General features: G+C 46.8%; 93 protein-coding genes. 67 read left to right on the top strand and 26 right to left on the bottom strand.

All coding sequences use genetic code 11. The features are described 5' to 3' along the window. The 3 genes from HCZ42_RS14945 to HCZ42_RS14935 all read right to left on the bottom strand — a co-directional run. A partial coding sequence (locus HCZ42_RS14945) for a DJ-1/PfpI family protein (RefSeq protein WP_175579519.1) occupies positions 1-209 on the bottom strand: 209 nt, incomplete at its 3' end. Further along, complete coding sequence (gene panE, locus HCZ42_RS14940) at positions 206-1,096, bottom strand: 2-dehydropantoate 2-reductase (RefSeq protein ID WP_167421446.1); 891 nt, start codon at positions 1,094-1,096, stop codon at positions 206-208. The genes HCZ42_RS14945 and panE, both read right to left, overlap by 4 nt. A 109-nt stretch (positions 1,097-1,205) precedes the next feature. Beyond that, positions 1,206-1,985 carry an outer membrane protein OmpK gene (locus tag HCZ42_RS14935; protein ID WP_167421445.1) on the bottom strand — a complete coding sequence of 260 codons (780 nt, stop codon included), beginning with the start codon at positions 1,983-1,985 and terminating at the stop codon, positions 1,206-1,208. Positions 1,986-2,327: 342 nt separating this feature from the next. Here HCZ42_RS14935 and HCZ42_RS14930 point away from each other — a divergent pair, with 342 nt between their 5' ends. Genes HCZ42_RS14930 through HCZ42_RS14920 form a run of 3 tightly spaced genes read left to right on the top strand, consistent with a single transcriptional unit; the run spans position 2,328 to position 4,219 of the window. Continuing rightward, entirely contained in the window at positions 2,328-2,927 is a 600-nt protein-coding gene (locus HCZ42_RS14930; RefSeq protein WP_167421444.1) for an LON peptidase substrate-binding domain-containing protein, read from the top strand. Between the two features lie 36 nt (positions 2,928-2,963). Then, positions 2,964-3,548 (top strand): RNA polymerase sigma factor, encoded by a 585-nt coding sequence (locus HCZ42_RS14925; RefSeq protein WP_167421443.1) that lies wholly within the window; start codon positions 2,964-2,966, stop codon positions 3,546-3,548. Continuing rightward, positions 3,545-4,219 (top strand): ChrR family anti-sigma-E factor, encoded by a 675-nt coding sequence (locus HCZ42_RS14920; protein ID WP_167421442.1) that lies wholly within the window; start codon positions 3,545-3,547, stop codon positions 4,217-4,219. The genes HCZ42_RS14925 and HCZ42_RS14920 overlap by 4 nt, the downstream gene beginning before the upstream one ends. Positions 4,220-4,298: 79 nt before the next feature. Here HCZ42_RS14920 and HCZ42_RS14915 read toward each other — a convergent pair whose 3' ends face one another. The 4 genes from HCZ42_RS14915 to HCZ42_RS14900 all read right to left on the bottom strand — a co-directional run bounded on the left by HCZ42_RS14915 (position 4,299) and on the right by HCZ42_RS14900 (position 8,054). Further along, the gene (locus HCZ42_RS14915) at positions 4,299-5,687 is read right to left on the bottom strand and encodes an AmpG family muropeptide MFS transporter (RefSeq protein WP_167421441.1); all 1,389 of its coding nucleotides are present in this window, start codon (positions 5,685-5,687) and stop codon (positions 4,299-4,301) included. 69 nt (positions 5,688-5,756) lie between these two features. Continuing rightward, positions 5,757-6,302 (bottom strand): peptidylprolyl isomerase, encoded by a 546-nt coding sequence (locus tag HCZ42_RS14910; RefSeq protein WP_167421440.1) that lies wholly within the window; start codon positions 6,300-6,302, stop codon positions 5,757-5,759. After that, positions 6,302-6,871, bottom strand: coding sequence for a YajG family lipoprotein (locus HCZ42_RS14905; protein ID WP_167421439.1), 570 nt, complete (start codon positions 6,869-6,871; stop codon positions 6,302-6,304). Before HCZ42_RS14905 ends, HCZ42_RS14910 begins: the two co-directional genes overlap by 1 nt. A 52-nt stretch (positions 6,872-6,923) precedes the next feature. After that, positions 6,924-8,054 (bottom strand): methyltransferase, encoded by a 1,131-nt coding sequence (locus HCZ42_RS14900; protein ID WP_167421438.1) that lies wholly within the window; start codon positions 8,052-8,054, stop codon positions 6,924-6,926. A 151-nt stretch (positions 8,055-8,205) separates the two neighbouring features. Here HCZ42_RS14900 and bolA point away from each other — a divergent pair, with 151 nt between their 5' ends. The 10 genes from bolA to HCZ42_RS14850 all read left to right on the top strand — a co-directional run bounded on the left by bolA (position 8,206) and on the right by HCZ42_RS14850 (position 16,588). Further along, positions 8,206-8,514: a transcriptional regulator BolA gene (bolA, locus tag HCZ42_RS14895; RefSeq protein ID WP_167421437.1), complete on the top strand. Its 309-nt coding sequence runs from the start codon at positions 8,206-8,208 to the stop codon at positions 8,512-8,514. Positions 8,515-8,946: 432 nt separating this feature from the next. Continuing rightward, entirely contained in the window at positions 8,947-10,287 is a 1,341-nt protein-coding gene (locus HCZ42_RS14890; protein ID WP_167421436.1) for a Na(+)-translocating NADH-quinone reductase subunit A, read from the top strand. A gap of 5 nt (positions 10,288-10,292) precedes the next feature. After that, positions 10,293-11,537 (top strand): NADH:ubiquinone reductase (Na(+)-transporting) subunit B, encoded by a 1,245-nt coding sequence (locus tag HCZ42_RS14885; protein ID WP_053408928.1) that lies wholly within the window; start codon positions 10,293-10,295, stop codon positions 11,535-11,537. After that, complete coding sequence (locus HCZ42_RS14880; protein WP_167421435.1) at positions 11,527-12,297, top strand: Na(+)-translocating NADH-quinone reductase subunit C; 771 nt, start codon at positions 11,527-11,529, stop codon at positions 12,295-12,297. The genes HCZ42_RS14885 and HCZ42_RS14880 overlap by 11 nt, the downstream gene beginning before the upstream one ends. After that, entirely contained in the window at positions 12,297-12,929 is a 633-nt protein-coding gene (locus HCZ42_RS14875) for an NADH:ubiquinone reductase (Na(+)-transporting) subunit D (RefSeq protein ID WP_053408926.1), read from the top strand. The genes HCZ42_RS14880 and HCZ42_RS14875 overlap by 1 nt, the downstream gene beginning before the upstream one ends. 7 nt (positions 12,930-12,936) lie before the next feature. Further along, entirely contained in the window at positions 12,937-13,533 is a 597-nt protein-coding gene (gene nqrE, locus HCZ42_RS14870) for an NADH:ubiquinone reductase (Na(+)-transporting) subunit E (protein WP_014232790.1), read from the top strand. Positions 13,534-13,566: 33 nt separating this feature from the next. Next, complete coding sequence (gene nqrF / locus HCZ42_RS14865; protein WP_167421434.1) at positions 13,567-14,790, top strand: NADH:ubiquinone reductase (Na(+)-transporting) subunit F; 1,224 nt, start codon at positions 13,567-13,569, stop codon at positions 14,788-14,790. A gap of 143 nt (positions 14,791-14,933) precedes the next feature. Continuing rightward, positions 14,934-15,938 carry an FAD:protein FMN transferase gene (locus HCZ42_RS14860; RefSeq protein ID WP_167421433.1) on the top strand — a complete coding sequence of 335 codons (1,005 nt, stop codon included), beginning with the start codon at positions 14,934-14,936 and terminating at the stop codon, positions 15,936-15,938. Between the two features lie 22 nt (positions 15,939-15,960). Then, positions 15,961-16,194, top strand: a complete 234-nt coding sequence (gene nqrM, locus HCZ42_RS14855) for a (Na+)-NQR maturation NqrM (protein WP_014232787.1) — start codon at positions 15,961-15,963, stop codon at positions 16,192-16,194. A 160-nt stretch (positions 16,195-16,354) separates the two neighbouring features. Further along, a complete protein-coding gene (locus tag HCZ42_RS14850; RefSeq protein WP_167421432.1) occupies positions 16,355-16,588 on the top strand; it encodes a DUF2789 domain-containing protein in 234 nt (77 codons plus the stop codon). Positions 16,589-16,626: 38 nt separating this feature from the next. Here HCZ42_RS14850 and HCZ42_RS14845 read toward each other — a convergent pair whose 3' ends face one another. Continuing rightward, on the bottom strand, positions 16,627-17,715 hold the full coding sequence (locus HCZ42_RS14845; protein ID WP_167421431.1) for a hypothetical protein: 1,089 nt from the start codon (positions 17,713-17,715) through the stop codon (positions 16,627-16,629). A gap of 225 nt (positions 17,716-17,940) precedes the next feature. Here HCZ42_RS14845 and dinB point away from each other — a divergent pair, with 225 nt between their 5' ends. After that, the gene (gene dinB / locus HCZ42_RS14840) at positions 17,941-19,005 is read left to right on the top strand and encodes a DNA polymerase IV (protein ID WP_167421430.1); all 1,065 of its coding nucleotides are present in this window, start codon (positions 17,941-17,943) and stop codon (positions 19,003-19,005) included. Here the strand turns inward: dinB and HCZ42_RS14835 are convergent. Next, entirely contained in the window at positions 18,991-20,940 is a 1,950-nt protein-coding gene (locus HCZ42_RS14835; protein ID WP_167421429.1) for a RecQ family ATP-dependent DNA helicase, read from the bottom strand. The genes dinB and HCZ42_RS14835 overlap by 15 nt on opposite strands. Before the next feature lie 78 nt (positions 20,941-21,018). Between HCZ42_RS14835 and HCZ42_RS14830 the strand changes: the two genes are divergently transcribed. The 3 genes from HCZ42_RS14830 (at position 21,019) to HCZ42_RS14820 (ending at position 23,891) form a co-directional block, all read left to right on the top strand. Next, positions 21,019-21,495: a GreA/GreB family elongation factor gene (locus HCZ42_RS14830; RefSeq protein WP_167421428.1), complete on the top strand. Its 477-nt coding sequence runs from the start codon at positions 21,019-21,021 to the stop codon at positions 21,493-21,495. A 58-nt stretch (positions 21,496-21,553) separates the two neighbouring features. After that, positions 21,554-22,297 carry a YggN family protein gene (locus HCZ42_RS14825; protein WP_167421427.1) on the top strand — a complete coding sequence of 248 codons (744 nt, stop codon included), beginning with the start codon at positions 21,554-21,556 and terminating at the stop codon, positions 22,295-22,297. A 229-nt stretch (positions 22,298-22,526) separates the two neighbouring features. Next, positions 22,527-23,891, top strand: coding sequence for a sodium-dependent transporter (locus HCZ42_RS14820; RefSeq protein ID WP_167421426.1), 1,365 nt, complete (start codon positions 22,527-22,529; stop codon positions 23,889-23,891). Between the two features lie 44 nt (positions 23,892-23,935). On the opposite strand, the gene HCZ42_RS14815 is transcribed toward HCZ42_RS14820, so the two are convergent. From HCZ42_RS14815 to HCZ42_RS14800, 4 genes are all read right to left on the bottom strand, one after another. Beyond that, the gene (locus HCZ42_RS14815) at positions 23,936-25,033 is read right to left on the bottom strand and encodes a succinylglutamate desuccinylase/aspartoacylase family protein (protein ID WP_167421425.1); all 1,098 of its coding nucleotides are present in this window, start codon (positions 25,031-25,033) and stop codon (positions 23,936-23,938) included. Beyond that, positions 24,993-25,898: a 30S ribosomal protein S6--L-glutamate ligase gene (gene rimK / locus HCZ42_RS14810; RefSeq protein WP_167421424.1), complete on the bottom strand. Its 906-nt coding sequence runs from the start codon at positions 25,896-25,898 to the stop codon at positions 24,993-24,995. The genes HCZ42_RS14815 and rimK overlap by 41 nt, the downstream gene beginning before the upstream one ends. Then, positions 25,898-26,338, bottom strand: coding sequence for an ATP-dependent zinc protease family protein (locus tag HCZ42_RS14805; RefSeq protein WP_167421423.1), 441 nt, complete (start codon positions 26,336-26,338; stop codon positions 25,898-25,900). Before HCZ42_RS14805 ends, rimK begins: the two co-directional genes overlap by 1 nt. A gap of 271 nt (positions 26,339-26,609) precedes the next feature. Then, the gene (locus tag HCZ42_RS14800; RefSeq protein WP_167421422.1) at positions 26,610-28,082 is read right to left on the bottom strand and encodes an aminoacyl-histidine dipeptidase; all 1,473 of its coding nucleotides are present in this window, start codon (positions 28,080-28,082) and stop codon (positions 26,610-26,612) included. A 1,032-nt stretch (positions 28,083-29,114) separates the two neighbouring features. Between HCZ42_RS14800 and HCZ42_RS14795 the strand changes: the two genes are divergently transcribed. From HCZ42_RS14795 to pgpA, 14 genes are all read left to right on the top strand, one after another. Continuing rightward, the gene (locus HCZ42_RS14795) at positions 29,115-30,404 is read left to right on the top strand and encodes an NCS2 family permease (protein WP_167421421.1); all 1,290 of its coding nucleotides are present in this window, start codon (positions 29,115-29,117) and stop codon (positions 30,402-30,404) included. Between the two features lie 77 nt (positions 30,405-30,481). Continuing rightward, complete coding sequence (tet(34), locus tag HCZ42_RS14790) at positions 30,482-30,946, top strand: oxytetracycline resistance phosphoribosyltransferase domain-containing protein Tet(34) (RefSeq protein WP_053408911.1); 465 nt, start codon at positions 30,482-30,484, stop codon at positions 30,944-30,946. Positions 30,947-31,045: 99 nt separating this feature from the next. Further along, positions 31,046-32,293, top strand: a complete 1,248-nt coding sequence (gene frsA, locus HCZ42_RS14785; protein ID WP_167421420.1) for an esterase FrsA — start codon at positions 31,046-31,048, stop codon at positions 32,291-32,293. 105 nt (positions 32,294-32,398) lie between these two features. Next, entirely contained in the window at positions 32,399-32,788 is a 390-nt protein-coding gene (gene crl, locus HCZ42_RS14780; protein ID WP_167421419.1) for a sigma factor-binding protein Crl, read from the top strand. Positions 32,789-33,032: 244 nt separating this feature from the next. After that, positions 33,033-34,166 (top strand): glutamate 5-kinase, encoded by a 1,134-nt coding sequence (proB, locus tag HCZ42_RS14775; RefSeq protein WP_167421418.1) that lies wholly within the window; start codon positions 33,033-33,035, stop codon positions 34,164-34,166. Positions 34,167-34,225: 59 nt separating this feature from the next. Then, a complete protein-coding gene (locus HCZ42_RS14770; RefSeq protein WP_167421417.1) occupies positions 34,226-35,476 on the top strand; it encodes a glutamate-5-semialdehyde dehydrogenase in 1,251 nt (416 codons plus the stop codon). A gap of 103 nt (positions 35,477-35,579) precedes the next feature. Further along, positions 35,580-36,029: a transcriptional regulator NrdR gene (nrdR, locus tag HCZ42_RS14765; protein ID WP_167421416.1), complete on the top strand. Its 450-nt coding sequence runs from the start codon at positions 35,580-35,582 to the stop codon at positions 36,027-36,029. A gap of 12 nt (positions 36,030-36,041) precedes the next feature. Further along, positions 36,042-37,148 carry a bifunctional diaminohydroxyphosphoribosylaminopyrimidine deaminase/5-amino-6-(5-phosphoribosylamino)uracil reductase RibD gene (ribD, locus tag HCZ42_RS14760; protein ID WP_167421415.1) on the top strand — a complete coding sequence of 369 codons (1,107 nt, stop codon included), beginning with the start codon at positions 36,042-36,044 and terminating at the stop codon, positions 37,146-37,148. 2 nt (positions 37,149-37,150) lie between these two features. Next, the gene (locus tag HCZ42_RS14755; RefSeq protein WP_167421414.1) at positions 37,151-37,804 is read left to right on the top strand and encodes a riboflavin synthase; all 654 of its coding nucleotides are present in this window, start codon (positions 37,151-37,153) and stop codon (positions 37,802-37,804) included. Positions 37,805-37,865: 61 nt separating this feature from the next. After that, positions 37,866-38,975, top strand: coding sequence for a bifunctional 3,4-dihydroxy-2-butanone-4-phosphate synthase/GTP cyclohydrolase II (gene ribBA / locus HCZ42_RS14750; protein ID WP_167421413.1), 1,110 nt, complete (start codon positions 37,866-37,868; stop codon positions 38,973-38,975). 174 nt (positions 38,976-39,149) lie between these two features. Then, on the top strand, positions 39,150-39,620 hold the full coding sequence (gene ribH, locus HCZ42_RS14745) for a 6,7-dimethyl-8-ribityllumazine synthase (RefSeq protein ID WP_053408902.1): 471 nt from the start codon (positions 39,150-39,152) through the stop codon (positions 39,618-39,620). Continuing rightward, complete coding sequence (gene nusB, locus HCZ42_RS14740) at positions 39,620-40,087, top strand: transcription antitermination factor NusB (protein ID WP_167421412.1); 468 nt, start codon at positions 39,620-39,622, stop codon at positions 40,085-40,087. Before ribH ends, nusB begins: the two co-directional genes overlap by 1 nt. Positions 40,088-40,160: 73 nt before the next feature. Continuing rightward, on the top strand, positions 40,161-41,126 hold the full coding sequence (gene thiL, locus HCZ42_RS14735) for a thiamine-phosphate kinase (RefSeq protein WP_167421448.1): 966 nt from the start codon (positions 40,161-40,163) through the stop codon (positions 41,124-41,126). A 12-nt stretch (positions 41,127-41,138) separates the two neighbouring features. Next, a complete protein-coding gene (pgpA, locus tag HCZ42_RS14730) occupies positions 41,139-41,642 on the top strand; it encodes a phosphatidylglycerophosphatase A (RefSeq protein WP_167421411.1) in 504 nt (167 codons plus the stop codon). A 56-nt stretch (positions 41,643-41,698) separates the two neighbouring features. Here pgpA and HCZ42_RS14725 read toward each other — a convergent pair whose 3' ends face one another. The 3 genes from HCZ42_RS14725 to map form a co-directional block, all read right to left on the bottom strand. Next, positions 41,699-42,082: a DUF3461 family protein gene (locus HCZ42_RS14725; protein WP_167421410.1), complete on the bottom strand. Its 384-nt coding sequence runs from the start codon at positions 42,080-42,082 to the stop codon at positions 41,699-41,701. Between the two features lie 118 nt (positions 42,083-42,200). Beyond that, on the bottom strand, positions 42,201-44,822 hold the full coding sequence (glnD, locus tag HCZ42_RS14720) for a bifunctional uridylyltransferase/uridylyl-removing protein GlnD (protein ID WP_167421409.1): 2,622 nt from the start codon (positions 44,820-44,822) through the stop codon (positions 42,201-42,203). Between the two features lie 182 nt (positions 44,823-45,004). Further along, positions 45,005-45,883, bottom strand: a complete 879-nt coding sequence (map, locus tag HCZ42_RS14715; protein WP_167421408.1) for a type I methionyl aminopeptidase — start codon at positions 45,881-45,883, stop codon at positions 45,005-45,007. A gap of 374 nt (positions 45,884-46,257) precedes the next feature. On the opposite strand from map, the gene rpsB reads away from it, so the two are divergent. The 21 genes from rpsB (at position 46,258) to HCZ42_RS14610 (ending at position 68,835) form a co-directional block, all read left to right on the top strand. Then, positions 46,258-46,986: a 30S ribosomal protein S2 gene (rpsB, locus tag HCZ42_RS14710; protein ID WP_167421407.1), complete on the top strand. Its 729-nt coding sequence runs from the start codon at positions 46,258-46,260 to the stop codon at positions 46,984-46,986. 130 nt (positions 46,987-47,116) lie between these two features. Then, positions 47,117-47,962, top strand: coding sequence for a translation elongation factor Ts (gene tsf / locus HCZ42_RS14705; RefSeq protein ID WP_167421406.1), 846 nt, complete (start codon positions 47,117-47,119; stop codon positions 47,960-47,962). Between the two features lie 153 nt (positions 47,963-48,115). Continuing rightward, a complete protein-coding gene (pyrH, locus tag HCZ42_RS14700; protein ID WP_167421405.1) occupies positions 48,116-48,847 on the top strand; it encodes a UMP kinase in 732 nt (243 codons plus the stop codon). Between the two features lie 103 nt (positions 48,848-48,950). Next, positions 48,951-49,508: a ribosome recycling factor gene (gene frr, locus HCZ42_RS14695; protein WP_053408892.1), complete on the top strand. Its 558-nt coding sequence runs from the start codon at positions 48,951-48,953 to the stop codon at positions 49,506-49,508. Between the two features lie 97 nt (positions 49,509-49,605). Continuing rightward, the gene (locus HCZ42_RS14690; protein ID WP_167421404.1) at positions 49,606-50,361 is read left to right on the top strand and encodes an isoprenyl transferase; all 756 of its coding nucleotides are present in this window, start codon (positions 49,606-49,608) and stop codon (positions 50,359-50,361) included. A gap of 11 nt (positions 50,362-50,372) precedes the next feature. Further along, on the top strand, positions 50,373-51,215 hold the full coding sequence (locus HCZ42_RS14685; RefSeq protein ID WP_167421403.1) for a phosphatidate cytidylyltransferase: 843 nt from the start codon (positions 50,373-50,375) through the stop codon (positions 51,213-51,215). Between the two features lie 41 nt (positions 51,216-51,256). Next, positions 51,257-52,465 carry a 1-deoxy-D-xylulose-5-phosphate reductoisomerase gene (ispC, locus tag HCZ42_RS14680; RefSeq protein WP_167421402.1) on the top strand — a complete coding sequence of 403 codons (1,209 nt, stop codon included), beginning with the start codon at positions 51,257-51,259 and terminating at the stop codon, positions 52,463-52,465. Continuing rightward, positions 52,462-53,820 carry a sigma E protease regulator RseP gene (rseP, locus tag HCZ42_RS14675; RefSeq protein WP_167421401.1) on the top strand — a complete coding sequence of 453 codons (1,359 nt, stop codon included), beginning with the start codon at positions 52,462-52,464 and terminating at the stop codon, positions 53,818-53,820. Before ispC ends, rseP begins: the two co-directional genes overlap by 4 nt. Positions 53,821-53,859: 39 nt before the next feature. Beyond that, positions 53,860-56,271 carry an outer membrane protein assembly factor BamA gene (gene bamA / locus HCZ42_RS14670; RefSeq protein ID WP_167421400.1) on the top strand — a complete coding sequence of 804 codons (2,412 nt, stop codon included), beginning with the start codon at positions 53,860-53,862 and terminating at the stop codon, positions 56,269-56,271. Positions 56,272-56,287: 16 nt separating this feature from the next. Next, on the top strand, positions 56,288-56,797 hold the full coding sequence (locus tag HCZ42_RS14665) for an OmpH family outer membrane protein (protein ID WP_167421399.1): 510 nt from the start codon (positions 56,288-56,290) through the stop codon (positions 56,795-56,797). A gap of 6 nt (positions 56,798-56,803) precedes the next feature. Continuing rightward, positions 56,804-57,835, top strand: a complete 1,032-nt coding sequence (gene lpxD / locus HCZ42_RS14660; protein WP_167421398.1) for a UDP-3-O-(3-hydroxymyristoyl)glucosamine N-acyltransferase — start codon at positions 56,804-56,806, stop codon at positions 57,833-57,835. 171 nt (positions 57,836-58,006) lie between these two features. After that, positions 58,007-58,459 carry a 3-hydroxyacyl-ACP dehydratase FabZ gene (fabZ, locus tag HCZ42_RS14655; protein ID WP_167421397.1) on the top strand — a complete coding sequence of 151 codons (453 nt, stop codon included), beginning with the start codon at positions 58,007-58,009 and terminating at the stop codon, positions 58,457-58,459. Position 58,460: 1 nt separating this feature from the next. Further along, positions 58,461-59,249 (top strand): acyl-ACP--UDP-N-acetylglucosamine O-acyltransferase, encoded by a 789-nt coding sequence (gene lpxA, locus HCZ42_RS14650; protein WP_167421396.1) that lies wholly within the window; start codon positions 58,461-58,463, stop codon positions 59,247-59,249. Between the two features lie 87 nt (positions 59,250-59,336). Then, on the top strand, positions 59,337-60,485 hold the full coding sequence (lpxB, locus tag HCZ42_RS14645; protein ID WP_167421395.1) for a lipid-A-disaccharide synthase: 1,149 nt from the start codon (positions 59,337-59,339) through the stop codon (positions 60,483-60,485). 2 nt (positions 60,486-60,487) lie between these two features. Next, positions 60,488-61,105, top strand: coding sequence for a ribonuclease HII (gene rnhB / locus HCZ42_RS14640; protein WP_167421394.1), 618 nt, complete (start codon positions 60,488-60,490; stop codon positions 61,103-61,105). 105 nt (positions 61,106-61,210) lie between these two features. Next, positions 61,211-64,690 (top strand): DNA polymerase III subunit alpha, encoded by a 3,480-nt coding sequence (dnaE, locus tag HCZ42_RS14635; protein WP_167421393.1) that lies wholly within the window; start codon positions 61,211-61,213, stop codon positions 64,688-64,690. A 36-nt stretch (positions 64,691-64,726) separates the two neighbouring features. Beyond that, on the top strand, positions 64,727-65,686 hold the full coding sequence (accA, locus tag HCZ42_RS14630) for an acetyl-CoA carboxylase carboxyl transferase subunit alpha (RefSeq protein WP_167421392.1): 960 nt from the start codon (positions 64,727-64,729) through the stop codon (positions 65,684-65,686). Between the two features lie 96 nt (positions 65,687-65,782). Then, a complete protein-coding gene (gene tilS / locus HCZ42_RS14625) occupies positions 65,783-67,102 on the top strand; it encodes a tRNA lysidine(34) synthetase TilS (RefSeq protein ID WP_167421391.1) in 1,320 nt (439 codons plus the stop codon). A 67-nt stretch (positions 67,103-67,169) separates the two neighbouring features. Continuing rightward, complete coding sequence (locus HCZ42_RS14620) at positions 67,170-67,484, top strand: c-type cytochrome (RefSeq protein ID WP_167421390.1); 315 nt, start codon at positions 67,170-67,172, stop codon at positions 67,482-67,484. 106 nt (positions 67,485-67,590) lie between these two features. After that, entirely contained in the window at positions 67,591-67,929 is a 339-nt protein-coding gene (gene glnB, locus HCZ42_RS14615; RefSeq protein ID WP_053396781.1) for a nitrogen regulatory protein P-II, read from the top strand. Positions 67,930-67,980: 51 nt separating this feature from the next. Next, positions 67,981-68,835 (top strand): endonuclease/exonuclease/phosphatase family protein, encoded by an 855-nt coding sequence (locus tag HCZ42_RS14610; protein WP_167421389.1) that lies wholly within the window; start codon positions 67,981-67,983, stop codon positions 68,833-68,835. On the opposite strand, the gene HCZ42_RS14605 is transcribed toward HCZ42_RS14610, so the two are convergent. The 3 genes from HCZ42_RS14605 to gloB form a co-directional block, all read right to left on the bottom strand. Then, positions 68,832-69,518: a YIP1 family protein gene (locus HCZ42_RS14605; protein WP_053408876.1), complete on the bottom strand. Its 687-nt coding sequence runs from the start codon at positions 69,516-69,518 to the stop codon at positions 68,832-68,834. The genes HCZ42_RS14610 and HCZ42_RS14605 overlap by 4 nt on opposite strands. Then, positions 69,515-71,080 (bottom strand): lytic transglycosylase, encoded by a 1,566-nt coding sequence (locus HCZ42_RS14600; protein ID WP_167421388.1) that lies wholly within the window; start codon positions 71,078-71,080, stop codon positions 69,515-69,517. The genes HCZ42_RS14605 and HCZ42_RS14600 overlap by 4 nt, the downstream gene beginning before the upstream one ends. 70 nt (positions 71,081-71,150) lie before the next feature. Continuing rightward, the gene (gene gloB, locus HCZ42_RS14595; protein WP_167421387.1) at positions 71,151-71,909 is read right to left on the bottom strand and encodes a hydroxyacylglutathione hydrolase; all 759 of its coding nucleotides are present in this window, start codon (positions 71,907-71,909) and stop codon (positions 71,151-71,153) included. Between the two features lie 39 nt (positions 71,910-71,948). Between gloB and HCZ42_RS14590 the strand changes: the two genes are divergently transcribed. Beyond that, the gene (locus HCZ42_RS14590) at positions 71,949-72,677 is read left to right on the top strand and encodes a methyltransferase domain-containing protein (RefSeq protein ID WP_167421386.1); all 729 of its coding nucleotides are present in this window, start codon (positions 71,949-71,951) and stop codon (positions 72,675-72,677) included. Here HCZ42_RS14590 and rnhA read toward each other — a convergent pair. Continuing rightward, positions 72,674-73,138, bottom strand: a complete 465-nt coding sequence (gene rnhA / locus HCZ42_RS14585; protein WP_167421385.1) for a ribonuclease HI — start codon at positions 73,136-73,138, stop codon at positions 72,674-72,676. The two genes, HCZ42_RS14590 and rnhA, sit on opposite strands and share 4 nt — an antisense overlap. Positions 73,139-73,194: 56 nt before the next feature. Here rnhA and dnaQ point away from each other — a divergent pair, with 56 nt between their 5' ends. Further along, entirely contained in the window at positions 73,195-73,938 is a 744-nt protein-coding gene (gene dnaQ, locus HCZ42_RS14580) for a DNA polymerase III subunit epsilon (RefSeq protein WP_167421384.1), read from the top strand. Between the two features lie 8 nt (positions 73,939-73,946). After that, positions 73,947-75,197: a TIGR03503 family protein gene (locus HCZ42_RS14575; RefSeq protein ID WP_167421383.1), complete on the top strand. Its 1,251-nt coding sequence runs from the start codon at positions 73,947-73,949 to the stop codon at positions 75,195-75,197. A gap of 59 nt (positions 75,198-75,256) precedes the next feature. Here the strand turns inward: HCZ42_RS14575 and fadE are convergent, their stop codons facing one another. Continuing rightward, positions 75,257-77,710: an acyl-CoA dehydrogenase FadE gene (fadE, locus tag HCZ42_RS14570; protein WP_167421382.1), complete on the bottom strand. Its 2,454-nt coding sequence runs from the start codon at positions 77,708-77,710 to the stop codon at positions 75,257-75,259. A 305-nt stretch (positions 77,711-78,015) separates the two neighbouring features. On the opposite strand from fadE, the gene lpcA reads away from it, so the two are divergent. From lpcA to HCZ42_RS14555, 3 genes are all read left to right on the top strand, one after another. Further along, the gene (gene lpcA, locus HCZ42_RS14565) at positions 78,016-78,594 is read left to right on the top strand and encodes a D-sedoheptulose 7-phosphate isomerase (protein ID WP_167421381.1); all 579 of its coding nucleotides are present in this window, start codon (positions 78,016-78,018) and stop codon (positions 78,592-78,594) included. Positions 78,595-78,680: 86 nt separating this feature from the next. Continuing rightward, positions 78,681-79,526, top strand: a complete 846-nt coding sequence (locus HCZ42_RS14560) for a class II glutamine amidotransferase (RefSeq protein ID WP_167421380.1) — start codon at positions 78,681-78,683, stop codon at positions 79,524-79,526. 128 nt (positions 79,527-79,654) lie between these two features. Next, positions 79,655-81,058 carry a serine hydrolase domain-containing protein gene (locus HCZ42_RS14555; protein ID WP_167421379.1) on the top strand — a complete coding sequence of 468 codons (1,404 nt, stop codon included), beginning with the start codon at positions 79,655-79,657 and terminating at the stop codon, positions 81,056-81,058. Positions 81,059-81,090: 32 nt separating this feature from the next. Here the strand turns inward: HCZ42_RS14555 and HCZ42_RS14550 are convergent, their stop codons facing one another. Then, positions 81,091-82,806, bottom strand: a complete 1,716-nt coding sequence (locus HCZ42_RS14550) for a proline--tRNA ligase (RefSeq protein WP_167421378.1) — start codon at positions 82,804-82,806, stop codon at positions 81,091-81,093. A 113-nt stretch (positions 82,807-82,919) separates the two neighbouring features. After that, the gene (gene tsaA, locus HCZ42_RS14545; protein WP_167421377.1) at positions 82,920-83,615 is read right to left on the bottom strand and encodes a tRNA (N6-threonylcarbamoyladenosine(37)-N6)-methyltransferase TrmO; all 696 of its coding nucleotides are present in this window, start codon (positions 83,613-83,615) and stop codon (positions 82,920-82,922) included. Positions 83,616-83,740: 125 nt separating this feature from the next. Here tsaA and HCZ42_RS14540 point away from each other — a divergent pair, with 125 nt between their 5' ends. The 4 genes from HCZ42_RS14540 (at position 83,741) to HCZ42_RS14525 (ending at position 86,952) form a co-directional block, all read left to right on the top strand. Continuing rightward, on the top strand, positions 83,741-83,992 hold the full coding sequence (locus HCZ42_RS14540) for a type B 50S ribosomal protein L31 (protein ID WP_167421376.1): 252 nt from the start codon (positions 83,741-83,743) through the stop codon (positions 83,990-83,992). 11 nt (positions 83,993-84,003) lie between these two features. Continuing rightward, a complete protein-coding gene (gene ykgO / locus HCZ42_RS14535) occupies positions 84,004-84,129 on the top strand; it encodes a type B 50S ribosomal protein L36 (protein ID WP_152431035.1) in 126 nt (41 codons plus the stop codon). A gap of 223 nt (positions 84,130-84,352) precedes the next feature. Beyond that, positions 84,353-85,939 (top strand): AbgT family transporter, encoded by a 1,587-nt coding sequence (locus HCZ42_RS14530; protein WP_167421375.1) that lies wholly within the window; start codon positions 84,353-84,355, stop codon positions 85,937-85,939. A gap of 152 nt (positions 85,940-86,091) precedes the next feature. Next, complete coding sequence (locus HCZ42_RS14525; protein WP_368484196.1) at positions 86,092-86,952, top strand: GyrI-like domain-containing protein; 861 nt, start codon at positions 86,092-86,094, stop codon at positions 86,950-86,952. Positions 86,953-87,180: 228 nt separating this feature from the next. Here the strand turns inward: HCZ42_RS14525 and HCZ42_RS14520 are convergent, their stop codons facing one another. From HCZ42_RS14520 to metN, 3 genes are read right to left on the bottom strand one after another with little or no spacing between them, the layout of a single operon-like run. Beyond that, on the bottom strand, positions 87,181-87,990 hold the full coding sequence (locus tag HCZ42_RS14520; RefSeq protein ID WP_053408856.1) for a MetQ/NlpA family lipoprotein: 810 nt from the start codon (positions 87,988-87,990) through the stop codon (positions 87,181-87,183). A 28-nt stretch (positions 87,991-88,018) separates the two neighbouring features. Continuing rightward, on the bottom strand, positions 88,019-88,696 hold the full coding sequence (locus HCZ42_RS14515) for a methionine ABC transporter permease (RefSeq protein WP_167421374.1): 678 nt from the start codon (positions 88,694-88,696) through the stop codon (positions 88,019-88,021). Then, a complete protein-coding gene (gene metN, locus HCZ42_RS14510) occupies positions 88,686-89,720 on the bottom strand; it encodes a methionine ABC transporter ATP-binding protein MetN (protein WP_167421373.1) in 1,035 nt (344 codons plus the stop codon). The genes HCZ42_RS14515 and metN overlap by 11 nt, the downstream gene beginning before the upstream one ends. A 218-nt stretch (positions 89,721-89,938) precedes the next feature. Between metN and gmhB the strand changes: the two genes are divergently transcribed. From gmhB to treC, 5 genes are all read left to right on the top strand, one after another. Next, a complete protein-coding gene (gmhB, locus tag HCZ42_RS14505) occupies positions 89,939-90,490 on the top strand; it encodes a D-glycero-beta-D-manno-heptose 1,7-bisphosphate 7-phosphatase (protein WP_167421372.1) in 552 nt (183 codons plus the stop codon). Between the two features lie 48 nt (positions 90,491-90,538). After that, complete coding sequence (locus HCZ42_RS14500) at positions 90,539-90,865, top strand: MliC family protein (protein WP_167421371.1); 327 nt, start codon at positions 90,539-90,541, stop codon at positions 90,863-90,865. A gap of 105 nt (positions 90,866-90,970) precedes the next feature. Beyond that, complete coding sequence (gene treR, locus HCZ42_RS14495) at positions 90,971-91,918, top strand: trehalose operon repressor TreR (RefSeq protein WP_167421370.1); 948 nt, start codon at positions 90,971-90,973, stop codon at positions 91,916-91,918. A 382-nt stretch (positions 91,919-92,300) separates the two neighbouring features. Then, entirely contained in the window at positions 92,301-93,725 is a 1,425-nt protein-coding gene (gene treB, locus HCZ42_RS14490) for a PTS trehalose transporter subunit IIBC (protein ID WP_167421369.1), read from the top strand. Positions 93,726-93,806: 81 nt separating this feature from the next. After that, positions 93,807-95,489 (top strand): alpha,alpha-phosphotrehalase, encoded by a 1,683-nt coding sequence (treC, locus tag HCZ42_RS14485; protein ID WP_167421368.1) that lies wholly within the window; start codon positions 93,807-93,809, stop codon positions 95,487-95,489. Positions 95,490-95,710 lie beyond the last annotated feature (221 nt).

Raw genomic sequence — 95,710 nt, 5'->3', positions numbered from 1 at the left:
ACCGCGTCAAACTCGTCGTCGGCGATCTCGACCAGTTTACAGTCGGCGGTTAACGTTACACCGCGCGAGGCTTTCATCACCAGATTACCGTCAAAGTCAGCACTGGCTACAACGGTTTCGTAACCTGCGCGAACCATCATGTCGATGATAGTTATCGCTTCCATCTCTTCGGTGCCTGGAGCGATAGGGACGAGGACTTTTTTGCTCATGATGATTTCCAGCTTTGTTCTATGAGTTTAATTTGTTCAAACAGTGCGGTGTTGTAAGGCACAGCAATGTGATGTGTTTGGGCGCATTTTAATAAGTAGCCAGTGATAAAGTCTATCTCGCTTGGGCGTTGATGGACAATATCTTGCTGCATAGAAGAGTGGTTTTTCGCCGTGGCGTGAATCACGTTAAATACCGTTTCTTCTAGTTTAACCGCATCGGTGACGATGCCCTCAGCGTTCATCACTTGTGCCACTTCTTCAACCACGCCAACCAGCGTTGAGCGATAGCTATCTGCGGCCAACTCACCATTAGTGATCTGGTGGATCGCCGTCAGCGGGTTGATCGCACAGTTGATCGCGAGCTTTGACCACAATGCTTGTTCGATGTGGTTATGCCATTGCGCTGCACTCAGTGCGTGGTCAAAAACCTCGGCTAGAAACTGACACTGTTTGCCTTTCTCATTGTGGCCGCCGAGTTGCGTGACACCTACACCAGTATGCTGCACTTTGTTTGGTTCTGGTCGATACGCTCCGTGAGTGGTGGTAGCTAGAACCAGTGGGTTGTTGGGAAGCAGTTCGGCAACGATGTCTGCGGTGCCCATACCATTGTGCATCAGTATTACGATGCAGTCAGGGTCGATCTGCTCAAGTAGTGGCTGTATTGCTGTTTCGACTTGAGGTGCTTTTAGTGTGACCAACAACAGATCAGCATTTTGTAGCTTGGCAGTGTCATTATTAGCGAATCTGACCAATGGTGACGTACCAAGTTGGAGAGTCGATTGATGTTGGTTGTGCCGCGACCAAAGTGATACCGAATGACCAGCGCTGTGTAATGATAGTGCCCAGAGAGAGCCAATTGCTCCGGGGCCTAGAACCACAATGTTCATGCGTTAACGAAGAGAAAAGGATTTACCCAAAGGATAAGGTTATCGAGAGAGAAAGCAAATAAAAATGGCACCCGAAGGTGCCATTGGATGTTCTGAGCAACGTCTAAAATTAGAAGTTGTACTGTAGGCGGTAGATTACTAGATCTTGGTAATCTTTACGCGCTAGTTTGTTTACTGTGTAGCGGTATAGTACGCCAGCAGACCAATCTTGGTGGAAGTTCCAAAGTAGGTTCAAGCTACCGTTTAGACCCCAGCTTTCTGAACCGTCGCCGCTTGCGAAGTCAGTGCTTTGTGCGTCAGCGTAGTCGTCGTTACGCGCGAATTCTAGTTCGTTCCAAGTTGCGAACGTGAAGTTCTGACCCGCTAGGTCGAAGTTGTAGTAACCCACGTAACCGAACATACCACCGTTGTTACCGCTGTTGCCGTTGGTGTTTAGTTGGTGTACACCGATAAATGGTGTCCAAGCCCAACCATCACCTTTAAGGCCTGTGTAGCCTAAACCTAGAACACGGTTTTGCTCATGGAACGATGATTTATCAGCGTCTGTGTTGTACACCTGAGCGTATAGAGACACACCAGATTCAGTTAGGTTGTAGTGGATAGTACCTTTCGTTGATGCACCGCGGTCATCACCAGCGCGGTCTACACCTTCGTAGTCGTAGAAGCCGTAGATTTGACCCCAGTCAAACGCTGCACCACCTTCGATACCAATTACAAGTTGGTTACGATCGTCGATCTCGCCGCCAAAGTTGTCATCGTCGTTACCGAAACCGTGATCCCAAACTTGGTAATCTGTATACATGCTGCCGAAGCCGTATAGGTATTCTGCTTGTGCTGGTACTGCTGAAACTGCTGCCACAACACCAAGAGCTAAAAGTGATTTACGCATACTGGTACTCTCTATGTTTGTTCAATATTAAATTAGATGCTTATAGCCAATACTGCACAATCTATGCTGTGCTCTGATGGTGCGAATGATAGCGATAAAAATCTCAATTTGAAGTGATGCAGAGTGAAAAAATACATAAAACTAGTGATGTAGATCTCGTTAACAAACAAAAAAAATGAACCAATTCAAATTTTCATGAGTTTGCATAAAAAATGTTTCAGGTAACGATTACGCAAACGTTCAACTAAAATTTGAAGTACATCACGTGTTCAAAAGAGGGGAGTGTGATCTATCCGATGAATATGACGTAAATGTTAGTAAGTTGTATTTTGGAGAGTTGGGATGAACGAATTGATGCTATTTCCTCTAAGTTCAGTCGTGTTGCCTGAAGGGAAAATGCGCCTAAGAATTTTTGAGGCGAGATATAAGCGTTTAGTATCTGAAGCAATGAAAGCAGACGGTACATTTGGCATCTGCTTGTTTGAGCCGCAGGCTTCTCTAGCACGAAGTGAATTATCTCATCTTGGCACGCTGGTAAAGATTGTTGATTTTGAGCAGCTCGAAGACGGACTACTCGGCATTACAGTCGCAGGTATTAATCGCTTTAAGATTGTCGGAGTGCGTGTGGAACATGATGGCCTGAGGTTTGCGAAAGTAAAACCTCTGCCTGAATGGGAAGTGACAGAGCTGGATTCGGTAAGCATGCCGCTTAGTTTGCACTTACAAACAATCTATCAGCAGTTTCCTCAGTTAAACGAGCTCTACCAACAGAAGTTTTTTGATGACGCTACTTGGGTAAGTCAGCGCTGGCTAGAGATTCTACCGCTTAGTAACAGTGAATTTGATGTATTGGCAGGGGGCAACAACTGCTTTGCAGCACTGGAGTTTCTCAATCAAAGACTCAATATTGATGCCGATAGTGATCCAGTCGCTAAACTATAACGTAATAAAGTGGAAACCAGTGCAAAGGACAATGTAATGGGCAGTCTGGACTCGCAGAATTATTCCCGAGAGGATTGGGCAGCGTGCATGGAAAAAGTCAAGCAACAAGACAAACATGCATTCGCGCTCGTTTTTCAACATTTCTCTCCTCGTTTGAAACAGTTTGTCTATCGACACGTTGGTAATGAACATGTGGCGATGGAAATGGTACAAGAAACGATGGCGACGGTGTGGCAAAAGAGCGCCTTGTTTGATGGCAGCAAAAGCTCGTTATCGACGTGGATATTTACTATTGCCAGAAACCTTTGTTTTGACATGCTGCGTAGACAAAAGGGTCGAGAGAAGCACATCCATTCGGAAGATATCTGGCCAAATGATTACTGTCCGCCGGATTTAATTGAGCATTATTCGCCCGAAACCGACATGCTCAAAGAGCAGGTAGTGAAATTTATCGATACCTTACCGGAGGCTCAACGTAAGGTAGTGCAAGCGGTGTACTTGGAAGAGCTTCCACACCAACAAGTCGCCGAAATGCTGAACATTCCCGTTGGGACGGTGAAATCGCGTTTACGACTTGCCGTGCAAAAACTGAGACATTCAATAGAGGCAGACCAGCTATGAGTTATCACCCAGAAGATTTGATGTTGAAATCCTATGTGGAAGGAGAACTGGATGCTGTTTCCGCGCTCACCATCGCGGTTCATATCGAAACCTGCCCAGAGTGCAAGCGCAAGGTAGCAGTGTTCGAACAAGAGTACGGTGAAGCGCTGTTTAGTCGTAACTCTGAGCACGTTGACCATGATGAAGACGCATTTGATGCGATGTTTGATTCTATCGTTTGTCTTGAGCAAAGCAGTGAACCGTTCAGGACGCCGAGAAAGCCAAAACAGATCGAAGTCAATGGCAAAACATTTATGTTGCCTGTGTCGCTCAGTCCGTTTGTTGACCATATCGGTGAATGGCACAACTACGGCGGCAAAGTGTTCAGTGCGCCAGTCGATATTGCCGACAACAGTCGTGTAAATTTGATGTACATTGCTGAGGACGTGCAGATCCCTCAGCACACACACAAAGGCTTAGAGTCAACGTTGGTGTTGCACGGTAGTTTTAGTGATGAGAATGGGCACTATCAGGTCGGAGACTTTGTGATTGAAGATGGCTCGGTCAAGCACAGCCCAACCACCAGTAAAGGGCAAGATTGCTTATGTCTTACCGTACTGACTGAGCCAATGCTGTTTACACAAGGTATTGCGCGCTTGTTTAATCGCTTCGGCAAAGGTATGTATCCGTAAGTAAAACGTATAACTCAATAACAATGTTAAGTTGACTGAATCGAAAAAGGCTTGGTGTTCACCAAGCCTTTTACTTTTTTTAGCTGTGCGCTTCGCGCTCTTTGCATTCTTGTGCGTCGCGTTGTCGGGCTTTATCGAGCATGGTGTTAAAGTAGTGACGTAACGAATAGAGCATCACCAAACTTGGAATCACCATCAGCGCGGTAAGAACGAAGAACAACGACCAGTCATTAAGGAAGTCCGCCAATTCACCGCTGAAAGAAGCCAATGTTGTACGACCAAAGTTCCCGAGCGAAGCGAGTAGGGCGTATTGAGTGGCAGAGAAAGCTTGCCCCGTCACTACTGTGAGGAAAGAGACAAAAGCGACAGTCGAGAAGGCTGAAGTGAAGTTATCCACCGCAAGTGTGGCTAAGAACAGATACTCGTTTGGTCCTACTTTCGCGATCCAGGCAAACATCAGGTTACTCGCTGCCATTGCGATACCACCAATCATCAGACCCCGTACGATGCCAAACCTCACGTTGACCATACTGCCGATCAAAGTGAAAAAGATCGTCAGTCCCCAGCCGATCAGTTTAGAGTAGTAGCCAATTTGTTCGTTGGAGAAGCCGACTTCTTTATAGAAAGTAATCGACATTCTGCCAAGGAAGGCTTCACCGATCTTGAACAGAAATACAAATAGTAGCAGCGTCAATGCAACGCGAAAGCCGTTGCGTTTGAAGAAATCGAGGAACGGTTCAACCACCGTCACCGTTAGCCATGACAGCGCGCGATTGCCAACAATCTGGTTATGGCGTTGTTCTGCTTCCGCTTGAAGCGAGTCGCGATGTGTTTTTGGCTCACCAACCAACAGCGTAAACAGCAACAATATACCGACAATCGCAGCCATTCCGTAGTAAACGCCGTTCCAGCCGATCGAGTCGGCATTGATAAACGCCAAATAACCCGGAACAGAATAACCCGTCCACCAACCAATAACCGCCATCGCTGAGGCTTGCGGCAATTTTGACGGCTCTGACTTAGGGAACGTATCGATACGGAAAGCGTCGATGGCGATATCTTGTGTGGAAGACGCAATTGCAATGCCCAATGCTAGCATTGAAGTCAGCATTAAGTTTTTCGCTGGATCGACACCAGCAATAAAGAGGGTGCAGACCAGAACGATCGACTGACAGAAGAAAACCCAACTGCGGCGTTGTCCAAGAATGGCGTGCAGTACTGGCAGTTTGACTCGGTCTACCAACGGTGCCCACAAAAAGTTGATCGCATAGACGGCAAAGACGCTACCAAAATAACCGATCGCAGCACGTGTTAGTCCGGCGTCTTTGAGCCAGCCTGACATGTTCGAACCGATAAGAACCCAAGGGAAGCCGCTAGAGCAGCCAAGCATAAAGACCCACAACAGGCGTTTGTCCATGTAACTGCGAATGGTTTCTCGCCAAGACATAGACGGGGAGTCAAAAGACATATGCATTTCCTTGTTAGAGTGTTCGGTCAGCAAAAAGGCTCTAGCTGAACCAACTAGAGCCTATACCTGTTAAGGTTGAAGTGTAACTTTAGTAATAATAATTGGTGTCACAGGGACGTCAGCGTAGCGACCGACGTTTTGCGTCGGTTTTGTCGCCATCGCTTGGACAACCTCATAGCCTTGTGTCACCTGACCAAATACCGCATAACCCGGTGGGCGCTGATCGTAGTCTAGGAAGTTATTGTCAGTTAAGTTGATAAAGAACTGACGAGTTGCCGAATTCGGGTTGCTTGTTCTTGCCATCGCAATCGACGCGGTTTGGTTTTTCAAACCGTTTGACGCTTCGTTCTTGATTGGTGAGTAAGTGGCTTTCATTTGCATGTTTTCATCAAAACCGCCACCCTGAGCCATAAAGCCCGGGATCACGCGATGAAAAATAGTCCCAACATAGCTACCGTCTTCAACATATTTAAGGAAATTCGCCACCGTTACCGGCGCTTTTTCTTGGTTTAGCTCGACAGTGAACGCACCTAAGTTGGTTTCAAACTCAACTTTTGGCCCGGCAAAGGCTAGGCTGCTGACTAGTGCTAAACAAGCGGTTGCAAGTTTCAACATTAGAATCGCTCCTGCATGTACTCTTTCAGTTCAGTATCGTTAGCGATCTCTTTTAGTACCAAGCCGACAACATCGTTCAGTACCATTTCAATATCTTGGTTTGACGCGCTCATCGCGCCCGTACGCTTTGCTGTGCCTGTGTAAGTTTTCACTAACTTGCCTTGCGCGTTTTCAGCGGTGACTTCAACGACAACTTTACCGTCCATTTCGTTTTCCATCACGCTGTGCTTGACTGATACCAATACTTCTTGGATTTCAAGCTCAACCGTATTTTCGCTATTGACTGTGTTGCGGAAACCTTGTGACTGCAATTGTTCCAGCAGCGCGTTTTCTAATGAGATGCGGACATTTTGCTTCGAGTGGATAGGCTCAATGTTTGAGCGGCCACTGTCGACTAATGCAACGTACTGCGCTGAGCGAATGTCTTTACTCACGATGTTGAAAGTCGCATCGCTGGTAATCTCGCTGCTGCTCAATACTGCTTTTGGCATAAAGTTGATTTGCTGTTGCTGTGGAGCTGCACATGCGGTCAGAAGTGCCATCGAAGCCGCTAGGACCAGTTTTCTCATTGTTTAATTCCCTTGTTCGTCACTCTGAAAGTAGTAGAGGCATAGTCGTAAACTATTTAGTCGCCTGTAAAATAACAAATTTATTGTTGGAAGTAACAAGCTTGACGCTCTGCTTACCAAATAATCGCGTTAACTTTACATCGTATCCGAGGTGGCGGTTACCGATAACCATTAATTGTCCGCCAGTGCGAAGAACATGCTTTGCATCACAGAACATTTGCCACGCGATATGGTCGGTAATGGCTTGTTGCTGGTGGAATGGAGGATTACACACCACTAGGTCGGCGCAGTTTGCTTCGAAACCATCTAGGCAGTTGTTGGCCACGCAATCAATCTTGCGCTCTGAGCCTAAATTATCTAATAGGTTTTGCTTGGCCGATTCTACCGCCATGAAACTCTCATCAACACAAGTCAACTTAGCTTGTGGATTCTGCAAGCCAAGCTTGACCGACAACACGCCGTTGCCACAACCCAAGTCGATAATGTGCTTGTCGCCTAGCTCGCTCGGAAGATGCTCAAGCATCAGGCGCGCGCCCAAATCGAGTTTCTCTCCTGAATAGACGTTCGGCAAGTTCTTGAGCGAGAAGTCATGGCCGTCTACATTCCAACCAGTGAATGCTTCAACCATCGGTGCATGCTGGCTGTTGGCGTGGGCAAACACTAAGCGGTGCTTTTTCCAAGCCAGTGATGTGGTGGTTTCGCCGAGGTGTTTTTCAAACAACTTGAGGGTCGAAGAGTGGATCTCTTTGGCTTTGTTGACCGCAATCACCTTTACCGAAGGTTTGAGCGACTGGCGAAGTTGGTCAAGTTGCCAGATAAGATGGCGATTCGCTTTTGGAATCTGAACCAAGACTAAATCGACATCACTAGGGATTGCATCCATGGTGCTGGAGAAAGTGATTTTGTTGCACTGATTGCGCTGCAGGTTAGAGAGCGTACCTTTATGGGCAATAAACGAATCACTCATCATTGTTACGCGGTGCTTTTCCGCGAACCAGCAGCTTAATGCGCCAAAGTTGTCGTTAAGAATCAAAATATGTTGGTTGTCGGGCAGTTGTTGCTCTTCGACATAATTGATCAGGTACTCGTCACCGGCGTCCCATGCTTGGAGAGTTTCGTTGTTCTTTTTTGGGTAGCGGTAGAGTGAAAGGGTGCGATCGTGCAGCGTAAGCTCAGTTTTCATATTTGCAACGTTAGCAATTTAAGACTGCACAAATTGTCGCAGATGCTAGGCAAAGTGAAAACTAAAAACTAAAACCTAAAACCTTTTGCTTTGCGTACAAGACGATTATCATTGGTTCTTAATGCTGTTAATAATTATATGGTGACACACGATGTTGCAAGAAGTGATTGAAACCAAGCTACATGAAGCGTTTGAGCCCGAGTATTTGAAAGTCGTAAACGAGAGCTACATGCACAATGTGCCACCTGGTTCTGAAAGCCATTTTAAAGTGATTGTCGTCAGCGACAAATTTGATGGTTTGAGACTGATCGCTCGTCACCGCGAAGTCAACAAAGTCTTGGCGGATGAGCTGGCAAACCATATCCACGCGCTCTCAATGCACACGTATACGCAAGCGGAATGGAAAGCGCAAAATGAGAGCGCGCCAGACAGCCCAATGTGCATGGGCGGCTCAAAATAGATAATGAAAGGAGGGGGTATATATCGCCTCCTTTTTATTTGACGATATCGATTGCATTAACAATGTGGAAACAAATTAATCAGGTAATTCGATTTGATTCAAAATGTTTAAGGATGTGAATGCTGGAGAGTTTTTTCTTGGGCCACTGAACAGCGTTTGTGCGGTGGTTCAAAGTTATGACTATTCCTTAACCTTTTAAACTCAAATCCTCTGAAATATCCACACTATTCTTTTCATTGGTCATGGCATCCCCTTCCCAAAAGATGCTAGACTATCGCACCTGATAAATCTCGGACTTTTTCTGTTGCGAGGTTTTTAATAGGATGTTGCGATTTTGGTGTTTTAAACGACACCGAAACCGGACACTAGTGTCGTGTCTAAAAGTTACGCAATCAAAGAATCTTTTTCCCGATAAAAGTAGTGCAAGTGCGTATGATTACAATAAAGAAGGGTCTGGACCTTCCTATCGCAGGAACTCCTACCCAGGTGATTAATGATGGTAAGACCATCAAGAAAGTCGCCTTGCTTGGCGAAGAGTACGTTGGCATGCGTCCTACTATGCATGTTCGCGTAGGCGATGAAGTGAAAAAAGCGCAAGTTCTTTTTGAAGACAAGAAGAACCCAGGCGTGAAATTTACTTCACCAGCAAGTGGTAAAGTGATCGAGATTAACCGTGGTGCTAAACGTGTCCTTCAATCTGTAGTGATTGAAGTGGCAGGTGAAGAACAGGTTACTTTTGATAAGTTCGAAGCCAACCAACTAGCAAGTCTTGACCGTGAAGCGGTGAAAACTCAGCTTGTTGATTCTGGTCTATGGACTGCTTTACGTACTCGTCCGTTCAGCAAGGTTCCAGCAATTGAGTCTTCAACTAAGGCAATCTTTGTTACTGCTATGGATACTAATCCATTGGCGGCACAGCCTGAGTTGATCATCAATGAACAACAAGAAGCATTCGTTGCTGGTTTAGATGTGCTTTCAACTCTGACTGATGGCAAGGTTTACGTATGTAAATCAGGCACCAGTCTTCCTCGTTCTTCACAGTCAAATGTAGAAGAGCATGTTTTTGATGGCCCTCACCCAGCAGGTCTTGCTGGCACCCACATGCATTTCCTATACCCGGTAAATGCAGACAACGTGGCGTGGAGCATCAACTACCAGGACGTTATTGCGTTCGGTAAGTTGTTCCTAACTGGTGAACTTTACACTGATCGTGTTATCTCTCTGGCTGGCCCAGTAGTAAATAACCCTCGTTTAATCCGTACGACTGTAGGTGCTAGCCTAGAAGACGTAACCGATAACGAGTTAATGCCAGGTGAAGTTCGTGTGATTTCTGGTTCTGTACTATCTGGTACTAAAGCAACTGGTCCTCACGCATACCTAGGTCGTTACCACGTACAGGTTTCTGTATTGCGCGAAGGCTATGAGAAAGAGTTGTTCGGTTGGGCGATGCCTGGTAAGAACAAGTTCTCTGTAACTCGCTCATTCCTTGGTCATATCTTCAAAGGTCAGTTGTTCAACATGACAACGACGACCAACGGTAGTGACCGTTCGATGGTTCCAATCGGCAACTACGAACGTGTATTGCCATTAGATATGGAACCTACTCTGCTACTTCGCGATCTATGTGCTGGCGATACCGATAGTGCAGCAGCACTTGGTGCGCTAGAGCTAGACGAAGAAGACGTAGCATTGTGTACCTTTGTTTGTCCTGGTAAGTACGAGTACGGTCAACTACTTCGTGAATGCCTAGATAAGATCGAGAAGGAAGGGTAATTTTCATGTCTCTTAAAAAGTTTATTGAAGACATCGAGCATCACTTTGAGCCTGGCGGTAAACACGAGAAGTGGTTTGCCCTTTATGAAGCAGCTGCGACGCTGTTTTATACTCCGGGTCTTGTAACAAAGAGAAGCTCGCACGTTCGTGATAGCGTTGACTTAAAACGTATCATGATCATGGTTTGGTTCGCGGTATTCCCAGCAATGTTTTGGGGTATGTACAACGCGGGTGGCCAAGCTATCGCAGCACTGACTCACATGCACGCTGGTGACCAACTAGCGGCAGTAGTTGCAGGCAACTGGCATTACTGGCTAACCGAAATGCTAGGTGGCACGATCGCCGCAGATGCAGGGGTTGGCAGTAAGATGCTACTCGGTGCGACTTACTTCCTACCAATCTACGCAACAGTCTTTATTGTTGGTGGTTTCTGGGAAGTGCTGTTCTGTATGGTGCGTAAGCACGAAGTTAACGAAGGCTTCTTTGTAACTTCTATCTTGTTCGCGCTTATCGTTCCACCAACTCTTCCTCTATGGCAAGCAGCGCTAGGTATTACCTTCGGTGTGGTTGTAGCGAAAGAAATCTTCGGTGGTACAGGTCGTAACTTCCTAAACCCAGCACTAGCAGGTCGTGCATTCCTATTCTTCGCTTACCCAGCACAAATCTCGGGTGACGTAGTGTGGACAGCAGCTGACGGTTTCTCTGGTGCGACGGCTCTTAGCCAATGGGCTCAAGGTGGTAACGGTGCTCTAGTTAACACTGTAACTGGCGCTCCTATCACTTGGATGGACGCTTTCATCGGTAACATCCCTGGCTCAATTGGTGAAGTTTCGACTCTAGCACTGATGATCGGTGCAGCGATGATCGTTTACATGCGAATCGCTTCATGGCGCATCATTGCAGGTGTAATGATCGGTATGATTGCGACAGCGACGCTGTTCAACGTGATCGGTTCTGAGACGAACCAAATGTTCAACATGCCATGGCACTGGCACTTAGTTCTAGGTGGTTTTGCATTCGGTATGTTCTTTATGGCGACAGACCCTGTATCTGCTTCATTTACCAACAAAGGTAAGTGGTGGTACGGTGCTCTAATCGGTGTAATGTGTGTTCTAATCCGTGTAGTTAACCCAGCGTACCCAGAAGGTATGATGCTGGCGATTCTATTCGCGAACCTGTTTGCACCTCTGTTCGACCACTTAGTTATTGAGAAGAACATCAAGCGGAGACAAGCACGCTATGGCAAGTAATAACGACAGCATTAAAAAGACGCTGGGTGTTGTTGTCGGGTTGAGCCTTGTTTGTTCAATCATCGTTTCAACAGCAGCAGTAGGTCTACGCGATAAGCAAAAAGCTAACGCTGTACTAGATAAGCAATCTAAGATCGTTGAAGTTGCGGGCATTGATGCGACAGGTAAAAAAGTGCCTGAGCTATTTGCACAATACATCGAACCACGTCTAGTTGACTTTAACACTGGTGACTTTGTAGAAGGCGACGCTGCGACTTACGACCAACGTAAAGCGGCGAAAGACCCTGCTGAGTCAATCAAGCTATCTGCTGATGAAGACAAGGCTAAGATCCTTCGTCGTGCTAACACGGGTGTTGTATACCTAGTGAAAGATGGCGACGCAGTATCTAAAGTTATCCTACCGGTTCACGGTAACGGTCTTTGGTCTATGATGTACGCTTTCGTTGCCGTTGAAACTGACGGTAACACAGTGTCTGGTATCACTTACTACGAGCAGGGTGAAACTCCTGGACTTGGTGGTGAAGTTGAGAACCCAAGCTGGCGTGCACAATTCGTAGGCAAGAAACTGTTTGATGAAAACCACAAGCCAGCTATCAAGGTAGTGAAAGGTGGTGCACCAGCAGGTTCTGAGCACGGTGTTGACGGCCTGTCAGGTGCGACACTAACTAGTAACGGTGTTCAACACACATTTGACTTCTGGTTAGGCGATATGGGCTTTGGTCCATTCCTAGCAAAAGTTCGTGACGGAGGTCTGAACTAATGTCTAGCGCACAAAATATTAAAAAGAGCATTCTAGCGCCAGTATTGGATAACAACCCAATCGCGCTACAGGTTCTTGGTGTATGTTCTGCTCTTGCAGTAACAACTAAGCTAGAGACTGCGTTTGTTATGACGCTAGCGGTAACATTTGTAACTGCTCTGTCTAACTTCTCGGTATCTTTAATCCGTAACCACATTCCTAACAGCGTGCGTATCATCGTTCAGATGGCGATCATCGCTTCGCTAGTAATCGTGGTAGACCAAGTGCTAAAAGCTTACCTATACGATATCTCTAAACAGCTATCGGTATTCGTAGGTCTTATCATCACGAACTGTATCGTAATGGGTCGTGCTGAAGCATTCGCAATGAAATCTGCGCCAGTACCTTCTCTTATTGACGGTATCGGTAACGGTCTTGGTTACGGTTTCGTTCTTATCACTGTTGGTTTCTTCCGTGAGCTATTTGGCTCTGGCAAACTATTTGGTTTGGAAGTACTACCTCTAGTGAGCAATGGTGGTTGGTACCAGCCAAACGGCCTGATGCTGCTAGCACCATCTGCATTCTTCCTAATCGGCTTCCTGATCTGGGCAATCCGTATTCTGAAACCAGAACAAGTAGAAGCGAAGGAGTAAGGACGTCATGGAACATTACATTAGTCTGTTAGTTAAATCGATTTTCATCGAAAACATGGCTTTGTCTTTCTTCTTAGGTATGTGTACGTTTCTTGCGGTATCTAAGAAAGTTAAGACCTCTTTTGGTCTAGGTGTTGCGGTTGTAGTTGTACTTACTATCGCGGTTCCAGTAAACAACCTTGTTTACAACCTAGTACTAAGAGAAAACGCTTTAGTTGAAGGTGTCGATCTTAGCTTCCTAAACTTCATCACCTTTATCGGTGTAATCGCTGCACTTGTACAGATCCTAGAGATGGTTCTAGACCGTTTCTTCCCGCCTCTGTACAACGCGCTAGGCATCTTCCTACCGCTGATCACAGTAAACTGTGCGATCTTCGGTGGTGTATCTTTCATGGTACAACGTGACTACAACTTTGCTGAATCTGTTGTTTACGGCTTCGGTTCTGGTGTGGGCTGGATGCTAGCCATCGTTGCTCTTGCAGGTATCCGTGAGAAGATGAAGTACTCTGACGTACCTCCTGGTCTACGTGGTCTAGGTATCACGTTCATCACTGTAGGTCTAATGGCGTTAGGCTTTATGTCTTTCTCTGGTGTTCAACTGTAAGTCGGGTAAACCGCAACAATTAAGGAATAGTCAATGGACATTATTCTTGGTGTAGTGATGTTTACTCTGATCGTACTGGCTCTAGTACTAGTGATTCTTTTCGCTAAGTCTAAGCTTGTACCAACAGGTGACATTACAATTTCTGTGAACGACGACCCTAACTTGGCGATCGTTACACAACCAGGTGGCAAACTACTTGGCGCTCTTGCGGGTGCTGGTGTATTTGTTTCTTCTGCCTGTGGTGGCGGTGGCTCTTGTGGTCAGTGTCGCGTAAAAGTTAAATCTGGTGGTGGTGATATCCTACCTACCGAGCTTGACCATATTACTAAAGGTGAAGCGCGTGAAGGTGAGCGTCTAGCGTGTCAGGTTGCGATGAAAACCGACATGGACATCGAACTTCCAGAAGAAATCTTCGGCGTTAAGAAGTGGGAATGTACGGTTATCTCTAACGATAACAAAGCAACATTCATCAAAGAGCTTAAGCTACAAATTCCAGATGGCGAATCAGTACCTTTCCGTGCTGGTGGTTACATCCAGATTGAAGCACCTGCTCACCACGTGAAATACGCTGACTTCGATGTACCTGAAGAGTACCGAGAAGACTGGGACAAATTTAACTTGTTCCGCTACGAGTCTAAAGTAAACGAAGAGACAATCCGCGCTTACTCAATGGCTAACTACCCAGAAGAAGAAGGTATTATTATGCTAAACGTGCGTATCGCTACGCCGCCGCCTAATAATCCTGACGTACCACCTGGTATCATGTCTTCATACATTTGGTCTCTTAAAGCAGGCGACAAGTGTACGATTTCAGGTCCATTTGGTGAGTTCTTCGCGAAAGATACTGATGCTGAAATGGTATTCATTGGTGGTGGTGCAGGTATGGCACCGATGCGTTCGCACATCTTTGACCAACTTAAGCGTCTAAACTCTACGCGTAAGATGTCTTTCTGGTACGGTGCACGTTCTAAGCGTGAAATGTTCTACGTAGAAGATTTCGACGGCCTACAAGCAGAAAACGACAACTTCGTATGGCACTGTGCTCTATCTGATCCAATGCCAGAAGATAATTGGGATGGTTACACAGGTTTCATCCACAACGTACTGTACGAAAACTACCTGAAGGATCACGAAGCTCCTGAAGATTGTGAATACTACATGTGTGGTCCACCGATGATGAACGCAGCTGTTATCGGCATGCTGAAAGATCTTGGTGTAGAAGATGAAAACATCCTTCTAGATGACTTCGGTGGTTAATCCATCTAAGTGATTGAAATTTATGGCTGACTCTTACGGGTCAGCCATTGTTTTTTCTAAATATTAATTGATATAGAAAATAGGTTCATATCGACTCAACTTATTCTCTATATCCATTTCAATTTTCCATAGGAGTTAAACAAGTGAAAAAGTGGCTTGTTGCTTTCGCTTCTCTTTTAGTTCTTGCCGGTTGTGAACAGCCTGCGGAGCAAGTACATCTTACTGGCCCTACAATGGGGACGACTTACAACATTAAATACATCGTTGCGGAAGGTATTCCATCAGCGACTGAACTACAAAAAGAAGTCGACCGCTTACTTGAAGAAGTGAACGATCAAATGTCGACTTACCGCAAAGATTCAGAGCTAAGTCGTTTTAACCAATACACAGAGTCTGATGCGTTTGAAGTCTCTCCTCAAACTGCAACCGTAGTGAAAGAAGCGATTCGCCTCAACGGTCTTACTTTAGGCGCATTGGATGTGACTGTAGGACCTTTGGTTAACTTATGGGGTTTTGGTCCTGAAGCTCGTCCAGAAGTCGTGCCAAGCGATGAAGAGCTGGCCGAACGCCGTGCTAACACAGGTATCGAACACCTAGAAGTGGTAGGCAACACGCTGAAAAAGGACATTCCAAATCTATACGTAGACTTGTCGACTATCGCAAAAGGTTGGGGTGTTGACGTCGTTGCAGATTACATTCAATCTCAAGGCATCATGAACTACATGGTCGAAGTGGGTGGTGAGATGCGCGTGAAAGGCCTAAACCGTGAAGGCGTGCCTTGGCGTATCGCGATTGAAAAGCCGTCGGTTGACGAGCGTGCCATCCAAGAGATCATCGAACCGGGTGAAATGGCTGTGGCAACCTCTGGTGATTACCGCAACTACTTTGAGCGCGATGGCATTCGTTACTCACACATCATCAATCCTGAAACGGGGAAACCAATTAGCCACAAAGTGGTCTCAGTAACAGTATTGGATAAATCGTCGATGACGGCAGACGGTCTAGCGACTGGCCTGATGGTGATGGGTGAAGTAAAAGGGATGCAAGTAGCACAAGAGAATAATATCCCAGTGCTAATGATTGTGAAGACCGAAGATGGCTTTAAAGAGCTGGCATCTGATGCCTACAAGCCATACGTAAGCCAATAATTACATAAGTGAGCATGTCATTATGAGTACGTTTTTAATCACTTTCGCGGTATTTGTTGCCGTGATTGCCGCAATGTCGATCGGCTATATCATCCAGAAAAAAGTCGTAAAAGGTAGCTGTGGCGGACTAGGCGCAGTAGGTATCGAAAAAGTATGTAACTGCCCAGAACCGTGTGACGCGCGTAAAAAGCGTGAAGCTCGTGAAGCGGCGCGTGCAGAGAAGCTTGCGGCTTGGGAAAAAGACCGAATTGCTTAACAGCCGTGTCTGATAATGTAATCTCGTATAGCCCGGCTCAGTCCGGGTTATTTTTTGCCTGTTAAAACGTGGGCCGTAGGAAACGGAAATAGCAGACTTACATTGCAGCGAGCTGAGCTTAGCTATACTGATAGAAATCAAGCCTACACTCGGAGGGACTATGGAGTTGCATCAACACGGAATGGTTGAACTGTTTCAACAACTAGGACTAGGAAGTTCGGATAAAGAGATCAAGCAATTTGTTATGGAACACCGACAACGTCGAGATGCAGTACTGCTTCATGAAGCAAGCTTTTGGAACGATGCACAAGCGGCATTTCTTAAACAGGCGATAGAAGAAGACGCAGACTGGGCCGAGCTCGTTGACCAATTGGATGTGATGCTGAGAGATTAAAAAGCAAAGCGGCGCGATGACCGCTTTGCCATTATTGTCTACTGACGGTCAGATAAACGGTAGTTGGCTGGCACGTCAAACTTGCTATCACGTACGCCTTCTTCCGCGACCGAAGTTACTTCGTAAACGTAACGGATCAAGGCATCTTTTTGCCATTCGCGCATTTTCTCGTCAACTTTCTGGCTGAACAAACCACCAACGATGTCAGTGGCAGACTCGGTTAAACCGTCAACGCCGTTGCTGAAATCAAGTTGCGCGCTTGCTGCTTGCTGCTTCTCTTCCTGGCACGCTTGAGTTTGTTGGAAAAACTCCATCTTCAAGCTCAGTGGATAGCCCTTAATCGTCTCCAGTTTTTTGAACACGGCATTAGTAGATTTAGGATTGGTGTTTTCAATATCGCCGGAAAATGCGCTAATGGCTTTATAGCCATCTCGGCCTAAAATTCGTACTAATGGGTGGTTATCACCGACGGCATTGAGGTAATTGTCCGTTGCTTGTGAGTGAACTTTCCACGCTTGTTTGATATCGCTATTTGGTGTCGCAGTCCAAACGCTGAAGCGCAGCAAGTTTTGGTCAGTTTTTTGTTTTTTATCTTCAAACACTACATGCCAAGTGACCGAGTACTCGTCGGTCTGCATGCCTGAAATGGTGCGAGTTTTACCGGTTGGTTTTACCGAAAATTCATTCTTTTTCAGTGACACCGAACAGTTCATTTCCTCGTAAGATTGCGGATCTTCCGATTCAGACTCTTCTCCTTCGCCAAACTGTTCTGCAAAACTAAACGTACCGCAGCCTTCCAACGGACATTCACGATAGGTTTCTGACTCATGGTCGATTTCCCACACTAGGTTTCTGTCAAACCTGTAAATGTCGCTTTGGTTAAAGTTAGCAAGGCTACTCATAAAGCTCTCTGCCTCAAAATCTGATTGGATATGACGCATAGAAGGGCGGGTATACGAGATTTGATTGCCTTGACCATCAGGTAAATACAAGCCTTCCATCGAATACTTGGCTTTTACTACCGTGGTTGGGTTGATAGGCGTGGTGTCTTTGACAGGCGTACTACAGGCAGACAGTAGTGCAGCAGACGAAAGAACCACAAAAGAGTGTGAAAGGTTGAGTTTCATTATACGCATCCTATGAGCTGACGTTGTTGTTATTGAAATTTGTTGCGTATAATTTTTCATCAATTTATTGATTCGGCAAATGATTGTTGTGATAAATGTGAATGAATCTCAGATTTAATATTAACCGAAAAGTATTACTTTCCCGCTGATGGTTTAGAACGGTTTCCAGAAACGAAGAAATTAACTATACTGTTTTTTTAACCAGTATTATTAATAGTTGAACGCATGTCAGAGCGTATTAAGAAGATCATTCATGTCGACATGGATTGCTTTTATGCTGCGGTCGAGATGCGAGATAACCCGAATTATCGTGGTAAACCAATGGCCGTTGGCGGACATGAGAAACAGCGTGGCGTGATCAGCACCTGCAATTATGAAGCACGTAAGTTTGGTGTTCGTAGCGCGATGCCAACGTCGAGAGCCCTGCAGTTGTGTCCGCAGTTATTGGTCGTCCCTGGGCGCATGGACGTTTACAAACAAGTCTCTCGGCATATCCGCGAAATCTTCTCTCGTTATACCTCGATGATCGAACCGCTGTCTTTAGATGAAGCATTTCTTGATGTGACCGATTCGCCGCAATGCCGTGGCTCGGCGACGTTAATTGCTGAGGCAATTCGCCGGGATATTTGGAATGAACTGCAGCTCACTGCCTCTGCTGGTATCGCGCCAGTGAAGTTTCTCGCCAAGGTGGCATCCGATATGAACAAACCCAATGGACAGTATGTTATCCCGCCAGATAAGGTTCAGGAAGAAGTGGATAAACTGCCGTTGGAGAAGATCCCCGGAGTGGGTAAAGTCAGTTTGGAAAAGTTGCATCAAGCGGGCTTTTTCTTGTGCAAAGACATTAAGAACAGCGATTATCGTGAACTATTGCTTAAGTTCGGTCGTCAAGGCGCTTCGCTGTGGAACAAAAGTCATGGAATCGATAAACGCGAGGTGATCACCGAACGTGAACGGAAGTCTTTAGGCGTTGAAAGAACTTTCAGTGAGAACATTTCGACTTACGACGAATGTTGGGCAGTGATCGAAGACAAGCTATTTCCTGAATTGGAAAGACGCCTGATTAAAGTCTCACCGGATAAGGCGATCATCAAGCAGGGGATCAAACTCAAGTTTGCTGACTTCCAGCTGACGACCATCGAGCATATCCACCCTGAGCTCGAGTTGAATTATTTCAAGCAACTGCTCAGTGATATCCTCAAACGGCAACAAGGGCGTGAGATTCGTTTGCTGGGTTTAAGCGTGATGCTTAAACCCGAAGATCAAACCAAACAATTAAGCTTCTTCTGAGCCGCTGACTGATTCTACCAGTTTTAGTACTTGCGCATAAGGCGTGCTTTCTAAACGGGCAAAACCAGTGAGTGAGCGTGCTTTTAGCTTGGTAAATAAGGGTGTCGCAATACCACAGAGAAACTTGGCTTTTAGGTTGTGTGAAAGTGGTGTCGCGGATTTTTTCTGTAACTCGCCGAGCCAAGTGCTGACTTCTGAGGCGCTAGCTTGTTGAGTGTGACTTTTGGGTAGCTGGGCAATATGCCCACGGCATACGCTGCAATGACCACACTGACTTGGCGCATTGTGGTCACCAAAATAGTCCGCGAGACCGTGACTCAAGCATTGTTCAGACTCGAAGAACTGCAGTAGGCGATGAATTCGCTCAACATCGCTTTGCTCTTTGTCTTTAAACAGCTGGGCGAGGGAATCCGCCAGTGCATCAATCGGCTTATCCACGGCGTTGACGCGATAAACTTCGGTCATCAACTTACTTTCTAATTCGATCCAGCCTTTTTCATGGAAATAGTCCAGTGCTGCAATCGTACGTTGACGATCCGCTTGGAAGTGCGCCCACAGGGTTTCAAAGTCAACCTGGCACCAGGTTCTTGCTTGTGGTGAGCACTGGAAAATCGCATTAACGAACTCTCTGCGCTCGCCGTTGAACTGTGACAGTATGAATTGTTTGTCGTGAAGAAACTTGAAACGATAATCGGCAAAGTAACTGTATTGCGCTTGTATAACGCCCGCCATTTCCATGTAGACCAATAAGGTTTTTAGCGGCAACTGACGGACATTACTTTCGCTTGCCAGCCGACTTAGCACCACTTCCCATTGAGGCGAAGCGTCGATGGCTTGTCGTAATATGAACTGGATTTCTTCGCGCTCCGGCGTATCACCATAGATGAAGTTTTCTAGCGTGCTAATGCCGTTTTGATTGGCAAGCAGGATACAGTCAGACTTTTGTCCGTCGCGTCCAGCTCGCCCAATTTCCTGAGCGTAGTTTTCTATCGACTTTGGCAGGTCAAAGTGAATCACACGGCGGATGTCTGATTTGTCGACCCCCATACCAAAGGCAATTGTCGCGACGATACAGTCAATTTCACCACGCATGAAATCATTTTGAATACGCTCTCTGATGTCATTATCCAATCCTGCGTGATACGGATGGGCGTTGATTCCGGCTTTTCTTAGCTCTGAGGCAACATTCTCTGCGCTATTTTGCAGCGTGACGTAGACGATGGTTGGCGCGCTAGGGGCCGTTTGTAACTCGCTTAGCAAGCGTTCGAGTTTCTCGTCATCTTGGCAAGGCGCTACGGTAATATCTAGGTTGGGTCGGTAAAAGCCTGTGACTACCACGTCCGATTCAGCGATGGCGAACTTGCTTTGCATATCCGCAATAACCGCTTTAGTCGCTGTTGCAGTTAGCAGCAATACTTGGGGGATTTGAAACTCTTGCACGTATTGAGGGAGCTTGAGGTAGTCGGGGCGGAAGTTATGCCCCCATTCTGAGATACAGTGTGCTTCGTCCACCACTAACAGAGATATCGGTACTTGGCTAATGAACTGGCGAAATCGTTCGTTCTTCAGTCGCTCGATAGAAATCATCAGCACTTTAATGTCGCCGTTTCGTACTCGCTCCATAGTGCTTTGAACTTCTTCTCTGCTGAGCGTCGAGTCAATCGATGCGGCGGGAATGTTCTTGCTCGCCAAGAACGCGAGCTGATCTTTCATTAGCGCCAATAGAGGAGAGACTACCAAGGTTAAGTGTGGTAAGCATATCGCAGGCAGTTGGTAACAGAGAGACTTGCCAGAGCCTGTTGGAAAGATAGCGGCACAGGAACGGTGGTCAAGCACAGTCTCAATAACGCTTTCCTGACCGGGACGGAGTGTTTCAAAACCAAAAGTTTCGCGTAACGTTTGGTAAATATTGATCGTGTTATTTGAGCTGTTCATAACGATTGATTCAGGTATCCTTCAGGCGTAATGACCTCTATTCTAGGGGTAAACGCTCGGACGGAATATGGTTTTTGTATGAATAAGTCGGATCTGCGCCTAACTATTTTAGGTATGCTGGAGCAAAAGTTAGCGATTGCTTATAGCTCGGTACAGCGAGCGATAGAGTCAGCAACCGATGAAGAAACGGTGCCAGAACATAAGTACGATACGCTTGCACTTGAAGCGTCGTACTTGGCTCATGGACAAGCAATGCGAGTTCAAGAGAGCGAAAAAGAGCTTCGCCGCTTTAGAGAATTGCACCTACCCGAATCGCCAGATAAGGTGGTGTTGGGGACGTTAGTAACTTTGGTTGATCTCGACGACAACCGAAAGCGATTTTTTGTCGCACCGTGTGAAGGTGGTATGAAGGTTCAGTTTGAAAACCAGACGATAACCCTAGTGACGTTTGAATCGCCGTTGGGTAAAGCAATCAAAGGTACACAAGTAGGTGACGAAGTGCGTTATCAAGCTGGCGACAATACTTACTATTACGAAATAGAAACGATAAGCTGACATTGTGTTTTACCCATTTGATATGGTGTCGGTGAATGGACAGAGCAGGATGACAAGAATGAAAACAACACTATTACTACTACCATTACTGCTTTCAAGCCAAGCGATGGCGGCGCAGTGTAAAGTAGACCTAAAAAATGAGATTCACCTCGATGGTGAAACGGTCGAGATTTATCAGGCGAACGGTGAGAGCGCGGTCGTCGACGCAGACAACAACCTGAAGATAGATGGTGAATACATCACGCTCACTGACGAGCAGAAACAAGCGGTGGCGGATTACCGTCAGAACTTAAATGACTACATCCCTAAAGCGAAGCAAATAGCGCAGGATGGCTTAGACCTGGCAAACAACATTATCGACGATGTGGCAGAGAGCTTTGACGCACCGGGAGCATTCGATAACGTAAAACAATCAATGCAGCAGTTCTATGCTGACATCGAAGCGCGTTACTACAAAGATGGCGATTTGATTTTACCAGCGGATAGCTTCGGTTCGATTACCGAAAACTGGAGTGAAGACTTCGACAAGGCAACCGCGCTATTTAACGAAGAGTTCGTCACCAGTGCCTTTAACGCGATGTCTGAAAAGATGAAAGCGGAAGGTGGGATCAACCTAACTGAGATGGCCGACTCGATGTCGAAACTCAAAGAACGCATTGCCAGTCGTATGGCGGAACATGCGGGTGAGGTAGAGCAGCGCAGCCAAGAATTCTGTGATTCACTGGATGACATGGCAGAACAAGAGCAAGACCTGCTTAAACAGATCCCTGAACTCAAAGACTACCAAGTCTTTACCATCTAATTATTTGTCACTTGTTTAAGAGCACCGTCCGGTGCTCTTTGTTTATGTCTCATTAAGTCAATCCTTTCATTACGAGTCTCGCTTATCATACTAGCAAGGTTGTGAACTGCGCTGAAACTGTGCTGGTTACTTGGCTTTTGAGCGATTTATTCTTCTGTAACCATTGCTATTACTAGTGTTTTATAATAACGTACTAGTCAGCTAGTTCATAAGTGCAAAGTTAAGTGGTATGGCACAAGTCGATACATCTCAATCTCGCGAACATTTTGGTTCTCGCCTCGGTTTTATCCTTGCGGCTGCTGGTGCGGCTGTCGGTTTAGGTAATATCTGGGGATTCCCTACGCAAGCGGCCAGCAATGGTGGTGGTGCTTTCCTATTGGTTTACTTAGTAATGATCCTGATTGTTGCTTTTCCTATGCTGGTTGTAGAAATGGCAATCGGTCGTCATGGTCAGGCAAACCCGGTTGATAGCATGCGTTCTCTGACTTCTAACCCGACGGGCAAGCGATTTGGCGCGGCGGTGGGCTGGATTGGCTTAAGTGTGCCAAGTGCGGTATTGGCGTTTTACAGCATTGTTGGCGGCTGGTTGATTTGTTTCTTGTTGGGCGCAATTACTGACGTTATCGGTTTAGAAGAGCTGACATCTTGGTTTAAAGGCTTTAGCGTTGAACGTAACTTGTTCGGTACGATTACTTTTTATGTTCTTACCGTTTTGATCGTACAAGGTGGCGTTAAGCAAGGGATTGAAAAGTGGTCAACCCGTTTGATGCCTGCGTTATTTGTTTTGTTTGCACTATTGTTTGTTTACATCATGACGCAGTCGGGCGCGATGGAAGGGCTAAAGCACTACCTAGTGCCAGACTTTGAGAAAGTGATGGACCGCAAGTTGATTCTGGCAGCGATGGGGCAGGGCTTCTTCTCACTGACGATTGGTGGCTGTTCGATGCTGATTTACGGCTCGTACCTAAGCAAGAAAGAGAACTTGCCTAAGATGGCGATGAACGTGACGCTGGTGGATACTGCGGTTGCCTTTATTGCTGGCTTAGTCGTGATGCCTGCCATGTTTGTTGCGATGCAAAAAGGCGTACAGATCTACGCAGAAGATGGTTCGCTACTCAGCTCAGATACATTGGTCTTTACCGTGCTACCGCTGATGTTTGATAGTTTAGGCTTACTTGGTCAGCTGTTCGCTATCGTGTTCTTTTTATTGCTCACTATCGCTGCGTTGACCTCGTCTATTTCTATGCTGGAATGTCCGGTTGCGCTGGTGGGTGAGCGATTCAATACCAAGAGAAGTACAACCAGCTGGGTACTGGGTGGCTTGATTGCGCTGTTCAGTGTGGTGATTGTCTACAACTTCGGTGAGTTGTTTGGTCTAGTTGCGACGGTTGCGACGCAATATCTTCAGCCGACAGCCGCGTTACTGTTCTGTGTGTTTGGTGGTTGGGTATGGAGCCGTCATTCGAAAGTGAAAGAGTTAGAACAAGGCAATCCAGACTTCACTTTGGGTTGGTTTGGCAAGGTATGGCCGTCGTACGTTAAGTTTGTTTGTCCAATCCTTGTGGCTACCGTTATATGGGCGTCGTTTGGTTAAGCGAAGTGGATACAAAAAGCCCGCGATATTTATCGCGGGCTTTTTTATATTGAAGAAGGTGCGGTTATTTGTCCGGTCGTGAGGGGTTCAAGGTCCGCATCAGACACTTCGCCGATAAATTCTCCGACAACCTGCTCGACTTCTTGGTCATCTTCCTCGAAGTAGGCAAGGTGGAAAATGGCATCCCCTTCGTTAACAAGCGGCAGCGTTTGCTGACCGATGACAATCCCGCCTTTGCGTGCTTTTAACTCAATTTCACTGTGACCGAGCGGCGCGCTAATGTACGCCAGCACCTGACCTCGTGTGACTTTCTCACCAAGGGTAACTAGGGTACGTAAAATACCGTCGCTTTCAGCGCGCAACCAACTGGTCGATTTTGCAATCACTGAGGTCGGTAGGCGTTTACGGCTTTTGCGTATCATGCCGATCGCCTGCATCACGCGTTTAACACCTAAATAGCCGGCGTTGATACAAATCGGCTCAAAGCGCAGCGCTTCTCCGGCTTCATAGGTTAACACCGGAATGTTTAAGCGCTCGGCTTCGCTGCGCAGTGACCCTTCTCGTAAAGGAGAGTCAATCACCACAGGAGTGGCAAATGCTTGAGCAATACGCAAGGTTTCAGGGTTACTTAAGTCAGCACGAACCTGCGGTAAGTTAGTGCGATGAATCGCCCCTGTGTGAAGATCAATAATATAGTCGCAACGTTCCGCAACTTGAGAGAAAAAGGTATGCGCCATTCTCGACGCAAGTGAGCCTTTGTCGCTGCCCGGGAAACAACGATTTAAATCGCGCCTGTCTGGCAAGTAACGCGACTTATGGATAAAGCCAAACACGTTAACAATTGGCACTGCAATTAAAGTGCCCTTGAGCTTGTCGGCATCAATGGTATCAATCAACTGGCGCACAATCTCAACCCCATTCAGCTCATCGCCGTGGATAGCGGCGTTGACCATCAGTACAGGGCCAGGAAGTTTACCATTGATGATTTCGACCGGAATAGAAAGTGGCGAATGGGTATATAGCTTCGCTGCTTCCAGTTCCATGACTCTTCTTTCTCCCGGCGAGATTGACTCGCCGAGAAATTCAAATGCGCTATTTCTTCTAGCCTTTGCCACGCGTTTTTGTCCTTTGACTTGCCGCATTTTTCTCAATGAATTCGACAATCATTCCAGCAATGTCTTTACCAGTTGCGGTCTCAATACCTTCAAGACCTGGAGATGAGTTCACTTCCATCACCAGTGGACCACGCTCTGAGCGTAATAGGTCAACACCAGCCACATTCAGCCCCATAATTTTTGCCGCTGCTACTGCAGTGCGGCGTTCTTGTGGGGTGATTTTTACTAAAGAAGCGCTACCACCACGGTGTAAGTTAGAGCGGAATTCTCCATCTGCACCTTGACGTTTCATCGCCGCGATCACTTTGTCACCGATAACGAAACAACGAATATCCGCGCCGCCAGCTTCCTTAATGTACTCTTGCACCATGATGTTGGCTTTCAGGCCCATAAACGCTTCAACAACACTTTCTGCTGCTTTACGCGTTTCCGCCAATACCACACCAATACCTTGAGTACCTTCTAGCAACTTGATCACAACCGGTGCGCCACCGACCATTTCAAGCAAGTCTTTAACGTCATCAGGTTTGCTCGCAAAGCCTGTGATTGGCATGCCCACGCCTTTGCGTGAAAGAAGTTGCATTGATCGTAATTTATCACGAGAACGTGTAATCGCAACGGATTCATTTACTGGGTAGACACCCATCATCTCAAACTGACGTAGCACCGCTGTACCATAAAAGGTCACAGACGCGCCGATACGTGGGATGATGGCGTCGAAGCCAGACAACTCTTCACCTTTAAAGTGAATCTCTGGTTTCTCAGAGTTGATATTCATGTAGCAGCGAAGTGCATCAATCACTTTGACCTCGTGCCCTCGCTCCTTACACGCTTCAATCAGTCGCGTTGTGGAGTACAGTTTTGAGTTGCGAGACAGAATACCAATTTTCATTATTTGTTTTCCTCGAAAGGGACTAAAAATGACTCTACAGGGTCAACGATAATTCGGTCATGCATAGCAGTACGACCCAAGAGCATGCGAAATGCCATGTTTTCACGGTTCGTCAATGTAATCTCAATCGGCCAGGTTTGGCCGCCGATGCTCACCTCTGATTCAATGACATAGCGAGACTCTTCATGACCGCCGGAGTCACGTACGATGCGCTCATCGATCACTTTGGCTTCACAAACAACTTCTACATCAGAGTTACGTTGGATTGGGTGGATCCAGAATCTTACCCATAGAGCTTCGTCTTTCTTAAAGCTCTCTACTTTGAATGCGTGCAAGCAAGAGGTTCGGGCTCCGGTATCAATTTTTGCGTTAATTTTATCAATACCTAAACCGGGAAGGCTCAGCGTTTCACGCCAACCTACTATTAGTTTTTCTTTCATTGCAGTAACAGTAATTTTAGAGAGAGTTAAGATGCTCGAATGACGTGAGCATCCCCAACATGACTCGTTAAGTATAGACGAGTATGGCTTGAAGGAGAGTGAGGAGGTTCACTCATAGGCGCTTCAAGGACGGCGAATGTAACAACCTGTAAAGGTGGTGACTAACGAAAAAAAATCACCGTAACGACAAAATTATTTTATTGAAAAGGACAGGAATGGAGAATAAAAAAGCCAGCAAGGGTGCTGGCTTTTGGATGAGATTATCTAGGGCTTACGCTTTCTCTGGAATCGCTTCCAGTAGTGCTACCATCTGATCCCAGAATAGGGCAACGGTATCGATCTTCACTTTCTCATCTGGAGAGTGAGGGAATTTAATCGTTGGGCCGAAAGAAACCATATCCATGTTCGGGTAAGGTTCTTTAAATAGACCACACTCAAGGCCTGCGTGAATGACCATGATGTTTGGTTTGTGACCGTAAATACCTTCGTACATATCACGGAAGATAGCCATGATTTCTGAGTCTGCGTCTGGTTTCCAACCCGGGTAAGCACCAGAGAATTCAATGCTCGCGCCTGCTAACTCTGCGACTGATGTCAGCATGCTTTCAACTTGTTGGCGGCCAGAGTCAATCAGCGAACGTACAAGGCATAGCACGTTGATCTGGTTTGCTTCTGTTGTGATGACACCAACGTTGAGTGATGTTTCAACCACACCCTCAATCTCATCGCTCATACGGATGACGCCGTTAGGACATGCGTTTAGCGCTGCGATGAAACGTTGTTGGTCTGTCAGACTCAGCGCTTGCTGTTGAGTTTCGATCGCTTCGTTGAAAGAAACGATGTTGGTTTCAACTTTGCCCAGTTCTTGTGTTAGCAAGTCAGTGTAGTAGCTAAATAGCTCGGCAAGTTTTGCTTCGTTTGCAGCAGGTACTGCAACCGTGACAAACGCTTCACGAGGAATCGCGTTACGTAGGCTACCGCCACGGAATTCGATCAGACGTAGGTCTAACTCTTGCGCGTGACCCGCAAGGAAACGTGCCACCAGTTTGTTTGCGTTGCCGCGACCTGTGTGGATGTCACAACCTGAGTGACCACCTTTTAGGCCTTTAAGGATAAGCTGACGAGTAACGTAATCCGCAGGCAGTACTTCGCGCTTGATGTCAAATGTCATTTGGCCGTCGATACCGCCAGCACAACCCATGTAGACTTCGCCTTCTTGCTCAGAGTCAGTGTTGAGAAGGATTTCACCTTCCAACCAACCTGCTTCAAGGCCGAAAGCGCCAGTCATGCCCGCTTCTTCATCAATAGTAAGCAGTACTTCAATTGGGCCGTGTTTGATCTCTTTTGACGCCAAAACCGCTAGGCACGAAGCCATACCGATACCGTTATCTGCACCTAATGTTGTGCCTTTTGCGGTTACCCACTCGCCATCGATGTACGGCTGAATTGGGTCTTTAGTGAAGTCATGATCAGTGTCTTCATTCTTTTGTGGCACCATGTCGATGTGCGCTTGAAGAACCACACCTTTCTTATTCTCCATACCTGGAGTTGCAGGCTTTTTGATGAATACGTTGCCGGTTGGATCGCGGCGAACATCTAAGCCTTGTGCTTTTGCCCAATCAATAATGTATTGAGCTAGGGCTTCTTCATGCTTTGAAGGGTGAGGGATAGAACAGATCTTATCGAAGAACTGCCACAATGGTGCAGGTGATAAGTTGCTGATTTCAGAATGGAATTCAGACACGGATGACTCCTTGTTTCGAATAATGCCAGATCTTGTAATGCATATGTGTCAGATTAACAGAACAAAAATCCAAATATGTTCTATTAATTAGTGAAACAAAGAATAGCACTACCTGAGCCTAGGGAATAGTAAAAGCGGAAACGAAATGTTTCGCCGTAATCACAGAATGCAAAAACTCGCCAGTTGAAGATTGTGCGTGTTAATTCATATCATTTTGTTATAAAATTTACAGTCCGGTTGATAATTCTGTAATTTAATTACAGAATTCATTTGATCCTAGTCATTTTTCAAAAATAGTGTGACTTTTGTCACTTTTAGGGTTGTAATTAAATTTCTTTAGGGTATATTTACATCAACTTCGAAAGCGAAGAGAAAATGCTCAAAGGATGAGTCCGATTTGTCGCCTCCAAGGAACCGAGAAATCAATACTTGTATTCTGTTTTAATTGATTTAGAAGGTGATAGTTATGAAAGGTTTACCAAGTGCAGCGTTCTGGTTAAACAGCTCTGTTTACACTGGCAGCTTTGCATACCCAACAAGTTTCGGCTACTAATCCAAAGCTTGTTACTCTCGAACAGTTTGTTCACCCCTATATATTGGAATTTTTTTACAGCTCTTTTATTGGCTGACATGATTCAACCGCCACTCGCTATCGAGTGGCGTTTTTTTTATCTGCTTTATCCTGCTTTTTTCTCTTCTCACCATATCGAACTTCAATTTGGTTCATTGTGCTGAATATCATTCGCATAAACACATACGTTTATCGTTTCATTCTGCGTCGAACTGCATGAAAGTTTACGACATAGTGCAAAAAAACAACTTTTAGAGTTTTTATTTAGTTTGTTAGTTACTCTTTGATTCTAATGAGAGTTTTCTTATGGAATGCAACAAGTCCACATCTATTTACCGTACTTATCAATAGAAATGTCTATTAGAGGGGGAATTCCATCTGGAATTTGCTATTTGATGACTTTATAATTCCCGCCAATCGATTACGCAACCGTTTACTTTTACCCCTTATAGGATTCGATTATGTTCGAACAGCTATTTAAACTCAGTGAAAACGGCACGAACGTGAAAACTGAGATCATCGCAGGTATCACTACCTTCCTGACGATGGCCTACATCATTTTTGTTAACCCTGCGATTCTGGCTGATACAGGTATGGATCGCGGCGCGGTATTTGTCGCGACCTGTTTAGCCGCTGCTATCGGCTGTTTTATCATGGGTCTAGTGGCAAACTACCCAATCGCTCAAGCTCCAGGTATGGGCTTAAACGCATTCTTCACCTACTCAGTTGTTCTGGGTATGGGATACACGTGGCAAGTTGCGCTTGCGGCGGTATTCTGCTCTGGTGTGCTGTTTATCCTGTTGAGCGTGTTTAAGATTCGTGAGTGGATTATCAACTCGATCCCACTTTCATTACGCACGGGCATTTCTGCGGGGATCGGTTTGTTCCTTGCGTTCATCGCCCTGAAAAATGCGGGTATTGTTGTCGATAACCCAGCGACACTGGTTTCACTAGGTTCGATTACTTCTCTTCCTGCTGTGTTGGGCTCTATCGGCTTCTTCTTGACGATCGCTTTAGTACACCGTGGTTTTAAAGGCGCGGTAATGATTGCGATCTTAGCGGTAACAGGTCTAGGTCTTGTGTTTGGTGACGTGCAATGGGGCGGCGTTATGTCTACGCCACCGAGTATCGCGCCAACTTTCTTGCAACTGGATTTCTCTTCAGTATTCGAAGTCGGCATGATCTCCGTTGTGTTTGCTTTCCTATTTGTTGACCTATTTGATACCGCAGGCACTCTGGTTGGCGTATCGCAAAAAGCGGGTTTGGTTGGCGAGGACGGTAAGATTCCTCGTCTGAACAAAGCGCTATTGGCGGATTCTACCGCGACTTCCGTTGGTGCATTACTTGGTACGTCGAACACCACGTCTTACATTGAGAGTGTTTCTGGTGTTTCTGCTGGCGGGCGCACAGGTTTAACGGCTGTCGTCGTTGGCATTTTGTTCCTACTTGCTCTATTCTTCTCTCCACTAGCTGGCATGATCCCAGCCTATGCTACGGCAGGTGCATTATTTTATGTCGCAATTCTGATGCTTTCGGGTCTGGTAAGCATCGATTGGCGCGACCTAACAGAAGCAGCTCCGGTAGTCGTAACGTGTCTACTTATGCCTCTTACTTTCTCGATTGCAGAAGGTATTTCTCTAGGCTTTATCGCTTACGCGGCTATCAAATTGTTTAGTGGCAAAGGCCGTGACGTTTCTCTGAGTGTTTGGGTTATGTCTGCGATCTTTATCATCAAGTACATCGTTGCTTAATAAGTTTATAAGGGTCTGTAAAGCTAGATATTTCTGGTTTTACAGGCCCTCAACATTTTTAGAATTAGGTTAATACAATGAGCAAGAAATTTGTCATCACTTGGGACCAAATGCATGCGTTTTGTCGCGAGCTTGCAGCAAAGCAGATGCCAGCAGAGCAGTGGAAAGGCATTTGGGCAGTAAGCCGTGGTGGTCTGGTTCCTGGTGCAATTCTGGCGCGTGAGTTGGGTATTCGTCACGTCGATACTGTGTGTATCTCAAGCTACGACCACGATCATCAACGTGACATGAGCGTGATTAAAGCGCCAGAGGGTGACGGTGAAGGTTTCCTAATCGTAGAAGATTTGGTTGATAGCGGTGACACCGCGCGTAAGCTTCGTGAGTTGTATCCAAAAGCGAAACTGATTGCGGTATGTGCGAAGCCATCAGGTGCTGCACTACTTGACGACTACGTTGTCGATATTGCTCAGGAAACGTGGATTGAACAACCATGGGATATGGCAATTCAATACATTGAGCCAATTAACCGTAAGCAAAAATAAGATTCAGGCAGATAACTTTCCGTTTCTTGATTAATGACCCTTCATTGGGTCATTTTTTTTATTACTATTTAGAAAATACTAACAAGCTAGGTTCCAGTAATGTCCGAGGAAGTCAGCAAAAACCTCTCTGAACGTCTTTTTGTTAAGCACAAGCAAGCCAGAGAAACATCCGCTCTCATCAAATACATGCCAAGTAGCGAAGCGTTTTTAGACCAGAAACGCGAGCAAGATAATTTCAAGTGGTATCGTAACTTACGTCGAATGCAGTGGGCATGGCAGGGAATTGATCCGATTGAGATAGAAGCTGTGTTGGCCAAGATTGCCTCTTCGAAGCATTCTCGAACTCAAGAGCAGTGGCTAGATACCGTGATGGGCTATCACAGTGGAAACTGGACCTACGAATGGATTAAGTTAGGTATGCTGCACCAGAAGCGTTCTGGAGAACTCAAGGGTGAAGAGGCCGCTGATGAAATGTTTAATGCCTCACTGTGTTTCAGTATTGCTGGTTATCCACACCTAAAAAACGATAACTTAGCGATTCAGGCGCAAGTACTTGCCAGTACGGCTTATAGCGAAGCGGCGAAAAAAACCAAGTTCATCGTTAAGCGTATCGAAGTCCCGTATCAGAACAAGAAGATCATTGCGCACCTGCACTTAACTTCAACCGAGAAGCCACAGCCTGTGGTTTTGGTTAGCGCTGGCCTTGATAGTTTGCAAACCGATTTGTGGACGCTATTCCGTGACCATTTGGCGAAAAAAGGCATCGCGATGATGACCATCGATATGCCGTCGGTCGGCCACAATACCCACTGGAATTTGACCGAAGATACCTCAGTGTTGCACCAAGCGGTACTTAACGAGCTATACAGTATTCCTTGGGTTGATCACCACAGCGTCGGGCTGATTGGTTTTCGTTTTGGCGGCAACGCTATGGTGCGTTTGTCGTTCATGGAACAAGACAAAATTAAAGCGTGTGTGTCACTCGGTGCGCCTATTCATGATGTGCTTTCTTCTCCTCAAAAGCTGAAGCAAATGCCAAAAATGTACTTGGATGTACTGGCCTCGCGCTTGGGTAAGGATGCGGTTGATATCCATAGCTTATCGAGTCAGTTGATGGCTTGGTCGCTGAAAGTGCAGGGGATTCTTTCCAGTCGCAAGACCAGAGTTCCTATTCTGGCAATGAGTTTAGAGGGTGACCCGGTTTCTCCGTACAGTGACAACCAGATGGTGGCGCTGTTTAGCGATTATGGCAAAGCGAAGAAAATCAGTTCCAAGACAATTTCACAAGGATATGAGCAATCCCTCGATTTAGCGATCAAGTGGTTGGAGGATGAGTTAATGAGATGACATTTCGTTTAATTTAGACGAAACTGAACTTCAAGACGCGTGGAAACAATAAGTTATAAAATGGCGTCTGTAACTATAAATACAGAAATGAATATGGAGATTCATATGTCTGATATGGCTAAAGTTCCAACTCATTACCGCTTGCTAACAACGCTGAAAGCGATAGGACCGTACTTACGTGAGCCTCAGAGTGAAGAGGGGTATTACGTATTCGATTGTTTATCTGTTTGTGTTAATGACAAAAAGTCACCGGAAAAGAGGGAGTTCTGGGGCTGGTGGCTCGAGCTGCAAAAACAAGGAGAGGTTTATCAAGCTCGCTACAGAAAGGGACTCTACGACATCAGCGGGGAGTGGCAGGATGAAGCGCTGCCAAAAAACGTGATTGATGATGTCAACCGAACTCAGGAAGCATTCCATCTTAAGCTCGTTGAGACCATGCAATCAAAGTTTGCACTAGAGATAGAGATGCACGAAGAATCTGTTGAATTCGTCTAATTTTTACCTGTTATATTTTTTCTCTATTAAAAAGGCGCCGTTTGGCGCCTTTTCTACTTGTGAATTTGTGCTCGGGTTGCTAAAACAACAGGTCTGGATGCTATTTCGACATAATCCTGTAAAACAAACAGTTTATGTCGTGCCGACTCTAGCGACGACTTTCAGCATGAACCATGATGATGTCGTAGAGAGAAGTGGTTTCAATAGCTTAGAACCTGTTTATTTTATTCATAGCAGAACGAGAATGAATCAAGAATGCGGACAAACTCTACAGCCGAAAACTGTAGTAGTTAAACTGGGTACCAGTGTATTAACTGGTGGTACGTTGGCGTTAGACCGTGCTCATATGGTTGAGTTGGTGCGTCAATGTGCAGAGCTTAAAAAACTAGGTCACTCTGTGGTCATGGTATCGTCGGGCGCGATTGCTGCCGGACGTGAGCACCTTGGTTACCCCGCACTCCCCAACTCGATGGCGAGCAAACAGTTGCTTGCAGCGGTGGGCCAGAGTCAATTGATTCAAACTTGGGAAGCCTTGTTCGGTATCTACGGCATAAAGATCGGTCAGATGCTGTTGACTCGCGCGGATCTGGAAGACCGTGAGCGTTTCCTCAACGCACGTGACACCATCAATGCTCTGGTCGAAAACGATATTATCCCAATCGTTAACGAAAACGACGCGGTCGCGACCAGCGAGATCAAAGTCGGTGATAACGACAACCTATCTGCCTTGGTGGGTATTTTGTGTGGCGCAGACAAGCTATTGCTGCTGACCGACCAAAAAGGTCTGTTTACCGCGGACCCGCGTAAAGACCCAGAAGCTGAGCTGATCAAAGAAGTCAAAACCATCGACGACACGCTGCGTAAAATTGCCGGCGGTAGCGGCACGACGCTAGGTACGGGTGGTATGGCGACCAAACTGCAAGCGGCGGATATTGCTCGCCGTGCAGGGATTGAAGTGATTATCGCGGCGGGCAGCGCGCCAAACGTGATTTTTGATTCACTTGGTGATGAGCCACATGGCACGCGTTTCTTACCGTGTGAAGAAGCTCTGGAAAACCGTAAGCGTTGGATTCTAGCTGGTCCAGCAACGTCTGGGGATATCGTGATTGATGAAGGTGCGGCGAAGGCAGTTTACGCTAAAGGCAGTAGCTTGCTTGCGAAAGGCGTAACCAAAGTAAGCGGTGAGTTTGCTCGTGGCGATGTGGTTCGAGTGACCGACGTGAACGGTAAAATTGTCGCGCGCGGCATCTCAAGCTACTCAAGCAAAGACATGACCAAAATCATCGGCAAACACAGCAAAGATATTTTAGGAATATTGGGTTATGACTACGGCAGCGAAGTGCTGCACCGTGATGATATGGTAGTAATCCAAGAATAATACCAAGTCTCATACTGTCTGACGATTAAACGACATTGGTATAAGAAGAGGGAAACATAGTGGAACTGATTTCTATGGGTAAAGCTGCCAAAGACGCGGCTTTCCAACTAGCAACGGCTTCAACAGCACAAAAGAACCAAGCATTGGCCATCATCGCCGATGAGCTGGAAGCTAACTCTGCGACCATTTTGGCCGCAAACGCAAAAGATATTGAACTGGGTCGTGAGGCAGGTCTAACCGATGCACTGCTCGACCGCTTACTGCTTAATGAAGAGCGCTTAACGGGCATCGCCAATGATGTCCGTAATGTGATCAGCTTGAATGATCCTGTCGGTAGTGAAATTGATAGTAAGGTGCTGGAAAACGGTATGTCGTTGTCTCGCCGCCGAGTACCACTTGGTGTTGTCGGTGTGATTTACGAAGCGCGCCCAAATGTGACCATCGATATCGCGGCTCTGTGTTTGAAAACGGGTAATGCCAGTATTCTGCGTGGTGGTAAAGAAACCTTCTTCTCTAACATGGAATTGGTCAAGGTGATTCAGTCAGCACTGGCTAAAGCTGATCTCCCTGCTGCTTCTGTGCAGTACATCGAAAAGCCGGATCGTGAGTTGGTTTCTCAGTTACTTAAACTCGACGATTATGTTGATATGATCATTCCACGTGGTGGCGCTGGTCTACACAAAATGTGTAAAGAAAACAGCACGATCCCAGTGATCATCGGTGGTTTTGGTATCAGCCATATTTTTGTTGATGAGAGCGCTAATCTAGCCAAATCTCTTGATGTGGTTGAGAACTCTAAAGTGCAGCGCCCTTCTGCGTGTAACTCACTGGATACGCTATTAGTGCACGAACGTATTGCCGCAGAGTTTTTACCAATGCTGGCTGAACGCTTGAATGACAAAGTCACGTTTGTTGCCGAACCAAAGGCTAAAGCACTGATGAGCAACGCGACGCAAATTCGTGATGCGGCTGAGGGCGATTTTGATACCGAATGGTTGAGCTACACGCTGGGCGTTAAAGTCGTTGCAGACGTGAAAGAAGCGATTGACCACATGCGTGTTCACAATGCGAGCCACTCAGACGCGATCATGACCAACAGTCTAGAAAACTCTGAGCTGTTTATTAATTCGGCCGGCTCAGCAGCGGTTTACGTGAATGCTTCGACACGTTTTACTGACGGAGCACAGTTTGGTTTAGGTGCGGAAGTCGCCGTATCTACGCAGAAACTGCACGCCCGTGGTCCAATGGGTCTTGAAGAATTAACCAGTTACAAGTGGGTAGGTAAGGCAAACTACTTGCCGCGCAGTTAACAAAACGCGCGACGGAACGGTGAAAAAGGGGCTGATTGGCCCCTTTTGCTTTTCTTAGCTTTGTTAAATCCGCTACACTATCTGGCATTATTTTGGAGGTGATATGCATTGTCCTTTTTGTTCTGAGAACGATACTAAGGTAATTGACTCTCGTTTGGTGGCGGATGGCCATCAAGTTCGTCGTCGTCGGCAGTGTTTGGCGTGCAGTGAACGTTTTACGACGTTTGAAACTGCTGAATTAGTGATGCCAAAAGTGATTAAATCAAACGGCAACCGAGAACCGTTTAACGAAGATAAAATGGTTGGCGGTCTGCAGCGCGCACTGGAAAAACGTCCGGTCAGCGCAGACGCAGTAGAACTTGCGATCAGCATGATTAAGTCTCAGTTACGTGCGACGGGTGAACGCGAAGTGCCGAGTGAAATGATCGGTAACTTGGTTATGGATCAGCTTAAAGAGTTAGATAAGGTTGCGTATATCCGTTTCGCTTCGGTATACCGCAGTTTTGAAGATATCCGCGAGTTTGGCGAAGAAATCGCTAAACTGGAAGACTAACGGCAGCCAGCGATGTCCCAATTTTCTCCTCTAGATTTTCAAATGATGTCGCGTGCGATTCAACTCGCGAAAGGCGGCATCTACACCACGGCGCCTAATCCGAACGTCGGCTGTGTGATTACCCGCGATGGTGAAATCGTCGGTGAAGGTTTTCACTTCAAAGCGGGCGAGCCTCATGCCGAAGTGCACGCGCTGCGTATGGCGGGCGAGAAAGCTGAGGGTGCGACCGCTTATGTCACGTTGGAGCCTTGTTCTCACTATGGTCGAACTCCTCCTTGTGCTGAAGGCTTGATTAACGCCAAAGTAGCGAAAGTTATCTGTGCGATGCAAGACCCAAACCCGCAAGTCGCCGGTCGTGGGATTCAAATGCTGCGTGACGCTGGCATTGACGTCCAGGTTGGTTTGCTCGAAGCCGATGCGTACGCGCTCAATCCCGCTTTCATTAAACGAATGAAAACCGGTATGCCGTTTGTTCAGTTGAAAATGGCGGCGAGTCTGGATGGTCAAACCGCTCTCGCCAACGGGCAAAGCCAGTGGATCACCTCCCCACAGGCGCGTCAGGATGTGCAAAAATACCGTGCTCAGAGCGGTGCGATTCTCTCGACCAGTAAAACGGTGACCGATGACAATGCTTCGCTGAATGTACGCTGGGACGATTTGCCGCAAAGTGTCCAAGCCAACTATTTACAACAAGATTTACGTCAGCCTGTTAGGGTGATACTCGACCGCCAGCAGCAACTGACGCCTGAGCTCAAGCTTTTCCAATCCACAGGCGCTACGTTGATTGTTTCTGACCAAGGCGACATTGCGCCTAGCTTAGATAGCGAGCAGCGTATTGACCTCAAAGCGACGTTTGCGCAATTAGCCAGTCATCACAACGTGAACCACCTTTGGGTGGAAGCGGGCGCCACTTTGGCGAGCAGCTTAATCCACGCTGGTTTGGTGGATGAGCTTATCCTCTATCTTGCGCCTAAAATTATGGGGAGCGATGGCAGAGGGCTGCTCGGTGCGCTAGGGCTTGAATCGATGGCAGAGGTCATTGAGCTGGATATTCAAGACGTAAGACAAGTGGGCAAGGATATTCGTATCGTTGCCAAGTTACTAAGAAAAGATTCGTAATTATGTTTACAGGTATTGTGGAAGCAGTCGGCACGTTGACTGCGATTACACCGAAAGGTGAGGATATCAGTGTTACCGTCGAAGTCGGTAAGCTGGATATGTCTGACGTTAAGTTGGGTGACAGCATCGCGACCAATGGTGTGTGTCTGACAGTGGTCGATTTTAGTCAGACTAGCTACACCGCGGATCTTTCGTTGGAGACGCTGAAGAAAACCGGTTTTGCTGATTACCAAGCAGGCGACAAAGTTAACTTAGAAAAAGCGATGCTGCCAACAACTCGATTTGGCGGACATATTGTGTCTGGTCACGTCGATGGTGTGGGTGAAATCGTTGAGCGCAACATGGTAGGGCGTGCGATCGAATTTTGGGTGGCAATGCCGAGTGAAATCGCCAAGTACGTCGCTGAAAAAGGCTCAATCACAGTTGATGGTATTAGTTTGACAGTGAACGCGCTGCGCAAGGATGCGTTTAAACTGACGATAGTGCCTCACACCGGAGAAGAAACCACCATTGCAGACTTCCATGTTGGACGTAAAGTAAACCTAGAGGTTGACGTGCTCGCGCGCTATATGGAGCGACTGCTTACCGCGCAACGAGATCAACAGCCAGAGTCTCGTATCACGATGGAATTTTTACAACAAAACGGATTTGCCTAAGCAAGTAACCCTAGGTTAGATAACCCAATTCGCCGCTAGAAGCCGATTAAGGAATAAAAAGATGCCAATTAGTACGCCACAAGAGATTATTGAAGATATTCGCCTCGGAAAGATGGTTATCCTGATGGATGACGAAGACCGTGAAAATGAAGGTGACTTGATCATGGCTGCCGAGCACGTGACTCCAGAAGCGATCAACTTTATGGCAACTCACGGTCGTGGTTTGATTTGTCTGACGATGACCAAAGAGCGTTGTGAAAAGCTCGGTTTACCACCTATGGTGCAAGACAATAACGCTCAGTACACGACTAACTTTACCGTCTCGATTGAAGCGGCAGAAGGCGTCACAACCGGTATTTCAGCGGCAGACCGTGCTCGTACGGTACAAGCTGCCGTGGCAAAAGATGCGAAAGCGGCCGACCTTGTGCAGCCTGGTCACATTTTCCCGCTGGCGGCTCAAGAAGGTGGTGTCCTTACTCGCGCCGGTCATACCGAAGCTGGGTGTGATTTAGCTCGCTTGGCAGGTTTCGAGCCAGCAGGCGTAATCGTTGAGATTCTTAACGACGATGGCACGATGGCGCGTCGCCCAGACTTAGAAGTGTTTGCGGAAAAACACGACATCAAACTTGGTACTATCGCGGACCTGATCGAGTACCGCAATAACACCGAAACCACGATTGAACGCGTGGCTGAGTGCAAACTGCCAACCGAATTCGGTGAGTTTGAACTGGTGACTTACCGTGACACCATCGATAACCAAATTCACTACGCGCTGTGTAAAGGGGATCTCGAAGGCCAAGCGCCACTGGTTCGCGTGCATCTGCAAGATACCTTTACCGACCTGCTTCGCAGTGACCGCAATGCAGAGCGTAGCTGGACGCTGGATAAAGCGATGAAGCGTATCGGGAAAGAGGGCGGGGTACTGGTTATCCTCGGCAACGAAGAATCGACGGATCTGCTTATCCACCGCGTGAAGATGTTTGAAGCGCAAGATAAAGGTCAAGCGCCAACGTTGGCGAAGCGTCAAGGCACTTCTCGTCGCGTCGGTGTTGGTTCGCAAATCTTGGCGGATTTGGGTGTGCATGATATGCGTCTACTCTCTTCAACCAATAAGAAGTACCACGCGTTGGGCGGCTTTGGTCTGAACGTAGTGGAATATGTCTGCGAATAATCGCCACAACAGACGCTGAATCAGAGGGCAAATGGTTTTGTGACCATTTGCCCTCTTTGCTATTCAAACCGTTAGTCGAGGCTCGAGCAATACGAAATTCCATTAGATATTGCTCACAAATCTATGCTAGAATCCGTCGATTCTCACTTGATGAACATAGTTAAAGGAAAGCTTATGAAAGTGATCGAGGGTGGCTTCCCAGCGCCAAACGCAAAAATTGCTATCGTTATTTCTCGTTTCAACAGTTTTATTAACGAAAGTCTATTGTCTGGTGCAATCGATACTTTAAAGCGTCATGGACAGGTTAGCGAAGAAAACATTACTGTAGTTCGTTGTCCTGGTGCAGTGGAGTTACCTCTTGTTGCTCAGCGTGTAGCGAAAACAGGTAAGTTCGATGCAATCGTGTCTCTAGGTACAGTAATTCGTGGTGGTACACCACACTTCGACTATGTTTGTAGTGAATGTAACAAAGGTCTTGCGCAAGTATCTCTGGAATACAGCCTTCCAGTAGCATTTGGCGTTCTGACTGTTGATACAATTGACCAAGCTATCGAGCGCGCAGGAACCAAGGCTGGTAATAAAGGTGCAGAGGCTGCACTGAGCGCACTTGAGATGATTAACGTTCTTTCAGAAATTGATTCCTAATGGGGGCCAGTGTGAAACCAGCCGCACGTCGTAATGCACGTCGATTCGCTCTACAAGCGATCTACTCATGGCAAATTACCAAAGAAAATGTTGCCACCATTGAAGAGCAGTTCTTATCTGGCGGTAAGTATGATGAAGAAGAGCATCATGCCGCAGAACCTGCACTAGCAGCTCCAGAAACTGACGTTGCATACTTCCGTGACCTACTAACAGGTGTTGTGCTAAGTCACACAGAACTAGACAGCAAGATTCGTCCTTACACTGCACGTCCAATGCAGGATCTGGATATGATGGAGCTAGCATTGCTTCGTCTTGCTATGTATGAAATGACACGTCGTGAAGACGTACCTTACAAAGTGGTTATCAACGAAGCGATTGAACTTGCAAAAGTATTCGCGGCGGAAGATAGTCACAAGTTTGTGAACGGTGTGCTTGATAAAGCAGCGCCGCACGTTCGTAAGAAGTAATTGATTTCAAATTTAAAAAGGTCAGCAAATGCTGACCTTTTTTATTCGTACTCAACAATCTGTGGAATTCCTAATGTCTGGTGAATTTAATCTGATTGAAAAATACTTTGTTGGCAGGCAGCAGCAGCGTAAAGACGTGTTGTTGGCCGCAGGTGATGATTGTGCCTTGGTTCAAGTACCACAAGGCTTATCTGTCGCCATCAGTACCGATACCTTAGTTGCCGGAACCCATTTCCTTCCAGACGCGAATCCTGCGTGGGTAGCGCACAAAGCGTTAGCATCCAACATCAGTGATTTGGCTGCCATGGGTGCGACACCAGCTTGGGTCTCCTTTGCGTTGACGATGCCCGAGCCGGATGAAGCTTGGTTGGCTCCGTTTTGTGATGCATTTTTCAAGCTTGCCGATTATTTTGGTATTCAGTTGATCGGCGGTGATACCACCAAAGGTCCGCTGAGTCTCACGCTGACCGTACAAGGTCTGGTCGCGCCGGAGAAGGCACTGCGACGAGAAGGCGCTAATGTGGGTGACTGGATTTATGTCACTGGTGACTTAGGCGACAGTAAAGCCGGCCTTGACGTAATTCTTAATCGCGAGCTTGACTGCAAGCCGTTCGCGAGTGAGTTGGAGCAACGTCATTATCTCTCTACACCACGAGTGTTGGTAGGTCAGGCTTTACTTGGCTTAGCCAGTGCAGCAATTGATATCTCCGATGGCCTGATCTCAGATTTACCGCATATTTTGCAGCGTTCACAAGTTGGCGCTAGTATTGACGTTTCTAAGCTGCCTGTATCTAATGAGTTAGTTCAGTTTGTCGGTAATCCGGAAGAGGCACTTCAATATGCTCTAACCAGCGGCGAAGAATACGAGCTGTGCTTTACTGTGCCTGAACAAAACCAAGGCGCTATCGAAAGTGCGTTGGCGCACTGTGGCGCTAAGGTAACTTGTATCGGTCAGATTCGACCACAGGGCACTTTTGACCTTCATTTACACGGTGAAGCGCTAAATTGGTCACTCAGTGGCTACGACCATTTCAAATAATAAAACACTAGTATGACAAACCCATTATCTCGCATTTCACTCAAGAACCCGTGGCATCTACTGGCGACAGGGTTTGGTAGTGGTTTATCTCCAATTGTTCCTGGTACGATGGGGACTCTGGCTTCATTGCCGTTTTATCTGCTCTTGGCGCATTTGTCGCTGCCGCTGTATGGGCTGGTGGTGATTGCTTCGTGCATCATTGGGGTAAAGATCTGCCAAGTGACTTCTGACGATATGGGCGTGCACGACCACGGCTCGATCGTTTGGGATGAATTTTCCGGAATGTGGATTACCATGCTGGTGGTACCGATGTTCGGTTTAGCCGTGTTTGATTGGAAATGGCTCGCGACGGGGTTTGTGTTGTTCCGTTTCTTTGACATGGTCAAGCCATGGCCGATTGGTTGGTTAGACAAGCGAGTTCATGGCGGGTTAGGCATTATGCTCGATGACATCGTGGCAGGTGTGATGGCGGGTGTTGCGCTGTATTTGGTCGGTCTATACGCAGGTTGGTTATAAACGTAATCCGAGATCAAAAAAGGCGTCCTATTGGAAGCCTTTTTTGTGTTCAGCGATTATTTTAGCTTTTCTAGATCGGCTTCAATCTCAGCGATCTTACTAGACACCACTTTTTCTAAATGACGCAAATCAGACAGGATTTTCTGTTTCACATCGGTCTCGACCTGTTTCTCTGGTTTGGTAATCTTGTTCAGTTCATCAATAACCAATGTTAGGTTACGGTTGATCTCGGTGACTTCTTTGTATTTGTGACTGCCGCTGTCAACCAAAACATTTTTCACCTGACGTGGGTATTTGAATTTCACGCTTTTCGCAAACAGTTCTCCTTTTTGCTTGCGAAAATAGACTTTTAACACGTCCTTGTGCGCTTCTTGGCGAAGTGAATAGCGCTCAATCTGTTTAGGATCTTGAATGCCTAAACCGGTGAGGTGTGGAAACATAGGCTACCTCTTTAACTGTGTCGAAGTTATTAACTAATCCAATAGTTAATGTAGCAGCCTATTAGCGTAGTAGATAGTTGATTTTTCAAGCAGAGCAGTAACTTGTGGTCAAGATCGCTTACGGAGCGAGCTTGGCCACGTTTTCGATTAACTCCGCTCTCAATTGCAACTCTTCTTCCTCGGTTAGCTTGCCACCGTTATCACTTGTGATGATAAATAAATCCTCGGCACGCTCACCAATCGTAGTGATTTTCGCCGCATGAAGATGTACGCCTAAATCGGCAAATGTGGCGCCGACTGTCGCCAGTAATCCTGGTGTATCGAGAGCAACAAACTCCATCAACGTGCGTTTTTTACTCTTGGTCGGCAGAAAGTCCACCTGAGTTTTCACCTTAAAGTGCTGCAACTTACGTGGTATACGGCGCGTTTTAATCTTCGTCGGACGGCCATCCTTCAGCACGTGAACCAAATGCTTGATCACCGCTTTGTGACGGTCTTCTTCGATCACGTTGCCATGCTGGTCGAGAACCATAAAAGTATCGAGTACGTAGCCGTCTTTACTCGACATGACCTGAGCGTCGTGAACGTTAAGATTACGACGGTCTAGCTCCGCCACCACTGTCGCAAAAAGTGCATGTTGGTCTTTGCTGTAAACAAACACTTCTGTACCGCCTCGGGTCGCTTTCTTGGAGATTAAGATCAGCGGTTTAGAGTGATCGTCGTGGCGCAACAGGTGCGTACAGTGCCAGGCGATTTGTTTATGGGTATGTCGCAGGAAGTAGTCGGCTTTAAAACGTTGCCAGAGTACTTCTATTTCTCGTGCGCTAAAACCTTCTTTACGCAGCAAAGCCGATGCCATTTGCTGGTTATGGCGAATACGTTCGCGTATATCGACAGGATTTTCTAAGCCGCGACGCAGTGCTCGTTGCGTTGAGTGGAATAGCTCGGCCAGTAGGGTACGCTTCCAACTGTTCCAAAGCTCAGGGTTGGTCGCGCAAATATCCGCAACCGTCAAACAAACAAGGTATTCAAGGCGTTCTTCGTCGCGGACTTGTTTAGCAAATTCGGTGATGACTTCTGGGTCGTAAATATCACGGCGCTGCGCGGTGACCGACATCAGTAAGTGGTTACGCACCAGCCAAGAAACCAATTTGGCCTCTGGTTTTGACAGGCCGTGTTCAATACAGAAGTCATACGCTTCTACTTCGCCGATCTCTGAGTGGTCTCCGCCACGACCTTTACCGATATCGTGGAAAATCGCCGCGAGAATGAGCAGCTCTTTTTTCTGAATACGTGGGTACACTTCGCAGCAAATTGGATGCTTATCGTGGTTTTTAGCGTAGCTAAAGGTATTGATGTGCTTGAGCAAGCGGACGCTGTGTTCATCCACGGTGTAAACGTGGAAGAGGTCAAACTGCATCTGACCGACAATCTGGCTCCATTGCGGTAGATACGCAGCAAGTACGCCTAACTTGTGCATCAGGCTAAAGGCTTTGTGCAGCGCATTAGGGTGGCGGCACAATTCCATGAACTTTTCTCTCGCGGCAGGAATCGTATGTAGGAACTTATTGAGTCGACGGCGCGCAGTACGCAGCTGGCGCATAGTCGGCGGTGCGACCCCTTCGATAGTCGAGTCATTAGCGATATGTAGGAACATATCCAGAATGGTTTCTGGACGCGCTTGGAATAATGCTGGCTTTCTCGCTTCGATTAGGTGACCACGACGCAAGAAGTCGTCGCTGAGGATCTCTGGTTCGCTTTCGATACCGTTGTCGAGAATCGCTTGGTCGAACAGTTTAAGTAGCATTTTGTTGAGTTCGGCGACACGTCTTAGCGTGCGGTAGAACTCTTTCATCATTTTCTCGACCGCTTGGTTACCTTCGCCTTGGAAACCTAAGCACTCCGCAACCTGAGCTTGGTGAGCAAACGTCAGGCGGTTGTCATAGCGTTTTAGCTGTAAGTGCAATGCAAATCGCACCCGCCAAAGGAAGTCCTGACACTCTAGCAGCTCACGGTATTCGGCGTCGGTTAAAAAGCCGAAGTGGCTCATTTCGAGCAGAGAGGTCGCGCCAAAGTGACGGCGGGCAATCCAGCTTAAGGTATGGATATCGCGCAGGCCACCCGGTGTCGATTTGATATCCGGCTCAAGGTTGTAGGTGGTGTCGTGGTATCGCGCGTGGCGTTGGCGTTGCTCTTGAACCTTCGCTTGATAGAACTGCTCGCTCGGCCAGAATGACTCCGAATGAATCACCACTTTAAGTTGGTGGAAGGTATCTTCACAGCCACACAGTAGTCTGGATTCTTGCAGGTTGGTCGCAACAGTTAAGTCTTCGCGGCCAATGGTTGCGCACTCTTCAATACTGCGAACCGCGTGGCCCACTTCGAGTTTCAAATCCCAAAGTAGGGTGATAAATTCGCTGACTTTTGCGGCCAAAGACTCGGGTAACGATTTACGCGAAATAACGAGAATATCGATATCAGAAAGCGGGTGCAGTTCGCCGCGACCATAACCGCCAACGGCGACAAGGCTGATGTTTGGTAGGGCAGAAAAGCCAAAGTGGCTCCATAGCCTGTTGAGCATCAAATCAATGAACTCCGCACGACCTAATACCAGGTCGGTGACCGGATGATGATTGAGAAACTCCGTTTTCTGGTACTCAGCAAACGCTTCGAGTTGGTTTTTTAGCTCACTAATGGTGATCTGATGATCTTCTAAAGTCAGCGGTGATTGAATAGGCATACAGCGAGTCCGTGCAAAATATCCTGATTGGACTCAATCTAACAAAATAGGGTTGTAAGAAAAATAACTATTTGGCTTCTCAACAAGCGAGGCACGCACAAATATGGTCAATCAAGATAGAGATAAAGTAGCGAGGGTAGATAAAAAATATCCCCGCCGAGGCAGGGATATCGAATCATCTATTAAGCGTTGTTCATCACGCGGGGGATGGTGTCGTCACTGCGTAGCGTTAGCACTTCACAACCTGTTGCAGTAACAACGATGGTGTGTTCGTACTGCGCCGATTTCTTACCGTCGCCTGTGTAAACCGTCCAGTCGTCTTCCGCGTCTACGCTCACACCGAACTTACCTGCGTTGATCATTGGTTCGATAGTAAAGCACATGCCTTCTTTAAGCACGCGGCGGTCGTTGTTCTTGTAGTGAACCACTTGTGGTTCTTCGTGGAACTCGTTACCGATACCGTGACCACAGAAGTCCTTCACAATTGAGAACTTGTTGCGAGGGTTCTTTTTGTTGTTCTCTTTGATGTATTTCTCGATTGCCGTACCGATATCACCCACAGTCGCACCAGGCTTCACTTTACGCATACCCACATAAAGCGCTTCTTGAGTCACTAGGCATAGGCGTTTATCCGCAGGGCTTACGTCCCCAACAAGGAACATTTTAGAAGTGTCACCGTGGTAACCTTCCGGGCGCACAGACAGGTCGGCATTCTCATCGTTTGGCACGATAACTGTGATATCGATGTTGATGATATCGCCGTTTTTCAGTACTGCAGGCTTCATTTGGCCGTTGCTGCCTTTTTCATCCTGTGATGCAGGAATGCCGTGGCAGACGATGTGGTTGATTGAAGTACAGATTGATTTAGGGAAACCATGGTAATCAAGCGGAGCAGAGTACGCACCTCTCTCTAGAGCGTAATCGTGACAGATTTGGTTGAGCTCATCTGTCGTCACACCTTCTTTCACATGTGGTTCAATCATCTCTAGAATTTCAGCGGCTAAAGCACCCGCTTTGCGCATACGTTCGATTTCTTCAGCTGTTTTTATCTTGATTGACATCGGCTATCTCTACTTTATTCAATTGCACCTTTTCGTGCGATTCGGCGCATTCTAGCAGGAAGATGTCAGAATGTGTAATTGTGACCATCATTGAGACTGGTAGCGGTTATAACGGATTGCTGGCTATTTTGAGTTTTCTCCATGATGGCCTTCTGTTTTTTTACTAGCCAGGTACTAGGAAAATATGGTATAAAGCGCGCCGGAATGTGGACCGTTCTCTCCGTCAGCGTAAGCTAAGCGGCGAAGCTGTTTACTTCCAACTAAACTTATATCTTTAAATCACACACATTCCGTCACATGTTCCGGGGTGCTGAGCAGAAGCTCAGTCGGAATTATGGGGGATGTGGAGGCCTAACCCCATAGAGGATTTTAAAATGGCAACTGTATCAATGCGCGATATGCTGAAAGCTGGTGTTCACTTCGGTCACCAAACTCGTTACTGGAATCCAAAAATGAAGCCATTCATCTTTGGTGCTCGTAACCGCGTTCACATCATCAACCTAGAAAAAACTGTACCAATGTTCAACGACGCTCTAGCTGAACTAGCTAAAGTTGGCGAGAAGAAAGGTAAAGTTCTATTCGTAGGTACTAAGCGCGCTGCATCTGAAGCTGTTAAAGAAGCTGCAATCGCAAGCAACCAGTTCTACGTAAACAACCGCTGGTTAGGCGGTATGCTTACAAACTACAAAACTGTTCGTCAGTCAATCAAGCGTCTAAAAGATCTTGAAGCTCAAGCTCAAGACGGTACTTTTGACAAACTAACTAAGAAAGAAGCTCTAATGCGTACTCGCGAAATGGAGAAGCTAGAGAAATCTCTTGGTGGTATCAAAGATATGGGCGGCCTACCAGACGCTCTATTCGTAATCGATGCTGATCACGAACACATTGCGATTAAAGAAGCTAACAACCTAGGTATTCCAGTATACGCTGTGGTAGATACTAACTCTAACCCAGACGGCGTTGACTACATCATCCCAGGTAACGACGACGCGATCCGCGCAGTACAACTATACCTAAACGCTGCTGCATCTGCAGTAAGCGAAGGTCGCAACAAAGACGTTGCAGTAGTTGCTGAAAAAGACGGTTTCGTAGAAGCTGAATAATCACGGCTCTGTGTCACACTTAGTTTATGTGAAACCTTGTTGTAGCATAGACTAAGTTATAGTTAGCATCAGGGGCCGATAATGTAGGCCCCTGTTTTTTACCTTATTCGAATCAAACGAGGAATAGAGAATGGCAACTGTAACTGCTGCTCTAGTTAAAGAACTTCGCGAGCGCACTGGCGCTGGCATGATGGAATGTAAGAAAGCGCTTGTAGAAGCAAACGCTGATATCGAACTAGCAATTGAAAACATGCGTAAATCTGGCGCAGCGAAAGCAGCTAAGAAAGCTGGTAACGTTGCAGCTGAAGGCGCAATCATCATCAAAGAAGAAAACGGCGTTGCTGCTCTTCTTGAAGTTAACTGCCAAACTGACTTCGTTGCTAAAGACGGCAACTTCACTGCATTCGCAGAGAAAGTAGCAGCAGACGCTCTAGCTTCTAAAGCTTCTGTTGAAGAGCTAGTTGCTAAATTCGAAGAAGAGCGTGTTGCTCTAGTTGCTAAGATCGGCGAAAACATCAACATCCGTCGCGTACAGTACGTTGAAGGCGCTGCAATCGCTTCTTACCGTCACGGTGAGAAAATCGGTGTAGTTGTTGCTGGTGAAGGCGATGCAGAAACTCTTAAGCATGTTGCTATGCACGTAGCTGCTTCTAAGCCAGAGTACGTAAACCCAGAAGATGTACCAGCTGACGTAGTTGCTAAAGAGAAAGAAGTTCAAGTTGAAATCGCTATGAACGAAGGCAAGCCTGCTGAGATCGCAGAGAAAATGGTTGTTGGCCGTATGAAGAAATTCACTGGCGAAATCTCTCTAACTGGTCAAGCGTTCATCATGGAGCCTAAGAAAACTGTAGGTGATATGCTGAAAGAGAAAGGCGCTTCAATTTCTACATTCGTTCGCCTAGAAGTGGGTGAAGGTATCGAGAAAGCGGAAGAAATGAGCTTCGCTGAAGAAGTTGCTGCAGCTCAAAAAGGTTAATCCTTAGAGACTTGTGTAAGTATTAGACCGTAGCTCAGGCTGCGGTCTTTTTACGACTAACAAGTAATCGATTAACCGTGATGAATGCATACAGTTGTCCTGTGTTTATCCATGACTGTTAATCAAAAAACTCTCTTTTGGAAGGTAAAGTCCATGACTACAAACCCTAAACCTGCATATCAACGTATTTTGTTAAAATTGAGTGGTGAAGCGCTTCAAGGCGAAGACGGTTTTGGCATCGATCCAGCGATCCTAGATCGCATGGCACAAGAAGTGAAAGAGCTGGTTGAACTAGGCGTTCAGGTTGGTGTAGTTATCGGTGGTGGTAACCTGTTCCGCGGTGCTGGTCTGGCTGAAGCTGGTATGAACCGTGTTGTCGGTGACCACATGGGTATGTTGGCTACAGTGATGAACGGTCTTGCAATGCGTGATGCGCTGCACCGTGCATACGTAAACGCTCGCGTAATGTCTGCAATTCCTCTAAAAGGTGTGTGTGACGATTACAATTGGGCAGACGCAATCCGCGAACTTCGCCAAGGCCGCGTAGTGATCTTCTCTGCGGGTACTGGTAACCCATTCTTCACAACGGATTCAGCGGCGTGTCTACGCGGTATCGAAATCGAAGCAGACGTCGTTCTTAAAGCAACGAAAGTAGATGGCGTATTTACCGCAGACCCAGTAGCAAACCCAGACGCAGAGCTGTATGATAAGCTGACTTTCACTGAAGTTCTTGATAAAGAGCTAAAAGTGATGGATTTGGCAGCATTTACACTGGCACGTGACCACAAAATGCCAATCCGCGTATTTAACATGAACAAGCCAGGCGCACTACGCCGCGTGGTTATGGGTGAAGCAGAAGGCACGCTAATTAGCACTGCTGAATAATAGAATTCAACCGCAGCAAATGAATATCCTTGCTGTGGTATTGCCTTTTGAAGAATCCTGTTTAGGCTTTCTTCTAGAAGAATTACATAATTAAGGTGATATTGTGATTAACGAAATCAAAAAAGACGCTCAAGAGCGTATGGACAAAAGTGTCGATGCGTTAAAGAATAACCTGTCTAAAATCCGCACAGGTCGTGCACACCCAAGCCTACTATCTGGTATTTCAGTAGAGTACTACGGTGCAGCAACGCCTCTTAACCAAGTGGCAAACGTAGTAGCAGAAGACGCTCGTACTCTAGCAATCACTGTTTTCGACAAAGAGCTAACGCAAAAAGTTGAAAAAGCGATCATGATGTCTGACTTGGGTCTAAACCCAATGTCTGCGGGTACTATCATTCGTGTACCACTTCCACCGCTAACGGAAGAGCGTCGTAAAGACCTTGTTAAGATCGTACGTGGTGAAGCTGAAGGTGGCCGTGTTGCTATCCGTAACATCCGTCGTGATGCTAACAACGACCTGAAAGCGCTTCTAAAAGACAAAGAAATCTCTGAAGATGAAGATCGCAAAGCTCAAGACGAGATTCAAAAACTGACAGATGCTGCAGTGAAAAAAGTCGACGAAGTGCTTGCGGCGAAAGAAAAAGAGTTGATGGAAGTATAATTATTCATAAACTCGGCTTATTAAAGACGCTGTGCTCGCAGCACAGCGTTTTTTTATGCTACTCTCTGACCTTTGCTGACAATCTACCTACCTCTTTATGCAAAATCCACAACTCTCACCAGAACAACTTCCTCAGCACATCGCGATAATTATGGACGGCAACGGCCGCTGGGCAAAAGCTCAGGGAAAACCACGCGTTTTTGGCCATAAAAATGGTGTTGCAGCGGTCAGAAAGACGATTTCTGCCTCTGCCAAGCTTGGCATCAAAGCGATCACTCTGTTTGCTTTCAGCAGTGAGAACTGGCGTCGTCCAGAAGAAGAAGTGGGTGTATTGATGGAACTCTTCATTACGGTGTTGACTACCGAAGTGAAGAAGCTGCACAAAAACAATTTACGCCTACGTGTTATCGGTGATACGGCACGTTTCAATAACAGGTTGCGTAGTAAGATCGCTCAAGCTGAAGCTTTGACCGAAAATAACACTGGGATGGTAGTTAACATTGCCGCTAACTACGGTGGCAAGTGGGACATTACCGAGGCGACTAAAGCTCTCGCAGCGAAAGTAGCCACAGGAGAGTTGCAGGCCAGTGAAATTACTGAAGAATTGATTACCCAGCATTTGACCATGTCGGATTTGCCTGAAGTGGATCTGATGATTCGCACCAGTGGCGAGTGTCGTATCAGCAACTTTATGTTGTGGCAGATGGCTTATGCAGAACTCTACTTTACGCCAATTTACTGGCCTGAGTTCGATGAAAACAGCTTAATTGAAGCAGTGACTTGGTTTGTTAACCGTGAAAGGCGTTTTGGCTGTACCGGTGAACAAATCAAGGCATTGATGGAAAGCGAATAAAGGATCCAAGTTTGAAACAAAGAATAATAACAGCACTCATCCTTGCGCCATTAGTGATCTTAGGAATTTTTGAGCTCTCATTACCGATGTTTGTCGTCGCCATTGCTGCGATCATGTTGATCGGTTACTGGGAGTGGACTCAGTTTGTTGATTCAAAATCTCGCGCGATAGCATTGATCCCAGCGTTAGCGGTCAGTGCGTTAAGCCTCGCATTTATCCCGTTCGACTCGGGCAGTCTTAATCTGGTTCTAGAGCCTCATTACCTGATCTTGGCGATAGGCTGTGTTTGGTGGGTATCGGCAAGTGCGTTGGCGATCACTTACCCTAAATCCTCATCTTTATGGCAGCACTCAACACTTCTTCGTCACGCATTTGGTGTGCTGACGCTATTACCGTTTTTCTGGAGTGTGCTGCTATTACGTGCTGAAGGTATCGAAACTGAACCTTACCATGGTGCTAAACTAGTACTGTACGTCTGCTTGATTGTTTGGGCTGCCGACAGTGGCGCGTATTTCACGGGTAAGAGTATGGGTAAGCGCAAAATGGCGCCGAATGTTAGCCCGAATAAAACCATTGAAGGACTAGTCGGCGGAATCATTACCGCGATCTTGGTCGGGTGGGGCGCATCAACTTGGTTTGATATCGAGTTTTCAAGCCCACAGGTAATGATAGTGATTACGTTGATCACCGTGGTTATTTCAGTGCTGGGTGATCTAGTTGAGAGTATGTTCAAACGAGTTTCTGGTATCAAAGACAGCAGTAACATCATTCCAGGTCACGGTGGCGTTCTTGACCGTATCGACAGCCTGACTGCAGCATTCCCCGTTTTTGCATTTCTTTACTTCATTCTGTAGGCGAGCTTCGGCTTGCCTCAACCACATATCGGTTTCTTGCTATGCGTAAGTTAACAATTCTTGGTGCTACTGGCTCTATCGGTGCGAGTACATTTAAAGTTATCGAACAAAATCCTGAGCAGTTTTCTGTGATTGCGTTGGCAGCAGGAAGCAATGTCGAAAAAATGCGTCAACTGTGTCAGAGGTGGCAACCAAAATACGCGGTTATGGCGTGTGACGATGCGGCGTTACAACTAAAACACCAACTGTCAGAGCTGAAAGTGAACACCGAAGTACTGGCGGGTGTGGACGCTATGTGCCAAGTGTCTGCGATGGATGAGGTGGATACTGTCATGGCGGCGATTGTTGGCGCGGCAGGCCTGTTACCAACGATGGCGGCGGTCAAAGCGGGTAAGCGCGTTTTGTTGGCCAACAAAGAAGCGCTTGTGATGTCTGGGCAACTGTTTATCGATGCGGTCAAGCATTCAGGTGCGGAGTTAATGCCTGTCGATAGTGAACACAATGCGATCTTCCAATGCTTACCAAGCCAGATTCAGACTAACCTCGGTCGCTGTAACCTCGGGCAAGAAGGAATTCAACATATTCTTTTGACCGGTTCAGGTGGACCTTTCCGTTACAGTGATATCAACACGCTTAGCGGTGTGACCCCTGAGCAGGCGATCGCGCATCCAAACTGGTCAATGGGACCTAAAATTTCGGTCGATTCAGCAACCATGATGAACAAAGGCCTAGAGTACATCGAAGCCAAGTGGTTGTTTAATACCTCTCGCGAGCAACTGAAAGTGGTTATTCACCCACAGTCGGTGATTCACTCGATGGTGCAGTACCAAGATGGTTCTGTGTTGGCGCAAATGGGTGAGCCAGACATGGCAACGCCGATTGCTCTGACGCTGTCTTATCCAAATCGTGTTTCCTCAGGTGTGGCACCGCTCGACTTTACTCAAGTCGGAGAGCTGACTTTCCTTGCTCCAGACTTCAATCGTTATCCTTGCTTGAAATTAGCCATTGATGCTTGCTACGAAGGGCAGCACGCGACGACCGCGTTGAATGCGGCTAACGAGGTGGCAGTCGCTGCGTTCTTAGACCGAACACTCTCTTTTACCGATATCGCGGTTGTCAATGAAGCGGTTCTGTCGAAAGTGTGTGCTGGCTCGACTCGCGCGCACTGTAGCGACTTGGAAAGCATTCTCGAGCTAGATAGAATGGCAAGGGAATTAGCGACCGAAATGGTGAGTGAGCGTAAGTTATGACGGGTATCTTGTGGAACTTTGTTTCCTTCATTATCGCATTAGGTATTCTGGTCGCCGTTCATGAGTTTGGCCACTTTTGGGTAGCGCGTCGTTGTGGGGTCAAAGTAGAAAAGTTTTCTATTGGTTTTGGTAAATCCATCTGGAGCAAAGTCGGTAAAGACGGTACAGAGTACAGCCTAGCGGTGATCCCGTTAGGTGGTTACGTCAAAATGTTAGACGGGCGCGTAGATGATGTGCCGGAGTCTGAGCAGCGGTTTGCTTTCGATAAAAAACCATTGTGGAAGCGTAGCGCGATTGTGGCTGCAGGGCCGGCGTTTAACTTCTTGTTCGCCATCGTTGCTTACTGGCTAGTTTTTATCATCGGCGTACCAGCGGTAAAACCCGTCGTTGGTCCAATTACCCCTTATTCTATTGCTGCAGATGCAGGGTTAGAGCAAGGGATGGAACTTAAGTCTATTTCTGGCGTCAAAACCGCAGACTGGGAATCGGTCAATATGGGGCTGATTTCTCATATCGGCGATGAGCGTCTGACCATGACGGTTGCCCCTGCAGATGGCGTTGGAGTTGAGCAAACCCTCACATTTGACTTAACCGATTGGAACTTTGACCCTGAGCAGCAGTCTGCTATGTCAGCGCTTGGATTTGTGCCATTCACACCAGAAATCTCAACCAAGCTAGTGAACATCTCGCAAGACAGTGCGGGAGCGCATGCTGGTTTGCAAGTGGGGGATACGATAGTCGCAATCAATGGACAAGCCATAACTGGCTGGCAACAAGTTGTCGACTCGATCCAGCAACACCCCAATAAACCGTTGCAGTTAGAAATTTTACGCGGGGCTGAACGTCTCGACATCACCATTATTCCTGACAGTCGTGAGGTTAAGGGTAAAGGTGAAATTGGTTTTGCAGGCATCGCTCCAGAAGTAGCTGAGTGGCCTGAAAGCTACCGTTTCGACTTACAGTTTGGTGCTGTAGAGTCAGTCGGCAAAGCGATTGAAAAAACCGGACAAGTGATTGGGCTAACCATCAGCATGTTGAAAAAGCTGATTGTTGGCGATGTAGGATTAAACAACCTGAGCGGACCAATCTCAATCGCGAAAGGAGCAGGAACCACCGCCGACTATGGACTGGTATATTTCCTCGGCTTTCTAGCGCTGATTAGTGTTAACTTAGGGATCATTAACCTTGTACCGTTACCGATGTTGGATGGCGGACATTTATTGTTTTTTGCTATTGAGGCTGTAATCAGACGTCCTGTTCCTGAAAAAGTCCAGGAAATGGGGTACCGCATTGGCGGGGCAATTATCTTCTCTCTTATGGCAGTGGCGATTTTCAATGATTTTGCTCGTCTTTAAACGAGGCAAAGGTTGTAGTAAGGAATAACTAAAACACATATGGCGATGAAAAAGATTCTGTTTGCCACGTTGCTAGCAACTAGTGTAAGCGCAAATGGTGCTGAGAACTTTGTTGTTCAGGATATTCAGGTAGAAGGTTTACAACGTGTTACGTTAGGTGCGGCATTATTGAAAATGCCAGTACGTATCGGTGACACGATTGGCAATCAAGATGTTTCACAGATCATCCGAGCGCTGTATGCGTCGGGTAACTTTGAAGATATCAAAGTACTACGTGAAGGCGATGTACTTGTCGTTCAAGTCAAAGAGCGTCCAACGATTTCCAGTATTTCATTCTCTGGTAACAAAGCGATCAAAGAAGAACAGCTAACGCAAAACTTAGAAGCGTCAGATGTTCGTGTGGGCGAAGCGCTTGACCGCACTACGTTGGCAAACATCGAAAAAGGTTTGGAAGACTTTTACTACAGTGTTGGTAAATACAACGCAAACGTAAAAGCGGTAGTGACACCACTACCACGAAACCGTGCTGACCTTAAGTTTGTCTTCTCTGAGGGCGTTTCTGCCAAGATTCAACAAATCAACTTTATCGGTAACGAAGTCTTTACCGATGACGAACTTTTGAGCCGTTTTGAGCTTAATGTTGATGTCTCATGGTGGAACTTCCTCGCGGATGATAAGTACCAGAAACAAGTACTGGCAGGGGATTTAGAAGCACTTAAATCCTACTATCTCGACCGTGGCTATCTGAAATTTAAGATAGATTCTACTCAAGTCTCAATTTCTCCTGACAAAAAGGGTGTATACGTATCCTTAGTCTTGGATGAAGGCAAACCTTATACCGTTAAGGATGTGAAATTTCGCGGTGACCTTCCGTCTGGAGACGATGAGTTTGAGAAACTGGTTACCTTCGAAATGGGTGAGCTGTATAACGGCTCGGCGGTGACAAGCCTAGAAGAAAGCGTTAAGCGACAACTAGGTGAAGCTGGTTACGCGTATCCACAAGTGCGCACTATTTCAGAGTTTGACGATGAAACTCAAGAAGTTTCGCTGGTTGTCAACGTTGAGTCTGGTAAGCGAATTTACGTGCGTGATATTCGCTTTGTCGGCAACAACGCGACTAAAGATGAAGTATTGCGCCGTGAAATGCGTCAAATGGAAGGCAGCTGGCTGAACTCTAAGTCAATTGAAACGGGTAAGAACCGTCTTAACCGCTTAGGTTTCTTTGAAACGGTTGACGTGCAAACTGTGCGTGTTCCGGGCAGTGAAGACCAAGTTGATCTGGTTTACAGCGTTAAAGAAGCGAACTCAGGCAGCATCAACTTTGGTATCGGCTATGGCACTGAGTCGGGTGTGAGCTTCCAGGTCGGTCTGCAGCAAGATAACTTCTTGGGTACTGGTAACCGTGTTGGTGTCAGTGCGATGATGAACGACTACCAGAAAAACGTTAGCTTGGACTACCGCGACCCATACTGGAACCTTGATGGTGTCAGCTTAGGCGGTAAAGTTTTCTATAACCAGTTTGAAGCTAAAGAAGCGGGTATCGTTGACTATACCAACGAAAGTTACGGCACCAGCTTAACCTGGGGTTTCCCGTTTGATGAATTGAACCGTTTTGAGTTTGGTGTTGGTTATACCCATAACAAGATCGGTAACGTACCGACTTACGATCAGGCGCAGCTATTTGCCCAAAGTATCGACCAAGCAGACGGCGATATCATCACCAACGATTTTGATGTGAACGTTGCTTGGACGCGTAACAACTTGAACCGTGGTTACTTCCCAACAGCGGGTAACTATCAACGTGCCTTTGCGAAAGCGACGGTACCGGGTTCAGACGCACAGTACTTTAAAGTGCAATACGACGTGCGTCAGTACATTCCGCTAACCAAGAAACACGAATTTACGCTATTGATGCGTGGTCGTTTGGGTTACGGTAATGGTTATGGCCAAACGGATGGTAACGACAACCTGTTCCCATTCTATGAAAACTATTACGCAGGTGGTTTTACTACCTTACGTGGTTTCCGCTCGAACAGTGCGGGTCCGAAAGCAGTATATACAGTCAACAGTAACCCGATTTTGTGTTCTACCGATTCGTGTGTGAACGCAACGGATGACTCGGTTGGTGGTAACGCAGTGGCGTTGGCAAGTATGGAACTGATTGTTCCGACCCCATTTGCTTCAGACGAAGCACGTAGCCAAATCCGTACCAGTGTGTTTATCGATGCGGCGAGTGTTTGGGATACCGAGTTTGATTACGACTCAGCCTACGACGGCCAGCGTTACTATGATGACTACTCGGATCCGACAAACTACCGCGCGTCATACGGTGCGGCGTTGCAATGGATGTCTCCAATGGGACCATTGGTGTTCTCGGTAGCGAAACCAATTGAAAAATACGAAGGTGATGATGAAGAATTCTTCACTTTCACCATCGGAAGAACCTTCTAATACAGAGGAAAATATAGTGAATAAAATGATTAAAGCGGCTGGTCTAAGCCTTCTAGTGATGACGTCGTCAATGTTTGCAAATGCTGCTGAAGCGGCGCAAAAAGTTGGCTACGTAAATACAGCGCAAGTATTCCAATCTCTTCCTCAGCGTGAAGTTGTTGCCCAAAAAATGCAAAGCGAGTTCAAAGACAAGGTTGATGAACTAAAATCAATTCAAGCTCAAGCTAAGACTAAAATTGAAAAGCTTAAGCGTGATGGTGAGTTACTTGGTGACGACCAGATCGAAAAACTGCGTATTGAGATCGCTCAGCTAGACAGCAAATATAAAGTAAAAGCGCAAGCTTTAGAGCAAGCGACTGCTCGTCGTGAATCGCAAGAGAAGCAAAAACTATTTAAAGTTATTCAAGACGCAGTTAAGAAAGTGGCTGAAAAAGAAGGTTACGACCTAATCGTTGATATCCAAGCAATGCAATACGGCAAGCCTGAATACAACATTTCAGAAAAAGTAATCAAACAACTTAAATAATAAATTATGACTACAATTTCTTTGGCCGATTTGGCTAACATTACCGGGGGCGTGCTGCACGGGGATGCAGAAGCCACAGTAACTATGGTAGCGCCAATGGACAAAGCGCAAGAAGGTCACGTGACTTTCTTGTCTAATCCAAAGTACGCGAAGCATTTACCGGAATGTAAAGCGACCGTTGTGATGGTTAAACAAGCGCAGCTAGACGTTTGTGTTGGCAATGCGTTAGTTGTCGATGACCCATACGTCGCATTTGCAAAAGTAGCGCAAGCTCTAGATACAACACCAAGCCCTGCGGAGCAGATTGCCCCGTCAGCGGTTGTGGCTGCAGACGTACAATTGGGTACTAACGTATCGATCGGTGCTAATGCGGTGATTGAATCAGGTGTTGAACTGGCTGACAACGTGGTGATCGGCGCAGGTTGTTTTATCGGTAAAAATGCGTCTATCGGTGCTAACACTAAGCTTTGGGCAAACGTTAGTATTTACCATGAAGTGGTCATTGGTAGCGATTGTTTGATCCAAGCTAACACCGTTATCGGCTCTGACGGTTTCGGCTACGCCAACGACAAAGGTGAATGGATTAAAATCCCTCAACTTGGTACGGTTCGCGTCGGTAACCGCGTGGAAATTGGTTCATGTACCACGATTGACCGTGGTGCGTTGGACGATACGGTCATCGAAGACAACGTCATTATTGATAACCAAATGCAGATCGCACACAACGTACACATCGGATATGGTACTGCAATGGCTGGTGGTACGATTGTTGCTGGCAGCACTAAGATTGGCAAGTACTGTATTATCGGTGGTGCGTCAGTGATTAATGGTCATATTGAAATCACTGATGGCGTAACGATCACTGGTATGGCGATGGTGATGCGTAGTATCGAAGAGAAAGGTATGTATTCTTCGGGGATTCCATTGCAAACCAATAGAGAGTGGCGTAAGACGGCTGCTCGTGTTCATCGTATTGATGAAATGAACAAGCGCCTGAAAGCTGTCGAGAAGCTAATGGAGCAGAAAGAGGAATCATAACCCCTTTCTGATTGAAAAGGCTCGCGAAGTGCGGGTCTTTTTCGTCTATAATGCTGCCAGTAAAAAAATAACATTTCGGGTGTGTTTACCCTGTCTAGATGGTGTTTATAACCAATTAAGTTTCGCTGCGAAATTTCAACACACCTTAGCATTCAACATAGGAATATGACTTTGACTACTGAAAAGAAAACGATGAACATCACTGAAATTCAGGAACTGTTACCTCATCGCTACCCATTCTTACTGATTGATCGCGTAACGGATTACCAAGAAGAAAAATACCTAACGGCAATTAAGAACGTTTCAGTGAATGAACCTCAGTTTACAGGTCATTTCCCTCAACTACCTGTATTTCCAGGCGTACTGATCTTAGAAGCAATGGCACAGGCAACGGGTCTGTTGGCATTTAAATCGTTCGGTGCTCCAACAGAGAATGAACTGTACTACTTTGCTAGCGTAGACGGGGCTAAATTCCGTAAGCCTGTGACTCCAGGTGACCAACTCGTGATTGAAGTAGAATTTATAAAAGAACGTCGCGGCATTGCTGCATTTAACGGTGTAGCGAAAGTTGACGGTGACGTAGTATGTTCTGCAGAACTTAAATGTGCTCGCCGAGAGTTTTAATATGATTCATGAATCTGCTCAAATTCACCCATCAGCGGTTATTGAGGGTGATGTAACCATAGCTGCGAATGTGACCGTCGGTCCTTTCACATACATTTCTGGTACTGTTGCTATCGGTGAGGGTACAGAGGTTATGTCTCATGTGGTTATCAAAGGTCACACGACCATTGGTAAAGAAAACCGCATTTTTCCTCACGCGGTAATTGGTGAAGAAAACCAAGATAAGAAATACGGTGGCGAAGAAACGACGGTTGTTATCGGTGACCGTAACGTTATCCGTGAAGCGGTACAGATCCATCGTGGTACTGTGCAAGATAAAGCTACAACGGTTATCGGTGACGACAACCTGCTTTGTGTTAACGCTCATATCGCCCACGACGTGATTGTTGGTAACAACACTCACATTGGTAACAATGCGATCCTTGGCGGTCACGTGACAGTTGAAGATTCAGCTGGTGTTATGGCGTTATCGGCAATTCATCCGTTCTGTAAAGTGGGTGCGTTTAGTTACGTTGGCGGTTGTTCTGCGGTCGTCAAAGACGTACCACCTTATGTCTTAGCGCAAGGCAACCACGCGACACCATTTGGTCTTAACTTGGTTGGCCTGCAGCGCAACGGTTTTGAGAAAGATGAGCTGAGAGCACTGCGTAACGCATACAAAGAGTTTTATCGTTCAGGTAAAACTCAAGCAGAAGCAAAAGAAATCTTAACTGAGATGGCACAGCAGTGGTCATCGATTAAGCACTTCTTAGACTTCGTGGAAACTTCTGAGCGTGGCGTTATTCGCTAAGCTTAGTAAGTGATTGATTAAAAAGATCGTAGCCGTTAGGTTACGGTCTTTTTGTGTTTTTATACCAATAGAGTTGAATGATTGGATATGGACAGACCATTACGAGTAGGCATTGTCGCTGGCGAGTTGTCAGGTGACACGCTAGGCGAAGGTTTTATCAAAGCCGTAAAACAGCAATACCCTGATGCAGAGTTTGTCGGTATCGGTGGACCTAAAATGATCGCGCAAGGCTGTCAGTCACTTTTCGATATGGAAGAGTTGGCCGTCATGGGGCTGGTTGAAGTGCTTGGTCGTTTACCGCGCCTGTTGAAAGTGAAAGCGGAGCTTGTGAAGTTCTTCACCGACAACCCACCAGACGTCTTTATTGGTATTGATGCACCAGATTTCAACTTGCGATTGGAGCTAGACCTCAAGCAGGCCGGGATCAAAACCGTTCACTACGTGAGCCCTTCGGTTTGGGCATGGCGTCAAAAACGCATTTTCAAAATTGAAGCGGCAACCAATTTAGTCTTGGCGTTTCTACCGTTTGAGAAAGCGTTTTACGATCAATACCAGGTGCCGTGTGAGTTCATTGGTCATACGCTTGCGGACTCTATCCCGCTGGTATCTGAAAAAGCGCCAGCGCGTGAGCTACTGGGTCTGGAACAAGATAAAACTTGGCTTGCGGTTCTGCCAGGAAGTCGTGGCAGCGAACTGAAAATGCTCTCTCAGCCTTTTATCGAAACCTGTCAGAGACTCAAACAAAAGTACCCAGATCTCGGCTTTGTTGTTGCACTGGTTAATCAAAAGCGCAGAGAGCAGTTTGAGCAAGCTTGGCAAGAGTTTGCCCCAGAGCTGGAATTCAAGCTGGTTGACGACACCGCGCGTAACGTGATTACCGCCTCTGATGCCGTGATGCTCGCTTCGGGCACGGTTGCACTCGAATGCATGCTGATTAAACGCCCGATGGTGGTGGGGTACAAAGTCAACGCATTTACCGCTTTTCTTGCGCGTAAGATGCTGAAAACAAAATACGTTTCTCTGCCAAATATTTTAGCCGACCAAGAACTGGTTAAAGAATTTCTTCAGGAAGAATGCACGGTCGATAACCTCGCGGTTGAAGTAGAACGCTTGCTTGGTGAAGAAGGCAACCAAATGGTCGACAAGTTCACCGAAATGCATCATTGGATCCGCAAAGACGCCGATAAACAAGCGGCAAAAGCGGTTCTCCACTTGATTGGCAAAGATTACGAATAGTTATGACAAAAGAAAAGAAACAACTTCCTCCATTTGAATACCCACAAGGCTATCAGTTGATTGCGGGTGTCGATGAAGTCGGGCGTGGGCCTTTGGTCGGCGATGTGGTAACCGCCGCGGTTATTCTGGATCCGAACAACCCAATCGAAGGGTTAAATGACTCGAAAAAACTCTCAGAGAAGAAGCGTTTAGCCTTGTTACCTGAAATTAAACACAAAGCGCTCGCTTGGTCTGTGGGACGTTGTTCTCCAGAAGAGATCGACCAGCTCAACATCCTGCAAGCGACCATGGTTGCGATGCAGCGTGCGGTTGAAGGTTTGAACGTGACTCCGGATTTTGTGTTGATTGATGGCAACCGTTGTCCACAATTGCCAATGCAATCGCAAGCTGTGGTTAAAGGCGATTTACGTGTGGCAGAAATCAGCGCGGCGTCGATTATAGCCAAAGTCGTCCGCGACCAAGAAATGGAAGAGCTGGATAAGCAACACCCTGAATTTGGTTTTGCCAAGCACAAGGGGTATCCAACCAAAGCCCACTTTGAAGCCATTGAACAGCACGGCGTGATTGACCAACACCGTAAGAGTTTCAAACCAGTGAAGCGCGCACTTGGTCTAGAATAAGTCAAACGGAGATATCGCTTACGGAATTAGGGTATATCTCCGATCTTATATCACGTAAAATACCAAAATTATCTTTCCGATTAAGCACTATTTGCGGAACCATTCATGTCAGATCCTAAGTTTATCCACCTTCGAGTACACAGTGACTTTTCCATGGTTGATGGCCTTTCCAAAGTGCCACCTCTGGTTAAGAAAGTGGCTGAAATGGGAATGCCCGCCGTTGCCCTGACCGATTTTACTAACCTATGTGGTTTGGTGAAGTTTTACGGTACGGCGCATAGCTGTGGTATCAAACCGATCATTGGCGCCGACTTTGCGATGCAGTCCGATGAGTTTGGCGACGAGCTCACCAAGCTGACTGTTATCGCCGCGGACAATACCGGCTATAAAAACCTGACGCTATTGATTTCGAAAGCATACCTTCGTGGTCACGTGCAACACCAACCAGTGATTGATAAAGCCTGGTTAGCCGAATTGGCTGAAGGCTTGATTATCTTGTCGGGGGGCAAAAGCGGCGAAATTGGTAGAGCGCTGCTGAAAGGCAACCAAGCTATCGCGCAAAGCTGTGTCGAATTCTATCAAACGCATTTCCCTGATCGCTTTTATCTTGAGCTAACGCGTACGGGTAGAGCGGACGAAGAAAGCTATCTGCACTTTGCGTTGGAACTGGCTGAGCAAGTCGACTTACCCGTTGTTGCCACTAATGATGTGGTGATATTGGACGAATCATTTTTTGACGCCCATGAAATTCGGGTTGCGATCCACGACGGCTACACCTTAGAAGACCCACGCCGTCCAAAGAACTACAGCCCTCAGCAATACTTGCGTAGTGAAGAAGAGATGTGTGAGTTGTTCGCAGACATCCCTGAAGCGCTAGAAAACAGTGTTGAGATTGCTAAGCGCTGTAACGTGACGGTGCGTCTTGGCGAATACTTCCTGCCTGCATTCCCAACTGAAGGGATGGAAGAGACCGAGTTCTTGGTGAAGAAATCGGAAGAAGGCTTAGAAGAGCGACTTGAGTTTCTATTTCCTGACGAAGAAGAGCGCGCGAAACGCCGTCCAGAATACGATGAACGCCTGAAAGTCGAACTCGAAGTGATCAACAACATGGGGTTCCCTGGTTACTTCTTGATCGTAATGGAGTTCATCCAGTGGTCGAAAGACAACGATATTCCAGTCGGTCCAGGACGTGGTTCGGGTGCCGGCTCTCTCGTCGCTTATGCACTGAAAATCACCGATCTAGACCCGCTTGAATACGATTTGCTGTTCGAACGTTTCCTTAACCCAGAACGTGTTTCGATGCCCGATTTCGACGTCGACTTCTGTATGGATAAGCGGGACAGAGTGATCGATCACGTAGCGGAAATGTACGGTCGTGATGCGGTATCGCAGATCATCACCTTCGGTACTATGGCAGCCAAAGCGGTAATTCGCGACGTTGGCCGTGTACTGGGCCATCCGTTTGGCTTCGTTGACCGTATTTCAAAACTGGTGCCGCCAGACCCGGGGATGACGCTTGAAAAAGCTTTCAAAGCCGAGCCTGCGTTACCAGAGTTGTACGAGGCAGACGAAGAAGTCAAAGAACTGATCGATATGTGTCGCATCCTTGAAGGTTGTACACGTAACGCCGGTAAACACGCAGGTGGTGTTGTAATCTCACCCACCACGATTACTGATTTCGCGCCAATCTATGCCGACGCGGAAGGTCACTTTCCGGTGACTCAGTTTGATAAGAATGACGTAGAAACCGCTGGTCTGGTCAAGTTTGACTTCTTGGGGCTACGAACCCTGACCATCATTGACTGGGCATTAGGGCTGATTAATCCACGTTTGGAAAAAGAGGGAAAACCTCCGGTTCGCATTGAGTCGATTCCGCTCGAAGACGAAGCATCATTCCGATTGCTACAAAACTCTGAAACCACCGCGGTATTCCAGTTGGAATCGCGTGGTATGAAGGAACTGATCAAGCGCCTGCAACCAGACTGTTTTGAAGACATCATCGCACTGGTAGCCTTGTTCCGCCCAGGTCCACTGCAGTCGGGCATGGTAGATAACTTTATCGACCGTAAGCACGGCCGTGAAGCCGTCTCTTACCCAGATGAAAAATGGCAACACGAGTCACTTAAAGAGATCCTAGACCCAACGTACGGCATCATCCTGTATCAGGAACAGGTAATGCAGATTGCACAGGTCTTGTCTGGCTACACTTTGGGTGGCGCGGACATGCTGCGTCGTGCGATGGGTAAGAAAAAGCCAGAAGAGATGGCCAAACAGCGTGCCACTTTCGAAGAAGGTGCGGTGAAGAACGGCATCGACGGCGAACTGGCGATGAAGATCTTCGACTTGGTAGAGAAGTTCGCGGGTTACGGCTTTAACAAATCGCACTCTGCTGCTTACGCGCTGGTCTCGTATCAAACGTTGTGGCTGAAAACGCACTTCCCAGCCGAATTTATGGCCGCGGTAATGACCGCCGATATGGATAACACCGAGAAGGTCGTTGGCCTTGTCGATGAATGTTTCCGTATGAAGCTCAAAGTGCTGCCACCGGACATCAACTCGGGCTTATACCGTTTTAACGTTGATGAAGATGGTGCGATTGTCTACGGTATCGGTGCGATTAAAGGTGTGGGTGAAGGCCCAATTGAAGCGATCTTAGAGGCACGTAATAAAGGCGGTCATTTCAAAGATCTATTTGATTTCTGTGCGCGAATTGACTTGAAAAAAGTCAACAAGCGCGTAATTGAAAAGCTGATTTATGCGGGCGCGCTAGACCGTCTTGGTCCACACCGCGCTGCGATGATGGCGTCATTGAATGATGCGGTGAAAGCGGCCAGCCAACACCATCAAGCCGAAGCGTTTGGTCAAAGTGACTTATTCGGTGTCTTGACCGAAGCGCCAGAAGAAGTTGAGCATAAATACATTAAAGTCGAGCCTTGGCCTGAAAAAGTGTGGCTTGAAGGTGAACGTTCGACACTCGGTCTTTATTTGACCGGGCACCCAGTAAATGCTTATCTGAAGGAACTCGGTAAGTACACCAGTTGTCGACTAAAAGACGCGACCCCGACAAGGCGCGATCAAAGTGTTACAGTGGCCGGCTTGGTGATCGCTGCTAGAGTAATGACAACCAAACGCGGTACGCGAATCGGTATCATGACCTTGGACGACCGAAGTGGTCGTATGGAAGTGATGTTATTCTCCGATGCGTTGGAAAAATATGCGGAACTGCTAGAAACTGACAGAATTTTGGTCGTTTCGGGACAGGTCAGCTTTGATGATTTCAATGGTGGTCTTAAAATGTCGGCGCGCGAGGTTATGGACCTTGGCGCTGCACGCGAAAAATATGCGCGCGGATTATCTGTTTCGATTGATGAATCTCAAATCGACGGCCAGTTTTTTGAGCGCTTTAGTAAAATTCTAGAGCCTCATAGGGCGGGGACGGTTCCTGTCCATGTATACTACCAACGTAGCGATGCACGAGCACGTTTAACGTTAGGTACAGAATGGCGAGTAACGCCAAGCGACGCATTATTAGATGATTTAAAACAGCTACTTGGGAAAGGCCAGGTAGAACTCGAATTTAACTAAATTCGGTCAAAGCACCGAATCAAAAAGGATCTATAGATGAGCCTGAACTTTTTAGAATTTGAAAAGCCTATCGCAGAACTAGAAGCTAAGATTGAAGCACTTCGCGACGTATCTCGTCATGGTGGTGATTCTGGCGTAGATCTGGATAAAGAGATCGAACAACTAGAGAAGAAAAGCTTAGAGCTTAAGAAAAAGACCTTTAGCGACCTTGGTGCGTGGGAAACTGCTCAACTAGCTCGCCACCCGCTACGTCCATACACGCTTGACTACATCGAGCATGTATTTACTGAATTCGAAGAGCTTGCTGGTGACCGTGCATACGCCGACGATAAAGCGATTGTTGGTGGTATGGCTCGTCTAAACGGCCGTCCAGTGATGATCATTGGCCACCAAAAAGGTCGTGAGACAAAAGAAAAAGTAAAACGTAACTTTGGTATGCCAAAGCCAGAAGGTTACCGTAAAGCGCTGCGTCTGATGGAAATGGCTGAGCGTTTTAACATGCCGATCATCACTTTCATCGATACAGCAGGTGCATACCCAGGTGTTGGCGCAGAAGAGCGTGGTCAGTCTGAAGCAATCGCGAAGAACCTAAAAGTGATGGCTGGTCTTAAAGTGCCAGTAATCTGTAACGTTGTTGGTGAAGGCGGTTCTGGTGGCGCACTAGCAATCGGTGTGGGTGATTACGTAAACATGCTTCAGTACTCAACGTACTCAGTAATCTCTCCAGAAGGTTGTGCGTCTATCCTATGGCGTGATTCAGACAAAGCGCCTCAAGCTGCAGAAGCGATGGGTCTAACGGCACCACGTCTGAAAGAGCTTGAGCTTATCGACCAAATCATCGAAGAGCCTCTAGGTGGCGCGCATCGTAACCACGTTCAGATGGCTGCGAACATGAAAGCGAATCTGCTTAAGCAGCTAGAAGAGCTAGAACAGTTCGACACTGATGCGCTACTTGAGCGTCGTTACCAGCGTCTAATGAGCTACGGCTACTGCTGATAAGCTCACGTAATGATTTGAAAAAGGCTGGACTTAGGTTCAGCCTTTTTGTTTTTGGGTATAGACTTAAGCCAAATATTTTTTCGACACTGCGTTATGACTCTCTATCAGACTTTTTCTACCATCATTGACCGCTACTATGCCCCGAATACACGTATTGTTCTGGCGTTCAGTGGTGGTGTGGATTCGCGAGTCTTGTTGGATTTATTGACGCAATATCACAAGGAAAAACAGGTCGATTGCCTTGCGGTGTATGTGCACCATGGTTTGAGTTCCAACGCCGACGACTGGTTAGCACGATGCCAAATGTGGGCAACACAATCAGGGATCGATTTTATTGCCGAGCATGTCCAGCTCAACGCCAATGGGGAAAGTCTTGAGGCGTGTGCGCGAGAGGCGCGTTACCAAGCGCTGAGACAACATCTCAACGCGAATGATTTACTGCTGACCGGGCAACATAGCGACGATCAGTTGGAAACCTTTTTGTTGGCACTCAAACGTGGCAGTGGGCCGAAGGGTTTGTCTGCGATGGGGGAAGCAACCGCATTGGGTGAGGCAACCATTGTGCGTCCGCTCTTGAGCGTGAGTCGTGCTCAAATCGAACACTATGCTCAGCAACAAGGTTTAGAGTGGGTGGAAGATGAAAGTAACCAAGACACCCGTTTCGACCGTAATTTCATTCGCCACCAAATCTCGCCATTGCTGACGCAGCGCTGGCCGCATTTTGCTCAATCGGTCAATCGCAGCGCTCAGTTATGTGCTGAACAGGAATTGCTGATTGAAGAACTTCTTCAAGATAAGTTGCAGGCGGGAATAGCAAAAGACGGCAGTTTGGATATCGCATTATTGAGCTCGGTGAGTGAACTATCTCGTGCAAGACTCATTCGTATGTGGCTGGCACGGCAGCATATCCGAATGCCAAGCCGTGAACACCTTGGGCAGATCTGGCAGCAAGTAGCACTTGCTAAACAGGATGCCAATCCAAGCTTGAACCTTGCTGATGAGCAAGTTCGCCGCTTCTCCAATCGGTTATACATCGTCACTAAATACGCAGATATTACTGAGTGGCAATCTCCTGTCGCCATCAATCAGCCATTATCTTTGCCGGATAATTTAGGCCATTTGTTACTAAAGTCTTGTTCCTCCGGGCATTTATCTCGGCATGCTCTAGAGCAGGGAGAACTAAAAGTGACGTTTAATCCTGAGGGGTTAATTGCGCATCCGGTTGAGCGCGGACACAGCCGCAAGTTAAAAAAACTGTTTCAAGAATACGGGGTGCCAAGTTGGCAACGCCGCCGCATGCCGATTCTGATGTGTGGCGATAATGTTGCCGCGATAGCAGATTTGTTTATTGATCATCAATTTACAGGCCAGGATTGTGAACTTATCTGGGACAAGTGCTCAATAGTTGTGTAAAAATCTACTAAATAAAACACCTATAATAAATTGGGTTTTGTAACCCTAGGAACAATAAGGAAGAGCAATGAAAAAACTCGCTATTGGAATGGTACTTGGAATGAGCCTTTTTGCTGGTCAAACCCTGGCGGCAGGTGATGCAGCAGCTGGACAAGCGAAAGCAGCAGTGTGTGCAGCATGTCATGGTGCTGATGGTATGGCAGTAATTCCTGGCTACCCAAATCTAAAAGGTCAGAATGAGCAATACATCATTTCATCTATCAAAGCGTACAAAAACAAAGAGCGTAACGGCGGCCTTGCAGCAGTCATGCAAGCTCAAGCTGCAATGCTTAACGATGCAGACATTGCTAACCTAGCGGCTTACTACTCAAGCCTTAAGTAATTAGACATTCGGTTTACTTAAGCCTGAGCCTTCCATGCTCGGGCTTTTTATTGCCTGAATAACATGGGATAATAAGCGAAATCGCAAAAAGTTTAAGGGATGAACAATGAAGAAGATTGAAGCCATCATCAAGCCGTTTAAATTAGACGACGTTCGTGAAGCATTGGCGGAAGTAGGTATCACGGGTATGACCGTATCTGAAGTGAAAGGCTTCGGTCGTCAGAAAGGACACACCGAGCTTTACCGTGGTGCGGAATACATGGTCGACTTTCTACCAAAAGTGAAGTTAGAGATTGTGGTTACCGATGACGTGGCTGAGCAATGTGTCGATACTATCGTTGAAACCGCTCAAACTGGTAAGATCGGTGACGGCAAGATTTTCATCACGGATGTGGAGCGCGTTGTGCGTATCCGTACTGGTGAAGAAGACGAAGACGCAATTTAATCGTTATCATCCTAAAAAGAGCCGTGAGGCTCTTTTTTACTTTTAGAGCCTATGAAGAAGAAACTGCTTGTCGCTATCCCATTGCTCGCCGTCGTCATTGCGGTTGCTGGTTACCAAGCGATTTTTACCTTACCAGATCAGCCACAGCTCTCTTCGGTTTCTGCCGACGGTGTGGTGCTGTCACCGCAATGCTACGTCAATCCGCGCGCCAAAGTACTAGATAAGCAGGGCAGCATCAATCTTTTGGTCTGGAACATTTACAAACAAAATCGTAGCCAGTGGGACACAGAGCTGACGCGTTTGACTGACGAGGCTCAGCTCGCGCTTTTACAAGAAGCAAGCATGACGCCAGCGCTAAAACAGTGGATTAAACGCGAAGGCTGGTTTGCCAATCAAGTTGATGCATTTAAAGCGTTTGATGCCACCGCTGGGGTGCTGAATTTAACTCAAGATACGCCAAATTTGGCGTGCGCCTTTGTTGAACTAGAACCTTGGCTAAGACTGCCGAAATCGGCGCTCTATGCGACGTATCCGCTTTCTGATGGTAATGAGCTTGCGGTGGTCAATATCCACGCGGTCAACTTTACCTACGGAACCGAGGAGTATCTCAGACAGCTGAGTCGGCTGGTGGACGAATTGTTAGAGCATCAAGGACCGATTATTGTTGCTGGCGATTTTAACAGTTGGAGTGAGTCACGTTTGGCGGTGATGAAGCAAGCGCTGGATAAGCTCGGGCTGCAAGAAGTGTCGTACCAAGAAGACCATCGCACCCAGTTTATAACGGGTTTACCACTCGACCATGTGTTTTATCGTGGCTTAAGGCTAAAAACAGCAGAGGCGCCACTCTCTGACGCCTCTGATCACAATCCTATATTAGTCAGCTTCGAGCTGCTTCCCACTAACTAGAAGATGAGAATGTATAACGCCCATATCGCGTAATACGCCAACCAAGGTAGGGCTGAAATGACCAGTGCTTGACCGCGTTCAAACTCAGTCCACGTCCCAACCGCCGCATAACCTAATGCAATGTACCAAGGCAGTAATAACGGGAATGAGCTGGCAAACTGTGACCATTCGTTGGTGAGTGGCAGTTTTAACAAACCGTTCAAGCTATTCAGATCTGCGGCATACACCATGACTTGACCGTGCTTGAGTAGCACACTAACGTAACTCGCTAAATCACCAATGATCGCCGGGAAAGTGATCACTGCGCCTGCGGCAAACCAGCGCCAAAAACCGTGTTGGTGTTGGCTTGGTTTTGTCGCCAAGTTAAACCAAAACGCAAGCATTAGAATCGTCAGGGTACGTCCGGCAACATCACTAATGATTTCGCTTGCCATTAGCGTGTTGGCATCGAGCAGTTCAAGTTGCTTTGGGTTTGTCGCCGCTAACTGAGCCGATAGACCTTCTTTTAACCACGCAAAGTTGACGATATCAAAGTACGCGCCCCAAAACAGGAACGGTGACAAGATCAAAAAGACGTAAGGCTGCCAGCCCCAAGCTCCTCGTTGATATAGCGCTAAAAAGCACGCGCTCGGCGAGCGGAAAATATCCACTAGCATTATTAAAGGGTTACTTGACGGCGTCATACACTCACCTTGGTTACATCAACGTACAGTTTTAATTTTTGTCCCGGCTTGAGGTACTTACTCTTTGCCAGGTCATTCCATGTCACGATATCGCTGGATTTAACTTTGAATTTCATTGCGATGCCACTAATGGTATCGCCAGAACGAACTTTGTAGTAGACGGTGCGAATGATTGCGCCATCTGAACCATCTTTCCAGATCACCAACTTTTGTCCAGTACGCAAGGTATCTCTTGGTCCCATGCCATTCCACTTGGCTAAAGAGCGGTGTGATACCTTGTTGGCTTTGGCGATGCTCCACAAGCTGTCGCCCGAGCGAACAGTATGAGTGAGCTTGTATTTACCACGGCTGATAGATTGCGTTTTCGCCAGTCGGTTAGTCGCAGAGAGCTCGTACGCTTTTTCATCTTTGACTGAGGCTGGAATCATCAGATGTTGGCCGACACGTATGGTGCTGTTGCTCATCCCGTTCGCGCGTTGAATCACTTTGGTTGACGTGTTGTAGCGGTTGGCAATCACGCTGAGTGAGTCACCAGACTTCACTTTGTAGCGTACCAGTTTCATGCCTTTGCCACGGTTCTTCTCAACCTGACTGTTGAATTTCTCTACCGTGTGAGTCGGAACTAATAATTGGTATGGGCCTTCAGGTGCGGTTGACCATTTGTTGTAAGCAGGGTTTAGGCTCTGCAGTTCTTTGACCGAAATTCCCGCGTATTGAGCGGCAATCGCTAGGTCTAGCTGCTCTTTCGGGTCAACTAAGGTCACAACAGGTTTGTTGGCAATCGATGGAATTTCAATGCCGTATTTTTCTTGGTTGGCAATAATATCTGCCAGCGCAAGCAGCTTTGGCACGTAACCACTGGTCTCTTTTGGTAAGTTCAAAGAGAAGAAATCGATCGGCTTACCCTGTTTTTTATTTTGTCGGATCGCACGTGATACGCGACCGCCACCGCTGTTGTACGCCGCAATTGCGTGTGTCCATTCGCCGTCAAAACGTTTGTTGAGGTACGTGAGGTAATCCAGTGCGGCATCGGTTGCCGCGGAGACGTCGCGACGACCGTCATACCAGAAGTTCTGCTCTAGGCCATACATTTTCCCCGTCGCCGGTACAAATTGCCATAAACCCGCGGCACTGCCGTGAGAATAAGCAAACGCATCGAACGAGCTTTCTACGATAGGAAGAAGGGCTAACTCCAATGGTAGTCCGCGTTGTTCGATTTTTTCCGTGATTAAATAAAGGAAAGGTTCCGCACGCTGTGAGACGGTGCGCAAATGACCTGGATGCTTGAGGTACCAAGTTCGGTAGTAATCAACCGTGCGATGGTCTGGGATCGGCATTTGCAGCTGCATTGCGATGCGCTTCCAGACATCTTCTTGAGATTGAGGTGTGACGATCGGTTTTTTGTCTTCCGCTTTTTGTTCTGGTTGTGCCTTTGGCTCAACCGCTTTCACCGATGTCGTTCGATTGGTTTCTGGGGAGTTCGATTCACCAGAATCTGATGGCTGGGTTAGCTGACAACCTGTCAGTAAAAGCGCTAAAACCCAGCTGTATTTCATTCGCATTACACAGCCCTTTTTTACTTTGGCTGGTGATAATACTTTCGACTCTATTAGAGTGACAAGCAGCAAATCGTTAAAATTCGTTCTTCCACTCACGTAACGCGGTAAAAATGGCGAGTGAATCCGTCTCTAGCGTACGGTTTGCAACGGATCGCATCACACTTTGCTGATCGGTACGTAAGAAAGGATTAATCCATTTCTCACGTCGAATTGTCGTTGGCACTGTTGGCAGGTTCTGTGCTCGTAGACGATTGACCTCGTCACGATATTGCTGAAGTTGCTCATTGTCTGGTTCTACCGCGAGGGCAAACGCCACGTTACTGGCGGTATACTCGTGTGCGCAGTAGATCTCTGTCTCTTCGGGTAGAGCCGCCAGTTTCTGCAAAGAGGTGTGCATTTGTTCCATTGTGCCTTCGAACACGCGGCCGCAACCTGCAGAGAAAAGTACGTCTCCACAGAACACTTTGCCGTCACCGACAAATCCGATATGACCGTGAGTATGACCTTCTAGACCGAGGACTAAAAAGACTTCGTCGAACAGCTCAATTTGGTCACCAGCTTCGACAGCGAGCGTTAAAGTCGGTACAGGTTCGTTGGCTGGGCCAACGACGCTGACGTTTGGGTATTGGCGTACCAATTCTGATACACCGCCAATATGGTCATTGTGGTGGTGTGTGATTAAGATAGCTTCTAAGCTTAGGTCGTGTTGTTTGAGGTAATCCAACACGGGCTTAGCATCGCCTGGGTCAACAACGGCACAACGCTGATCGCTATTTTGTATCAGCCAGATGTAATTATCATTAAATGCAGGTATGCTTTTGATATCTAACATAGTTATCTCTCCAGTTACCAAGAGTGAGGCAGGTGGTTTATGAAACCAGCACGCAGCAATAAAAAGCTAAAAATGCCTCATTCATGGTCTCACCTAAAAAATGGCCAATGGGTTAGTGAATCAATTCAAACCCGAATGGACGAGTGGTGCCCGAAACTTTTTGGCTACCATATGCTTAAGCTCGGCGGACTTAGTTGCGAGTTAACCAGCTTTGCTTGCAATATTCAACATCAAGTAAACCTAGATATCCAGAACCCTTTGCATAATGTGATTGCGGATGCTTACGATTTGCCCTTTTTGGAAAAAAGCTTTGATGCCGTAGTACTCGCGCACCAGCTCGATTATTGTAATGATCCACATAGGGTGTTGCGTGAAGTCGACCGAGTGATGATTGACGACGGGTATCTGATCATTACTGGATTTAACCCGATCAGCTTTACTGGATTGGCGAGTCTTATGCCGTGGAGAAAGCACAACTTGCCGTGGAGTGGCAGAATGTTTACTCCGACGCGTATTCGTGACTGGTTGGAAGTGTTGAACTATCAAGTAGTGGAGTGTGATTGCTACGCGTTGTTTCCGATGCAAAGCTACCGCACTATGTGGACGTGGCTTGAAAACAGTTTAGGGGATTGGGCTTCGCCAATGGGCAGCTTGTATTTTATTGTCGCACGTAAACGTACTTATCCGTTGAAACCAATCAAGCCACACTGGAAGCTGAAACGAAAATTGACGCCGTTGGGCGTCAATTACAAAGTCTCGAATCGTTAGTTAGGAATGTAGCCGGTATCTTCTTCGGTAGGATTTTCCGCCGCAGTTCTCGCTAACTCATCACACATTTCGTTTTCACGATGGCCCGCGTGACCTTTTACCCAGCGCCAATCAATTTGGTGGCGTTGGGTTTCGGCATCGAGCGCCTTCCACAAGTCAGCGTTTTTTACTGGTTTTTTATCCGAAGTTTTCCAGCCACGTTTCTTCCAGTTATGAATCCACTGGGTGATGCCTTGACGGACATATTGACTGTCGGTGGTCAAAATAACGTTGCACGGCTCTTTGAGCGTTTGCAGTGCGACGATGGTTGCCATCATTTCCATACGATTGTTGGTGGTCAACGTGTAGCCTTTGGCAAGGGTTTTCTCGACTTGCTTGTAGCGCAGCACGATACCGTATCCACCAGGACCAGGATTGCCTAAGCATGAACCATCTGTGAAAATTTCCACCTGTTTCGTCATGATTTGATACTATTGGTTAAAGCACATTATTGGCATAGTCTGACACACATATTGTTATGAATACCAGCAACAATTCCAAATACGATCGCATCGTTGTACTCGATACCGAAACTACCGGTATGAACACCGAAGGTGGCCCGCATTATCAGGGGCACCGAATCATTGAAATCGGTGCGGTGGAGATCATCAACCGTAAACTGACCGGTCGTCACTTCCATGTTTACATCAAGCCGGATCGCGAGATCCAGTCAGAAGCGGTCGAAGTCCACGGTATTACCGATGAGTTCTTGGTTGATAAGCCTGAATATCGAGACGTACATGCTGAATTCTTAGAGTTCATTAAAGGCGCTGAATTGGTCGCTCATAACGCGCCCTTCGATACCGGCTTTATGGATCACGAGTTTAGTATGCTCGATCCATCGATTGGTAAAACCGACGATTATTGTAAAGTTACCGATACCCTTGCCATGGCGAAGAAAATCTTCCCGGGCAAACGAAACAACCTTGACGTGTTGTGTGAACGCTATGGCATCGATAACTCACACCGTACGCTCCACGGGGCATTGCTCGATGCCGAGATCCTAGCCGACGTCTACCTGCTAATGACAGGCGGCCAGACTTCGCTGCAATTTAACGCAGGCAGTTCTGACGACGGTGGAATGGGAGGTGAATCAATAAAACGCGTTGCAGGTGGACGAAAAGCGCTAAAGGTTATTCGTGCAACGGCCGATGAACTAGATGCACATCAGAGTAGATTAGATATCGTCGAGAAAAGCGGAAGCTGCCTCTGGCGTCAGTAGGAGATAGGATGTTAAGAGTTTGGTTGGCCGCGTTCGGGTTGTTGTTGAGCTTTTCTGGCGTTACAGCGCAAGAGTCAACAATGAGCTTGCTCGATAACCGTTTTCGCGTCGATCCGTCGATTACGCAAATTACTTTTGTTATCTATCGTGCAGAAGAGAGCAAACCAGTGGTGTTAGTCAGACCTGACGGGAAAAAGTACTATGCGTGGCGCAGCCCAGAGAACGTACGTTGGTATCAAGAGTCATCTATGGATATCGTTTCCATCGATAATCCGATGCCCGGTCCGTGGCAAGCGGTCGGCAGCGTAACGCCAAAAAATAAAATCAAACTTATCTCTCATCTTAAGCTTTCTTCGGAGAAACTGCCGGCTCGCTTGTATCAGGGAGAGTCATTGAAATTTACCGCACGGCTCACCTCCAACGACCAACCTTTAGTACTGCGTGACTTTTTAGACCGAGTCAACCTCAAGGTAACCTTCACAAAATTTGTCGAAGACGAAGACACTTTAGATAAGGAAGCGCGACCGATTGCAGTTGAAATTGGCGAGTTTGCCGACGACGGCCAAGCCCTAGACGAAGTTGCGGGAGACGGTGTCTTTACCGTTGCGTTGCCAATCAATAGTGCAGCGGGTAAATATCGTGTGCGCATTACGTCTGGTAACGGCGTGTTCTTGCGCGCTGAAGAACAAGAAGTCTTGGTTTACCCGTCGCCAATCGAAACGACCTTTATTCAATCCCGAGACGCGTCTCAACCGCATAAAGTGGTTTTCTCCGGAGAGCAAGGTATGGTCATGCCAGGCTCACTGGCTGCGCGAGTTGAACATACCGACCCAGATAAGAAAACGGTTGATGTGCAAGGCGCAGCGGATAAAGAGAGTAATAAGCTGGAATTAACCATTCCGTACTCGGAAGTGTTGGGCAACTACGCTTGGACGGGTGAAGTCTACGCGACAGAAATGGGCTCAGGTCGACCATTGGTATTTGACCTAAACCAACATACATACAGTGTCGTTGACGAACTCGACATTGCAGAAACGCGCCGTTTGCAAGAAATTGAGCGCATGAAACAGCAAAAACTGTTGGAAGAACAGCAGCTGATTGAAATGCGTGAGCAACAGAAAACCCAGAGCATGATTATGATTGCGGTGGGCAATTTAGTGGTGATTCTACTCGCGCTGGTGGGGTGGTTTATCGCCCGAAAACTCAAAGCGCGCAAGAAAGAAGTACCTGAAATGCAATTAGAAATACCCAAGAAATAGTGTGCTATCTGCAAACAAAAAAGGGCTGCGATTGCAGCCCTTAGTATTTATTCAGTCAGTTACGCGACCTCTTCCATCTTTGGTGTTGGCTCATGGAGTGGCTTTGCTGCCAATTCCTCGGGCGCAAAATCATCAACATTAATCACGTACAGGCGATGTGCCTCCGCCTCTTTCAGCAGTGCGGCTTCTTTATCGTTAATAACACCTTTTTCCAGGCCTAACTCTGCAATTGCGTCTAGGCGTAAGAATGGACGTCTCTGACCAAGTTCTTTACATACCTTGTCGAACACAGGTTCCGCTTCAAGGATCACTTCCAGCGCTTGTTCAATCTTACCTGCGGGGTTAAACGCACTGGCTGTCATGTATTGGTTACGACCGATACGAGAGCGAGTTGCTGATGGTGTTTGGAGAATACGCGCCACTTGGCTATCCAGTTTGTCACTTGGAGCCTGACGAATACGACCGAATGGCAGGATCAGTACTCTTAACGCTTTGCCCAACCATTTGTTCGGGAAGTTTGCCAAAAACTCATCAATCGCCAACTCGGTTTGTTTCAGGCTGTCTTGTAGACCCCAGTGTACCAATGGCAGGTCTTCTGCGATTCGACCGTCGCTTTCAAAGCGTTTTAGTGTTGCTGAGCTCATGTAAAGCTGGCTTAGGATGTCACCAAGACGCGCGGACAAACGTTCTTTACGTTTTAACGATCCGCCCAGTACCGCCATTGAGATATCGGCTAAGAACGCGATGTTTGCGCTGTAGCGATTCAACTGTTGGTAGTAGCGAGCAGTCGAGTCTTTGACTGGTGCATCGGAGAAGTGACCGTCCGTCAGACCCAACCAGAAGCTACGGACTAGGTTGCTCATCGTGAAGCTAACGTGGCCGGCGAGCGCGCTATCGAACTTATCTAACGCATCCGATGAATCGGAGTAGGCTGCATTCATTTCTTCCAATACGTAAGGATGGCAACGGATAGCCCCTTGACCGAAGATGATCATTGAGCGGGTCAGAATGTTTGCACCTTCAACGGTGACCGCAATCGGTGCGCCTTGATAGCCACGAGCCAAGAAGTTAGATGGACCAAGACAGATACCTTTACCGCCGACAATATCCATCGCATCGATAATGCTCTGCTGACCACGGTGAGTACAGTGGTACTTCACAATCGCAGAGATAACCGACGGTTTCTCACCAAGGTCGATACCCGCAACGGTTAGATTGCTGGCTGCATCCATCACATAAGCGTTACCGCCCAAGCGCGCCAATGGCTCTTCCACACCTTCCATGTGGCCGATAGGTTGTTTGAACTGACGACGGATGCGAGCGTATGCGCCAGTGGCCAGAGCCGCAGTTTTGATTCCACCCGTAGAGTTTGAGGGTAGGGTGATGCCACGACCAACCGACAGACATTCCACCAGCATACGCCAGCCTTGGCCTGCCATCTTTGGACCACCGATGATAAAATCAAGCGGTACAAATAGATCGTTTGCTCGGGTCGGACCGTTTTGGAACGGGACGTTCAATGGGAAATGGCGGTTACCAATCTCAACGCCTTTTAGGTCAGTCGGGATGAGCGCACAAGTAATGCCGATGTCTTCTTTATCACCTAACAAACCGTCAGGGTCACGCAGTTTAAATGCGAGGCCAAGTACTGTCGCGACAGGCGCAAGCGTGATGTAACGTTTGTTCCAGGTTAAGCACATCCCTAGCACTTCTTTACCTTTCCACTTGCCTTTGCACACCACACCGAAATCTGGGATAGAACCTGCGTCAGACCCCGCTTCTGGGCTAGTTAAGGCAAAACATGGGATCTCTTTACCTTCTGCCAAGCGAGGTAAGTAATGGTTCTTTTGATCGTCTGTACCATAGTGTTGTAGCAGTTCACCTGGGCCAAGAGAGTTCGGTACACCTACGGTTGAAGAAAGTACTCCTGACACGCCGGTTAACTTTTGTAGAACCAGTGATTGTGCGTAGGCCGAGAACTCCAGACCACCGTATTTCTTCTTGATGATCATGGCGAAGAACTTATGTTCTTTAAGGTATTGCCATACTTCTGGTGGTAAGTCTGCCAGTTCATGGGTCACTTGGTAGTCGTTGACCATCGCACAGACTTCGTTCACAGGGCCGTCCAGAAACGCTTGTTCTTCTGCACTTAGCGTTGGTGCTTTGATGCTGTGGAGTTTGTTCCAATTCGGTTTGCCTTTAAATAGCTCGGCTTCCCACCACACAGTACCAGCGTCGAGCGCTTCTTTTTCCGTTTGCGACATCGCGGGTAAGACTTTCTTAAACAGGCTCAGTGCTTTTTTACTGATCAGTGACTGACGAATGGAAGGCACGCCCAGCACAATGACGGCAGCTATATATAGCAGCCAACCGACCGAACCAGCGGTTCCAATAATCGAGAGCACGACCATGGTCGCGGTCAATGCAGCAACAGAAGTAAACAACGAGGTTCGCTGGTAAAGGCAAGTTGCCAAAACGGCAGCAAACCCGAGTATAGAGAGCAAAATATCCATATCTTTTTCCTTATTCGGCGCTTTGTTTTTGGATTACACCGTGTTTAAAGTAAGAGGTCTTACCAGTTAAGTGTAATCAAAATATTAATAAAATGTAAAACCCGTTCTTGCTTAAAAAGTGATCTAAGTAGAGTGAAAGTTCTAAAACGCGATGACGGTGCCGATTTTATGAGCGTTGAAGTGCAAGAAAGCTGCAATTGTTTCCTGTGATCTATCGACAGTGGCAAATGTTTGAGTAAACTCATCAAATAAGGTTGGGATGCGAATCGCTCCCATATTAAATACACAATAATTAGAGATACCCTATGTACCAGGATCTGATTAAAAGCGAGTTACTTGAAGCTGCGGACGTATTGAACAAATTCTTGAGCGATAAAAACAACATCGCGCAAATCGAGTCAGCGGCGAAAATGATTGCCGACTCATTTAAACAGGGCGGTAAAGTTCTATCTTGTGGTAACGGTGGTTCTCACTGTGATGCGATGCACTTTGCGGAAGAGTTGACTGGTCGTTACCGTGAAAATCGCCCAGGTTTCCCTGGTATCGCGATCTCTGACCCTAGCCACCTATCTTGTGTGAGTAATGATTTTGGTTACGACCACGTATTTTCTCGCTACGTAGAAGCAGTGGGTTCTCAAGGTGATGTGCTGTTTGGTCTGTCTACCTCTGGTAATTCTGGCAACATCCTGAAAGCGATTGATGCTGCAAAAGCGAAAGGCATGAAGAGTATTGCCCTCACTGGTAAAGATGGCGGCAAAATGGCGGGTCTGGCAGATATCGAAATCCGTGTACCTCACTTTGGTTACGCAGACCGTATTCAAGAGATCCACATTAAAATCATCCATATTATTATTCAGTTAATTGAAAAGGAGATGGAGAAGTAAATCTTCTTCATTTTATCGCGTTTAAGTACCCGTTCATCGGGTGCTTAAACTGCAGCGATAGTCGTAGTAAGGGAGTTGCTTAAACCATGTGTGAATTGCTCGGAATGAGCGCGAATGTGCCGACAGATATCTGTTTTAGCTTTACAGGTCTGATGCAGCGTGGTGGCAAGACCGGACCTCATCGTGACGGATGGGGCATTGTTTTCTACGAAGGAAAAGGCTTCCGTACTTTTAAAGATCCTAACCCGAGTTGCCAGTCGAAGATTGCTGAATTGGTGCAAAATTACCCGATAAAAAGCTGTGCGGTGGTTAGCCATATTCGTCAGGCGAACCGAGGCGGCGTGAACCTAGAAAACACTCACCCATTTACCCGTGAGTTATGGGGGCGCTATTGGACGTTTGCTCACAATGGCCAACTCACTGACTATCAAAGTTTAGCTACAGGCCGACATCGTCCGGTCGGACAAACCGACAGCGAACTGTCCTTTTGCTGGTTGCTAAAGCAGATGGAAGACCGTTATCCAGAGCCACCTCAGGATATGGTAGGCGTGTTTCGTTTTGTCGCGCAATGCTGTGAAATACTGAAAGAGAAAGGCGTGTTTAACATGCTGCTTTCTGACGGCGAATACGTGATGACTTTCTGTACCAATCACCTTTATTGGATCACTCGTCGTGCGCCTTTTGGCAAGGCTACCTTGATCGATGAAGACGTGACGATCAACTTCCAAGAAGAAACCACACCGAACGATATTGTGTCTGTGATCGCGACTCAGCCGTTAACTGACAACGAAAACTGGCACCGAATGAAGCCGGGGGAATTTGGTATTTTCCATTTTGGTGAACTGATTGATGGCAACGCCGCAGAGTTAACCGATGTCGCCTATGCGCCGAAGAAAGTAGCAAGCCAAGCGCCGACAGAGCCGTTGGAGTAAATTAGTGAAGTCACTCTGAAAATTACTCGACTCATTGAGTACTGCTGGGAAACTCAACCAAAGTTTATATTCAGGCCATTGATATTGTATTACAAATCAATGGTTTTGTTTTATCTAGAGGTAAGAGTATGAGGTGGAAGAGTCTATGTTTTTTATTACTGGTTAGTGCTTCAGTTTATGCTGAACCGAAAAGTGAAGCATTAAGCCATCTATTGCCCATGTACCAATATGACGGAGAAAGTCAACAGCCGTTAGATTTGGTTGATAGAATGCGCTATTGGGACATTCCAGGGGTAAGCATTACCGTTTTTGATAAAGGTGAGATTATTTGGACGCACGCAGAAGGTGTGAAAAATAAAGCCGATGAACCAGTGGCAGTGGATTCGGTTTTTCAGATGGCTTCCATCAGTAAGCCTGTCACTACTCTGTTGGTGCTCAAAGCGGTTGACGAGGGGAAGGTGACGTTAGATGAAGATATTCGTCCGTTGCTTATCGCTGAATTGAAAGCGAAAGCTACCCAACCAGTATCTTTAAGGCAATTGCTTTCCCATACTGCAGGTTTTGCGTCATATGGTTTAGCAGGCTTTACGCGAGACCAATACTACCCGAGCTTGGCTGAGCTCGCGAAAGGTGAATATGGAACTCTACCGTTTGAACAAAACCAGTTACAAGGTCAATTTTCCTACTCTAACGTTGGCTATATCTTTGTCCAATCTGTTTTAGAAACTCTCTATAAGAAGTCCTTTGAAGAGATAGCTAAATCCCAGCTCATCGATCTGCTAGGTTTGAGGCACACGAGCTTCGACCAAAAAAACATTGAATACTTAGGGTTAGACCTTGCTCATGGTTCGGAGTATGGGAGCTGGATTGATGGTGGGTGGAATCGATTTTCCTCGAAAGCCGCCGCAGGCTTATGGACCAGCACTCCGGATCTTGCTCAGCTATTGATTAATATTCATGAGATTTATACCAAACAAAGACAGGGCTTTATCCCTACTTCTACCTTGAAAGTGATAAGCGAACCAATTCAACCGTTTTTAGGATTGGGTTTTTTCCGTTATTCCGACGAGCGAGGCACCTACGTTTTTCACGGCGGTATCAATCGAGGTTATGAAAGTCATTTCGTTTTGTACCCCGAGTTAGGGAGCGGGGCAGTTGTCGCGACGAATGGGCAAGGCGGTGGTGCTTTGGCGCTAGAAATCATACGTGCGCTTTCTATCGCTTACGATTGGCCAAACTATCAGCTTAATCGCCAGAAGGTGGAAAGACCTAGATTGGATGAACTGAATGAGTACGTGGGGCGTTATCATTATGACGGAGAATTTTATGCTGACGTGACTGTGAAGGAGGGGCAACTGTTTATTCAAGGAAAAGATCAGTTGAAATACCCGATGTATAAAGTTGGAGAGAAACTTTATCGTACCTTTGACGTGGTTTCTGATTTTGAGTTTAAAACTGGATGGTTCAGCGACGAGATTAGCTCGATGGTCCAAAAGGCACCAAGTGGAGATTATTCCGCGGACAAAGAATAAAAAAAGGCTGGCGATTGCCAGCCTTCTTCTTGTTAAGCCATCTGAGCTTTTACGTGCTCTACGATGTCTGCCATCGCAACCGCTTGTTTCTCACCAGTACGACGGTTCTTGTACTCGAAGTTGCCTTCTTTCATTGAACGGTCACCGATGATGATGGTGTGTGGTACACCAAGCAGTTCCATATCAGAGAACATCACGCCTGGGCGCTCTTTACGGTCATCAAACAGAACGTCGATACCCATTGCTGTCAGTTCCGCGTACAGCTTCTCAGCCGCTTCTTTCACTTCTTCTGACTTGTGCATGTTCATTGGTACGATAGCCACTTGGAACGGCGCTAATGCGTCAGGCCAAATGATGCCGTACTTGTCGTGGTTTTGTTCAATTGCAGCCGCTACAACGCGAGTGACACCGATGCCGTAACAACCCATCTCTAGAATCACGTTCTTACCGTCAGGACCAAGAACGCCACAGTTCATCTTCTCAGAGTAGTTTTTACCAAGCTGGAAGATATGGCCAACTTCGATACCACGTTTAAGCTGGATTGTACCTTTACCACAAGGGCTTGGATCGCCTTCAACCACGTTGCGTAGGTCTTCAACTTGACCAAGCTCTACGTCACGACCCCAGTTAATACCGAAGTAGTGTTTACCATCGACGTTTGCACCTGCGCCAAAGTCACTCATTACCGCTACACTGCGGTCAACGATGAACGGTAGCTCAAGACCAACAGGACCGAGTGAACCAGGGCCAGCACCGATCAGAGCGCGAATCTCTTCTTCTGTTGCCATTTCTAGTGGAGCCGCCACTTGTGGCAGGTTCTCTGCTTTCACTTCGTTCAGTTCGTGGTCACCACGAACGATAAGAGCGATGATTGGTGCGTCCACTTCGTCAGACGCTTTAACAAACAGTGTCTTAACGGTTTTCTCTATTGCTAGACCGTGTTGCTCAACCAGTTCCGCGATGGTTTTCGCGTTTGGCGTATCAACAAGTGTCATCTCTTGAGTTGGCGCTGGCGCCGCGTCTGCAAGAGCCACTGCTTCTGCTTTTTCGATGTTCGCCGCGTAGTCTGACTCGGTTGAGAACGCAATTAAGTCTTCGCCGCTTTCTGCAAGTACGTGGAACTCTTGAGAGCCGCTACCACCGATAGCACCGCTATCAGCAAGTACAGGACGGTAATCCAGGCCCATACGGTCAAATGCGCGGCAGTATGCATCGTGCATTGCGTCGTATGACTTCTGTAGACCTTCTTTGTCGATGTCGAAGCTGTACGCATCCATCATCGAGAACTCACGAGAACGCATTACGCCAAAGCGTGGACGACGTTCGTCACGGAATTTCGTCTGGATTTGGTACAGGTTCAGAGGAAGCTGCTTGTACGAGCTCACTTCGTTACGTACTAAGCTGGTGATCACTTCTTCAGCGGTCGGGCTAAGAACAAACGGACGAACATGACGGTCAGTAAAGCGAAGTAGTTCAGGACCCATTTTTTCACTGCGGCCTGTCTCTTCCCAAAGTTCAAACGGCTGAACAACGGGCATCAAAGTTTCGATTGCACCTGCATTGTCGATCTCTTGACGAACGATGTTTTCGACTTTACGCAGTACACGTAGACCAGTAGGTAGCCAGGTGTATAGACCTGAAGCCAGCTTACGGATCATACCTGCACGTAGCATGAGCTGGTGGCTCACTACTTCTGCGTCGTTTGGAGTCTCCTTCAGAGTAGAAAGAAGATAATTACTGGTACGCATTAATTCTATCCGTTTATTAAAGTTAAATACTTGAGTTCAATATAACCCAAGACTGAAAGCCCCAAGAGTGGGGATAAAGTTAAGCCGTCTATAATATCAGCCAATTTGCTTTGTCAAAAGCGTTCAATAGCGCTAACTGTTATTAAGTTGCCATTTACTCTGAACTTTACGTTCAGATCGAACAAATTTACCGCATATTCTTTATCGTCGGATTTGTTTTTCTTATATGCAGGGCGGGGATCTTGAGCTAATACTTGCTCGATCACTTGCTGCTGCATCAAGCCATCTTGACGAGATTGCAACATCGCTAACGCTTGAGATGAAAAACAAACTCGCGATGTTTCTGGTTCGGCTTCAGCATACCCGCCCGTTGCATCGCTAATTGAGTCTGAATAGGGGATATAAGGCTTGATATCCACAATCGGTGTGCCATCAACCAAGTCGACACTGCCTAACTCCAGATATAGCTGATCGCCTCTTTTACTCACGCCTTTTACTTCGACCGCGGACATGCCGATTCCATTAGGGCGAAATGTGGATCGTGACGCAAAAACTCCGATTCGTTCGTTACCACCCAGCCTTGGCGGGCGCACGGTTGGTTTCCAGCCCGCGTCGAGATTCTGGTCAAACAAGAACAACAGCCAGACATGACTAAATTGTTCGATACCGCGCAGCGCTTCTGGGCTGTTCGCCGTACCAGCTAGTCGCACTCTGGCTTCAGCAGCGGGTACCAATCGCGGTTGTCTCGGTACGGCAAATTTCTCTTTATAAGGGCTTTCAATAAAACCGATTGGCTCTATGGAATACATAGTGTGTTCGTGTCTGTCTAACAATCTTGCGCTCAAAATATCACAAAAATGACTTGCAAAACTTTTTGATAATGATTATTAATTGAAATGTTATAACATAACAAGTTGTAAATTTAAGGAGAGCTATGAAACCGAATATCCATCCGGAATACCGCAAAGTGGTGTTTCACGATACGAGTGTCGATAAATATTTTTTAGTGGGCTCAACGTTACAGACGGACCGCACCATCGAATGGGAAGACGGCAACACATATCCGTATTTTATGATCGAAGTGTCTTCTGAGTCGCATCCGTTTTATACCGGTAAACAGCGCGTGATCCAAAAAGAAGGGCGAGTGGCGAACTACAATCGTCGATTTGGTCAGTTTGGGAAATAAAGAGTAGGAAAATGAAGGTATTAAAGTCATTAAAGAGCGCGAAAAATCGTCACCCTGATTGTCAAATCGTCAAGCGAAGAGGGCGACTATATGTGATTTGTAAGGCGAATCCTAGATTTAAGGCAGTGCAAAGGTAACATAATTAGAGTGATTGATTTGTTGGTGAATTATAATGCTAGTTATTGTTTTTAAATTGGTGTTTTTTGCTATCTTTTTGTTCAAAATGCGTTAAAAAATCTGATCCAATACACACTTTGTAACATTTTGGATTTTAAATTGAACGACTTGTCGAGTAACCTGCGCCCGCTTTGTTGACATTATTGTCACATTGGCGCAGGAATAACTACAAGGAGTAAACAGATGAGTTCATCTGCTTCAATTAAACAAAATTCACCAAAGAAGCCGTTATTTACGCGCTTTCTTGATAGTGTTGAATATTTAGGGAACCTATTACCCCACCCAATCACTCTTTTTGCACTTTTTTGTGTGGCAATCCTAGTTGCATCAGGTATCGCAGGTTACTTCGATGTTGCAGTTGTCGATCCTCGCCCTGAAGGCGCGAAAGGTCGTGCTGCAGATGGCATGATTCAGGTTGTCAGTCTGCTGAATGCGGATGGTCTTGAGCTAATCGTAACTAACCTAGTGAAAAACTTTGTTGGTTTTGCTCCGCTAGGCACCGTATTGGTTGCTATGCTGGGTGTGGCTATCGCTGAATATTCAGGTCTTCTGTCTGCTGCAATGCGTGGCTTGGTAATGGGCGCTTCTAAGCGCATGGTTACTGTTACAGTTGTATTTGCTGGTATCATTTCTAACACAGCATCTGAGCTTGGCTACGTGGTTCTTATTCCACTAGCGGCGATGCTGTTCCACTCTCTAGGTCGTCACCCTCTCGCTGGTCTTGCTGCGGCATTCGCTGGTGTATCAGGTGGCTACTCAGCAAATCTTCTGATCGGTACGGTTGACCCACTGCTTTCTGGTATTACAGAAACAGCAGCACAAATGATTGATCCAACTTACACGGTAGGCCCAGAAGTTAACTGGTACTTCATGTTTGTTTCTACTTTCTTTATTGCAGGTATGGGTGCATTTGTTACTGAGAAAATCGTTGAGCCAAAACTAGGCAAATACAACGACGAAGAAGCGTCTGAAGATCTTTCAAACGACAAGATGGGCAGCCTCACTGCCGTTGAGAAGAAAGGTCTAAAACTGGCAGGTGTTGCGATTCTTGTTGTTTCAGCACTGCTTGCTTGGACTGTTGTTCCAGCAGACGGCATTTTACGTTCTGATGCAGGTACGATCGCAGGTTCTCCATTCCTGAAAAGTATCGTAGCGTTCATCTTTGTGTTCTTCGCTATTCCGGGCTTTGTGTACGGTAAAGTGGTTGGCACAATGAAGACAGACCGTGACGTGATCGACGCAATGGCGAAATCAATGTCATCAATGGGCATGTACATTGTATTGGTTTTCTTCGCGGCTCAGTTCGTTGCCTTCTTTAAGTGGACTAACTTTGGTCAGGTATTTGCGGTTGCGGGCGCAGACTTCCTACAAAGTATCGGTCTAACGGGCCCAATGCTGTTCTTCGCGTTTATCTTGATGTGTGGTTTTATCAACCTGATGATCGGTTCTGCGTCTGCTCAGTGGGCAGTGACGGCACCTATCTTCGTACCGATGTTGATGTTAGTGGGTTACGCTCCTGAGACGATTCAGGCGGCTTACCGTATCGGTGACTCAACGACCAACATCATCACTCCAATGATGAGTTACTTTGGTCTGATCTTGGCTGTGGCGACACGCTACATGAAGAACCTAGGTATCGGTACGCTAATCGCGACCATGTTACCTTACTCGCTCTGCTTTATCGTAGGTTGGAGTGTACTGTTCTACCTGTGGGTATTCGTGTTCGGCCTACCAGTTGGTCCTGGTGCGGCGACGTACTACACGCCTTAATTTTCAGGTTAATCTTTCTTTCATCAAAGCCGGAGCCCTCAGCTCCGGCTTTTTTTATGTTTAAATAAAGCAAATTGCGCAATCTCAATCAGGCTTCTCAATCGGCTGAGCCATATTATTTGCATACAGCCACCAACGTGAAATGGAACACTGTGACGAATCAACAACATTTAAACAGAATTGAACGGGTGTGTGATTATATTGCCAAGCACCTCGACGAGACGCTGACACTGGACGTGCTTAGTGAGGTCGCGATCTGTTCGAAGTACCATTTCCACCGTTTGTTTAAGGCTTATATGGGAGTCAGCGCGGTACAGTATGTGCAGATGGCGAGGTTGAAGCGTGCTTCATTTCGTTTGGCGTTTGAAGCTAAATATAGCGTTATTGACATTGCTTACGAAGCGGGATTTGAGAGCCCAGAAGCGTTCTCACGAGCATTTTCTCGCATCTTTGACCAGACTCCTTCTCAATTTAGAAACCAGCCAGCGTGGCAACATTGGCATGCGAAATACGTAGCCCAGCCACCAACGCAAGGAGAAAACATGTTAGACGTAACTGTGGTCGATTTCGCTCAACGTGAAGTCGCACTGATTGAACACAAAGGGCATCCGAATCTGGTACTTGAAACCGCAAGTAAGTTTATTCAGTGGCGCAAAAGCACGGGGTTATCACCGGTCGAGAAAAGCGAAACATTTGGTGTGCCGTATTCTGACCCGAGCGACATACCCGAGGATGAATTTCGTTTTGATATCTGTGGTACTCATCGAGGTGAGGTGCCTGACAATGAATTTGACGTGAAAGCGGGAGTTATTCCGGCAGGGCGCTGTGCGATGGCGATTCATAAAGGCAGTCACGATCGAATTGGTGAGACCGTCTATCAGCTATACCGAAGCTGGTTGCCGCAAAGTGGTGAAGAGTTAAGAGACTTCCCGTGCTTTTTCCACTATCTCAATTTTGTCCATCAAGTGGACGAGTGTGATTTAGTCACAGAAGTTTACTTGCCACTGAAATAGTACCAATCGTAGTAAATAACTGTTCATTCTAGCTTGTTAAAATACTCGATAACTGCGTTAACTTTTCGTTTAAAGTAAGTTGATTGTAGAATCACTACTTATCGAAAAATTTTGCCTTGTTCTCAAGCATTTTTCCTACGCTATTTCTGACCATTTACTTACTGTGATTGGTATAAAAAGGCCGACGTTTTCACGTCGGCCTAATCATTTTTAGCGAATAGTCAGTGATTACCAACCTTTAACTACGCCACCTTTGAAAATGTCAGATGCTGCTGTGTACACTTCGTCAGTTTGGTACGACTTAACAAAGTTCTGTACGTTTTCAGCGTTAACGTTCTCTTCACGCGCCACGATTAGGTTTACGTATGGAGACTCTTTGTCTTCAACGAAAACACCGTCTTTTTGTGGCGTTAGGTCGATTGAGCTCGCGTAAGTCGTGTTGATGATAGATAGAGCAACGTCGTCTAGTGAACGAGGCAGTTGCGCCGCTTCTAGTTCAACAATTGTGATGTTTTTCGGGTTTTCAACGATGTCACGGACAGTCGCTAGTAGACCCACACCTTCACGAAGTTTTAGTAGACCTTGTTGCTCAAGAAGAAGCAGTGAACGACCTAGGTTCGTTGGATCGTTTGGTACCGCGATACGGTCGCCTTCTTTGATTTCTTCAACGGATTTAACTTGCTTTGAGTAACCCGCGATAGGGTAAACAAACGTGTTACCTGCGATGGTCAGCTTATAACCACGGTCAGCAACTTGCTGATCTAAGTATGGCTTGTGTTGGAACGCGTTGATGTCGATAGAGCCGTCATCCAATGCAGCGTTTGGTGTTACATAGTCAGTGAAGGTAACCAATTCAACGTCTAGGCCGTATTTTTCTTTTGCTACTTTAGCCGCTACTTCAGCAACTTGAGCTTCAGCACCAGCCATAACACCAACTTTGATTTTACTTGTATCGGCTTCTTTTTCACCACAACCAGAAAGAATAAGTGCAGAGGCTGCTGCAGCGATGGCTAGTAAACCCTTAAGATTGAATTTCATGACTATCTCCTTGTAATAAAATGAATTTTTATCTGTGATCTACACGGCGAACCACAGCATCGCCAATAGACTGAATAATTTGGACTAACACGATAAGCATCACTACCGTCACGGCCATGATGACCACGTCGTAGCGGTGGAAACCATAGCGGATCGCCACATCACCAAGACCGCCACCGCCTACTGTACCAGCCATTGCTGAGTAGCTAACCAAAGTAACTAGAGTAATGGTTACTGAGTTAACGATGGTCGGTAGTGCTTCCGGTAGTAGCACTTTGTTGATGATCTGTAGCGGCGTTGCACCCATAGATTGCGCGGCTTCTACTAGACCTGACGGTACTTCCAATAACGCCCCTTCAATCAGGCGAGCGACAAATGGAATAGCGCCGATGGTCAGCGGAACAATCGCGGCTGTGGTGCCGATAAAGGTACCGACCAACAGTTTGGTGACTGGAATAATAGCCACCATCAACACGAGGAAAGGCACTGAACGACCGATATTGACGATGGCGCCAAGTACGCTGTTTACCCGTGTGTTTTCTAGCAATCCGCCTTTCTTGGTTGTGTGTAAAATCACACCGAGAGGAATACCAATCGCAAAGCCAACGATGCCCGCAACAGCAACCATGTAGAGTGTTTCCCAAGTTGCGCCCAAGAGTAGGTCGCCGTTTAGGCTCAGCCAGTCTGAAATCGTCTTAAAGGACATAACCAAGTACCTCTACTTTTACGTTGTGGTCGCGCAGGAACTCGATCGCTGCGTTATCATCTTCTTCATTACCAAACAGTTCAGCGACCATCATGCCGAACTTCACACCGCCAGCGTAATCGAGATCAGAACTCAAAATGCTTACGTCGATGTTAAATTTACGTGTAATTTGGCTCATCAATGGCGCATCGACGGTGGCGCCCGTGAACTCGAGGCGAACCAGTGGGTAGCTGCCTTCAACGCGCTCGCTTTGTAATCGTGCTTGATAATCTTCAGGAATCGAAAGATCCAGCGTCGAACGAATAAATTGGTGCGCCAGCTCTGTTTTCGGGTGGGCGAAAATTTCACCGACTGTGCCTTTTTCGACGAGTTCACCGTCACCGATGATGGCAACTTCGTGACAGATGCTCTTCACAACGTCCATTTCGTGCGTGATCAGCAGCATGGTGATATTGAGCGTGCGGTTGATCTCTTTGAGAAGCTCCAAAATTGATTGGGTTGTCGCTGGATCTAACGCGCTCGTCGCTTCATCACACAGCAGTACTTTTGGGTCTGAAGCTAGGGCGCGAGCTATTGCAACACGCTGTTTCTGGCCGCCACTTAAGTTTGATGGGTAGCTCTCGTGTTTATCTGCCAAACCAACTAGTTTAAGTAACTCAGTGACTTTCTCGTTGATTTTCGCTTTGTCTGCACCCGCCAGTTCCAACGGTAGCGCAACATTATCAAACACGGTACGTGATGAAAGCAGATTAAAGTGCTGGAAAATCATGCCGATGTTGCGGCGTGTTTTGCTTAGATCTGATTTAGATAGTTGAGTCAGGTCAACACCATCAACAATGATAGAGCCGCTGGTTGGCGCTTCCAGCATGTTTACACAACGTATCAGCGTACTTTTACCCGCTCCTGATGAGCCAATAACACCGAAAATCGTGCCTTGAGCAATATGAAGGTTAATGTCTTTCAGAGCGTTGATTTCCTTGGTGCCCTGATAGAAAACCTTGTTGACTTGATTAATTTCAATCATCGATAAACCCACTTTAAATCTTTGGAGCAGTAGATAATTTCGAACTACGTCCTGTTATGTAGATGATGCTATGGTTTTGTCGAATGGGTGTCAATAGATATTTTTACGTCTAGACGTCTAAACGTATTTTTTGCTCAACCGTTTAGTAATTAGATAGTGATGAAAGAAATAAAGCGTGCAATAATTCTGGGTATAAGCAAAAGATAGAGAAGCAAATTTTGGCTAAACCAGCAGTCTTTTTAGATCGTGATGGCGTGATTAACGTTGACCACGGTTACGTGCATGATGAGCATGACTTCGAATTCATTGATGGTGTGTTTGAAGCAACCAAGAAATTGAAAGAAATGGGCTATTTATTAGTACTGGTCACCAACCAGTCTGGTATTGCGCGTGGTAAGTTTAGCGAAGAGCGCTTTTTGTCTTTGACTCAGTGGATGGATTGGAACTTCGTCGACAACGGCGTTGAGTTTGATGGTATCTATTATTGTCCACATCATGCAGAGCACGGCCAAGGAAAGTACAAAGAAGATTGTGACTGCCGCAAGCCGAAACCGGGGATGTTTAACTCGGCACGTGAGTTCCTCAAAATCGACATGGAAAAATCGGTGATGGTGGGTGATAAAGCTGAAGATATGATGGCTGCGCAGGCCGCAGGTGTTGGAACACGCATTTTGGTTCGCACTGGTAAGCCAGTCACGGAGCAGGGCGAGTCTTTGGCGTCAACAGTACTAGATAGTATTAAAGATGTGCCAGCGTATTTGGCAAAGTAATACAGTTTAAGGTCGCATCCGCGGCCTTTTTGTTTGTTGGAGGCAAGAATGAATTCGAAATTTCTAACAATCGTGATGATGAGTACAGCTCTGGCGGGGTGTGCTGGTTCTTCAGATAACGTGAACTTTTTGCAGTACCAATGTGAAATGGACAAGAGCTTCTCAGTGGCTTACTTCCCAGAGCAAGAGCGCGCGATATTGCGTTTATCCGGGCAAGAGTTTCCGATGATTCAAGTGCCTTCAGGCTCCGGTACACGTTATATTCTTGATGACGGCAACGCTGAGACGCAAAACCCTTTGACCTTGTACACAAAAGGCAACGATGCCCGTTTAGAGTACGAGCGAGTGATTTACAAATATTGTAAAACCAACTAGCGTATATCCTCTAAAAGCTCAGGCTGTAGGTCTGAGCTAAAACACCCGATTTTAAGTGTGAGCTGCCTTGAACTCACCAGACTCCCTGAAACCGACCAAACCATTATGAATAAGAAACTCACCATTCTCGACATCGCTAAACTTTCTGGAGTGGGTAAATCTACCGTCTCTCGAGTTCTGACTAATGACCCGAAAGTCAAACCAGAAACCCGAGCCAAAGTTGAGCGAGTGATTGCTGAGTCTGGCTACGTGCCTTCTAAGTCTGCGCAGGCGATGCGTGGTGGCAGCCAAAAGGTCGTGGGGGTGATTATTTCTCGTCTTGATTCTCCTTCAGAGAACAAAGCGGTCAGCAGCATGTTGCAAGCACTGTATCAAGCCGGTTATGACGTGGTGATCATGGAAAGCCAGTTTGACCGTGATAAAACCAACGAACACCTTGATGTATTAACCAAGCGCAACGTTGATGGTGTGGTGGTGTTTGGTTTTAGCGATTTTGATATCGATAGACTCAAGACTTGGCAAAATCGCAGTGTGGTGATCGCGATGGATACCGACGTAACTTCTTCGATCAACTACGACAACCACGGTGTGATTGAGAAAGCGTTGCAGTATCTTCGCGAGCAAGGGATTGACGATATCGCGTTTATTGGCGTTGACCCGACCGATAAGACGACCGGTAAAATTCGACTCAATGCGTATCTTGAATGGTGTAAAACGCATACTCTAGAACCTCAATATAAGACAGGTCAACTGACCCATGAAAGCGCGTATAAGCTGGTGGATGATATATTGACGCCTGCGACGCAAGCTATTGTCTGCGCCAGCGATACGTTAGCGCTTGGGGTGATCAAACGTCTACAAGAACTGGATCGTGAAGATGTTCTCGTCACTGGGGTGGGAGGAAACGAACTGCTTTCTTTCTTATTTCCTAAAGTGTTCAGTATCGATCCGGGTTATTCTCAAGCTGGCGCAATGGCAGCTAAACTGTTGATCTCTCATATTAATGGTGAGTCAGAGTTGCATCACTTAACTCAAGAGCCAGTGAGCGGTTGACAGAGACTTGCGAGCTTAACGCGGTTTTCTCCTTCCTATTTCTCTTCATAAATAAAGCTCACGGTGCGTTAGGTATCGTTGGTTTTAGCACGTTTACGGGGCCAAGACCTCTTCATGATCACGAGTGATCTGAGCGCGATGTTTTCACAAAGTTATAAGCTACTATTTTTAAAGTGGTTTAAAAATATACTGTGATCTCATTCAATTTATGGGACTGTTCCCATTTTTATTCGTTATTAGTTCTGTCAATATAATCAGTACAAATGGGAACATTCCCAAAATAACAAAAAGCCAAATTAAGGCTGGAAAGCCTAACAGTATCTTCCCCTAATGGTGGGTTGATATATACATGAATGAGAATCCAACTAGGGTGGACATGGATATGAGTAAGATTGCTAAACACGAAGTTGAGCGTCTGATTGAACTGGTAGGAGGCCGCGAAAACATCGCGAGCGTGACCCACTGTTTAACTCGCCTACGTTTTGTATTAAATGATACCGATAAAGCCGACGTGAAAGCACTGGAAGCGTTGTCGCTGGTTAAAGGTTGCTTTACCAATGCCGGCCAATTTCAAGTGGTCGTCGGTACCGAAGTCGATGAAGTTTACAAAATCCTTATCGAACTGACCGGTCAAAAGTCAGCATCGAAAGACGATGCGAAACAAGCGGCTCGCCAAAATATGAACTTCCTGGAGCGCGGTATTTCCCACCTTGCCGAAATCTTTGTACCTTTGCTTCCTGCAATCATCACTGGTGGTCTGATCCTTGGCTTCCGCAATGTGATTGGCGATATCAAGATGTTTGACGGCCAAACCTTGACGCAAATCAGCCAGTTTTGGGCAACGGTACACAGCTTCTTGTGGCTGATCGGTGAAGCGATCTTCTTCTTCCTACCTGTCGGCGTATGTTGGTCGACCGTGAGAAAACTCGGCGGAACGCCGATACTCGGTATCACCTTAGGTGTGACCTTGGTTTCCCCTCAGCTCATGAATGCTTACTTGATTGGTAAGCAAGTGCCTGAAGCGTGGGATTTCGGCCTATTTGTTATCGAGAAAGTCGGTTATCAAGCTCAGGTTATCCCAGCAATGTTGGCGGGTGTTGCGTTAGCGTTTATTGAGACTCGCTTAAAACGCATTGTTCCGTCGTATCTCTACCTAGTGGTTGTGCCATTTGTCTCCATCATCGTGTCGGTCATTTTGGCGCACTCCTTAATTGGTCCTTTTGGTCGCATGTTGGGTGATGGCGTTGCATTTGCGGCAAAAGCGGCGATGACGGGTGACTTTGCGATGATTGGTTCAACCATCTTTGGTTTCCTATACGCACCACTGGTTATTACTGGTATTCACCACACAACCAACGCCGTCGACCTTCAATTGATGCAAGAGCTGGGTGGTACACCGATTTGGCCGCTGATTGCTTTGTCAAACATTGCTCAGGCGTCTGCAGTAGTCGGTATCATTCTAATTAGTAAGAAGCACGGCGAGCGCGATATCTCGGTACCTGCAGCGATCTCTGCCTACCTAGGTGTCACTGAGCCTGCGATGTACGGCATCAACTTGAAATACAAGTTCCCAATGTTGAGCGCAATGATTGGTAGTGCGATTGCTGCAGCGATTTGTGGTAGCGCGGGTGTCATGGCGAACGGTATTGGTGTCGGTGGTCTGCCGGGTATTTTGTCTATCCAACCACAGTACTGGGGAATCTATGCACTGGCGATACTGGTAGCGATCTTGATTCCGGCATTGCTGACCTTGTTCTTCTACAAGCGCGCAGAGATGAAAGGTGAGCTAGAACCTGCTGACGCATAATAACTAACTAGCAATTTCATTTTGGGGCGACTTTTATCGCCCCCTTTTATTCAACGTTCGATTTGGTAAGTGAGTTTTGAAATGACAACAATCAAAAATGATGCAAACTGGTGGAAAACTGCCACTGTATATCAGATTTATCCAAAAAGTTTTTGTGATAGCGGAAGTAAAGGGAAAGGGGATATTAAAGGTATTATCTCTAAACTTGATTATCTGAAACTGCTTGGTATTGACGCGATTTGGTTAACCCCAGTGTATCAGTCACCGATGATTGATAACGGGTACGATATATCAGATTACTACGCGATTAACCCTCAGTTTGGCACTATGGCTGATTTTGATGAGTTGTTAGCGCAAGCCCACCAACGCGGTATCCGCATCATTATGGATATCGTCGTCAACCATACTTCGACAGATCACCACTGGTTCCAGTCTGCATTGGGCGATAAAAACAGCCCTTACCGTGACTACTACATTTGGAAAGATCCAGTCGACGGTGGCGTACCGAATAACTGGCAGTCCAAATTTGGTGGCAGTGCTTGGGAACTTGATCAGCGAACAGGCCAATACTTCTTGCACCTTTTTGCCAAAGAGCAGGCTGACCTGAACTGGGAAAACCCGAAAGTCCGCCAAGAAGTCAAAGAGGTGATCAGCTTCTGGGCAGAAAAGGGCGTTGACGGTTTCCGCCTAGACGTGATTAACCTAATTTCCAAACAGCAAGATTTCCCGAATGATGATATTGGCGATGGCCGACGTTTTTACACTGACGGACCTCGAGTGCATGAATTTCTTCAGGAAATCAGCTCTGCGGTATTTCAAAAGTACGGCAGCGTGACGGTCGGCGAAATGTCATCTACGACGCTTGAGCACTGCCAACAGTATTCGGCGCTTGATAATAAAGAGTTGTCGATGGTGTTTAATTTCCACCACCTCAAAGTTGATTACCCGAATGGTGAAAAGTGGACCAAAGCGCCGTTTGATTTTCTGCAGCTCAAGCAGATTTTCAACCACTGGCAAACTGGTTTGAATGGCAAAGGTTGGGGAGCTCTTTTTTGGTGTAACCACGATCAACCTCGCGTCGTGAGTCGATTAGGTGATGACAAACAGTATCGTGTTGAGTCTGCGAAAATGCTGGCGGCTTCGGTTCATATGATGCAAGGCACACCATACATTTATCAAGGCGAAGAGATTGGCATGACCAACCCTGGTTATCAGTCAATTGAACAGTACCGCGATGTTGAGAGCACCAATATGTATGACATCATGGTGAATCATCAGGGCGTGAGCCACGACGAAATGATCGCGATTCTAGCGCAGAAATCACGTGATAATTCCCGTGCTCCAATGCAGTGGAATGACCAAGCATTTGCCGGTTTCTCTCAGGCTCAGCCTTGGCTAGAAGTGGCGGAAAACTACACCCAGGTGAATGCTAACAATGCCGTGGCCGATCCAAACTCAGTGTTCTACTTCTACCAACGACTGATTCAATTACGTAAAGAGATTGACGTGATTACTAGCGGTGATTATCAGGATCTCTATCCAGAACATGGCTCAGTGTTTGGTTATAAGCGCGAGAGTGGAGATCAGGCTTTGATTTGTTTGAATAACTACTATGGAAACGAGACGGAATGCGTATTGCCCTCTGAGTTTGACGTGAGTAAGGCGAAGTATGTATTGGGCAATTACGCTGAACTAACTGAGCCTGTAAGTCAGCATCAAGTGCTTCGTCCGTATGAGACTCGCATTATTCTTTTGCAGGACTAGCATTCCCCTTTATTGTGTTAGTTCTATTGCCCCGAGGAGTCGGGGCTTTTTTATGTCTGGAGAAAAGGATGTATCCAGACTCGTTAAGATGTTAGCGACGGTATGAAACGAAAAAAGCCAGCTCAATGAGCTGGCTTTCTTTTGTATGGTGGAGGGGGACGGATTCGAACCATCGAAGGCAGTGCCGGCAGATTTACAGTCTGCTCCCTTTGGCCACTCGG

The organism is Vibrio hepatarius (assembly GCF_011806575.1).
Lineage (GTDB): Bacteria > Pseudomonadota > Gammaproteobacteria > Enterobacterales > Vibrionaceae > Vibrio > Vibrio hepatarius_A.
Note: the sequence above shows the minus strand (reverse complement) of the source record. Positions and strands in the feature narration are given on the sequence as shown.

What these genes read in the sequence shown, in the direction of transcription:
- accA (WP_167421392.1), top strand. Translation starts at nt 64,727, where the DNA reads ATGAGCCTGAACTTTTTAGAATTTGAAAAGCCTATCGCAGAACTAGAA.
- pyrH (WP_167421405.1), top strand. Translation starts at nt 48,116, where the DNA reads ATGACTACAAACCCTAAACCTGCATATCAACGTATTTTGTTAAAATTG.
- treC (WP_167421368.1), top strand. Translation starts at nt 93,807, where the DNA reads ATGACAACAATCAAAAATGATGCAAACTGGTGGAAAACTGCCACTGTA.
- nqrF (WP_167421434.1), top strand. Translation starts at nt 13,567, where the DNA reads ATGGACATTATTCTTGGTGTAGTGATGTTTACTCTGATCGTACTGGCT.
- HCZ42_RS14560 (WP_167421380.1), top strand. Translation starts at nt 78,681, where the DNA reads ATGTGTGAATTGCTCGGAATGAGCGCGAATGTGCCGACAGATATCTGT.
- HCZ42_RS14935 (WP_167421445.1), bottom strand. Translation starts at nt 1,985, where the DNA reads ATGCGTAAATCACTTTTAGCTCTTGGTGTTGTGGCAGCAGTTTCAGCA.
- HCZ42_RS14910 (WP_167421440.1), bottom strand. Translation starts at nt 6,302, where the DNA reads ATGTTGAAACTTGCAACCGCTTGTTTAGCACTAGTCAGCAGCCTAGCC.
- HCZ42_RS14920 (WP_167421442.1), top strand. Translation starts at nt 3,545, where the DNA reads ATGAGTTATCACCCAGAAGATTTGATGTTGAAATCCTATGTGGAAGGA.
- ribBA (WP_167421413.1), top strand. Translation starts at nt 37,866, where the DNA reads ATGCCAATTAGTACGCCACAAGAGATTATTGAAGATATTCGCCTCGGA.
- HCZ42_RS14825 (WP_167421427.1), top strand. Translation starts at nt 21,554, where the DNA reads ATGAAAACAACACTATTACTACTACCATTACTGCTTTCAAGCCAAGCG.
- lpcA (WP_167421381.1), top strand. Translation starts at nt 78,016, where the DNA reads ATGTACCAGGATCTGATTAAAAGCGAGTTACTTGAAGCTGCGGACGTA.
- nusB (WP_167421412.1), top strand. Translation starts at nt 39,620, where the DNA reads ATGGGGGCCAGTGTGAAACCAGCCGCACGTCGTAATGCACGTCGATTC.
- map (WP_167421408.1), bottom strand. Translation starts at nt 45,883, where the DNA reads ATGTCAATCAAGATAAAAACAGCTGAAGAAATCGAACGTATGCGCAAA.
- HCZ42_RS14755 (WP_167421414.1), top strand. Translation starts at nt 37,151, where the DNA reads ATGTTTACAGGTATTGTGGAAGCAGTCGGCACGTTGACTGCGATTACA.
- rseP (WP_167421401.1), top strand. Translation starts at nt 52,462, where the DNA reads ATGACGGGTATCTTGTGGAACTTTGTTTCCTTCATTATCGCATTAGGT.
- glnD (WP_167421409.1), bottom strand. Translation starts at nt 44,822, where the DNA reads ATGCCTATTCAATCACCGCTGACTTTAGAAGATCATCAGATCACCATT.
- treB (WP_167421369.1), top strand. Translation starts at nt 92,301, where the DNA reads ATGAGTAAGATTGCTAAACACGAAGTTGAGCGTCTGATTGAACTGGTA.
- HCZ42_RS14875 (WP_053408926.1), top strand. Translation starts at nt 12,297, where the DNA reads ATGTCTAGCGCACAAAATATTAAAAAGAGCATTCTAGCGCCAGTATTG.
- HCZ42_RS14555 (WP_167421379.1), top strand. Translation starts at nt 79,655, where the DNA reads ATGAGGTGGAAGAGTCTATGTTTTTTATTACTGGTTAGTGCTTCAGTT.
- HCZ42_RS14890 (WP_167421436.1), top strand. Translation starts at nt 8,947, where the DNA reads ATGATTACAATAAAGAAGGGTCTGGACCTTCCTATCGCAGGAACTCCT.
- lpxD (WP_167421398.1), top strand. Translation starts at nt 56,804, where the DNA reads ATGACTACAATTTCTTTGGCCGATTTGGCTAACATTACCGGGGGCGTG.
- HCZ42_RS14845 (WP_167421431.1), bottom strand. Translation starts at nt 17,715, where the DNA reads ATGAAACTCAACCTTTCACACTCTTTTGTGGTTCTTTCGTCTGCTGCA.
- dinB (WP_167421430.1), top strand. Translation starts at nt 17,941, where the DNA reads ATGTCAGAGCGTATTAAGAAGATCATTCATGTCGACATGGATTGCTTT.
- HCZ42_RS14820 (WP_167421426.1), top strand. Translation starts at nt 22,527, where the DNA reads ATGGCACAAGTCGATACATCTCAATCTCGCGAACATTTTGGTTCTCGC.
- HCZ42_RS14530 (WP_167421375.1), top strand. Translation starts at nt 84,353, where the DNA reads ATGAGTTCATCTGCTTCAATTAAACAAAATTCACCAAAGAAGCCGTTA.
- nqrM (WP_014232787.1), top strand. Translation starts at nt 15,961, where the DNA reads ATGAGTACGTTTTTAATCACTTTCGCGGTATTTGTTGCCGTGATTGCC.
- HCZ42_RS14850 (WP_167421432.1), top strand. Translation starts at nt 16,355, where the DNA reads ATGGAGTTGCATCAACACGGAATGGTTGAACTGTTTCAACAACTAGGA.
- HCZ42_RS14925 (WP_167421443.1), top strand. Translation starts at nt 2,964, where the DNA reads ATGGGCAGTCTGGACTCGCAGAATTATTCCCGAGAGGATTGGGCAGCG.
- HCZ42_RS14830 (WP_167421428.1), top strand. Translation starts at nt 21,019, where the DNA reads ATGAATAAGTCGGATCTGCGCCTAACTATTTTAGGTATGCTGGAGCAA.
- HCZ42_RS14880 (WP_167421435.1), top strand. Translation starts at nt 11,527, where the DNA reads ATGGCAAGTAATAACGACAGCATTAAAAAGACGCTGGGTGTTGTTGTC.
- lpxB (WP_167421395.1), top strand. Translation starts at nt 59,337, where the DNA reads ATGGACAGACCATTACGAGTAGGCATTGTCGCTGGCGAGTTGTCAGGT.
- HCZ42_RS14620 (WP_167421390.1), top strand. Translation starts at nt 67,170, where the DNA reads ATGAAAAAACTCGCTATTGGAATGGTACTTGGAATGAGCCTTTTTGCT.
- HCZ42_RS14835 (WP_167421429.1), bottom strand. Translation starts at nt 20,940, where the DNA reads ATGAACAGCTCAAATAACACGATCAATATTTACCAAACGTTACGCGAA.
- HCZ42_RS14930 (WP_167421444.1), top strand. Translation starts at nt 2,328, where the DNA reads ATGAACGAATTGATGCTATTTCCTCTAAGTTCAGTCGTGTTGCCTGAA.
- HCZ42_RS14520 (WP_053408856.1), bottom strand. Translation starts at nt 87,990, where the DNA reads ATGAAATTCAATCTTAAGGGTTTACTAGCCATCGCTGCAGCAGCCTCT.
- frsA (WP_167421420.1), top strand. Translation starts at nt 31,046, where the DNA reads ATGTCCGAGGAAGTCAGCAAAAACCTCTCTGAACGTCTTTTTGTTAAG.
- ribD (WP_167421415.1), top strand. Translation starts at nt 36,042, where the DNA reads ATGTCCCAATTTTCTCCTCTAGATTTTCAAATGATGTCGCGTGCGATT.
- tsaA (WP_167421377.1), bottom strand. Translation starts at nt 83,615, where the DNA reads ATGTATTCCATAGAGCCAATCGGTTTTATTGAAAGCCCTTATAAAGAG.
- tsf (WP_167421406.1), top strand. Translation starts at nt 47,117, where the DNA reads ATGGCAACTGTAACTGCTGCTCTAGTTAAAGAACTTCGCGAGCGCACT.
- crl (WP_167421419.1), top strand. Translation starts at nt 32,399, where the DNA reads ATGTCTGATATGGCTAAAGTTCCAACTCATTACCGCTTGCTAACAACG.
- HCZ42_RS14575 (WP_167421383.1), top strand. Translation starts at nt 73,947, where the DNA reads ATGTTAAGAGTTTGGTTGGCCGCGTTCGGGTTGTTGTTGAGCTTTTCT.
- tilS (WP_167421391.1), top strand. Translation starts at nt 65,783, where the DNA reads ATGACTCTCTATCAGACTTTTTCTACCATCATTGACCGCTACTATGCC.
- lpxA (WP_167421396.1), top strand. Translation starts at nt 58,461, where the DNA reads ATGATTCATGAATCTGCTCAAATTCACCCATCAGCGGTTATTGAGGGT.
- rpsB (WP_167421407.1), top strand. Translation starts at nt 46,258, where the DNA reads ATGGCAACTGTATCAATGCGCGATATGCTGAAAGCTGGTGTTCACTTC.
- HCZ42_RS14725 (WP_167421410.1), bottom strand. Translation starts at nt 42,082, where the DNA reads ATGTTTCCACACCTCACCGGTTTAGGCATTCAAGATCCTAAACAGATT.
- fadE (WP_167421382.1), bottom strand. Translation starts at nt 77,710, where the DNA reads ATGGATATTTTGCTCTCTATACTCGGGTTTGCTGCCGTTTTGGCAACT.
- rnhB (WP_167421394.1), top strand. Translation starts at nt 60,488, where the DNA reads ATGACAAAAGAAAAGAAACAACTTCCTCCATTTGAATACCCACAAGGC.
- HCZ42_RS14605 (WP_053408876.1), bottom strand. Translation starts at nt 69,518, where the DNA reads ATGACGCCGTCAAGTAACCCTTTAATAATGCTAGTGGATATTTTCCGC.
- HCZ42_RS14885 (WP_053408928.1), top strand. Translation starts at nt 10,293, where the DNA reads ATGTCTCTTAAAAAGTTTATTGAAGACATCGAGCATCACTTTGAGCCT.
- HCZ42_RS14550 (WP_167421378.1), bottom strand. Translation starts at nt 82,806, where the DNA reads ATGCGTACCAGTAATTATCTTCTTTCTACTCTGAAGGAGACTCCAAAC.
- HCZ42_RS14905 (WP_167421439.1), bottom strand. Translation starts at nt 6,871, where the DNA reads ATGAGAAAACTGGTCCTAGCGGCTTCGATGGCACTTCTGACCGCATGT.
- HCZ42_RS14915 (WP_167421441.1), bottom strand. Translation starts at nt 5,687, where the DNA reads ATGTCTTTTGACTCCCCGTCTATGTCTTGGCGAGAAACCATTCGCAGT.
- HCZ42_RS14900 (WP_167421438.1), bottom strand. Translation starts at nt 8,054, where the DNA reads ATGAAAACTGAGCTTACGCTGCACGATCGCACCCTTTCACTCTACCGC.
- HCZ42_RS14805 (WP_167421423.1), bottom strand. Translation starts at nt 26,338, where the DNA reads ATGAAAGAAAAACTAATAGTAGGTTGGCGTGAAACGCTGAGCCTTCCC.
- HCZ42_RS14515 (WP_167421374.1), bottom strand. Translation starts at nt 88,696, where the DNA reads ATGTCCTTTAAGACGATTTCAGACTGGCTGAGCCTAAACGGCGACCTA.
- nqrE (WP_014232790.1), top strand. Translation starts at nt 12,937, where the DNA reads ATGGAACATTACATTAGTCTGTTAGTTAAATCGATTTTCATCGAAAAC.
- HCZ42_RS14815 (WP_167421425.1), bottom strand. Translation starts at nt 25,033, where the DNA reads ATGCGGCAAGTCAAAGGACAAAAACGCGTGGCAAAGGCTAGAAGAAAT.
- rimK (WP_167421424.1), bottom strand. Translation starts at nt 25,898, where the DNA reads ATGAAAATTGGTATTCTGTCTCGCAACTCAAAACTGTACTCCACAACG.
- HCZ42_RS14540 (WP_167421376.1), top strand. Translation starts at nt 83,741, where the DNA reads ATGAAACCGAATATCCATCCGGAATACCGCAAAGTGGTGTTTCACGAT.
- HCZ42_RS14610 (WP_167421389.1), top strand. Translation starts at nt 67,981, where the DNA reads ATGAAGAAGAAACTGCTTGTCGCTATCCCATTGCTCGCCGTCGTCATT.
- HCZ42_RS14795 (WP_167421421.1), top strand. Translation starts at nt 29,115, where the DNA reads ATGTTCGAACAGCTATTTAAACTCAGTGAAAACGGCACGAACGTGAAA.
- dnaQ (WP_167421384.1), top strand. Translation starts at nt 73,195, where the DNA reads ATGAATACCAGCAACAATTCCAAATACGATCGCATCGTTGTACTCGAT.
- ispC (WP_167421402.1), top strand. Translation starts at nt 51,257, where the DNA reads ATGCGTAAGTTAACAATTCTTGGTGCTACTGGCTCTATCGGTGCGAGT.
- metN (WP_167421373.1), bottom strand. Translation starts at nt 89,720, where the DNA reads ATGATTGAAATTAATCAAGTCAACAAGGTTTTCTATCAGGGCACCAAG.
- treR (WP_167421370.1), top strand. Translation starts at nt 90,971, where the DNA reads ATGAATAAGAAACTCACCATTCTCGACATCGCTAAACTTTCTGGAGTG.
- HCZ42_RS14590 (WP_167421386.1), top strand. Translation starts at nt 71,949, where the DNA reads ATGAAACCAGCACGCAGCAATAAAAAGCTAAAAATGCCTCATTCATGG.
- bolA (WP_167421437.1), top strand. Translation starts at nt 8,206, where the DNA reads ATGTTGCAAGAAGTGATTGAAACCAAGCTACATGAAGCGTTTGAGCCC.
- ribH (WP_053408902.1), top strand. Translation starts at nt 39,150, where the DNA reads ATGAAAGTGATCGAGGGTGGCTTCCCAGCGCCAAACGCAAAAATTGCT.
- pgpA (WP_167421411.1), top strand. Translation starts at nt 41,139, where the DNA reads ATGACAAACCCATTATCTCGCATTTCACTCAAGAACCCGTGGCATCTA.
- gloB (WP_167421387.1), bottom strand. Translation starts at nt 71,909, where the DNA reads ATGTTAGATATCAAAAGCATACCTGCATTTAATGATAATTACATCTGG.
- HCZ42_RS14600 (WP_167421388.1), bottom strand. Translation starts at nt 71,080, where the DNA reads ATGCGAATGAAATACAGCTGGGTTTTAGCGCTTTTACTGACAGGTTGT.
- dnaE (WP_167421393.1), top strand. Translation starts at nt 61,211, where the DNA reads ATGTCAGATCCTAAGTTTATCCACCTTCGAGTACACAGTGACTTTTCC.
- rnhA (WP_167421385.1), bottom strand. Translation starts at nt 73,138, where the DNA reads ATGACGAAACAGGTGGAAATTTTCACAGATGGTTCATGCTTAGGCAAT.
- thiL (WP_167421448.1), top strand. Translation starts at nt 40,161, where the DNA reads ATGTCTGGTGAATTTAATCTGATTGAAAAATACTTTGTTGGCAGGCAG.
- ykgO (WP_152431035.1), top strand. Translation starts at nt 84,004, where the DNA reads ATGAAGGTATTAAAGTCATTAAAGAGCGCGAAAAATCGTCACCCTGAT.
- HCZ42_RS14690 (WP_167421404.1), top strand. Translation starts at nt 49,606, where the DNA reads ATGCAAAATCCACAACTCTCACCAGAACAACTTCCTCAGCACATCGCG.
- HCZ42_RS14500 (WP_167421371.1), top strand. Translation starts at nt 90,539, where the DNA reads ATGAATTCGAAATTTCTAACAATCGTGATGATGAGTACAGCTCTGGCG.
- proB (WP_167421418.1), top strand. Translation starts at nt 33,033, where the DNA reads ATGAATCAAGAATGCGGACAAACTCTACAGCCGAAAACTGTAGTAGTT.
- nrdR (WP_167421416.1), top strand. Translation starts at nt 35,580, where the DNA reads ATGCATTGTCCTTTTTGTTCTGAGAACGATACTAAGGTAATTGACTCT.
- panE (WP_167421446.1), bottom strand. Translation starts at nt 1,096, where the DNA reads ATGAACATTGTGGTTCTAGGCCCCGGAGCAATTGGCTCTCTCTGGGCA.
- glnB (WP_053396781.1), top strand. Translation starts at nt 67,591, where the DNA reads ATGAAGAAGATTGAAGCCATCATCAAGCCGTTTAAATTAGACGACGTT.
- bamA (WP_167421400.1), top strand. Translation starts at nt 53,860, where the DNA reads ATGGCGATGAAAAAGATTCTGTTTGCCACGTTGCTAGCAACTAGTGTA.